Source organism: Flavobacterium sp. NLM (assembly GCF_002210235.1).
In the GTDB taxonomy this organism is placed as follows: domain Bacteria; phylum Bacteroidota; class Bacteroidia; order Flavobacteriales; family Flavobacteriaceae; genus Flavobacterium; species Flavobacterium panici.
Window position 1 is genome coordinate 1 of record NZ_LIAC01000024.1, and the last position, 89,370, is coordinate 89,370.

Below are 89,370 nucleotides of genomic sequence, written 5' to 3' on the forward strand. Positions count from 1 at the left end.
AATCGGGACGGTCGAAGGTTCGAATCCTTCTGCGTTCACGAAAAGCCACTCAAATCGAGTGGCTTTTTTGTTTTGTACTAGATTGGTTTTTAGTAACGTAGCTCAGCTGGATAGAGCATCCCGATTTCCAATCGGGACGGTCGAAGGTTCGAATCCTTCTGCGTTCACGAAAAGCCACTCATATCGAGTGGCTTTTTTGTTTTGTAGTAGATTAATTTTTACTAGCCTAGCTCAACTCGATAGATTATCCCGATTTCCAACGGGACGGTCGATGGTTTGAATCCTTCTACAGCTACTATAAAATAATAAAGTCTGAGAATATATATTCTCAGACTTTATTATGGTTCAAAAACCTTATCAAGATTTTTTATTTTTTACAAAAGTAGTATTTTCAGGTGAGATTAGTTCGGACCTCACCATGGAGTTTTAATTTTAATAACAGTCTTGTTTGTCTTTTTATATTTTATCCCGAATCTGTTTATGTTTATAAAATCTATAGTGCAATGTTTGAAGTTTTCTATAAAATAGTTTTTGGTTACAAGAACTATTAGCATGAAATAACCCACCAGAATAATAAAGATAATCTCATATTAGCTTAAAATAAATCTATATTCAATATATTTGAATGCAGCCTCTAAGAATAGTTCGATACCAATTTAAAATGCTAATTCAAACAATTTAATCTCAAAATGAATCTGTACAGTAAAAAAATTAAATCAGTTGTTATAATTGTTTTTTTGTATGTCCAAATATGTCAATTGCATGGGCAATCTCCAAAAAAATATTCAAAAGAAATACAGTCAAAGATTAATCAGGTTGAAAATAATCTTTCGGCATGGATGCAAATAGAAGGTAATCCTAAAAGATGGACTTTGGCAGAAAGAATGAAATTTTACCACGCCAATGGAATTAGTATTACAGTTATTAAAGACTATAAAACTGAATGGACAAAAAGTTATGGTTGGGCAGACAGTTTAGAACAAAAACCTGTGACAGATAAAACTTTATTTCAGGCAGGTTCAAATAGTAAATCTCTAAATGCAGTTGGCGTATTAAAGTTAGTACAAGAAGGTAAAATAAATTTAGACTCAGATATAAATGATTACTTAAAAACTTGGAAATTTCCTTATGACTCTTTATCTAAAGGCAAAAAAATAACAATTGCCAATTTATTAAGTCATACTGGCGGCTTAACAGTTCATGGGTTCGACGGATATGAATATGGGGATACAATTCCAACTATTATACAAATATTAAATGGACAAAAGCCTGCTAATTCAGAAGCTATTCGTTCTATGTATGAGCCATCTGTTAAATATGAATATTCAGGTGGAGGAACAACTATTGCCCAATTAATTATTCAAGACGTAACAGGAAAACCTTATGATGAATATATGTGGGAAAATGTGCTGAAACCTTTAAATATGACTAATAGTTCTTACACTCAGCCTCCACTAGAATTGAAACAAAATTTAGCAACAGGCTATTACAATGATGGAAAGGCTGTAAAAGGAAAGTACCATATTTATCCAGAACAAGCCGCAGCAGGACTTTGGACTACTTCTGAAGATTTAGCAAAATATGTGATTGACACTCAACTTTCTTTACTTGGAAAATCCGAAAAAGTCCTTTCAAAAGAAATGACTAAGGTGAGACTTACCCCTTATATAGATGACAAATCAGCTTTAGGGGTATTTATAATAGATAAAAATGGTGTAAAAACTTTTGAACATGGGGGTGTAGATGAAGGCTTTGTAAGTCAGTACATAGGCACTATAGAAGGAGGTAATGGTGTAGTAGTGATGACAAATACATATGATACTGCACTATTTAATGAAATTATCAGAAGTGTCGCCTTAACTTATCAATGGCAAAATGCATATACTCCCGAAATTAAAAAAGAGTTTTTTATTAAAAACGAAGACTTACAATCTTATTTAGGTACATATACCATTGAAAATAATGTTTATTCAGTAATTAAAAAAGCAGATGGAATCTATCTTAATATTATTAAGAATGATTATTTAGGAAAACGTATGTGGAAAATTCATTTCATAGATGATTCTAGTTTTTTTGTTGCAGAAAATAATACAAATTTTAAATTCATAAAAGATTCTAAAACAAAAAAAATCACTGGTTTTAAATGGAATGAAGAAATACTGATGAAAGCTGTAGATTAAGCTAGTCCAAAACAAACAGTTATCGTAAGTTCTGATAAAAAGAATTGGTAATTAATGTACTGAATAATAAACTAATAGTATTAAAAAGCCTGTAAAGCTTAACTTTACAGGCTTTTTTTATGGCTAGAATCCTATAGTCTAAAACCTTCATTTTTAAATCATAATAAAAAAACAGACATAATTTCATTACTTGTCACAAGACAAGTGCTGCAGGTTTTATTCGCTCTTTCTTTGCATAGTATTAAACAAACAATATTATGGAAACCGAAAAAACAAACACACAGAACGAATTAAATTCTTTATCATCAAACAGTAAAAACACAATTGTAATTGTTCATGGAGCATGGTCATCTGCTAATGACTGGCATCATGTTGCGGGTTATCTTAACTCTCCAGAAAACAATCTAATTATTGTAAATCTTCCTGGTCATGGAACTGATCAAACACCCGTATCGAATATTAGTTTACAACTTTATGTATATGAAGTTTTAAAAGCGATTGGCAGCACAACAAATGTTACCCTTGTAGGTCATAGTTTTGGCGGAATTGTGGTAAGCGAAGTAGCAGAATTGATTGCTCCACAAATCAAAAAACTGATTTACATTGCTGCTTTTGTTCCTCAAAATGGAGACAGTTTATTGTCACTTGCACAAATGGATTCAGAAAGTCATGTAGGTAAAAATCTTATTGTAGATGAGGAAGCGGGAGTTGCTTCTATTACTAAAGAAGCAATTACGGATGTCTTTTTAGCCGATGCTCCAAAACCAGTTGCAGAGTATGTAACTAATAATCTACGACCAGAACCTTTAGCTCCATTATCAACTCCAGTTACATTAAGTGATGCTAATTTTGGTAAAGTGGCTAAGGTATATGTTCACAGTCAAAATGACCATACTATAGGATATTCACTTCAACAAAAAATGGTTGAAAATGCAGGAATCTTAAAAACTTACTCTCTTCCTTCAAGCCACACTCCATTTATAGTATTTCCTCAAATACTTTCTTCAATTATAGCTTTAGAAGCTAAATAAAACACATTTCACAAATAACATTTTAAAATTACAATCATGAAAAAATTCAAATTGATTCAATTCGTAATGGCCGTATGTGTCATAATATTATCATCTTGTTCAAATGATGATGCACAGCCTGAAAAACCTAAAAATTATGTGCTGGTTCACGGTGCATGGCAGGCTCCTTTTGTTTGGCAGTCCGTTAAAGCCAATCTTGAAAAACAAGGTAACAAAGTTGTTGTTGTCGAGTTACCGGGACACGGTGCTGATCAAACTTCTCCAAGTCAAATAACACTAGATGTTTATAAAGAAAAAGTAATAAACGCGCTTTCAACAATAGACGGGAAAGTTATTTTAGTAGGTCACAGTCTGGGCGGAATGATAATTTCTTCTGTGGCAGAAGCGATGCCTGAGAAAATTGAAAAACTGGTATATGTTGCCGCTTATCTACCGGTTTCAGGCCAAACATTAGATCAGTTGGCACATATGGATCCTGATTCTCAACTTGGAATCACTGGTAATCTAATTTTTAATTATGATCAGGGTATTGTAGATGTAAAGCAGGATCAAATCGTGAACTTGTTTATTCCTGATGGTACTCCGGAAATTCAAAACCTTGTGTTGAAAAACTACAGAACAGAGCCTTTAACTCCATTCATTAATCCTGTAATGCTTACTGACAAAAATTTTGGATCAGTTAAAAAAGTATACATCAAAACTTTACAGGATCATGTGGTGTCACCGTATTTACAAAACAAAATGATTGCAGCAGGGAAAGTCGAATCTGTGTACGAAATAAATACAGGACATAGCCCATTCCTTTCAAAACCAGACGATTTATCATCAATCTTAACAAAAATTGCATCAAACTAATTATCAACAAATAACAAATATATATCATGAAAAATTCAATTTTATTAATAGCAGTGCTATTGCTTACAACTATTACAGCTTCATCACAAACGAACAAAGCTAAAAACGAAAACACAATTGTAATTATTCACGGTGCATGGTCATCATCAAATGATTGGCAGCACGTTTCAGAAGATTTAACTGCTGGTGGAAACTCAGTTATTTCGGTTAACCTTCCGGGACATGGAAGCGATAATACAGCAATTGCAGCGATTAGTTTAAAGCTTTATGTTGAAGACGTTAAAAAAGCCATCGGAAATAAACAAAATGTTGTACTTGTTGCACATAGCTTTGGCGGAATTGTGGCAAGTCAGGTTGCAGAAGACATTGCTCCTCAGATAAAAAAGGTAGTTTACATTGCGGCTTACGTACCAAAAAATGGAGAAAGCTTATTGTCTCTTGCGCAAACTGATGGAGAAAGTCATGTTGGAAAAAATCTTATTGTAGATGAGAAAGCAGGAATTGCAAGCATAAAAAAAGAAGGTATTGCTGATGTTTTCCTTGCCGATGCTCCAAAACAAGTTGCAGATTATGTAAGCAATAATTTAAAACCAGAGCCATTAGCTCCTTTAGCTACTCCGGTAACTTTGACTGAGGGCAGATTTGGAAAAATCAGTAAAGTATTTGTTTACACTCTAAATGACCATACAATAGGTTATTCGCTTCAGCAAAAAATGACAAAAGATGCAGGTATAGAAAGATTATATGCTCTTCCGTCAAGTCACACACCTTTTATTATGTTCCCACATGTTTTGGCTCAAATCATTGCTGTAGAAACAAAATAAATCTAGCTTAAATTAAAGTACAGGTAAGAATCATTGTTAATCAATAACAACCTTGAATAGAGCTTTCAGCGGCAAATAATGGTTCTTATCTTAATCATAAATAATATCTAAAAACAAATGGAAACAAAAGAAAATATTTTAGCATTGGGCGAATTTACCCATAAAACAGCGCCGACAAAATCTATAAACGTAAATGGAGCTGATTTTACTTATCGCTCTTTTGGCAAGAAAGAAGGCATCCCTGTTATCTTTTTACAACACTTTACCGGAAACATGGACAATTGGGATCCTGAAGTTACAAATGCAATTGCGAGTAACTATCCGGTAATATTATTTAACAACAGAGGTGTTGGTAGTTCAAACGGGACTACTCCTGAAAATGTATCGGATATGGCGAAAGATGCTGTAGATTTTATCCGTGCTTTGGGTTACAACAAAGTTAATATTTTAGGTTTTTCTCTTGGTGGTTTTATAGGGCAGGAGATAGCGGCAAATTATCCGGAATTGGTGAATAAACTTATATTGGCAGGTACAGGATCGATAGGAGGAAAAGCAATTGCGCAACTGGAGTCGCATTTAGAAAAAGCTTTTGTTGATGGACCAGACAGAGTATTGATTAATCTTTTTTTCAGCAAAACGCCAAGCAGTATCAAAGCAGGTGAAGCTTTCTTAGAAAGATTATCTGAAAGAAAAATAGACAGAGATTCACCAACGAGTCAGGATACAATTGCAAGTCAGGCGAAAGCTATTATAAACTATGGTTTAGCAACAGATGAAAACAACACACAGCTTAAAGCTATTAAGCAGCCTGTGCTTATTGTTAATGGAAATCAAGATAATATGGTCGATTCGATCAATTCTTATATAATGCTTCAGAATATTCAGAATGCAAAATTAGTACTTTGGAGTGATTCAGGTCATGGCGGGATTTTTCAGTATTCTAAAGATTTTTCTCAGGAAGTAAATTCATTCTTATTGAATTAAAATCAAATTGAAGTATATAATTTATAAATAAAAACCGGTTGCTGGGCTATTGTTTTGAGATGATGGTAGAAGAAATGGCAGCAGTAACCGGTTTAAAAAAAACAATAAACGATTGGTTTATGCAATTGCAAAAAGAACATAAATTTTGTTATTCAATAAATATAATAATCTTAGTCATTTCTATACTTCTGATCCTGATACAAAGACAAAAAAAGCTAACAGCCCAAAGGAGAAATCTGGAACTTGAAAAGCAAATTAGTGAAATGAATAATGAAAGGGAATTACTCAAAAAAGAAATTGAATTGAGAAACAGGAAGCTTTCTGCGAGAGCATTATATCTTTCGGGCAGAAATCAGCTTATCAATAATTTGATTATGTCTATAGAAAATATTCCAAAACTTTCAAAAATCTCCACTTTGGATATTCATATTAAACATTTAAAAGATTATTTAAAAAGCGATAATGAATGGGAAACATTTGTTTTTCATTTTGAAGAAGTAAATCCCGGTTTTCTGGCAAGACTTCGAAAACTGCATCCTGCATTAACCTCAAATGATATGCGCTATATTGCTTATATCTATATGAATTTAACGACTAAAGAGATTTCAAATCTGTTGAGTATAACAATATATGCAAGTAAAAAAAGAAAAGAGAGAATTATTTCGAAGATAAAACTTCCTAATGATATAACTTTATACTCTTATCTCTCAAATATTTAGAAAAAATGTCTCTCATTTGTCCCTTAATAGTGTCTTTTTTTTCAGGTGATTTGAGATTGTGTTTTATCTAATTATTAGGTAATTGATTATTTTTGACCTGCAACGGTCTTGTAAAGAAGCTGTTGAGTATAATATTAACTAAGAAACCAATGGACAAACAAGGACTAAAAAATTACATCATAAAAAATTTACCATTTCCAGACCGTACTTTAGATGAGGTGGTAGAATTTTTTGAAGAAATTACTGTTGAAAAAAATGAATTTTTTCTGAGAGAAGGAAAAATAAATGAACATTATTTCTTTTTGCAGAGCGGTTTTATGAGAGCGTTTACACATGATATTGATGGAAATGAAATCACTACAAATTTTTATCAAAAAGATAGTGTGGTATTTGAAGTGTCGTCATTTTACTTAAAAACCAAATCATCTGAGAATATACAAGCGGTTACAGATTGCAGAGGTTTTGCCATCAGTTATGATCAATTAAACGCATTACTGCATACGGTTCCTGAGTTTAGGGCTTATGGAGTAAAAATGCTGGCTAAAGAATATATGATGTTTAAAAAACGTGCGCTGGAATTAATTAATCTTAGTGGTGAAGCCCGATATGAAAATCTTATTACAACCAATAAAGAAGTATTTCAATTTGCCCAGCTCAAACAAATCGCTTCTTACCTAAATGTTACCGATACATCATTAAGTAGAATTAGACGGGAATTTTCAAAAAAATAAATCGAATTTTGTTACTCATTTAAATAAATTATTTCATGCCAAATATTGCGAGATTCTTTCTAATCACTTTTTTTTCTTTAGTGTCATTATCCCTTTTTAGTCAGGAAAATGGAAAGGAAGAAATGATTAAAAAACCGCTTTTCTTCAGTACAAAACATACTATCGATATTAACGGAAAACCTTTAAATTTTACAGCAATAGCAGATGAAATATTTCTTAAAAATGATGATAATAAAGTTATAGCAAGCGTATTTAGTTTTTCCTATATAAAACAAAATAAAAATAAAGAAAACAGACCTGTCGTTTTTGTATTCAATGGCGGTCCGGGATCGTCCTCTATTTGGCTGCATCTGAGCAGTATTGCACCGTGGAAAGTAAAATTAATTCCAGAAATTAATTCTTCGAACATACCTCCATTTGGATTAGAAAGTAATACAGATTGTCTGCTCGACGTAGCAGATTTAGTTTTTATTGATCCCGTCGGAACTGGTTTTAGCCGTATTATTTCTCCCGGTATGGCTCAAGATTTTTATGGAGTAGATCAGGATGCTGAATCAATGGCACAATTTATAGAAAAGTGGCTGATTAAGAATAATAGATGGAATTCGCCAAAGTTTCTTATTGGAGAAAGTTATGGAAGTCAAAGAGTTTCAGTTCTTCCCAGAGCACTTATGGGCGGGGTAACCTATTCTGGTGTAATGAGAGGCATAACATTAAACGGTATTATTATGCTGGGAACTACGCTGGAATCTCCTTTAAAAAAGTTAACAACGGATGCAAAATTAGAAAGAGCAGCATCATTACTTCCCACTTTAGCAAAAACAGCCTGGTATTATAATAAAATAGACAAAACGTTAGCTTACGGAGAGTTTCAAAAACAAGTTTCAGAATTTGCAGAAAAAGAGTATTTGAATGCACTTTTACTGGAAAATCAGCAAAAACTTTCGGTAACAGAAAGAAGTGTTATAATTGAAAAACTTTGCAAATACACAGGATTGTCTAAAGATTTTTTTTCGTCAACCCTTGAAATAGCTCCAAAAGTTTTTGCAGACAGTCTTTTGTCGAAAGAAAATTTACAGATTGGATTATACGATACAAGATACAATCTTCCGCTGGAGCATTCTGGTAATGATCCGGTTGCAGATGATCCGGCAATGGGAAGATACGTTCCCGGGTATACGGCTGCATTTAGAGAATTGTTGACTTCAAAATTAAACATTGATATCCAAGATCCGTATAAAACTATTGACTGGAAAAATATTTCGTTTCAATGGCAATGGGCAAGAAAAGAAACTAAAGAAGGTCCTGATTTTACCGACGATTTAAATGTTGCTTTACGCAGAACTCCAAATCTAAAAGTATTTATAGCGTGCGGAAGTTATGATTTAGCTACGCCCATAGGTTATGCTAAAAAAACGACCGAAAAAGCAAAATTTTCTGCAGACAGAGTTATTTTTAAAGAATACGAATCCGGGCATATGTTGTATTTAGGAAATACAGGAAAATTATTTAGTGATGATTTACGATCGTTTATTTTAAGTTGCTCAAAATGAAATTGATAAAATTTAAAAAGTTTGGATTTGATAACTTAAATTCACAAAAATAAACACTCAAATCGAGTGTTTTTTATTTTTTAATACTTGTAAACACGAGATTGTTTCCGTTATATTTCTTTTAATATTTTTTCATTTTAATAAAATAAAAAAAGAAAGTTTTTAATTACATATTGATACATTTCTTAGATTTGTATAACCACTCAAAAACTTTTAATCATGCCGGTAATTGAACAATCAGAATATGACTTTCCTTCAATGATTCACCGTAACAGGCATGTTTCTACCATTTATGCTGCTTTGATTAAAAAGTTTGAAGTTCCGGAATATACAAGAGAAAAACTGGAGTTGAAGGATGGTGATTTTATCAACATTGATTTTCTTATCAATGATCCTAAAAAAGCAGTAATCCTGTGTCATGGTTTAGAAGGCGATTCTCGAAGAACTTACAATAACAGCTGCGCGGCTTATTTTCAGCAGAAAGGTTTTTCTGTTTTCGCATGGAATAATCGTACCTGCGGAGGAGAAATGAACCGTTTGCCGAGATTGTACCACCACGGAGCTGTGGACGATCTGGATGAGGTAGTTCAGTTTGTTTTGCGAAAAGGATTTGAAGATGTTTATATGATTGGATATTCAATGGGAGGTGTTCAGCTTCTGAATTATTTTGGATGGACAAAAATAGATGAGCGTATAAAAGCTGGAGTTTCTATTTCTGTGCCAACGCATATTGCAACAAGTGCCGAGATTCTTAAACAAGGTTTTAACAGAGTGTATTTAAAGAACTTTACAATCGATATTAAGAAAAAGCTGAAATACAAAGCGGCACAATTTCCTGATTTTATAAATCGTGATCAAATTGATAAAATTACTTCTTTTGATGAGGTTGACCAATATTTTACGGCACCGCTGCATGGCTTTGCAAGTCGTGACGATTATTATCAGCAAGTTTCTCCTGAATTTTCCCTTAAAGATATTACCACTCCGGTTTTAATTATTAATTCTCTTGATGATCCATTTTTAGGTGAAAGATGTTATCCAAGAGCAATTGCGCAAGAAAGCGAATATGTTTATTTGGAAACGCCAAAGTATGGCGGACACTGCGCTTTTCCGTTGCGTAATTCAACCTATTCTTATGCAGAGAAAAGAGCTTATAAGTTTTTTAAATCTTATAAAACTGCGGAGAATATTAAAACAGAATATTAATAATTTCTTTTTTGGGTCATTTCCAGTAAATTTTCCATACTATCGGGAATCATATACAATAACAAATTGTCTGAAGTTGTTGGAAGCCCTTCATAGGAAACGGCGCCCAAATACTGCTCGGCAAAATCGAAACTATATACCTGCCAATTTTGGGTGTTTTTTACGAGTTTAAATTCTAAATTGTGTTGTCCGTCTGTACAGGGAATATATTTAAAATCCTCATCAATTCCTTTTCCTAAAGCTTTTACAAAGGCTTCTTTGCGTGTCCATAACGTATAAAAAGTGGTTTTTTTATCATCAGCATTCTGAATTAATAACCTTTCGTGGTCGTCAAAAATATCCGGAAGCAGGTTGGTGAATTTAAAATCTTTAGATAAAAATTCAATATCCAGCCCCACTTTTTTATGTGAAACCGCTATCGCCGCATAATCTTCCGAATGCGAGATATTGAAGTGCAGCCACGGGTGTGAAGCTAGATATGGTTTTTTATTAAAGTCATAATCAAGATGAATATTTTTTATATCTGATTTAGTGTAAGCTCCTAAAATAAGTTTTAAAATTGATCTGTATATAATGAATCGGTCTCTGTCTATTTCCTTAAAAAAGCGTTTTGCCTTTTTGAGTTCAGGAGAATTTAGAAACTGTGATAAATTAGATTTAAATTCAATAAAACTGGGCAGATAAATACTATATATGATGATATCACTAGTATCTAAAGAATATTCTTTACCAGAAACCAATGTATCGCCCTTTATATCCGAAAAAGAGATAAAGAGCTTAGATGTTTTCATTTTTTTCATCTAAGATGTCTTGAAGTAATCTCGCTAAAAATATATCATTTGGCGGGGCTACAATGTCTAAATGATTCCCAGAGATATTATGAATGGTTACGCCTCCCAGCGCAGCTTTTTTCCAGCCAAGATGCGTTGGGTCAAGTCTGTAATTAATGTCATCTTTAGATCGAAATAAATCAACTTCAAAGTTTTGCGGTATAAGGTGATATCGATCCACAATTTTTTTAACCATGCTGTCAGCTTCTATAAATTCCTTAAGCGCCAGTTCTTCCTGCTCGGTCATTTCATCCTTCTTACCAAAATGTCTTTTCAGGATATATTCTTTTTTTCCATTAACACGCATCTTAAAAGCTTTCCAGCTCAATAACATTTCTTTTAAAAAATCTAATCTTCTATGCGTAATATCAAAGTATCTAACGAGTTGTTTGCGTCTGTAACTTCCATAATAATAAGAAGAATCCACATAAGAATCCAGTAATGCCGTTAAGCTTACTTTTCGTCCTTGTTCCTTTAACTGGCGGGTCATTTCAAAAGCTACAATTCCGCCAAAAGAAAATCCTGCCAAAGCATAAGGGCCTTTTGGGTTTACTTTTATAATAGCATCAATATAATGCGCAGCCATGGCTTCAATGGATTCGTACCAACCGTCAAACCCTTTAGGTTTAATACCCTGAATGGCATAAATAGGTTGATCTTCATCAAAATGTTTACTCAAATTGACAAAATTTAAAACATTAAGTCCGGCACCGTGAATAATAAAAAGAGGCACTTTATGTCCGCTTGGGCTTATTGGAACTAAACAATCAGAATAAATTTCGGTACCCGTATTCAAAAGTTTGGCAAATTTCTCAACAGTCGAATATTTAAATAATGCTGATAGCGGAATTCGTTTTCCGGTATATTTCTCTATTTCGATCATGACTTTTACTCCCTTAATAGAATGTCCGCCCATTTCGAAGAAATCACTAAAAATATCGATATTTTCTAAATCAAGGCTTTCTTTCCAAATAGCCGCTACAATACTTTCTTCTTCTGTGCGTGGAGTAGTATATTCAATTATTTTGCTTGTTTTATATTGAGATAATGCTTTACGATCTATTTTGCCGTTTAGCGTTGTTGGTATTTTCTCCAATAAATTAAAATCATGCGGCATTAATTGCGCAGGTAAGCGTGCAGCCAAAGTTTCGCGCCATAAAGGGATTTGAATTTCAGCGTCTTCTATACTGGAATCTGGGACAACATGAGCTACAAGAAAGTTTTCATTAGCCAATACAACAGCATATTTTATACCGTCAAGCTGCAGCAATGCGTGTTCTACCTCACCGGGTTCAATACGTTGTCCTCTAATTTTAACCTGTTGATCCAGACGTCCTAAACATTCGATTTCATTGGTTGGAAGTAGTCTTCCTAAATCGCCTGTACGATAAATGATGTTGTCTTTATTAGTCGAAAAACTATTTTTAATAAATTTTTCTGCTGAAAGTTCAGGTCTGTTCCAATAGCCTTTTGCAACGCCATCTCCGCCAATGGCAATTTCACCAATTTTTCCTGGTGCCACAAGCTGCCCTTGTTCATCAATGATGTAAAGTTGTGTATTAGCAATAGGTTTACCAATAGTTATTAAAGTATCATCAGCTTTTACCTGTTTTACAGCCGAATATATAGTGGTTTCCGTTGGTCCATAAACATTCCACAGCGTATTACATTTACGTGTAAGTTCTTTGGCAAGATCTGCATGCATTGCCTCACCGCCGCATAAAGCCTTAAGCGGTAAAGGTTCATCCCAGCCAGAATCTAAAAGCATCGACCATGTTGTGGGAGTAGCTTGCAGAAAACTGATATTTCCCTTTTTTACTAATTCAAGTAAAAGTCGTCCATCTCTCGCAGTTTCCTGATCTGCAAGTATTAAGGTTGCACCTTTAAGGAGCGGCAAATATAGTTCCAGACCCGCAATGTCAAAAGATATAGTAGTAATCGAAAGCAATCTGTCATTTTCACTAATGCCGGGCTCTAAAGCCATACTGCAAAGTAAGTTAACCAAGTTTTTATGCGTAATAGGAACACCTTTTGGATTTCCCGTTGATCCAGAGGTGTAAAGGATATACGCCATATTATCCGGACTCACGATAGAATACAGCGGTGATGAATCATAGTGATTTAAGGACTCCATTGCATCTTCTATAAAAAGTGTAAGCGGCCATGATGGTAAGGATGCAAATAATGTTTTACTGGTCAATAAAACTTTTGCTCCAGAATCATTCAGCATAAATTCCAAACGTCCTTTTGGATATTCAGGATCGAGTGGAAGATAAGCCGCACCGCACTGCATTATGGCCAACAAACTATAAAGCAGTTCCGGACTGCGCGAAACAGAAACTGCAATAATATCTCCAGACTGAACGCCTTGTGCTTTTAAATAATGGGCTAATTGATTAACTTTTTGGTGTAATTCAAGATAAGTAGTTGTTGTTTCATGAAATTCTAAGGCAATGTTGTTTGGCGTAAGTTCGGCTTGTTTTTTTAATGACTCGGTTAAGGAAACATCCGGATAAGATACTTCAGTATTATTCAGAGCTTCATAATCAGCTAAATAATGACTTCCAAGGATGTCTGATAAAGGCTTATCTGCACCAGTTATTAATTTATGGATGATATCTTCAAAGGTTTGCATCATTTGATTGATCGTTTCCGGTTTGAATAAAGTTGTATTATAAGACCATTGAAATACTGGCCCGTTTTTAGTTCTAAAAATATGAAGCTGAATCTCAAAAGTTGCATATCCTCTAGGATTAACTTTAAGTTCATGAGAAAGATCCGCAAATGAAAAATCACTTTCTATATCTCGGCCCATATCAGCTGTTAATACGGCTGGTACCAAAGGAATTCTGGAAGAATCTCTAGCAATAGCCAAACTCTTAAGCAAGTGTCCAAAACTTACCTGTTGATTTTCGTAGGCATCAAATAACTGTGAATTTCTTTGCTTTAGGTATTCTAAAAAAGTAATATCAGGATTAATTTTACTGCGCAAAGGAAGCAAATTCGCACAATCTCCAACCAATTGTTTCATATTGTATAATGTATTTCCCGAAGAAGGAAATCCAACAACTAAATCATTTTGACCTGTGATTTTGCATAAAAAAACTTCAAATGCGGCAAGCAGCGTAGTCACTAAACTGCAATTAGCACTTATTCCTATATTTTTTAAAGAATCGGTCATCGTATTATCATAAGGAAAATCAATACGTTTACTATTATAAGTTCGTAAAGAAGGTCTTGGATAATCTAACGGTAATTCGATTGTAGGAGTTGATTCTTTATAAATAGTAAGCCAAAAATTTTCCTGCTGTTTGTATTCATTCGTTTCCATAAATGAATTTGCTTTTTCGGCATATTCGCTAAAACGTTCGGGATTTGGCAGGTCTGGTTTTTTATTTTCTACATAAGCAGAATAAAGTATACTAAGTTCTTCTAATATAATATCGACACTTAGTCCGTCTGCAATAATATGATGAATGGTTAAAGTTACCAGATATTCAAATTCATCAATTTTAATCAAATTAATTCTGAATAACGGGCCGTTAACAAGATCAAAAAGTCCATTTACTTCTTCTTTAACCAAAGTTTCTATTGTAAGTTCTTTTTCAGCTGTATCAAGGTCTGAAAAATTATTATGTGAAATTTTAAAATCAATATCGCTGTAAATACACATATAGCGTCCGTCTGGACTAAAAGCAGATCTCAAGCCTTCATGACGCTGAATTAATGTTTTTACGGCCTGCTCAAATGTGTCTATTATTAAGTTGCCTTTCAATTTAATAGAAACAGACAAGTTGTACGCTTTATTAGCATCACTGCCTCCAAAAATACAATCTGACCATATTTCCTGCTGCGAATTTGTGGTTTGAATTACTCTTTCAATTTCAGGTAAAAACGGATTAAATTGAATTTCAGTTTCAGTTTTTATTTGAGATTTATTTTTCATTGTTATCATAATTCTATTTTTAAAAGTAATTGCACAGTTTTTAAATTGACAATCTGAATTATTAATTATGTTTATCTGATTCTAATAACATCGTTTTATTGAACTTTCCTTTTTGAACAGGGTCTTCAATAAACCATGCCGGATTTCCGTTTTCGTCCCGTCCCAGTTTACTGCCGTGAATAGGTGGTTCGTTTGCCATTATGGTATATTTCTTTTCTTCAGCATTAGTTTCAATGAAAAGATGTCCGTTTATTTTGGAAAGGTCAAAAGCTTTTTCTTTTTTATGAACGCCATTTGATCCGTTTGTCCCGACTCGATTTTCATGATTAAATGTAAGAGCATCAAAATGTTTTACTTTTAAATTGACGAATGAAGTATTTCCGTTTGCAGATGAATGCTGTAATCCTTGAAGTTGATCTACTTTTTGGCTCAAAAGCTGAATTTGCTGTATAATTTGCTCTAATGAAGTTTGATTTTGATTTACAGATAATGGAGCTTCATTTGTTAACATAGAAGGCTGAATTTCATTAGAAACAATTTCATTTTCTTTAATCTCACTTTCAGCTTCTTCAGGAAGATTTAAATCTATATAATCTGCCAAAAGCGCTGGAGTAGGATATCCTTCGTTGAGTTGTCTAAAAGTGATAGGCAGATCAAATTCTTTTTTCAGTCTTCCTGATAATTGAGTGAGTGATAAAGAATCCAATCCTAATTCTAAGAAAGTATTTGAAGCCGAATCAGGATCATAAGTTATTCCCGATGCTTCTGTTATGATTTCTGAAATTCTAACTGATATAGATTCCTTTCTTGATTCTTTTGCTGAAGCAGAAACGTTTTCAGTTTCTTCAGAAATATTTGGAACTATTTCAGAAACTGTATTTCTTTCAACTATAGTTTCAATAACATTTAAAGGCTCAATCCAGCACGGTTTTCGATCAAAAACATAACCGGGTAATTCTATTTTTTGTCTCTGCTGTTCGTTATAGAAAGATTTCCAATCAGGATTTATTCCTTTTGCCCATAATTCTCCAACAGTATTTAATAAAGTCGAATATTCATTGTCTTGTTCTTCTTTAGGAAAATTAATGCTCGAAAAAGCAGGTATAACTTTACCAGCCGCCTGCTGACGTGCCAGCGTAATAAGCGTTTGACCCGGACCAACTTCTAATAAAATATAATCTTCTAATTCAAATGCAGTATCCATAGCATCGGCAAATCGTACTGTGTTTTTTAAATGATTAACCCAATAGGTTGAACTTGTCGCTTCAGTATCTGAAAGCCAGGTTCCTGTTGCTGTTGAAATAATAGGTAATCGTGGAATATTTAATTTTATTTTTTCTATTTCATCTTTAAAAGAATCCAAAATAGGTTCCATCATAAAAGAGTGAAAAGCATGACTGGTTAGCAGCAGTTTGTTCGGAATATCCTGCGCATCAAGTGCCTGATTAAATAATGCAATATCTTCTTTTGTACCCGAAGCCACGCAAAACTGACTTGAATTTATGGCAGCGACAGAAAGTGTATCAGGAATCAATTCGTATAATTTTTCTACCGGAACGCGTACCGCTAACATTGATCCGCCTGGAAGTTCGCTTATCAATTTTCCTCTAATTGCAACGATGTGTAGAGCATCTTTTAAACTCATAATTCCGGCTAAATGTGCTGCTGCAAATTCACCAATACTATGACCGCAAAGGAAGGTTGGTTTAATTCCCCAGCTCATCCATAACTGCGCTAATGCATATTCTGTTACAAATAAACTTGGCTGCGTTAAGCGGGTATCTTTTAAGCGAGCTTCGGCCTCAGCTGAATTTGTTTCCGGATAAAGAATTTCGCGAATATCTAATTTTAAATCCTCCATTAATAATGCTGCACATTTATCTACCGCTTCACGATATACTTTTTCATTGTTATAAAGTGTTTTTCCCATTTGCAGATACTGCGCTCCTTGTCCCGGAAACAGAAATCCCATTTCACTTGGAACACTTTTTAATATAGAAGATTTAGTGCTTTTTGCTTTTAAAGAAATCAATTTTTCGACAGCATCATCTGTAGAATTTGTTACCAAAAAGCTGCGTTGGTTAAAATCATCTCTCGTAATATTCAATGAATAAGCAATGTCTGCTAAAGGAATATTTCTTGATTTATCAATAAAATGACCCAAAGCATTTTCATAACCTAATAAACTGTTTTGGCTTTTTGCAGACCACATTAATAATTGAAGCGGACGTCCGGCAGAAGAGAGAAGAGGTTTTGCTGTATATTCTTCAACAATGGCATGAACATTAGTGCTGCCAATTCCAAAAGAACTTACACCGGCTCTTCTTATGCTGTCAGTTTCCCATTCAATTAATTTATTATTGATGTAAAAAGGGCTGTTCGCAAAATCTATATTTGGATTTGGTTCGTTGAAATTAACCATTGGCGGAATCTGTTTATGACGCATGGCTAATAATACTTTCATTAAACCCGCAACTCCGGCCGCCGCTGTAGTATGTCCCATATTACTTTTTATAGAACCCAATGCGCAATAATTGTTTTTTTCCTGTTTGCCATAGGCTATTTTAAGTCCTTCAATTTCTATTGGATCTCCAACCGGAGTTGCAGTTCCGTGCGCTTCCATATAGCTGATTGAGGAAGGTGCGATTTGGGCATCATTAAAAGCATTTATAATCGCTCCGGCCTGACCACGCGGACTTGGCGCCATAAAACTGCCTTTGTCTCCACCATCATTATTTACGCCAACGCCTTTAATTACGCCGTATATAATATCGCCATCTCTCTCTGCTTCTTCCAGTCTTTTTAATACAACAACTCCGGCGCCGTCACTAAAAACAGTACCTTTTCCAGATGCATCAAATGATCTTGTCGATCCGTCAGGGCTTTTGATAAAACCGTCGTCATAAAGATGTCCGCTATTTATAGGCGAAGTCACACTCGATCCGCCTGCAAGTGCAATATCACACATGCCGGTTCTTATGGCTTTTACAGCTTCGGCTACAGCCAATAATGAAGTAGAGCACGCAGAATGCACACTAACCGAAGGCCCTTTTAAATTTAAATGATAAGAAGTGCGAGGCGCAATAAAATCTTTTCCGTTTACGGTATAAATTTGTAATTCGCCTACAGAACTTTTCAGCTCTTGGTTATTAAATATATTATGTTCATAATAGGTATTGATTTCGCTTCCAGAATATACGGCGATACTTCCTTTATAATGTTTCGGAAGATGTCCTGCTTGTTCCAGAGCTTCAAACGAAATTTCCATAAACACGCGTATTTGAGGATCCATAGCGGCGGCAAGCTGCGGATTTAGTCCGAAGAAATGAGCATCAAATGTTTTAGCTGAAGGTAAAATTCCTCTTGCGCCTATATAAAATGGATCTTTACGAAGACTTTCGGGTAAACTTGGATCTAATTCTTCTTTGGTAAATAAGGAAATGGTTTCTTTTCCCTCTTTTAGATTTTCCCATAATTCTTCTATAGTATCAGAACCTGGAAATCTTCCGGCCATTCCGATTACGGCAATATCTCCGTTAGAGTTTTGTTTGTCTGTTTGTTTAAAGGCAAATGAATCTTCTTTGGTATTGTTTTCTTCTAAAGTACTGGCAAGTTCTCTAATAGTAGGATGAATGTAGATTTTTGAAACTGATATATCCAGTTCTAATTGCTGTCTCATTAAAGACGTTACTTTTTGTGCCAATACAGAACTTCCGCCCATATCAAAAAAATCATCATCGATACCAATGCTTGCTATTTGCAATTCTTCGCTCCAAATTTTTACAATATCTTTTTCTAACTGCGTATTTGGTTTCTTGAACGGCGGTGCAGAATCTGGTCTGTTGTGTTCAGGAACGGGCAGGTTTTTTTTATCCACTTTTCCATTTGGAGTAATCGGAAATTCGTCTACCCAAATGTATTTAGATGGCAATAATATTTCGGGCAAAACCTTTGAAAGTGCCTCATGAATTGGTTTTTCGTCCTGTAATTCAGCACGAGATTTTAAATAAGCCACGAGTTTATCTTCATTGCCAAAATAGTTACTGACGATTACGGCAGATTGTTTTATTTCAGGAATACTATTTAGAGCGGCTTCTATTTCGCCTAATTCAATGCGATGCCCTCTTATTTTTACCTGATGATCGATACGGCCTAAACATTGAAATTCTCCATTTGGGAGTAATTTTCCCAAGTCTCCGGTGCGATACAAAATAGCGTTTGGTTCTATAGAAAACGGATCGGGAATAAATTTTTCGGCAGTAAGTTCCGGACGATTCCAATACCCTTTTGCAACTCCGTCTCCGCCAATTACGATTTCTCCAATTGTTCCGGGTTCGACGGCTTTTCTTTCTTCATCTAATAAATATATTTGAGTATTGGCAATCGGAAAACCAATGGTAATTAATTCATCCTCTGCCTGAATTTGTTTTACCGCCGACCAAACTGTGGTTTCAGTCGGGCCATACATATTCCAAAGAGAATCGCATTTTGACGTTAATTGACGCGCTAAGTTTAAAGGCATAGCTTCTCCGCCGCATAAGGCTTTTAAAGCCAGCGGTGTTTCCCATCCTGAATCAAGCAGTGACTGCCATGTGGTAGGTGTAGCCTGTAATATTGTAATTTCTTTTTTCTGTAAAAGATCAAGTAAAAGATGCCCGTCGCGAGTCGTTTCATAATCGGCAAAAACTACTGTTGCACCTTTAATTAGTGGCAGAAATAATTCAAGACCCGCAATATCAAAGGAAATTGTGGTAATCGATAATAATCTGTCTTCGACATTGATACCCGGTTCAATTGCCATACTGAACAGGAAGTTTATTAAATTTTTATGGGTAACCGTAACGCCTTTTGGTTTTCCGGTAGATCCGGAAGTATACATTATATAGGCCGATGCATCGCAAGAAACTGAAGTTGAAACAGGAACTGCAGGATATTGATCCAATGCAGCTAAAACGTCTTCAATTACTATTGTTTTAGAATAAGCGGGCAATGAATTGACAAGTGATTTTGTAGTCAGTAAAAAACTGGCTACGGAATCTTCGAGCATAAATTCTAAACGGGCAGCTGGAAATTTTGGATCTAATGGTAAATACGCCGCGCCGCATTGTAAAATAGCTAAAAGAGAAGCCACTAAATTAGGAGTTCGCTCCATAGATACAGCAACAATTTGTCCGGAAGATAAACCCTGCGCCAAAAAATAATTCGCCAGCTGGTTGGTCATTTTTACTAATGCTGAATAGGTAATTTGTTCTTCTCCAGATTCAAGCGCTGTTGAATTTGAAGATAAAGCAGCCTGTTCTGCAAAAATCTCCGGTAACGTATTTTTAGGATACGCCATTTTGGTCCAACTTCTATTGTTGGCTAAATCATTGTTGTTAGCTCTTTTCATTTTAATGGTATTAAAATTAAAGTGGAACAAATAATAAGATTCAATTAATGGGAAACTAAAGAAAAACGCGACTTACATCCGGGTTTACAGCTCATTATAAAAATGACTACATTTTTTATTTACAATGGTCTGCTTCGTTAATAAATAAATGAGAGGTTATAAGTAGTTTTTAATCATTGATTTGGCATTTATTGAAATTATAATTATGTCCTAGTAATCAATATGTTAATCAAAAAAAGTAATTTTTTTTTACTAATACTTGCATTTTCTGTATAAAGCTATTATTCTCGATGAATTGCATATTTTAAATTATTTGGGATATTTATTTTAAAATTGACCTTCAGTTTTAAATCAATTTTAGGTCTGCAATTTTCTCATTAAATAAGAGGAGCTTTTTTCGAGATAAAATTACAGTCAAAATTATCTTCGGACATATTTTTAAAAGTCAATAATTCCTTATTCAGACCATTTTTTCCTTTGTAAGGAAAAACTTTATTTTAGTAATTGTTTGTTGTAGAAAAATATTTAGCTTTGCTGTTTGTAAATATCTTGTATTCAATAAGATAACTGTTAATTTAATACATATTTTTTTATAAAAGCACCCCATAATTAAAGATTAAATAAAAAGGATTTAGTGATATAATTTAGTGAAATAAATTGCCGTTGTAATTAAGTATCAACCAGTTTATACTAGCGTTAAATATTTAATTTTTGGAACTATTATTTAAGTTATATTGGCAACTATTTTTTTTTAAATAATCGCATTAATTTATAGAAAAACATTTTTTTTGATGTAGGTAAATAGTCATTAAAATACTACATTTTGTGTAGTTTATCGGAAATAAAATTCGTTATATCGATTTTATTTTGCTAATAAATATTTTTGCAGCATAAATTATAAGGCCTATAGCACTGTGAAGTATTTAAATATAAAAAACCTAAACCTACTCATAATTATGATGGCGTTTATTCCTTTTAAAGGGATTAGTCAAAATACGCCGGTAAATGATACCATGGAAACTATAATTCCATCCGGAAGTAACGCAACCGGAAGTTCAGGATCTGTAACATATTCAATTGGACAAGTATTCTATACCTACATTGGAACAGGTTATAACGTAGCACAGGGAATACAACAGCAAGAATCAGATGAAACTTTGGATAATCCGGAAGTTGAGGTGCCTGAAGTATCCATATTAGTTTTCCCAAATCCGGCAGCAGATTTTGTTAATGTAAGCCTGAAAGCACCCGAGTTAGAAAGTAAAGACCGATCGTACAGACTTTATGACATTCAGGGCCGACTATTAAAACAAAACAAAATTAATCAAACCGAAACTCAGGTTAGTTTAAATAACCTAACTCCTTCTCTTTATATACTTGTGGTATATGTAGACGGCAAAATTTTGGAATCATTTAAAATATTAAAAAAATAAAGAATAAGACAATGAAATCTGCGCTTACCATACTATTATTATTTGTGACTGTTACGCTTAAGTTATATGCACAATCACCAGAAAAAATGAGTTATCAGGCCATTATTCGATCACAGAATAATGACTTGGTTGCGAATTCGCGAATAAGCCTGAGAGTTATTGTACATCAAGGCAGTGCTGCAGGAACTATAGTTTATCAGGAAACACATTCTGCGACTACCAATAACAATGGTTTGGTTTCTCTTGAAATAGGAACAGGAAATATTACCACTGGTACTTTTAGTGCAATTGCTTGGGAAAAAGGCCCATACTTTATAGAAACACAAGTGGATGTAACAGGAGGAGCTAATTATAATATTATGGGAACGACACAGCTTTTGAGTGTTCCTTATGCATTACATGCAAAAACAGCCGAAAGAATAGTAGGTACAGCTACTACAACGCCAAGAGCGGCAATTATTCCGTTTACATCTTCCAGAAGTATTAGTACTACAGATGTAAATAATACAATAGAATGTACAGCAACATCTACCTTAACATTAACGTCTAATTTTTCGAGCATGTTAACCGGAGATACTATTAATTTAGAAGCTCATAATGGTGCAGTATTAACGATACAAGCATCTTCTGGCGTAACAATAAACTATACGGCAAGCGGAAGTGCAAAGTTTACCAGCGCATCTGGAAACGTAAGATTTGGATTTCTTAGAAAAACAGGCACAAATTCCTATATTATATCGGGACAATGAAAAAGTTACTATTTTTTTTACTCTTTTCAACAGCAGTTTTTTCGCAAAACTATCAATATGCTCTTGAAGAAGCTCCGGTTATCGTACCGGAACCACCAACAGGCATAAACAATCAAATAGAAGAAATTAAATATTTTGAAGCTCATTTACTGCCGCTTGCGCAAAAAGGAACGCTGCAGGCTACTTTAGATCAATACGGTGCTGTACGTTTAGAAAAAGGAGATTACTCTGGAGTTGATCTTGTGATGAAAAGTAATCAAAGATTATACGGACATCCAACATTATCTAAAGTATCGAATATTAAAATCGCTGCCGGAAGTACCAATGTACATATTGAGCAACTTTCATTTGTAGACCGCACGGTTACTTTTGAACCAGGCGCGCCTATAACAAATTGCGTTCTTAAAACTTTAAGATACGTTTACATCAATGCAAGCGGAGCACAATTGAATAATAATGAACTGATCAATATTGGAGGACAAATTAAGTTTGATTGCAGTGCATCAGGTTATTTCAGAAACAATAAGATTATAAAACATCAGGCGCAGTCTATTTCCAATCAATTAATAATGAAAGGAAATACCACAACGCCAAGTTATGGAAACGTAAATCTGCATTCTAATTATTTAACTCCTGCGGGCGACGCAACAGATATCGCCGGATTACAATCGGCTACTTTTGTTGGAGTTGACAGTGAAGGATGGAATTTAAACGGACAAGGAACAAAAGCAATGTTTACGGCTAAAAATATGGGTAATTTAAAGATTACTGATTTTGGAGGCGGAAATGCTTATTCTGCTGTTCAAACAGGATCTTATGATATTGATGCTCAAAATGTATTCTTCTTAAATAAATACCTGCGTACGTCAAACGATGTGATTTCAGCCAGAACCAATATGTTTTTAATTGATGGAGAAGGGGCATACAAAAGAGGAAGCGGAACTGTAACAGGTTTTGATCTACTTGGGAATTTAGATAAAAGCAATGCTGTAAAATATAATGGAGTGGAGCAAACCAGCACGATTACAAATACAGCGGTTGTATCAGCTATCAGCAATACTATTTTAGGAACAAAATATACACCCTGGGCAAGAACTACGTGGGAAACACTGCCAGATCCGCTGGGACCAAACTGGAAAACAGAAAGAACCGGAAAAGCAGATCAAAGAGCGTATATTCAAAATCTTATTGATACAAAAGGAATTGCCGAATTACCGGAAGGAATATTCTATATAGGTGGTACTTTAAATGTTCATCTTGATGGAAATCATGGTATAATAGGACAAGGAACCGGAAAAACAGTAATTGTTGGTTTAAAAGATGATTTTCCTTTAATTACATTAGACACAGGAACCGATACTAATTTTATTCTGGCCTATTTAACGCTGCAAGGCGGCAGCACGGGAATATATGCAGGTAAAAGAAATGGAGTTGGAATTGGTCAGATTGCGTATGCAAATTTAAGGTTCATTACTTTTAGAGATCAGACTAACGGAATTCACCTGTACCAAATTATGGGACTTGATAATAACTTTTTTGAGTATTTGGGTTTTGTAAATTGTACCAGAGGTTTCTTCCAGGAACCCTTATTGCCATACGCAGGAGATTATAACACATCTAGTTATGTTGACAAAACCATGTATTACAAAAGTCAGTTTATAAATTGTACTACGGCAATGTCAATGAAGGCAACCCGACCAAATAACTTAAATGCGTGGGTAGACTGTAAATTTGACAGAGGTCAGACTGCTTTAGACATGGGAGCGCAAAATTATCCTGTAATTGCCAATTGTGATTTTAGTAATTATACCGGAGCGAGTGTTATAAACAGTAATTCAATTTCGATATACAGTTCTAATTTTTTCAATAACACTTCATCAGCAGCAACTTTAAATGCTATGATTACGTATATTGAAGGATGTAAATTCTCAGACAGTTCGAATATGTTTGCGCCAGTAGTGTACAATTCGACTTTTCATTACATTTTAAATTCAACAGTTGCAGGAAATGTAGTGGTAGCAAAACCGTCGAATTTATATTATGATTCGTCTGCTATTTATGTAAACTCTACATTATCAGCAAATCCTACATTAAGTAAATTATTAGTAAATGTAAAAGTAGGCGTGCCAACGGTGATAATTAATACAACACCAAATCCGTATCCGCAGTTATTGGTGACGCAATAAAAACATAGATAATAACAAAAAAAGAGGTTCAGATTAATTTAATCTGAACCTCTTTTTTATTCTTCAATTTAAGATTTTTAATATTTCTTCTTAATAAATAAAACCTTATTATAAATCTTACAGAATCAGTCTTTTAAAGCTGCTGATAATGCCAGATTTTACATTTTTTTGAGAAGTTTTTCAGCCATTTTTACCTCAATATGATAGCTGTAAAAGGCTGCAAATTGTATTTTATCGGATTTTAAAATCCGTTGAACAGATTTATTATTATAAACTGAAAACAATATATATTTTTAACCACGAATTAAAAAGAATACTAAATAAAAACGGTGATTTAGCTTTATTCTTTATTAATAATTAAACAGTTATTGTAAAATAGTAGTTTTTTTACAAAGTATAATGAAAAACAAATTATCACCTATTGTATTTTTTGAGGTACAATAGTAATCTCAAAATAAGGATTATTTATATTTTTTGTTTTATGAAATACAGTGTATACGAAAATATTAGAAAAATAAGAGAATTAAAAAATCTAACCAGAGAATATGTGGCGGCCGAACTAAAAATGAGCACCAGCGGTTATGGCAAAATTGAAAGAGGCGATGTTGATTTGACAGTGTCTAAATTAATTGAAATTTCAAAAGTTTTAGAGGTCTCAATTGAGTTCATATTCAAATTCGATGTTTCGATTTTTTTTAATGAAACAACCAGATAAATATCTGGAAAATAGAAAGCAAGCTTAAATAGATAAAATAAATAATTAAAAAAGAAGGTTATGGAAAATTACTACTTAAGAATAAAAGAGTATCGGTTGCAGAATAATCATACTCCTGAATATGTTGCCATTCAGATGGAAATAAGTGTAAAAAAATATGAAAAAATTGAAAATGGAATGATTGACCTAAAATTGTCAAAACTGGATAAACTGGTTAAAATTTTAGGAATCAAAAAAAGTGAAATTTTCAGATTGAGCAATTAGTATTTTTTTGAAAAAGAAGAGTTCCTATAAGAACTCTATTTTTATTTATGTTATTACTTATGTTTTACTTTTAAAACATATCCCAAAGATTCTAAAATTAAAACATAATGCGTTTTTGTAATGTCTTTTATAACGGCATTCTGATCACAAAAAGGCCCGGAATTCAAATGTATTTTATCTCCTATTTGGTACTGCATCACTGAAATTTCTTTAGCAGTATCTCCACAATTAAGCCATTCTTTTATCGTCTCGATTTCCTGGTCTTTTACAATTGCATGTCTTCCCAACCAAAATAAATACCGAACTACACCGGGAGAATAAAACACCATATTTCTATCTTTTTCAGGTATTTGCACAAAGATGTAGTTATTAAATAACGGCACTTCTACCTTTATTTTTCTGTCAGATCTTTGCTGTGTTTTTTTAATCAGGGGGCAGTAACAATTAATGTTATACTTCGTTAATTGTTCTGCTGCTCTTTTTTCCCATTTGGGTTTTGTATAGACTACATACCACTTCATAATTCTTAATTTATTTATAGTAATTGTAAATCAGTTTTAAAGTAAGGTAAGCTGTATTGGTATTTTATTTTTTCTGAAAATGTCTTCTTTAATAACTATTAATAATCATTAAAAGATAAAGCCGTTTGAAAGCACCATTTCAGTATTAATATAGGATGTAAATTTAATCTGGAGAGACTAAAATTATTTACGATTTTCATGCTAATTTTTCCTTATTTAGGACATTTAGTTACAAAAAAGTAATTTCTTATCATCTTCATTATCATAATTTTATCTTAAATTATTGTTGTATTCAGATTGATATTATGGATTTTAATTTTCTGTTTTGCATAACAGAATTTAATCTTTTTTAAAACAGTCAAAAACACAATTTTTTTAGATTTTATACCCCTAATTTTTTTCTTTTTTGAGTAGTACAGATGTAACTATTCACGGGGAACCCATTTTTTAAAATTTAAAAAATAGCGCCCAAACCCCAGTAAACAGGTTCACAATACTTTTTCACAAATCATTACTCCATTCATAAACTGATTATTTAATTTAAAACATTAAAAAGATGAAAATTGGAATAACCTTTAGTGCTTTTGACTTGCTGCATGCGGGACACGTAAAAATGCTTGAAGAAGCGAAACAAAATTGTGATTATTTAATTGTTGGCCTGCAGACTGATCCAACATTAGACCGCCCAACAAAAAACAAACCAACGCAGACTGTTGTCGAAAGATACATACAGTTAAAAGCGTGTAAGTTTGTCGATGAAATTGTACCTTATGCAACAGAGCAGGATTTAGAAGATATTTTGAAATCTTTTACTATTGATATGCGCATTTTAGGCGATGAATATAAAGAGAAAGACTTTACCGGAAGAGCCTATTGCGAAGAAAAAGGAATCGAGTTGTATTTTAATACCCGCGACCATCGGTTTTCGAGTACTAACCTTCGTCATGAAGTATATCAAAAAGAAATTTTAATACATTCTAATGGCAATTAGCACTACAATTACTCATGTAGTTTTAACCGGCGGAATTGGCAGCAGATTATGGCCTCTTTCCAGAAAAACACTTCCAAAACAATATCTTGAACTTTTTGACGGACAATCACTTTTTGAAAAAACAGTGGCTCGTAACGAAAATGTTTCAACAAAAATGATAGTTGTTGGAAATATTGAAAACTACAAAATGACGAATGTGATTATGTCAAAACTGAATAAGCATTTTACTCATATTGTAGAAGCCGTCCCCCGTAATACAGCCGCAGCAATTGCCTTTGCCGCATTTGCATCAAAACCAGACGATATTTTATTGATAACCCCCTCAGACCATATTATAGAAGGCAGCGATTTATACAATAATGCTTTATGGCACGCTATTGTATTAGCCAATCAGGATTATTTAGTAACCTTTGGCATAGAACCCACAAAACCGGAAACGGGTTACGGTTATATCGAATTTGAAGATGAAAATGTAATCGCATTTCATGAAAAACCCGATTTTGAAACGGCAGTAAAATATCTTAAAAAGAAAAATTATTTCTGGAACAGCGGACTTTTTTGTTTCAAGGCCGGAAAGTTTTTGGCAGAACTCGAAAAGCAGAAACCCGAAGTTTTCAAAGCTTCAAAAATAGCCTGGGAAAACAATACAAATGGTTTCTTGAATTACGAATTGTCGATAAAAATTCCTTCTATAAGCATTGATTATGCGGTTATGGAACGAAGCAAAGACATTAAAGTTGTTCCCGCTCATTTTGGCTGGTCAGACTTAGGTTCTTTCGAATCGGTTTATGATTATTTGGTTCAAAAAGGGCATCCTATTGATGCCAACAGAAATATTGTTATAGGAACTTCACTGCATACCACTTTTATTGGCGTTAAAAATTGCATTTTGATTTACACCGCCGATGCTTTGATGGTTTTGCAAAAAGAAAATTCTCAGGAAGTAAAACAAGTTTATCAGCAATTAGAATCGATTGCTTCTCCGCTGCTGTAAAATAAAATTTACGCTATGATCAATAAAAAATCCATAATATATATTGCCGGACATAACGGAATGGTGGGAAGCGCCATTTGGAGAACGCTGACTGCAAAAGGCTACACGAATCTTATTGGCGCATCCAGCAAAGAATTAGATTTAAGAAAGCAAAAAGCAGTTCGCGATTTTATCAGAAAAACAAAACCCGATGTAATTATCGATGCCGCCGCAAAAGTGGGAGGAATTCAGGCAAATAATGATTTTCCGTATGATTTTTTGATGGAAAATATGCAGATTCAAAACAACCTCATTAATGAAGCACATCGTTTGGCAGTAGATAAATTCATTTTTTTAGGAAGTTCCTGTATTTATCCAAAATTTGCACCGCAGCCGTTAAAAGAAGAATATCTGCTCACAGCTCCTTTAGAACCCACTAACGAATGGTACGCTTTAGCAAAAATCTCCGGAGTAAAATTATGTGAAGCCATACGCAGGCAATACCAAAAAGATTTTGTCAGCATGATGCCAACCAATTTATATGGAACTCACGACAATTTTGATTTAAACAGTTCTCATGTTTTACCCGCTATGATCCGCAAGTTTCACGAAGCCAAAGAAAACAACAATGCAGTAGTAATCTTGTGGGGAACAGGAACACCCATGCGTGAATTTCTATTTGTAGATGATATGGCAGAAGCAGTAGTTTTTGCTTTAGAAAATGAGCTTCCCGAACATTTGTATAATATTGGAACCGGAAAAGATTTAACCATTAAGGAACTTGCCGCATTGGTACAAAAAATTGTAGGCCACACCGGAGAGATTCTTTGGGACGATACAAAACCCGACGGCACACCACGAAAATTAATGGATGTTTCTAAAATGCACAGCATGGGCTGGAAACACCAAATAGAACTCGAAGAAGGAATACAAAAAACCTACACTTGGTTTTTAGAAAACATCGAAAATTTCAAACAAAAGGTTTACTGACCTTTTGCCCTTCAAATTACCCCAAACCCCTTTATCGTTACGACTTTACAAAATTTGCGACTTTGCAGCATAATGCCTTTGTGCCTTATAATTAAATTATGAATCCATTGAAAAAAACAGCTCTTATAACAGGAGTTACAGGACAAGACGGAGCCTATTTAAGTGAATTTTTATTAGAAAAAGGCTATATCGTACACGGATTAAAAAGACGTACTTCTTTATTTAATACAGACAGAATTGATCATTTATACCAGGATCCTTATGTAGAAAACAGAAATTTTATTCTGCATTATGGCGATATGACAGATAGCACTAATTTAACCCGAATCATTCAGGAAGTTCAACCCGATGAAATCTACAATCTGGCCGCCATGAGCCATGTAGCCGTTTCATTTGAAACTCCGGAATATACAGGAAATGCAGATGGTTTAGGAACTTTAAGACTTTTAGACGCTGTTCGTTTGCTTGGATTAGAAAAAAAGACAAGAATTTATCAGGCTTCAACTTCAGAATTGTACGGAAAAGTACAGGAAGTTCCGCAGTCTGAAACAACACCATTTTATCCGCGTTCGCCTTATGCAGTAGCCAAAATGTACGCGTATTGGATTACGGTAAATTACAGAGAAGCTTACGGAATGTATGCCTGCAATGGGATCTTATTTAATCACGAATCACCCATTCGCGGCGAAACTTTTGTAACACGAAAAATTACCAGAGCAACGGCACGAATTGCTTTAGGATTACAGGATAAATTATACTTAGGAAATCTCGACGCACAGCGCGATTGGGGACATGCCAAAGATTATGTACAAATGATGTGGATGATTTTACAGGCCGATGAACCGGAAGATTGGGTAATTGCTACAGGAAAAACGACAACCGTTCGCGAATTTGTACGAATGAGTTTCGCCGAAGTTGGTATTGAACTGGAATTTAAAGGAAAAGGAATAAATGAAAAAGCTCTTGTAAAATATTGCAGTAATCCAGATTATCAAATTCCGATTGGTAAAGAAGTATTAGAAGTCGATGCCAATTATTTTAGACCAACAGAAGTAGATTTATTAGTTGGTGATCCCACAAAAGCCAGAACTAAACTCGGCTGGAAATGCAAATACGATTTAGAATCATTAGTAAAAGAAATGATGCAGTCTGATTTAAAACTGATGGAGAAAGAACAGCATTTAAAAGAATGCGGTTATACAATCTTAAATTATTTCGAATAAGTCGAACAGAAGATTAATAAACCAGTTGCGCTTAATTTAAACACATAGAAACATAGTTTTTAGGAATCTTAAAAAAGGCGTTTCACTTGCATAAACAAACATAGACAGCACAATCTTGTCATTCCGAGGAACGAGGAATCGCACTAGAGAATCGACAAAGATTGGCGACTTACTGTTGCGGTGTTACTTGTGCGATTCCTCGTTCCTCGGAATGACAAACAGTGAGAACTATGTGTTAGAAACTAGTTTCTTTTTATAGTCTTTTTACATAATCAAAATCTATGTCTCTATGTGTTTAAAAAAACACTTCCCAAAAAAACGAACTAAATGAAAATCAAAAATATTTGCTGCTTAGGAGCCGGTTACGTTGGAGGACCCACAATGTCTGTTATAGCATTGAAATGTCCCGAAATAAAAGTAACAGTTGTAGATTTAAATACAGATCGTATTTCGGCATGGAATGAAGAAAATTTAGATAAACTTCCTGTTTACGAACCCGGACTTGCAGATGTAGTTCGTGAAGCAAGAGGACGTAATTTGTTTTTTTCGACCGATGTTGATGCTGCAATCGAAGCTGCAGATATGATTTTTATAGCCGTAAATACGCCAACAAAAACATACGGCGAAGGCAAAGGAATGGCTGCCGATTTAAAATTTGTAGAATTATGTGCCAGACAAATAGCCCGAATAGCCAAAAATGATAAAATTATAGTCGAAAAATCAACGCTTCCTGTTCGAACAGCTCAAACCTTGCAGACTATTTTAGATCATACCGGAAACGGGGTAAAATTTGAGGTACTTTCTAATCCTGAGTTTTTAGCCGAAGGAACAGCCATCGAAGATTTATTTAATGCTGATCGAGTTTTAATTGGAGGAAATCAAACAGAAAGCGGACAAAAAGCCATTCAGTCTTTAGTTGATATTTATGCACATTGGCTTTCGCCGAAACAAATTTTAACCACAAATGTCTGGTCTTCAGAATTATCAAAATTAACAGCCAACGCCTTTTTAGCACAGAGAATTTCATCTATTAATGCGTTATCAGCTTTATGCGAAGCGACAGAAGCCGATGTTGATGAGGTCGCCGCCGCCATAGGAACAGACAGTCGAATTGGTTCAAAGTTTCTTAAAGCTTCGGTAGGATTTGGAGGATCTTGTTTTCAAAAAGATATTTTAAACTTAGTGTATTTGTGCCGTTATTTTAATCTGCCGGAAGTCGCTAATTATTGGGAGCAGATTATTATTCTAAATGATTATCAAAAATACCGTTTCGCCAAAAATATTATCTGCTCTCTTTTTAATACCGTAAGCGGAAAAAAGATAACCTTTTTAGGCTGGGCTTTCAAAAAAGACACTAACGATACCAGAGAATCGGCAGCGATTTATGTAGCCGAACATTTAATCGAAGACGGAGCAGAAATTCATGTTTACGATCCCAAAGTTTCCGAAGAAAAAATTAAATCCGATATGCGCTATTTATGGGAATTAAAAGGACTTTCTGAAGATAAAATCAAATCAAAATTAAATCAAATATTTGTTTACAAAAAAGCCACAGATGCACTCGACGAGGCTCATGCAATTGCTGTATTAACAGAATGGGACGAATTTAAAACCTACGATTGGGAAAGTATTTACAACAACATGTACAAACCCGCTTTTTTATTTGACGGACGAAATATTCTCGATTTTAAAAAATTAGCAGCAATAGGTTTTCAGGTAAAAGGAATTGGCAAAAATAATTCTTTTAGTGCTAAATTAAAAGTAGAAAATGAACTGGTCATTAGATAAAATAAAACAGCACCAGCATTTCGATAAAAGTCTAAATTTTATAAAATTAATTTCGATTGTAGGAAGTACAGAAGTAATCCTAAAATTAATCGGATTTGTTTCCGGGATATTAATTGTCAGAATGCTGCCTGTTCAGGAATACGCCTTATACACGCTCGCCAATACCATGTTAGGAACTTTAGTAATGTTTACAGATTCCGGTATTTCAAACGGAGTCATGGCACTGAGCGGCAAAGTATGGAAAGACCCTAAAAAACTGGGCGAAGTGCTGGCAACAGGTTTAGATTTAAGAAAGAAATTTGCCTTTATAGCCTTAACCGTTTCTACCCCAATAATCATTTATTTATTATTAAAAAATAATGCCAGCTGGTTATCGGCAGTTTTAATTTTTCTGTCCTTGATTCCGGCTTTTTACGCTGCCTTATCAGATTCTTTACTAGAAATAACACCCAAGTTACATCAGGATATTTCGAGTTTACAAAAAAATCAATTACGAGTTGGATTTGGACGATTGCTATTAGTAATCCTAACAATTTTTATTTTTCCCTGGACATTCGTCCTTATTTTGGCTTCAGGAATTCCGCAGATATACGGCAATTCAAAACTCAAAATAATCAATAAAAAGTTTGTAGACAGTCACCAAAAACCAGATCCCGTAATTCGTAAAGAGATACTCAAAATTGTAACCCGCATCCTGCCCAATATTATATTTTATGCACTATCAGGACAAATCGTAATTTGGATATTATCTGTTTTTGGCAACTCTACTGATTTGGCAAGTATAGGAGCGTTGGGCAGATTTGCGGCACTCATGGCTTTTTTTACCACGATATCAGGCACTTTATTTTTACCCCGATTTTCGAGATTAGCAGATGATAAAGAAATCCTTTTAAGATATTTTTTATTTTTTCAGTTGATCCTTTTTTTTGCTGCAGGCTTTATAATGCTGATCGTATTTTTATTTCCTGCTCAAATGTTATGGCTTTTAGGAGCCTCATACAGTTCATTATCATCTGAACTTTTTTTGATTATGTTATCCAATTGCATCGGATTAATTGCAGCAATGAGCGGTAATTTAATAGGCAGCAGAGGACATTTTTTAAACCCAATTTTTGTAATTGCACTCAATTTAGGAACCGTTATACTAGCTTATTTTATTTGGGATTTAACAAAGCTTCGAGGTATTTTGTACTACAGCATTTTTAACCAATGTCTTTCATTATTAGTAAATTATATATTTAGTTTTTCAGTAATAATTAGAGCTGAGAAATAAATTAAAGAATAAAGAATAAAGAATAAAGAATAAAGAATAAAGAATAAAGAATAAAGAATAAAGAAATAGATTAACGAGCTATATTAAAAACTATAGAATTTAAACATGAATAAATTACCAGGCCAAGGCGGACTTACCAAAAAAATAACCATAGCAAAAGGGAGAGTAAATCGTAAAAAATTTGCCAGACAAGTAGCAATAGGATTATATCATTTGGTAAACCAAGTCAGTAAAAAAAAAACTATTGAAATGGAGGTTGCCAGTTTCTCCTCATTCAATGATTTTCACGAGCAGGTCTTGTCTGTTTTATCCTTTATTCGCTACGTAGGAAAACCAATTAAATGGACACTTTATTCAGACGGTACGCATACTCAGGCACAAATAAACCAACTCGAAAGCAATTTTGATTTCCTAAAAGTAGCCGAAGGACTCGACTGGAGCGAAATAGAATCCTTAAAAGGTTTATGTAAAGAAGAATTAGAACCCTATGAAAACTACCTAATCGATTATGCTAAAAAATATCCATTAGGAAAAAAACTATTTTACTATTTAAATCATCCAATCGAAAAACCAACACTATTCATAGACTCTGATATTTTGTTTTATGAACACGCCAATGTTTTAAAACTAATATTAACAGAAAAACCCAAAGCAAATGGCTGGTATATGCCAGATGTAAGCTGGGGCTGTTTAGACAGCCGTTACAAAGCCCTAAACTCAGAACAAATATATCAGGTAAACTCCGGTTTTATTTTTGCCAATGAAGCTTTTAAGAACATACAAGAATCGCTGGACTTTTTTAAAACCTATAATTTCACCTACGAATATTTTAGCGAACAAACCGTTTACCATCATTTGCTAAAAAATAATTCCTATATGCCTCTAACACCTAAAACCTTCATTTTAGACTCAGGCGATCAATTTGATTTTTCCTATTTATTCAGTCCAAAACAAATGGCAGTTCGGCATTATACAGGGCCTGTTCGTCATAAAATGTGGCAGAAAAATTATAAATGGCATTTAAGCTTATAAACCGATATAGATGAAAAAAGGTATTGTTTTAGTGGCCAATTTAAAAAGTCAGTGGTACAGCGAAAACCTAATTTATTCCATTAGAAAAAGCGGCTGTACATTACCAATTCGACTAATTCATTTTGGAGGGGAAAAAGTAAATTCCCAATACATCTTAAATGAAGTTGAATTTTTAACCGTAGAAGATTTTTCGGAAGAAGCCAGAAGTTTTATAAAAAACCTGAGAAGCGTTTTAACAGAATGTCCAATGGGATTTTTATACCGTTTTTTAGCATTCTTTTCAGATTGGGATGAATTTATTTATACAGATAATGATATCGTGGCACTAATGAATTGGGAACGTTTGTTTGAGTTTGCAAACGGACATGATTTAGTTCATGCCGATACAGAATACACAACTTGCGGCATACACAATTATTTACTGCCCGAAAAAGTAAAAGAAAATTTCGGAAAAGACAGTTTAAATTCCGCCATTACAGCCGGACATATCTTGGTAAGAAAAAGTTCAAAATTGATTGAAGATATGAACACCGCTGTAGAATGGTTCAAGCAGCATCCAGAAATTCCAAAAAAACACGATCAATCCTTATTGCATATCGCTTCATTATTGGGAGACTGGAAATTACTTAATTTATGTAAACCTCCATATAATTGGCTCAGTTCATGGTCTGGAGATTACACCAATAGTTTAGATTTAATTCACGCCATTCAGGGAGGGTACAAACAAAATACAGACTCATACAAAATTTGGTATTCCCAATTGTCTGAAGAATCTAAAATAGTGGTCAATAAACAATCTTCTTTTAGAGCTTTAAATGTACCCATTAGTCATTTGCATTATTCCGGCAGAGGCCGTTTGGGTACAGAATCAATCGACGAATTAATGTATTCCAGCCAGACGGATAAAGAGCGAATGATGAGTTTGTATAAAGTGCAAAGCTCTGATTTATTTTATATTACCTATATCAAACATCAATCTAAACGAGTTACAAGAAGACTTAAACGCATCTTAAATTTATAATACTATATGATGAATGCAGCAGTTTGCACTATTTTCGAGGGTCACTACCATTTTGGTGTAGCTGCACTTTCTAATTCACTATATCAAAATGGATTTAGAGGCAATATTTATGTAGGTTATCGAGGCAAATTACCCAACTGGGTTTTAAAAGGTGAAAAAGAAACAATTGGTAAATGGAAAGAAGCCATTGTCCTAACTCCCGTGCAGGAAATAAAACTGATTTTTCTGCCAATAGTGACCAACTATAATATGGCAAACTACAAGCCGGATTTTATGCTGGAACTCTGGGAAGGCCCGGCAAAAGATGCAGACGCCATGTTTTATTTTGATCCCGATATTGTGATAAACGATTCATGGGTGTGTTACGAACAATGGATAAACTGCGGCGTTGCACTTTGCGAAGATGTTAATTCACCTTTGCAGGAATTTCATCCCCGGCGGCAAGGCTGGAAAAACTATTACAAACACTACCACATTGATTTACATTTTAAAAACGCAATTTATGTAAACGCCGGTTTTGTTGGACTTCTTAAAAAAAACAGTTCCTTTTTAAATTTATGGGTTCAGATGCAAGAACTTATGGGACCTGCAATTGGAGGTTTGGAGAATTCTATTTTTTTAAATCAATCCTACAATTCAACGGTTTTAAAAAGAGAAGGATTCCAGATTTTTGATAAACCAGATCAGGATGCTTTAAATGTGGCAATTGAAGTTTATAATGATCCTGTAAGTTATATTGGAAAAGAAGGAATGGGTTTTTCTGAAGGTGATTCGACAATGTCCCACGGAATGGGAAGTCCAAAACCATGGAAAGCGCACCATTTATTAAGAGCCGGGCAGGGAAAAATCCCTAGAAATTTAGATGTTATTTATTGGAAATATTGTAGTGAACCCATATTGGCACATTCTAAATGGGAAATTACACGAAAATTAATAGGTATTAAAGTAGCCAAAGTTATTGGAAGATTCTATAAAGTGTAAATTTTTTTAAAACGGATAAAAAATTATGATTCCAAAAACAATTCATATTTGCTGGTTTAGTGGTGAAGATTATACGCCATTTATAAAAGAATGTATGGCTACATGGAAAATTCATCTGCCTGAATTTGAATTACGAATATGGAATAAAGATAGTTTTGATTTTGATTCAATTCCTTTTGTAAAAGAAGCTTTTCAGGCAAAGAAATGGGCTTTTGCAGCAGATTACATTCGTCTGTATGCCTTATATACCGAAGGTGGTTTATATCTGGATTCTGATGTTAAAATACTGAAACCGTTTAAGGAAACATGGTTTGATTATGACTTTTTCAGCGCACACGAAATACATCCCGGTTTGTTTGAAGATGCAGGCGGACTTAAACAGTTAAACGCTTCTTATTTGCCAGTAAACGGCGAAACTATTACAGGATTTGCAGTTCAGGGAGCAATTTTTGCATCAGTACCAAATCATCCGTATGTCAAAGATTGTTTAGAACAATATAAAAATCTGCAGTTATTTGGTGAAGACGGAACTATGAATTTAAAAAAAGTTATCATAGGTTCTGTAATAACTCCGGTTGCCGAAAAATACGGTTATACCTATCAAAATAAAGAACAGGTTTTAAGAGAAAATATGCTGATTCTTCCGGCCAATATTCTCGTAGGAAATTCTATTTATTTAGACAGAAGATCGTATGCAATCCATTTAATAAACGGAAGCTGGCGCGGAAAAAAAGGCATTGAAAAGTTCCTGCATTTAGTCCGGAACCATTACCCCAGATTATTTCCCGTCGTCAATTTTATTGATAAAAGCGTTAAAAAAACCTATCGTACATCAAAATACCTGAAAACAATTATAACAAAACACTCATCAATTTGATTGACGAAAAACTAAAAAACCTCCCTATAAAAATCAATAATTAAATCACGAAATGGAAATACTCTTCATATGCGGCTCTGCAGAAATTGGTAACGATGGAGTAGGCGATTATACCCGCCGCTTATGTGGTAAACTTATAAAATCCGGCCACGATGCACAAATTTTATCTTTATGCGATCACGAAGCCGTTTCGTTTATCAGCGAAACTCAGGTTGTAGAAGAAACTTCAGTAATTGTACATCGAATTCCGGTTGCAGCACCAAACGATCAGCGTTTAATTTGGCTGCAAAAAATCCTGAAAGATTTTGAACCCGACTGGATTTCGCTTCAATACGTTCCGTACAGCTTCAACCCAAAAGGATTGCCATTTTGGCTTCCTTCATACTTAAAAAAAATTAGAGGAAATCATAAATGGCATATTATGTTTCATGAATTATGGCTGGGAATCGATACCGAATCTTCGATTAAACACAAATGTATTGGAAAGTTGCAGCAGGTAATCGCCAAAAAAATAGTCCACAATACAAAAACACACTCCATAAATACCCAAAATAAATTATACCAGTTCTTTCTTCAATCTCAAAATATTAAAGCAGAAGTTTTGCCTATTTGCGGTAATATTCCGTTAACAGCGGTGAAAAAAGAACCAATAGAATTTGCCCAGTTTGTTTTGTTTGGAACCATTCATAACGGAGCTCCTTTTGAAGATTTTATTAAAGATTTAAGCAGTAATGCAGCTAAGTTTGAGAAACCTATAAAATTTGTTTTCGTCGGTAAAAATGGACCGGAATTAATTAAGTACACCGCAATATTGGACAATTATAATATTGCTTATGAAATTCTTGGCGTACAATCTGAAAAAGTAATATCTCAGGTTTTGAGAGACAGTGATTTTGGAATATCAACAACACCGTATTTTCAAACAGAAAAAAGCGGCGTTTTTGCAGCGTACAAAGAACATCAAATCAATACGATTTGTGTTTCCAGAAATTGGACTCCAACAAAAGGACAATATGTGATTCCGCAGATTATTAAATACGAAAAAAACAATCTGAATATAACACCGCAAAACGTTGAGATTTCAGACTTAAATGCTATTGCTGCGCAGTTTATCAATTCAATTTCGGCAGTATGAAATTATTGGTTTCACATCCAACTTTAAACGCAAATTCAAAAAATCTGGTAACCGGTTTATTGAAAGAACAGCAGCTTTTTAAACTGTTTACTTCAATTGCTATATTTCCCGGACAGTTATTGTTTAAACTTGGAAATAATCCGAAACTAAAAGATTTACAAAGAAGAAGTCTAGACGAAACCTGGCAGCCATACACACGATCAAGATCCTTTTTTGAATTTGGACGTTTACTGACTTCAAAATTCAAATTAGATTTTTTAATCACACACGAAAAAGGCTTTTTCTGTATTGACAAAGTCTATCAAAAACATGATAAATGGGTTGCTGATAATTTAGCTGAATTAAAAAAAGAAGGTCTTTTAGGCGTTTATGCATACGAAGACGGAGCTTTATCGACATTTAAAGCAGCAAAACAATTAGGACTTTACTGCATTTACGATTTACCAATTGGGTATTGGAAAAGCGCCCGTTTATTGATGCAGAAAGAATTTGACATTAATCCGGCTTGGTCAGATACGCTTACAGGTTTCAATGATTCACTAGGAAAACTGAGCAAAAAAGATGAAGAATTAGCTCTGGCTGATGTAATTTTTGTCGCCAGCAGTTTTACCAAAAAAACATTAGAAAACTATAAAGGAAACCTGCCCGAAATAAAAGTAATTCCATACGGCTTTCCGGCAGTTACCAGAAAAAAATACTACGAACCTCTTTTAGATCGAAAGCTTAAAATTTTATTTATAGGAGGTTTATCGCAGCGAAAAGGAATTTCTTATCTATTTGACGCAGTCGAAAAAATGGAAGACAAAGTAGAGCTGACAATTGTGGGACACAAAGCAATTTCCAATTGCGAAGCATTGAATCTGGCTTTAGAAAAACACAATTGGATTCCATCATTATCACACGATGAGGTTTTAGAGTGTATGTACGAACATGACGTATTTGTTTTTCCTTCTCTTTTTGAAGGTTTTGGTTTGGTTATTACCGAAGCCATGTCGCAGGGAATTCCGGTTATTACAACCAATCGTACCGCAGGCCCGGATTTAATAGAACACGGAAAAGACGGATGGATTGTCCCCGCCGGATCTTCAAAAGCCATAAAAGAAGTCATTATTCAAATACTTGAAAAACCGGAAATATTGGAACAATTTGGATTTGCCGCTCAAAACAAAGCACAAACCAGACCGTGGTCAGTTTATGGAAAAGAAATGTCCGATGCACTTTCTTCATTAAAAGATTTTGTAAACAATTAGAAAAATGGACACCCCAAAAGAACAAGATATAGCACAATCTTATAAAACCTTAAAAATAGCCATTTGGCTGTATTTTTTGCTTTGGGTTTTTGAAGGCGCACTCCGTAAATGGATTTTGCCAAGTCTGGCTACGCCGCTTTTAATTGTGCGTGACCCAATTGCTATTTTTATCATCATAAGAGCTTTTTATCTAGATGTGAAATTTATAAACGGCTACGTAGTTTTAAGCGCCATTTTTACCTTATTAGGTTTAGCGATTACGCTCACTTTCGGACACGGAAATCTATTTGTAGGTCTTTATGGAGCAAGAATTATGCTGATTCATTTTCCGCTGATTTTTATAATTGGAGCCGTATTTAAAAAAGAAGATGTTCTTAAAATGGGACGTGTCATGCTGGCGACCAATATTTTAATGACCATCATTATTTACCTTCAGTTTACAAGTCCGCAGACTGCTTATATCAATACAGGTTTGGGCGGAGAAGGAAGCGCAGGTTTTGATGGCGCAATGGGATATTTCAGACCATCGGGAACATTTTCGTTTACCACAGGATTATCGGCTTACTATATTTTGGTTTCGGTATTTGTGTTTTATTTCTGGCTTTCAAAAGAAGCCTGTTCTAAACTTTTACTTATTTCCAGTACAGTTGCCTTAATAATTGCTTTGCCTTTAACGGTGAGCAGAACAGCAGTTTTAGGCGTTTTATTAGTTGGTTTTTTTGCTTTTGCAGGATCAACAACCAGTGTAAAATCATTAATACGATTAATATCGACCGTTTTGGTAATTGTGGTTTTATTTATGGTTTTACAAAAAACAACTTCCATTTTCAATTTAGGAACTCAGGTTTTTATGAGCCGTGTCGATACGGCAAAAGGACAAGAAGGAGGATCTATTGTAATGCGAACCATAAACGGATTTACAGAACCTATCACAACATTATTAAAAGCACCTTTATTTGAAGGGAATTTAGGAATGGGAACCAATGCTGGCGCACAGCTGCTAACAGGTCAAAGAAAATTTTTAGTTTCAGAAGGCGAATTAAATCGTGTGGGCGGAGAACAGGGACTTATTTTAGGCGGCGGACTTGTCGTTTTGAGATTAGTTTTGGCCTTTGGCCTTTTTTATAGCTCTATAAAATTACCCGGAAACTATAAACTATTGCCCTTAACATTTTGCGGAACGGCTTTGTTTTTAATTACCCAAGGCCAATGGGCTCAGCCAAGTATGCTGGGCTGCGCGGTGATTGCAACAGGTTTATTATTGGCCGGTATGAACATCAATTTGAAAACAGAATGATGAAAATTGTCCTTTTTACGCATCCTTCCTTTACAGCGCATCAAAGCATGCCTCGCTATGCCAATATGCTGCTGAACGGGATGAAAGAAAGAGGACATGAAGTAGCAGTCTGGAGTCCGAAAGCAAGATTTTACAAATTGCCCATACTGAAATCCTTTAAAAAATGGCTGGGTTATCTGGATCAGTATTTTGTATTTCCATTAGAAGTAAAACTAAAATTACGCAATTCATCAAAAGATACTCTATTTGTATTTGCAGATCAGGCGCTTGGTCCGTGGGTTCCGTTGGTAAAAAACAGAAAACACGTTGTACACTGCCATGATTTTTTAGCCTTAAAATCGGCATTGGGAATGGTGCCTGAAAACCCGACATCGTTTACCGGAAAGCTGTATCAAATTTATATTAGAAGAGGTTTTTCAAAAGGAAAAAATTTCATTTCAATATCTAAAAAAACACGTCAGGATTTACACCAATTGCATTTGGGAGAAATTACCAATTCAAAAGTATGTTACAACGGATTAAGCCGTCCGTTTTTTTCTCTGCCAAGAGAATCTTCAAGAGATTTATTAGAAGCAAAGTTTAATATACTTTTATCTGAAGGTTACATCATGCACATTGGAGGGAATCAATATTATAAAAACCGACAAGGTGTTTTGGAGATTTACGAAACCTGGAGAAACTTATACCATACAAATATACCCTTGGTTTTGATTGGCGAAGAACCATCAGAAGAATTAAATCTTCTGCACAAAAAATCACCATTCAAAAACGATATTCATTTCATCACAAACCTATCAGATGAACATGTTAATAATGCCTATTCCGGAGCAATTTGTTTATTGTTTCCGTCATTAGACGAAGGTTTTGGCTGGCCTATTATTGAAGCAATGGCTTCTGGATGCCCAGTAATCACAACCAATAAAGCACCAATGAACGAAGTAGGCGGAATGGCCGCTTTTTACATTGAGAAAAAACCAGCAGATCCTGCACAGTGGCAGCAATGGAAAGAGGAAGGCGCAAAAACAATCGAAAAAGTATTGAAATTAAGCCGGCCTCAGCAAACGGAAACAATTGAAAGATCATTTACCCAGTCGCAAAAATTTACTACTGAATATTTCCTTGATGCTGTCGAAGTTATTTACAAAGAAATAAATCAAATTGTATGAAAGTAATCCATTTTATTGCGGGGATTGATAAAGGCGGCGGAGGAACTACAGAATATATGCGATTATTAAGCACGGCTTTATCAAAACATATGGAAATAGTGGTGGCAACAAAAAAAACGTCTCATCCTATAGATATTCCGGGTATTCGAATCAAATTTTTTGAAGGCGGTATTTTGAGATGGTTTGATATGCTCGAAGACTTTAGAATTTTTTTGCAGGCCGAAAAACCGGATATAGTTCATATCAACGGAATCTGGAGTCCGCAAAATTGGGGTTTTCAAAAAGTAGCTCAGGAATTAGGCATAAAAGTAATCCTGTCTCCACACGGCATGTTAGAACCGTGGATCATGGCTAACAATCCGTGGAAGAAAAGATTAGGATTGTTTTTATATCAAAAAAAAGCCATTCAGGATGTTGCCTTTTTGCATACAACTGCCGAAATGGAAGCGCTAAATATTCAGTATTTAGGATTTAAACCGCCTATTTCTATCATTCCAAATGGTATTGATTTGAACGATATTAAAGGAATTAAAGAATGTTACGGAACAAAAAAAATGGTTTTTATATCCAGAATTCATCCCAAAAAAGGAATTGAATTATTGCTCGAAGCCTGGCGTCATTGTAACACTAAAGGTTGGTCTCTTGAAATTGCCGGAAATGGCGATAAAAATTATATAGCACATTTAAGTAACAGTGCCAGAGATCTCAAAAATGTAAATTTTGTTGGAGCAAAATATGGTAATGAAAAATGGGATTTTTTACGATCTGCCGATGTTATGGTACTTCCAACGCATAGCGAAAATTTTGGGATTGTAATTGCAGAAGCGTTGGCTCTTGGAGTTCCAGTAATTACAACGCAAGGTACACCGTGGGAAGATCTTGAAATACACGAATGCGGCTGGTGGATAAATTTATCAGTTCCAAATCTCGAAAAAATCATTACGCAAGTATTGAACACGGCGGCTTACGAACTAGAAAGTATGGGCCGAAAAGGAAGAAGACTTGTGGCAGAAAAATATGAAATTAAAGCTGTTGCCAATCAAATGAACGACTTGTATAAAAAAATACTTAATTAACGCAGTTTTGGATTTATCTACTTATAGTCATTCTTTCAGCTTAAAAAACAAAATTTCAAGATTGATCTGGAATTTTGCACGGCTGATTATATTTCGCCCATTTGCTTCCCGTTTATTTAAAACATGGAGAGTTTTGGTACTGAAATGTTTCGGTGCAAAAATAGATTGGTCGGCGCATGTTTATGCCTCCGTAAAAGTATGGGCTCCGTGGAATTTAGAATTGGGCAAAAATTCCAGTTTAGGGCCAAAAGTGGATTGTTATAATCAGGGAAAAATAAGCATTGGCGATAATACCATAATATCGCAAAAAGCCTATTTATGCGCCTCTACGCATGATTATACTAAAAAAGATTTTCCTCTACTATTAAAACCAATCACAATAGGAAACGGAGTATGGATTGCTGCCGATGCTTTTATTGCACCGGGAGTTTCTGTAGAAAATTATTCTGTTGTTGCGGCCCGTTCTGTAGTTATTAAAGATGTTGAAGAAAATTCCATAGTAGGAGGAAATCCTTCCAAATTAATAAAATTTAGAAGCTTTGAATAAAATTCCAATTTCCGTAATCGTTTCTGTCAAAAACGAAGCGCAGAATTTACCCTCATGTCTGGATAAATTAAAGCGATTTTCCCAACTAATTGTGGTCGATTCAGGCAGTACTGATGATACCATAATTATAGCAAAAGCTATGGGAGCCGAAGTATTGCAATTTCAATGGAATGGTAAATTCCCTAAAAAACGCAATTGGGCACTGCAAAACGCCAATCTTCTCAACGAATGGATTTTGTTTCTCGACGCCGATGAATTTGTTACCGATGAATTTGTCAACGAAATAGAACATAAAATTCAGGACCCAACATATAACGGTTTTACGATTCGTTTTGAAAACTATTTTATGGGAAGAAAACTCAAATACGGGTACGGATTTCAAAAATCGGCACTATTTAAGAAATCAAAAGGGGCTTACGAAAAAATCGAAGAAGATTTATGGAGCCATTTAGATATGGAAGTACACGAACATCCTATTATCGAAGGTAAAGTTGGCGTTATTAAAGCAAAAGTCGTGCATAAAGATTTTAAAAATCTGGAACATTATATAGACAAACACAATGCTTATTCTAGTTGGGAAGCCCAGAGATATTTACAAATCAGGAAATCGAATAACACGCTTTTATCCTTAAACCAAAAAATTAAATACGGACTTCTTAATACAGGATTACTTCCTGCAGTTTATTTTTTTGGCGCTTATTTTTTAAAGCTGGGTTTTTTAGATGGAAAAGAAGGATTTTATCTGGCACGTTTTAAGTCACATTACTTTTTTCAAATTCAAACAAAAATTGATCTAATCAAAAACAAGAATTAATATGAAACGAATATTAATAACGGGAGGAGCCGGATTTGTAGGTTCACATTTATGCAAAAGATTATTGAATGAAGGAAACGAAGTAATTTGTCTCGACAATTACTTTACCGGAACCAAATCGAATATTATTGATTTAATCGATAATCCGTATTTTGAAATGGTACGTCACGACATAACAGAACCTTATTATGCTGAGGTCGACGAAATTTACAATTTGGCTTGTCCGGCATCTCCGGTACATTATCAGTACAACCCCATAAAAACCATAAAAACATCGGTTATGGGCGCAATCAATGTATTGGGATTAGCCAAACGAGTTAAAGCAAAAGTGCTGCAGGCCAGTACGAGCGAAGTATACGGCGATCCTTTGGTACATCCGCAAACTGAAAATTATTGGGGACACGTAAACCCAATTGGAATTCGCTCTTGTTATGATGAAGGGAAACGATGCGCCGAGACTTTGTTCATGGATTATCACAATCAGAATAAAGTTGCGATTAAAATCATCCGAATTTTTAATACTTACGGGCCAAACATGAATCCGGCAGACGGAAGGGTTGTTTCGAATTTTATTGTGCAGGCTTTACAGGGAAAAGATATTACCATTTTTGGAGATGGTTTGCAAACGCGTTCTTTTCAATATGTTGATGATTTAGTCGAAGGCATGATTAGAATGATGGCTTCAGATCGTGATTTTTTAGGCCCCGTAAATCTGGGAAATCCAAACGAGTTTACGATGCTCGAACTAGCGCAGGCCATTATTGAACTGACAGGTTCATCATCAAAAATCATTCATCTTGGTTTACCGCAGGACGATCCCAAACAAAGACAGCCCGATATTTCTTTGGCTCATAACAAACTAAATGGCTGGAAACCTCAAATAGAATTACGTGAAGGTTTGACTGCTACAATCGAATATTTTGACCAATTATTGCTAAATCAGGCAAAGCCTTCTTTTTCACAATTTCCTTATTAAGGAAATAATATAAATGATTTTCAACTTAAAACTTTGACTTTTAAGGGTTTTAACGACAATTGAGGCGGTTCATCGAGAACTTTTTTTAGTAGAAATCTTTTGTTTTAGTTTTATATGGAAATTATGTAACATTTTTATCCTAAAGTATAATTACTGATGAAAATTACCATAATTACAGTGTGTTACAATCGTAAAGCTACGATTGAAAAAGCGATTCAAAGTGTGCTTTCACAAAATTATCCTGATATCGAATACATCATTATCGATGGTAATTCTAAAGATGGAACACAGGAGATTATAGAATCTTATAAAGATCGAATTTCCAAATATATTTCAGAACCTGATAAAGGTATGTATGATGCCATTAATAAAGGTTTTCAACTGGCAACAGGAGATGTAATTGGTTTAATGCATTCTGATGATGAGTTTTACGATCGAAAAGCGATTTCAAGAATTGCGGCTCGTTTTGAAAATGATAATACTATCGACGGAGTTTACGGCGACGGAATTTATGTTTCTAATGATAAAGAAGAACGTTTGATCCGCGATAGAATAGGAGGCGTTTTCAGCCTTAAAAGAGTTAAAAAAGGATGGCTGCCCCTTCATCCAACGGTTTATTTGAAAAAAGCTGTAATTGATAAACATGGTTTATACAACCTTGATTTTAAAATAGCATCAGATACCGAGTTTTTGCTCCGCTATTTGTACAAGCACAAAATTAATATGAGTTACATCGATGCCTATATCGTAAAAATGAGAATGGGCGGCATGAGTACCAGTTTAAAACGTGCTTTTGAAGTTTTATACGAAGATTATAAGATTTATAAGTTTCACGGTCTGGCAGCAATATTTGTTGTCTTTCTTAAAAAAAGCATCGCTCTGAGGCAGTATATAGTTCATTAATAAAAGGATAAATATTGATCGATCAGTATTTTTTTCATCATAGTGAACATAGGTCTCAAGCAGATTTATTTCAATAGAATTTAGAGTAATTAAAAAACACTAAAATACACTACGATGAACATGAAGAAAATTTTACTTCCGATATTTTTATTGCTTTTATTAATGTTTCAGTCTTGTACCACAAAAAAAGAAATGCTGTATTTACAAGATTTAGACAGCTATGCAAACTCGACTTTAGTTTATACATCGACCAAAATACAGCCCAACGATATTTTAAAAATTGATGTAGGAGATCTTAATCCTGTGGTAGCGGCGCCTTTTAATATGAATGTGGGAACTACCAACGGACAAACTTCTGTAGAAATGATGAAATTATCAGGTTATTTAGTGACTCCGCAGGGAAACATCATGATGCCTATTTTAAATGAAGTAAAAGTAGGCGGCTTAACGCCAACTAATGCAGAACAAAAAATAAAAGAACGCTTAATAGGCGAAGGTTATTTAGTAAATCCTACCGTGCAGGTTCGGGTACTCAACAATAAATTTACCATTTTGGGAGAAGTAAATTCACCCGGCGTAATCCCTTTTAGCGAAGAATCTATCAGCCTTCTCGACGCCATAGGACTGGCAAAAGATTTAACCTATTCTGCCGTTCGAACAGATATCAAATTGATTAGGGAAGTTGACGGAAAACGTTTGGTTTTTCATATTGATCTAACCACAGCTTCCTGGATGAACAACCCAAATTTCAGAATCAGGCAGAACGATGTTATTGTAGTAGAACCCAATAAACTAAAAGCAAACAGCGGCGGTTTAATCAAAGATCCTATACAGGTTTTGGGTATAACAGCTTCTCTTTTAGCCGTCGTTTTACTTATAGCTCAGTAAAAATGAGCAGTTTGAAATTATGATTATTGTTACGAATTCTGTTGTATAATTAATTGAATAATTATGGATTTTAAAAAAGAATTTTTAAAGTATCTCAAGTTTTGGCCTTGGTTCCTGCTTAGTTTAATTTTATGCGTTGGTGCAGCATTCATTTTTATCAAAATAGTGCCGCCAACGTACCAGACTTCGGCTATGATTTTTTTGGATAAAAAACAAGAAGACAAAACGAAAATAATAACCATTAGTACAGATCAAAAAAATAACGAAGATAATTTAGACGACGAAATCAGATTGATTACATCCAATGAGTTTTTGCTGGGTGTAGTAAAGAATTTGAATCTAAATGTGAGTTATTTTGAAAAAGTATATACCACACAAAATAATAATGTAAATGAGGTTCCCTTTGTTTTAAAACTAACGGTTTCTAAAGATTCTTTACCGCAGGTTTCGTATGAAATTAAAGTAGATAAAGGCGGCTTTATTATAACTGATGTTGCTGCAGAAAAAAAATACCGTGTCAATGGATACGATGGAAAAGAAGCCGTAAGCGGTCTGCCATTTAAAATTAGATTAGCCTCAAAAGCAAAGAAAAACGCCTCGTATTATTTTGATAAAGAATATAAAGTAAATCTTGAACCAACAGATGCTGCTTTAAAAGAATTAAAATCATCGCTTATTGTTTTATCTGATGAAAAATCAAAAGGAACAATCGAGTTAAACCATATTAGTTCTGATCCTGTACGCTCACGAAAAATATTGAATGAAATTATCGTTTTGCTGGATAAAAGCATTGTAATCAACAAACAAAAAACGTTTACCAATACGGTTACTTATTTAAATCAAAGGATAAAAAGCTTTACCAAAGAAAAAGATTCGATTGAAAGTGTAAAAGAAAGATACCTGCAAAACAATGAAATAGCCGTAATGGACAATTATATTGCTGAAAAAACAGCCGACAGAAGTCAGAAAACGGAAAGTTCCTTACTCAACGAAAAACAAATTTCACTTGCCAATTATGCCATTAACGACATCAGAAAAAGAGAGCCCGGACAAACTTTAGGCACCAATTATAATTTAGAATCATCGATTGTCAATCAAATGCTTTTAAATTATAATACAAAGCTCATGGATAGTGAATTAATCCTGCAGAGAGCACAAAAAAACAATCCGGCCTATATTACTTTAATGACCCAGTTAAGAGTTTCAAAACAAGAAATATTGAATTCTTTAGAAGGGTATTTAAACTTTCTGAACCAAAACAATATCGTCAATAAAACTCAGGAAAATATTGCCGCTTCAAAAATTAAAAACATACCTACACAAGATAAAATATTGGGTAACATCAATAGCAATCTTAGTATGAAAGAAGAAACCTATGTGGCATTATTACAAAAAAAGGAAGAAGCAGTTTTGAACGGAGCAATCTTAGAATCCAACTTAAAAACTTTAAATGCGCCAGAAACGAATTATTCAGCAATTTTCCCTCAGCCTAAATCCTTTATGCTGGGCGCGTTTCTGTTTGGTTTACTACTTCCTTTTGGGATAATATACGTTCGTTTATATCTGGATACCAAAGTACATAACGAAGAAGATATTCAAAAAGTCATTGCCAATATTCCTATTTTGGGACATATTCCTAAAATAAATACCAGCGAAAAGTTAGAAAATACAGCGACTTCTCATTCGTTAATTGCAGAAGCAACGCGTACATTAGTTTCTAACATTCGCTATTTGCTGCACAAAAAAAAGGAAGACAAAGGAAATATAATCCTGTTTACGTCTTGTATTCAGGGAGAAGGAAAATCCTTTTGTGCCTTTCATAATGCGGTAACTATTAGTAATCTTAATAAAAAAGTATTGCTAATTGGTGTTGATTTAAGAAATCCTCAATTGCATGAATATTTCAATATCAATAAAAACGTATCAGGCCTTACCAATTACCTGGCGAATAAAAATGATGACTGGAAAGAATTCCTGCAAAAAGACACTAATTATTCTAAAAACCTTGACATTTTGCTCGCTGGTGAAGTTCCTCCAAATCCTTCTCAATTAATAACCAATTCTAATTTTGAAGTATTAATTGAAGAAGCAAAAGATCTATACGACTTTATAATATTAGATACCGCTCCCGTACAAATAGTGTCTGACACGCTCAACTTTAGTCATTTGGCAGATGTTACCGTTTTTGTTGTAAAATACGATTATACAGATAAGAGCAATTTAGTTCAGGTAAGTAATTTTATTAAAAAAGAGCAATTAAGGAATGTTGGTATTTTGATCAATGCCGTAAATATGAAAACGGCATACGGATATGGTTATGGCCGAAACTACGGTTATCAGTATCAGGAATTGAAAATAAAAAGACCTTGGTATAAAAGAGGTCTTAGAATAAAAGAAGCCTAAGTTATGTTTTTTCCCGCCGCAAATTCACCCCAAATAATAAAAGCACATTTACAAAAAAATTAAATAGTGAACAATGTTTCAAAAAATAGTTCTGTTGATATTGCTTGTCGTTATTGGTGTTGTTTTCTATTTTTCCTGGCTCCCCGATCCTAGTTTAAGAACCGAAAGTTACCTGCCAAGATGGCTTTTAAACTGGAGTAATCATTATTATAATCTACGTACAGCTGTTCCTTTTTTAGCCGTTGGTTTTCTGCTAGAAGCATATGTACAGCAAAAGAGCCCGAATGAAATAAATCAAAGCAAAAATTTAAACTTCATACAAAACATAGGCATCGCTGCCATAATTGTTTGTATAGCCGAAGGAGGACAGTTTATAGTTCAAAAAAGAAACCCCGATATCATGGATGTTTTTTATGGAATTATAGGAAGTATAGCAGGAGGATTGTTTTACAATTTATTCAAAAAATTTAAAAAATGCGAAACAGACATAAATTTACCTTCATAATCTGCTGCGCAATTGCAGACATGATCGCTATGATACTTGGTACTATAGTGTTCCTGAATTTTGCAAGCGAAGAGAAGATAGGCTGGAATGCTTTGCTTTTGGATAAAATGATTCCTATTACAATTTTAAGCTGGTTATTCTCGGTAACTTATTTTCAATTGTATCGAATAGATGTTCTATTTAGTTTAGAATACTTTTTTCGCAACAGCTGGCGTGCTTTTTTTACACAAAGAATCTTGTGGCACAGTTATATTTTTATTTTTCAGGATAACGTTCTTTACTTTTTTGGAAGTCGGGCTAATTTGTTTCAGTTGAGCTTTTTACTGTTCTATTTCCTGTTGTCCAGAATTTTATTTACACTGGTAATTGGAGAAATTAAAGGATGGGTTTTTAAACAATATACAGTTGCCATATGGGGTTTCAATAAAACGAGTATTGAGTTAGCTTCTCATCTGGAAACCAATTCGTTTTTTATTCAGTTTTTGGGCATTCTTAACGAAAATTCGACCGCAGATTATAAAAGCAATGAAGAATTTAGCGAAGCACTTTCTGAAGCCATTCATAATGCATCCAGAGATCATATTAATGAATTGTACATTGTATCCAAACCTGATTTTATTTCAGATTTAAACTATTTTTTTGAGCTTGGTGACAAATACTGCATGCGCTTAAAATTTGTCCCTGACTTTTCATCCATCTCAAAAAAACATTTTAACTCCAGTCATTTAAATAATTTCCATGTTATTAAACCTCGTTTTGAGCCGTTACAAAATGCTTATAACAGATTAATTAAAAGAATATTTGATATTATTTTCAGCCTTATGGTGATTGTTTTTATCATGTCGTGGCTTTATCCTTTACTGGCTATTTTGATTAAAAGACAAAGCAAAGGCCCGGTTTTATTTAAACAAATGCGAACAGGTAAAAAGAACGAACCTTTTTGGTGTTATAAATTCCGAAGCATGTATATGAATTCCGGAGATGAAAGCCAGCAGGCCAGAAAAGGAGATTCGAGAGTTACGCCAATTGGAAAATTCCTGCGAAGGACAAGTTTAGATGAAATGCCCCAGTTTTTTAATGTTTTGATGGGAAATATGAGTATTGTTGGGCCGCGCCCGCATATGATTAAACACACAACAGATTACAATTGTCATATCAATAATTTTATGGTTCGCCATTTTGTTAAACCAGGAATTACAGGACTGGCTCAGGTTTCCGGACTTAGAGGGGAAACCAAAAGGGTAGTCGACATGAAACGCCGCGTTACTACAGACATACAATACCTGCAGCGCTGGAGTTTAATTACAGATATTAAGATTTGCTTGTTAACCGTTATTGTGACTCTGAAAGGAGATAAAAATGCTTTTTAAATTTAAAAACTAGAAATTATGGACATTACTAATTACTTTATTGGTGTACTCACAGGAGTTTCTGTGACAACCTTTTTTATTGGAAAAGAATGGTATAGATATTATACTAAATACACGATTCAGCAAAAACAACTCGACAGGGTTTTGAAATTGAATGATAAAATAAAAAAGCTAAAAAGCTTAAGTACCGCAGATACACCAAACCTTAATGCAGGTATTTAAGATTTTTTCTAATTTACAATTTAACTCAAACACTTACTTACAGCTTAAAAAGAAAACAACAAGCCTTTTATTTTTTTATGAAGTAAACATCTTCGTTGATTTTTTGATTCTTTACTATATTTTTACCAAGAACCACCTACAAATAAACTGCACTCAAAAGTTTACACGATTTATAACCAAATAAGATAAAAATGAGCTCGATATTTATTGGGCTCATTTCCTTTTACATTTATCTTAATTCCTCATTGTTGTACTACCTTTAGACACTCTTTAATTTCTTGTTTTAAATATCCTTTTATCTTTTAAATTTCATGATATAAAAGTGGCTCTGATTTTATATTCCAAAGAAATTTTCTATCACTGTATTATTAAAATATAATTTATTTATAAGAAAAGTTAAATGCTAATTCTTAAGAGATGATCAGAAAAAAAAGAGTTTTAGTTAGGGACAATAAAGGGATTTTTTTAAAAATGTTTAAAAGAAAATTTAAAAATGACTTTGAATTTTCTGAAGACTCTTTTTTATTGAAAAACGAGAATAAATCAAACCAATACGATTATTCTGTATTTGTAATCTATGAGTATTCGGAACTCGTAGAATTTTTCAAATTAGAAAGTATAAAAGCAAATTTTATGGTTTGCCTGTTTAGTAAACACCTTTACAACAGCATGTCATTAATAGGCGAAATCAAAGGCTTATTTTTAATAGATGCCTCAAAAACCAAAATAGAAGTTTTGCAGGATTTAAAATTCAATTTTAAGAAATCCTCCAGCCATATTCCAAAATTACCGGATAAGAAATTTGTAATATCCAACATGATCGAAAAACAACTCGAAATACTGCAGAGAGCCCTGTATTTTATGATGTAAATAAAAACACTAAAAGCTAAAAACCATCCGCCGATGCAGATGGTTTTTTTATTTTTTCTAATAACAATTTTTAATTAATTATTTTATGCTTCGCCATTTGCTATTGCAGTAATTGCCGAAATAGAAGGCAGAAGCAAATAAGCCGTTCCGCGGGTTACTACAAATTGAGGCAGAGGTCCATCGATAACAATGTTGTTTCCATCTTCCATAGGAATCGTAAAATTAGGATCGATATTGCCCGGTAGCGGCACAATACGATTCGCAACCAAAGGATCTTGCGGCGTATTTTCGGCAGGATCAAAAACATTGCTGAAATTATTCAGGTTAATCCATCCATAAAGCGTTTCAAACTGACTGCTTAAATCGCCACAAAGAAATAAACCAATCAATCCGCGGTCTGCTTTAGGATCAATTGATAAAGGCGGACCATACGGCATTCCTCGTCTTATAATACGCGGCACAGTATCTGAACCAGCTACTTCAACACCTTCATCACGTGGATTTGATACTCTTGTATGTGCAGAAAACGGACATTTAAGCCCTTGCATATCATCTTTTAAATAACCAAAATCAGTAGCTTTAGACGTATCATGTTCCGGTTTGTCTGGCGAAAGTACTAATGGAGAACCATTTCTCCATCTTCCGCACATTTTCGCAGCAAGCCATTCTTCTGCATAATCCTTCGTGTTTTTAATTTGCGGTGCAATCGATTCAGCCTGTGTATCAAGAAAGTTATTAAAAGCTTCAACATCCTGATACAAAATTCGAAACGCATTATAACAGCCGTTTTTAGCAAAAGCAGCTTCCGGCCCTGAAAGTGGCCCCGGAATTGGATTGGGAAGCGTACTGTAACCTATTAAAAAGTTGTTGAGGTCTTGCTGATCTTTTCCCGCAGGATTATCATTCAAATTAGGTTCATCAATTGAATCCCTGTAGCGAAAATGAATATAATCGGATGGCACTAATAGATATTGTTCTAATCTTCCGCTTTCAGATTCTAAAGGTTTCAACTCCGTAACCATTCCGTTACTTTTCAGGGCGGCATCAGTTATAATGCCTACAATTTTTTCCTGTGCCGTTGGGTTCATTGCATACGCATGCACCACACAATGCACATCTTCATTGCTGAATTTTTGATTCCACCATTGATCAGGCGCACCTGTACCATAATCTCCTAAAGACTGCTGTGCATTATTGACATCCCACGGGCCTTTTTTAAACGTAGAAGGAAAGCTGGAGTTTTGAACATTAAGACTTGGTTTTACAATTTCAATTCCGTTAGCCGTAAGCCCAATATTCAGCATGATTTCAGGTTTTAAAGCGCCCCAGTCTTCTGCACTTTGCAGGTATGGAAGCAAATCCTTAAAAAAATCCTGAATATATTTTAAATTAGAAATGTCGTTATCGAATTTAAAAAGCATATGTACAGAACACGGATGCGTATAACCGTTTATGATAAGGCCTTGTATATCGCTTAATTCTGGTGCTGCAGCCTGAGGTGTTTGTGTATAATTCATAAGATTAAGTTTGGGTTAAAGAAAAAAACAGCCGGATCAAATGACACAGCTGTAATTATGAATACTTTTTCTTATTTATTATTTAGAAAACTTAGCTACAATTTGCTTTACAGATTGTGGATAAGCATAATAAAGATCCTGAGACTGGCTAAGATTACGTTCATTAATAAAATTAGAGAAAATCGTATATGTAATATCGTCCGGGTTAGTTGGGAAATCTGCCGGTTTGTTTGCCCATAAGGTAATAACTAAAATAAATGCGGCTCTAATAGTAGTCGAATTATTAAAAAATGCTTCTAAGTAAGAATTCATATTTCCGTCAAATTCTGTAATAATTAAAATTCCCGCAATACCTTTTCCGTCAGTATTAGGTACAAGGGCAATTCGTGCATAATGCACAATCGCCATTTTATCCAGAGAAGCTTTTGTTATAGGATTATTAAAATTTTCATAAGCTGTCTGAGCTGTTGCCTGTGCTTCATCAGTTTGATAAATAGGAACATACATTGTTAATGGATTCACGGTTTGCATAATAGATTCTGTTTTTTGGATTTTGCTTACTCTTTGTTCCCGTTTTCAGCATCGCGGGTAATTGAGGTGATTGAAGCCGAAATTACTCGAGATAGAAAAGGCATTAGGAAAAAATGACACCAAACGGGAATTATCAGTCATAAAAGAGATTTTATGCGGGATATTTCTATGATTAAGTTTATTGGGTTAACTCTTGTTTTTATTGCGTTAATACCATTAACCGATACAGAGTACATTTAATTATTAAAAATACGCCTCAACTTAAATTATAAGAATGTACTTTAAATACCTATTGACTTGTATCGTTTTGTTTTCAATTAATGCAAATTCACAAATTGTAGAAGAAAAAAAGAATTTCCGCGCCGCAGATTCACTGTTAAAAGAATCCAGTTTTTCTGTTCACAGAGACAATTATTTTTTAACCGGCGTACCCGTAAATGAAGCAATTACCCGAAATTCTGCCGACGTAAAATACCAGATAAGTTTTAAACTCCGATTAACATCGAAACCTTGGGTGGGTGGTTTTTTTCCTTATTTAATGTATACTCAAAAAGCATTTTGGGACATTTACGCCAACTCAAAACCATTTTCTGAAATTAATTTTAATCCCGGTTTTGCCGTTGTACGTCCGTTTTATTTAAAAGGAGGAAGGCTTACTTACGGAACAATTTCCTTAGAACATGAATCAAACGGGAGAGATTCTATTTATTCCAGAACCTGGAACATGCTTGCCTTTTCCTTAAAATCGCAGGTTTCTCCGCGATGGACTGTGGGAATCAGAGGATGGATTCCGCTTGTTGATAAAGATGATAATCCTGAACTAACGAAATATGTAGGTTACGGCGAAGCGAGCGCAACATATCAAATTCAACCCGGACGCTGGAGTGCCGATATTCTGTTTAGAAAAGGAAGCGGGCTTATTAATTATGGCTCCTTGCAGACACAGGTAAACTGGAGACCATTTAAGCATGAAAATTATTATCTCACGCTGCAATGGTTTGTGGGTTATACAGAAAGTTTAATCGATTATCAGGAACACAAAAGTATGGTACGTTTAGGTTTTACGATTAAACCTGAAAATATGGGAATTTTTTAAGCAGTAAAATCATTTTTTACTCGCTGCCCAAAATATAGAATTTCTCAAAAGAGTAGTGTAAGCTTCATTCTCAAACAATTCAGGAGAATGTCCCATAAAAATATAAACGTTTCGGGATTTAAAATGATCGTTTGTCCAGACAACCGGGTGATCGCCCATTTTTATTTCTGAGTTAGGCTCATAAGTAGCTTCATCTACTGAAGCCAATACATGAACATTCGGGCGAGGACTTTTATCGTAAGTATACCATTCTTCTTTTTTAATCAAAAATTCAGGTGAAATTCCTTTAGTAACCGGATGCAATTTGTCTTCAATATTCACTTTCGCATTCGCAAAAGTGGCAATGTAATTTTCAAAACGTATTCCTCCCATAAAATCAGAAAACCATTTCCACATGGGGTAACCGTCAAATTCGCCCAATAAAGTCGCGTGATGTAAACCAATCCAACCGCCATTGCCATCGTTCATGTATTTTTCAAATGCTTTCATAGATTCATCACTCCAGGTATATGGAGGATAATCCAGCTGAATAAAAACTTTGTATTGTTTTAAAAAAGCATCCTTAATTTTTGCCGTGTTTTCAATGTAATCAATCGTAAAACTGCTGTCAATTGCCAGTTTGTTCAGCCACGGTTTTGCCGCTTTTGAAAACGCCAAATGATGTCCGCCGTTTTCATACAAAACCAAAGCTTTAAACTTTGATTTTTTTGATTTTTGAGCGGTACAATCTACCTGAAAAGCGAAGATTGTTATAAATAAGATTAGAAATTTTTTCATCTAATAATTCAAGTTTTTTTATCTGAATTTTATTTGTCTGCCAAAGCAGTAATGGCTTGTAAAAACCAAGCTGAATGCGGAATCCATTGTTCTGTCCAGCGCCATTCATCATTGCCGTCAACATCCATTTTAAAATCGATTCCGGAACCGTCTGGATTTCCTTCTTTGCCCGTAATTCCGTTAGAAATGCCGCCTTTCTCAGAACCATGACCATAATTTGAATGCATATACGGCACATTGGTTTCTCCAAATTCATATAAAAAACATACCGAATACGGATTGCAGCCTAAAATCCACGATAATTGCTGTGAAGCATATAAATCAAGCGGTTTTTTCTCAGCGCCATTATTTTTCACAGTAACTACTTTTCCGCCTTCAATTGCAGCTGTAGCCAGCGATGCTAATCTGGCGTTTTCTCCCTGCCACCACCAGCCGGTTTCATTATCATGCGGAATAAAAAAGCCATCTTGTACTTTGCCGTTAAACAAGAAACTTTGGCGTGCATAACCAAACGGATTTTCTACATTATTGGTAACGGCTAAATTATATTCTAAAGCCTTTTTGATCACATTTTTGGCATTCTTTATTTCGTTGCTGTCGGTTTCTTTTTTCAAATATCTTGTCAAAGAAACTATTGGTAAACCTGCATCTGCAGCATGCCAAAACGGACGATTTCCGTCATTACTTCTAAACCAGCCTTGATCTGTCATTCGGTTTTCAAGATTGCGCGCCCATTTTCTGGCTTCATCTTTATAGAAATTATCATTGGTCGCAATCCATAATTCTGTTGTAGCCATTAAAGCGCAATAATCATCAATAATATTTTCTTTTCCGTCATCATCATATTTAGTATTATTTACTAAAAGATGTGCATAAGCACGTTTAGCTCCGTCTAAATATTGCTGAGAGGTAAAATCACCGTTTTTCTTCCATTGCGAAATTCGGGCAAGTGCGGCAATTGCCATTCCTGCGCCTTCGCGAAAAGCACTTTGATATTCGTCTGTTGTTACACTATTGGCTTTAAGCCCAACAATTCTTCTCGCAGCAGGATTTTTATCAAAATAGCTGAAAACGATCATGTAAAAATAATCCTCTTTTGATAAACAGCGCATCATATAATCTGCTCCCCAAATGGCTTCATTATCTAGCGAATCTTTTATTTTCCATTGCGCCAACTGTTTCGGAATGGTTTCAGATGTATTAATAAGTGACCAGGTTACCAAAGGTGTCTGCTGTGGAGAAACAAAATTAGCATAAGCCAAATGCGAAAAATATTTACTCACATCGCCAGATGCATCACACCATCCGCCGCGAACATCTGCTGTTTTTGTACTGCCGTATAAAAGCATGTTTTTGTCGGCTTCGAGTTCTTCGGGCGTGTTGGCTCTTTGTTTGTTATAATAATGAACTATCGAAGAAATAACTCGTTTTGCCAGTATATTTTCTTCAATCGAAAAACTAGCCGAAGTATAAATTTGATCTGCAATTTTAAAAGTGATTTTATAAGTTCCGGGTTTTTGAAAAGAAGAGAAATCAGCTTTATAAAATTTTTCACCAAGCTTCCAGTCGTCCACATTTTGCGGTTTCCCAATTAATGCCGTAAATACGGTTTTATGAGTTTTAGTATCAACAACATCAAAAGATGCATTTTCACTAAGATTACTGGGATATGCTATAATGGCTATTTTGGGGCTTTTCGGATCAAAACCAACCTGATTTACATAAATTCTGGTATTACTATATGCCATTACAGAAAGAAACAGCACTATTATGAGATATCTTAGTTGTTGACGGAGTTTTAGCATAGTTTATTTTTTATAAAGCAAAATACAAAAAAGTGAAAGTTTATACTACTTTTCTATTCGCCTAAATTTCATTAAAAAATCAGGAATAATTTGAGGAACTTATTTTTACTACGATTGTAAGTAAAATCAAGATAAAAGTGATGTGTATTTGATGTGCTTTTTATTGCAAAACAAAAAAGTAAGAAACAATTTCTCTTGAGAAGTTTTAATAATTTATTTTGTTTGTAATGTTTTGAATTCGTGTGTTTTAACTTTTTTTTATTAAATTTGATATGACAATTTCTAGCAATAGTGATTATGGAAAAATTAAAACGCCCGGTTTATCTTAGAGCTGGTACTGATGATTTTTTTAGAAAAATGCGCAACGAAGTCACCGAAACGGTATTGCAAAATTCATCATTGTACCTTTTAAATGTTGTAAAGTCCTTAGGTCTTTTGGTTTTGTTTTTTTTATTTTATGACGGTATTTTGTTTTTTGGAAACAGCACACCTTTACTTTTCCTTTTTTACATTTTGTGTGGTTTTACCATGATTGTGCTTTTTATAAATGCCTTTCATGATGCTGCACACGGAGCTTTATTTAAAAGAGCAAAACACAACGAATGGTTCTTGTATGTTTTAGAACTTTTCGGCAGCAATCACTGGCTCTGGATGCGCCGCCACATCAATCTGCATCATGCTTACCCAAACGTTCCCGATTGGGATATTGATATCAAACAAAGTGATATTATCAGAATTTTTCCAAATAGTCCGGTGCTTAAATATCATAAATACCAGCACATTTATATGTGGTTTATTTATCCGCTTTACAGTTTAAACTGGATTTATATTCGGGATTTTAAAGATTTTTTTGGAAAGAAAAACAATTACGTCAAAAAGATTGTAGACAACATTCCGCGAAAGCAGATCTTTATATTATTTGCGGCAAAAATTTTAAACTTGTTTTATATTCTTTTTATTCCGATGATTTTGCTCAATCAGCCTTGGTATTTAGTTTTGGCTGGTTGGTTTTCGATGCATTTATTCGGAAGCGTTTTGGGAGTTGTCGCATTAGTTTCTACACATGTCGATGAAGATGCCAATTTCCCCGGAACAGATGAAGATGGAAATTTATCTGCTACCTGGGCTTTACATCAAATGATTGTAACCAAAGATTTTAGCACTAACAGCAAACTGGCTAATTTTTTATACGGAGGTTTTACGCATCATGTAGCACATCATCTTTTTCCGGGTGTTGGTCACACTTATTATCCCTACATTACGCCAATAATAATAAAATATGCCCAGGAATATGATCTTCCATATACTTCATATCCTTTTTATCATGCCGTGCGCTCGCACTTCAGGATGCTGAAAAATAAAGGCGTTAAGGAAAATATTTTAATGACGGGAGAGATTTAAAAAAAATAACCCCAAAAATGATTTTTTGGGGTTAAATAAATGAAAGTATTATTATACTTGTTTGTAATCACTATGCCATACAGCTTCTTCCGGACCATCTCCTTTATGTCCGTCTAACTGAATCACAAAACTTTTAGCCGGGAAGTAAGGCGTAATATGAATGTCTAATAAGATTCTGTCTTTTTGAGTTTTGTCCTGTTCAATTTTCATCACAGTAAATTTTTCAATAAGATTTGACGGCCCTTTAATTCCGTCTAAGAACTTAATAATCTGACTTCTTAAATCAGCTTCTGTTCTTGTAGTCCAGTTTTCAAAAGCTCTTCTGTTTAAGAAATCAAAAAGTACTTTTGTAATATGGTCAAATACTCTAACTACAGAATACGTTTGTAAACCTAAATTGTCTCCGTTAAATAATGTTTTAGCAGAGAAAGCCATAATTTTACTGTATTCATTTACCATTGGCACAAGGCCCATTTTTTCAAGTTCCGAAATTTCACTTTTTTTCAAATCAAAACGAACATTTTCAACTTCATTCAGACCTCCAAACTTTTTACCTGCAACAACCTGAGACATTAGAGTTCTATATATTTTTCCTGCTAACGAAGTTGATGGCGGAACATATAAATTATCTTCTTCTCCAACTTCATCATATTTACTTCTTCCCAATAAATAATTACAAGTCATGATTGTATTTGATTTATATACATCACCGCCTGTATGGTTGGCATTAAAGAAAATATCTATAACATCATCCGGAGTTTCAAGATCTTGAAAATCTGTCAATAAAACTGCTTTGTTATCGTGTGCTATTTTAGACCATTTATCTAAAACAGCATTAGATCCTAAATAACCTGGCACAGAAAGAATCGAATAGTTTTTTCTTAAATCTAATCGGTCAAAATTCTGTTTTAATTCGGGATTCGACGTGCACTAAAAGAAGTATATGAAAAAGGAAATACGCCGCTGCCGGACAGACTTCTTAAGCAGCCTGCAAATATTGATATAAATAATCTTTCTCTTGAATATGACGAAAACTCCTTTAAAAAAGACGAACAAGGCAATTATCATTTAAAGCTTGAAAATCCTTTAAATGAAATTGTGTGTAAACTTTCATTTATTCCCTTAACAAAACCGGTTCGACATGGAGATGATGGAGTTATAAGCGGAATAAGGAAAGAAGAAATGTTCTATTATTTTATTCCAAAGTGCGAAGTAACTGGAGAAATTCAAATTGGTAATACGATTTATGAAGTAGAAGGAAGCGGCTGGTACGACCATGAATTTAGCAGACCGGCGGATGAAACTTCAACATTTGAATTTAAGCATGAAATGGACTGGAACTGGATTGCACTTCAGTTAGATAATGGGTATCAGTTATCTGGTTATGATCTTTTTGACAACACAAAAAATGGAGAACACGCCGGAGGCAATATAATTATAATAGATACTGATGGCAAAAGAACAAACGCAGAACAGTATTCATTTATACCTGAAAAGTATTGGACAAGTGCCCGAACTTTTATATCCTATCCTGTTTCCTGGAAAATAGAAATACCACAGCTTAATATTTTTCTTTCTATAACTGCAGATTTTCCCGAACAGGAATTTATTACTATTCTTTCTGCGCCCGCATTTTGGGAAGGAAGTATAAGTGCCGAAGGAAAATTTATGGATACAGAAGTTTCAGGTCAGGGTTATATCGAAAGAAACGGATTTAGTACCAAAACAAACATCGAAAGTTTTTTAAAAGCAGTAGGCGATACTACTCAGAAATCGGTAGAATCTTTAATGCCCTTAGATCCTAGTGATGAACAGTTTCACAAGTTAATTAATAGTCCTCTTGGTGTTTCTTTTTTGAGTACTGCCGATAAAGAGCAATATGTTTCATCAGTTATAAAACCTATCAGGGAAATTGTAGACCGTAGTAAAAAAGCCTGGCGGTCGTATGTGTTTTTAGCCTGTATCGATAGTGTAGGCGGAAATTCTAATCCGTTTATGGACTGGCTGGCAATGCCGGAATTGATACATACAGGATCACTAATTGTAGATGATGTACAAGACAGATCAGACACACGCAGAGGAGGCACTGCTTTGCATCATCTTTATGGAGAGGCACTGGCAATTAATGCAGGTAATGCAAGTTATTTTATTTCAGAATTATTTATGCATGAACCTAAACTTCCTGACAATATTAGGATAAAAGTTTATGAATTGTATTTTGAAATGATGCGTGCGGCACATGCAGGACAGGCAATGGATATCAGCGGGCTTCATGATCTTATGCCAGAGACTGTAAACAAAGGGAATAGTTCAACACTTGAGAATAGAATTTATACTATACACAGATTAAAAACGGCAACGCCCGCCTGTACATTAGCCAAACTGGGAGGATTAATAGGAGGTGGAAAACCAGAAGAAATAGAAGCACTCAGCAGTTTTTTAGAAGCAATTGGTGTTGCTTACCAAATAATGGATGATGTACTGAATCTGGAAGGATATGAAAATAATCTGAAAGATAAAGGAGAAGATATTACAGCTGGAAAAATAACCATGCCAGTATCAAAAGCAATGGGATTAATGCCTTTAAATCAACGCGAATATGTATGGGAAACCATTCAGACACTGCCAACGGACAGGGCGGTAATTGCATCTGTAATTCATTTATTGCAAGATTGCGGAGCCATTGAAGCGTGCAGGCAAGAAGCAGATGAACTTGTAGAAACTGCATGGAAAAAGCTTGATCAAATCCTGCCGGATTCCTTTTTTAAAGTAAGATTACGTGCCTTTGGCTGGTATGCCTTAAAAAAGGAATGATTTTTAAAGTTATTTCAAAACCGGAATTTTCACAAAACTATCATTATACCATTTTATCTGCAAAGGCACTTTTGCATCCAGAATCGTTTCATCGCTTACTTCTTTTCCGGTTCCGTAATTTAACTGGGAAAACGGATTTTTATTTACGTTAACAGAAATCAATAAACGGCTTCCTTTACTTAGTTGTTTACTCACAAAATGAGTATTGGTGAAGGAAATCGTTTGCATTTTATCAGGTTCTAAAAGCTGTCTTTTTTCAATATCTTTTGCATAACTCGCGCGGCCAATGTAATAGGATAAATGAAAAAATTCACCATTTGGCGTAACTTCATAAAGTGTTACGCCCAGATCCATATCTTTTTTATTGATGCTGCATTTGATTTCTCCCAAAAATGATCCGTTTACAATTAAAGCTTCTTTTAACGGTTCACTTATAAAAAAATAGCCGTCATATTTGCTGACTTCTTTTTGAATAATTGGACTTGGATAATAATTGTTATTACTCGTTTGACGGTCTGCAAAATCAACTTCCTGCGATAGAAATTCTTTTTTCTTAGGTTTTTGAGAATCGGCTAAATGGAAATCTCCTGATTTATTTGCTGTTAAATAAAAAGTCAGGAAATTATTGTGCATTTTTTCGAATGACGGAGCACTTTTCCATTCATTCGCGCCCATAACTTCATAATTGATTTTATCTTTTAGAATTTCAGGTTTAGTGCCATTCTTCAAAATAAAATCAAACCATTGATAGGTAATTTTTTTAATATCTATTAAAGCATTAGAGTCGACTTTGTAATCATTTAAAATTGCTTCGCCGCCAATCTGAGTTCCAAAATGTCCGTAAGGGCCAATTACAAGATAAAAAGGCGTTTTCGGACTGTACTTTTGAAGCTCTTTCAAATAATATAAACTAGAGTTTTGAGAATCATTATAATAACCATCAAAAGCTAAAACAGGAATATTAATCTGCGAAAAATCATTTTTATAAGGTGCCATTTTCTGCCAGTAATCATCAAATGATGGATGTTTTATCCATTTTTGAAACCATCTGTTAGGCTCGCCGTCAATACTGTCTAATGTTTTATATGCTGTTCCGGCTTCCCACCATCTAAATTTTAATCCTCTAAAACGAGGCCTGTTATTATTGGTAACCGTATCAAGATATTTATTGTTCCCAACATAAAAAGCCCATTCGTAATTGGGGTTAACAAAAACATTATTTTCCATTGGCAATCCCATTCCGGGTCTGTTGGCAACATAAGGAACAATTGTTTTAAGCGCCGGATGCATCTTTTTACAAGCCGCCCATTGCGTAAAACCGTTATAACTTCCGCCATACATTCCAACGCTTCCGTTACACCATTTTTGTTTGCTGATCCAGTCAATTGCGTCATAAGCATCGTTAGCTTCATTTTCATACGGATCAATTTCGTTAGGGCTGAAACGCTTTCCACGAGAATAAACAATTACACCTGTATAACCGTTATCCACAGATTCTTTTATGGTTTTAAGATCTCTGCCTTTATCACGAACATAAATCGTGTATTGAAGAATTACAGGTTTTGGATCGGTATCATTCTTTTTTCGGGCAACCATTGCAGATAATATGGCACCGTCTCGTGTTGTAATCGAAACACTGTCCTGAATATCGTAATCACTTTCGTTACCTGCTAATTTTGTAGCTTTTGTCTGTTGGGCAGAAAGCCCGCAGATTGTTAAAAATAAACTCAGAAATAAAAACAATGCTTTATTATTCATCATTTGTAAGTTTTTTAGTTAAACGAATTTAATTATAAATTTATATATTTACTTTAATAATGACTCAAATTATAACTTCATGTTACATTTTATCAAATCTTCATTTTTTTTAATATGTTTTTGCTGTGGAATTTCTGCGAAAGCACAAAATGAATCGTATGCAGAACCAGTGCAGCATACCATTGAAGATACAAGTTTTGTAAACCTAAAAGATTACAGCAAAGACTTTATTTATGACATGAAATATGCCACAGAGGATAATTTCCTGAAGGCAAAAGTATATGATTGTGCAGAATGTTTCCTGCGATTAAAAACCGTAAAGGCTTTAGTCGCTGCCAATAAAGATTTCATCAAAAAAGGATATAAAATAAAGCTGTACGATTGTTACAGACCTTTATCGATTCAGCAGAAAATGTGGGCGATTGTCTCAAATCCGGAGTATGTGGCAGATCCAAAAAAAGGCTCCATCCACAATAGAGGAGGAGCCGTAGATATTTCGTTAGTCGATGCAAACGGAAAAGAAATTGAAATGGGAACCGCTTTTGACTTTTTTGGTCCCGAAGCCGGTCACAACTACACTAAATTTTCTAAAAAAGTTTTAGCAAATCGAAAATTTCTTAAAAAAATAATGATCCAGAACGGTTTCAATTCGTTTGATTCAGAATGGTGGCATTATAATTTAAAAACAGGATTAAAAGACCCGGTTGCGAATCAAAAATGGAATTGCGAATAATTACTCAACGCATCTGATATTCTGCATGAAATACGTATTGGGCTGATACGTTTTGTTGTTCATTTCAGAAACTAATTCTCTTTTTACAATATAATCTTCTGTATCCGTAAGATACTTAATTCGCATAATCAAAACAGGCGAAGTTTTTAGGTCTTCATAATTATCTTTCATAAACATAAAAATCCCTGTGTTTACACGGTTATCAAAACCTTTGTCGTCGCGAATTAAAGTTCCGCAGTTTTCCTGATTAATATGAAGGAGCGTAACAATTTTTCCGTTTTCTAATTGTAAATAAACTTTAGAATTTTTATCAAAACAATTCGCTTTTATAAAGTCTTTGCTTTTTTGAATAAGCTGTAAATTTAAAGTTGGTAATCCGTCAGTCTGCGCAAGCGAAAAGAAAACATAACTAAAAGTACCGCCAAAGTTTTTCTCACTAATCAAATATTCATTAGTTACTTTATAAGTTCCAATCGAGTCCGTTACATTGGCACTATATTCACAAGGTTTTTGGGCAAATGCGGTAAAGGTTAATAAAAAAAGAGTTAGAGTAATTAGTTGTTTCATTTTTAGATTTAGATTATTTTTCTGCAAATTAAAACTATTTTGCTTTCATTTTTATCTGTTGTAAAAAAACAATAAATATTTCCTCCATTTTTTATTTTCCATTTCTTCCGAATGTTTTCTACAGTTTCAGGAAAGTTGCGGGTTGTAACGTTTGCCTGCTGATTTAAGAGCTCGGTTTTCATCTCATTTTTGCTGTATGAAATTACTTTCTCAATCTCAAAACGGCGTCCCGGAAAATCAATTAAATCCTCAGAAGTATATAAATGGGAATGTTTATGCAGTTTATTGATTTGGAATATCGTACTTACTTCATCAAATCCGCCTGATTTCATAATTGCCGAATTAGCTTCGTAAAGATATTTTTGAGGAAGATGATAAGTTGGAAATGGAATATCATCGCCTAAAACAAATTCAAATGTTTCAACTTTATCTTTTAAAATATTGGCTGTTTTTAAAGTTATATTGCCTAAATAGTTTTTATGAATTTCAAAGAGCAATTCCTTAACTTCATTTTCGAGAGCGATAATATGAATGTTTTTTACAAATTTCAGTTCCGATAAACCTGCCGAAATATCTAATAAAGGCGCGGTTTTAATTAAAATAGAATCAGCCTTTTCAAAATAAAAATCTAAGGATTCGGGAACATTTGGCAGACAATCCTTCAGCATAAAAACTTTGCCTTTTGCATCATTTCTTCTTGAAGGATCAATATAAATCCAGTCGAATTTTTGGTTTGAATTATTTAAAACATTAGCAGAATCCTCAGCATAAAAACTACAATTTTCAACACCTAATTGCTTGAAGTTATGTTTTACAATTGCAGATAAATCTTCGTTTATTTCGCAATGTGTAATAGTTTTAAATTGTTTGGAAAAATAATAATCATCAACACCAAAACCTCCGGTAAGATCAATTAAGCTTTCTCCCGAAATTAAGGAAGCTTTATAAGCCGCCGTTTTTTCAGAAGAAGTCTGCTCAACAGAAATTTTACTCGGATAAATAATATTTTCCGTCGAAAACCAGGTTGGTAATTTGTCTTTTGCTTTTGACTTGGCTTCAATTTGGTTTAAAATTAAAATCCATTCCACTTCAGGAAAAGGATTTTTTTGAAGCGCTAATTTTGTAATGGATTCACTGCTATTCAGCGTTATAAAATCTTGAATATTTTTACTTAAAATAGAAGTGTTCAAAGCTAAATTCTTTCGGTTAAAACAGATATAATTTTGTTATCCGGAAAAAATTCTTTTAAAATTACTTTTATCATGGTAAAAAGCGGAACTGCGATAATCATTCCCACGATTCCAAAGGTGATGCCGCTAATTAAAGTAATCAGGAATATTTCCAGCGGGTGCGAATTTACACTTTTTGATGAAATTATAGGCTGGCTGATATTATTATCGATTGCCTGAACTACTAAAAATCCAATTACAACATAAATAGTAGTTGGTAAAATTTCCGATCTAAAATCCTGACCAATTAAGCTGATCATGGTTAAAAGCGCTGCTAAAATAGTTCCAATAATCGGTCCGATGTATGGAATGATATTTAAAACGGCACATAAAAACGCAATTACAAAAGCGTTTTTGTTTCCAAAAATCACCAAAACAATGAGATAAAGAATAAATACAACCGTTAATTGAAGCAAAAGTCCAATAAAATACCGGGTTAACATATGGTTTATCTTAGTGATAGAATTTATTATTTTGTCTTCGTTTGAATCTGGAAGTAATTTTCGTGCTGTAGATTTAAACTGATCCTGATCTTTAATAAAGAAAAAAGTAATGAAGAATACCGAAACTAATCCCATTCCCATATCAGCCATAAAATTCAAAATTGAATTAATGAAACCGGTAAAATAACTAAAATTCAACATCGAAGTAACTTTTGAATCCCTCAATACTTTATTTAAATCAAAATGCTGAATATTAAAGTAGGTTTCAATACTTTGCTCTGTTTCCATAAATTGTGTCTGCAATTGATTCGTATCTAAAAGCGATAAATTATTGGCCTGAGAAATAATTAACGGAACAAACAAAAAGATAAAGCCAACCATTAATAAAATAAAAATTACGATGGCGGTCGTCGCGGCAAGTGAATCTTTGAATTTTAATTTATTCTTTAAAAACAAAACCAGCGGATTTGATATTAGGCACAATATCAAAGAAATACACAAGTAAACAATTACAGTTTGTATTTCGTACAGAAAGTATAAAACAATACCAATTATTAATATGGTAGCTAATGCTCTCAAGATTCCGTTAGAAATAGTTTTTGATGTTATCATATTTAAATTTTAGACTATAAAAATAGGAAAAACCTTTTAATATTCCCGCTTTAAAATAAAAAAGCGAGATGTTTCCATCTCGCTTTATAAGGTATTTTAAGACTGTCTAAAATTATGGCTGTCCAAAAGAATATCTTGCACCTCCGCTTACGAAGATAGCAGCAATTCTGTTTTTCTGTCCGTTAGAGAACATATACATTCCAGCATCATCAGTGTAATCCATGTAGTTCATTGTCATTTCTACCGGAGTACCAGAACAAGTACTGTAGTGTGGATAAGCAGGAATACCATAGTTTGCAGTGTTGTGAGTTGGTGTATCTGAAACTAAATCGCTTCCGCAAGTTGCATCTCCCCAAATGTGACGTAAGTTCATCCAGTGTCCAACTTCGTGAGTACCAGTTCTTCCTAAGTTGTAAGGAGCATTTGCAGAACCAGACAATCCGAAATATTTAGAATCAATTACAACTCCATCTGTAGAAGAAGCTCCTCCAGGAAATTGTGCATAACCTAAAATTCCGCCGCCAATAGTACAAGCCCATAAATTAAGCTTTGTAGTAGGAGAAGTTGGTGCTAAACCACCCTGAGCCGTTTTTTTCATGGCATCATTAGTTCCCCAAGAAGTTTTAGTTGTAGATTTTCTAATAACCTGATCTAAAACAAATGAGATTCCAACATTAGCCTTAACACCTGCAAAAAGTGCCGGTACGCTGTTAAAATCAGAGTTTTGTGCGTTGAAATCTTTGTTTAGAACATCAATTTGAGATTGAATTTGAGCATTTGAGATATTCTCTGCAGTTGTTCTGTACAAAACGTTTACTACAACAGGAATTTGAATTTTACCATTTACAAGTTTCCCTGTAAGTAAAGTTTTGTTTGTAAAAGCTTCAATTTCGTTCATTCTGATCGCTAATGTAGGATCAGCTTTTAACTGAGCTTCTAAAACATCCTGAGTTGCACAAGAGCGAAGAGTTGCTTTTGCAGCAGCAGCTTCAGATCCGCTTGAGTCAGCAGTTTGATCGTTTTGACAAGAAAACAGCACTAGTGCTGTAAATGCAGTAATAATAACTTTTTTCATAATAACGGGGTTTTTTGTTATAAAATAATAGTTTTGGTTAACCAGATCGCAATTTTATAACAAAATCATTTTGTAGCCAAATTTTTATATGGAATTATTTTTGAGAAATTTCGCAATCCCTTGTATAGTCTAGTTCCTACAAAAAAGTTAAAATTATTTTTATGATGTAAATTCTTATTTATGAATATTTTAAGAGTAAAAAAACTATAATTACATTGAAATTTAACCTTTTACTAAAACGTTTATCTAAGTTTTAACGTTTTTCCTACGTATTTCTACGTTTTTTTAAAAAGTATATTTTTATGTTAAAGAGGGAAAGAAGTAATCTCATATAGCGCAATACTCGCAGCCTGAACAACATTCATACTGGAATTTTTTCCAAACATATTGATATGCACAATTTGATCGCAGATTTTTAAAAGTTCATCTGAAATACCATCAATTTCACTTCCAATTATAAGTGCCGTTTTTTTGTTTGGAATCACAACTTCTTTTAGAGGTTTGCTATTGCTTGTAATTTCTAACGCAATAACTTCGAAATTGTTTTGCTGTAAATAAGTAATTAATTCTGAAGTTTCTTCGATGATTTGATGCGGTACATGAAGATGTGTACTGCGGGAAGTTTTGTTGATTTTTCTCGGCGTAAGCGGAATATCTTTTCCAAGAAAAATAATATTTTCGACACCAAAAGCCTCAGAAATTCTAAAGAGTGAACCTATGTTTTGCTGAAAATAAATATGATCGCAAACCAGAGTTATAGGAAATGTTTTTCGCTCAAATTGATTTTCTTCGTGAGTAAGCTGCACTTTTAAAAAAGTTTAATTGGTAAAAATATAATTGATAATGTTAGCGCCCATTTTTAAAGCCTTGTCACGAACATTTGCAGGATCATTATGCACTTCTGGATCTTCCCAGCCGTCGCCTAAATCACATTCGTAAGTATACAATAAAACCAATTTATTCTCTACAAAAATCCCAAACGCCTGTGGACGGGTTCCGTCGTGTTCGTGAATTTTAGGCAATCCGTTTGGGAACGGAAATGGTTTTTGAAAAATCGCGTGATTTGCAGGAATTTCAACTAAATTATTATTCGGGAATATTTTTTTGATTTCTTTTCGAATATATTGATCCATTCCGTAATTATCATCAATATGAAGAAAACCGCCTCCGTATAAATAATTTCTAAGATTGGTAATATCAGAATCGCTGAAAACAACATTTCCGTGTCCGGTCATGTGTACAAACGGATACGAAAGCAAATCTGGATTACTTGGTTCAACTGTTGAAGGTTTTGCTTTTATTCTGGTATTTATAGTAGAATTGCAAAAACGAATTAAATTAGGCAACGATGTTGGGTTTGCATACCAATCGCCGCCGCCGCTGTATTTAAGCAAAGCAATTTCCTGAGAAAAGGATGAGATTGAAAAAAGTAATAATAAGTAAAATATTTTTTTCATAATAATTTTAAATTGCCTGTTATTCGGCTTTTTTGTCATCCTGAGGAACGAAGGATCGCACAAGAAACTCCGCACAGAAAGTCGCCAATCTGTGTCGATCAACTAGTGTGATCCTTCGTTCCTCAGGATGACAAGATTATCTTTAATTCGGCACTTCATTAAAAAACACAACACTATGGCAAGCTACAACCGCAGCCGTTTCTGTACGCAAACGTGTATTTCCTAAAGTAACCGGCTGATATTTATTTTCAATTGCCAAAGCTATTTCTTTTTCAGAGAAATCTCCTTCTGGGCCAATTAATAAAGTAACATCTTCATTTGGCTTTAAAGTTTCCTTCAAAGATTTTTTGTCTGTTTCTTCACAATGTGCAATAAATTGTAAACCTTCGTTTTTTTGTTTCACGAATTCTTTAAACGAAATGGCATCGTTTAATTTTGGAAGAAACATTTCATTGGATTGTTTCATTGCCGATAAAATAATCTTTTCAAAACGCTCTAAATTAATCACTTTTCTTTCAGAACGATCGCAGATTATGGGCGTAATTTCCTGAATTCCAATTTCTGTAGCTTTTTCTAAAAACCATTCAAAACGATCGTTCATTTTAGTTGGCGCAACGGCTAAATGCAGACGAAATTTTGGTTCTGGAGATTTTGTTATCGAACGAACGGCAACAATACATTTATTATCTGAAGCCAATGTGATTTCAGTTTCAAACAGTAAACCGAAACCGTTTGTAACATGCAGAATATCTGAATCTTTCTTTCGTAAAACTTTTATAATGTGTTTGCTTTCTTCTTTATCAAAAGAAAAACTTTCGGTTGTTTCGTCAATATCCGGATTGTAAAATAACTGCATAATTAAAATTGAATTCGCGCTTTTGAAACCACCGCAGAAGTTTCAAAACGACTTGATAAATATTTTTGATAGCCCACAATTCCAATCATTGCGGCATTATCTGTAGTATATTCGAATTTAGGAATAAAAGTTTTCCAGCCGTATTTGGCTTCGCTTTCTTTCAAAGTAGTTCTGATTCCTGAATTTGCAGAAACTCCTCCGCCAATCGCAATTTGCTTAATTCCGGTTTCTTTGACAGCCAGTTTTAGTTTGTCCATCAAAATTTCGATTATGGTATGCTGAATCGAAGCACAAATATCGTTTAGGTTTTCATCCACAAAATTTGGATTCTCCAGTTTGTTCTTCTGTATAAAATATAGAATCGCTGTTTTCAATCCCGAAAAACTAAAATCTAATCCAGGAACTTTTGGTTTTGTAAACGTAAAAGCTTTTGGATTTCCTTCTTTTGCATATTTGTCAATCAAAGGTCCGCCCGGATAGGGAAGTCCTAATATTTTTGCGCTCTTGTCAAAAGCTTCTCCAACGGCGTCATCAGTGGTTTCACCAATAATTTCCATATCAAAAAAGCTGTTCACTTTTACAATCTGTGTATGTCCGCCGCTTATGGTTAAAGCCAAAAAAGGAAACTCAGGTTTATCATAGCCTTCTTCATCAATAAAATGGGCTAAAATATGAGCATGCATATGATTTACAGCGATTAACGGAATGTTTAATGCTAGTGATAATGATTTACTGAAAGAACTTCCTACTAATAAAGATCCCATTAAGCCCGGACCTTGTGTAAAGGCAATGGCAGTTAACTGTTCTTTTTGTACATTTGCTTTACGAAGTGCTGCGTCGATAACAGGAACTATATTTTGCTGATGGGCTCTCGAAGCTAATTCAGGAACCACACCTCCATATTGATTGTGAATTAATTGATTAGCCACAACATTTGAGAGAACTTTATCGTTATGTAAAACTGCGGCAGCAGTATCATCGCATGAACTTTCGATGGCTAGAATAAAAACCTCTGAATTTTGCATATAAAGGCACGAATTTTGAATTATATTTGACAAATCAAATTTTGAATTGCTTTGATTTGAAGCAGAGCCCCAAAATTAAAGAATTTTTATCAAAACAGCTGCCCTTTGTCTGTTCAAATTAAATTAAAACAAAATCTATAATAATACCAGTTATCAAAAGAGTTAAGAAAATAGTATCCAGAACCCTGATTGGCTTAATTTTACTTTTGCTGATACTTGCTATCACTCTTTCTCTGCCTGTCGTACAGACAAAAATTGCTGACTATATTACCGAAACTTTAAATACAGATTTTAAAACCAACATTAGTGTTGATAAAGTGGCCATTAATATTTTTGGCGGTGTAAAACTTAAAAAAGTCCTGATTTTAGATCATCATAAAAAAACGATGATTTATTCTGATATTATTTCTACCGATATTTTAAGCATCAAACGACTTGTCGACGGCGATTTACTTTTTGGCGACCTTCGTTTAACGGGTTTGATTTTTAATATCAAAACCTATAAAAACGAAGACGAAAACAATATTAATAAGTTTATTAAATTGTTTGAAACCAAAGAAGAAAAGAAACAATCAGGCAAACATTTTCTTTTTACGGCCAAAAATGCTTACATAGAAAAAGGAAACTTTTCTGTTGTAGATGAAAATAAAAGAACGCCTCAGTTTTTAGATTTTAAAAAACTAAACGCTTATATCAGCGATTTTAAATTATACGGACCTGATGTAACGACTATAATTCACAGGTTTTCATTTCAGGACCACCGCGGTTTGTATGTTTCTAATTTTACAGGGAAATTCAGTTATACCAAAAAAAGAATTCAGGTCGACAATTTAGCGATTAAAACCAAAAGATCTTCAATTTACGGAAAAGCAATTTTAAATTATAAACCTGGCGATTTTCTTGAATTTACAGATAAAGTTCAGTTTAATGTAGCGTTAGATTCGTCTTCAATTGCTTCAAACGATATTCGTTATTTTTATGACGGATTAGGTAAAAACCAGCATTTTAAAGTTAGGACTAAAATAAAAGGAACTTTAAATAACCTGAATTTAAATCACCTTAGACTTACGGATACAAACGGTTCGAAAATTTTTGGAACAATCAATTTTAGAAATCTTCTGGGAACAAAAGAACAGAAGTTTTCTATGGACGGAAAGTTCGACAAATTGATTTCAAGTTATGATAATCTGGTGGTTTTACTTCCGGGTGTTTTAGGTAAAAAGCTGCCGAAAGAATTAAAAAAAATTGGGAAGTTTAATATTGTTGGAAAAGCAAAAGTCTCGACAACAGATTTAGAAACCGATTTTAAAATGGCAACTGATTTAGGAAACGGTAAAGTCAATCTCCATATGAATAATATGGATTTTATTGATAAAGCTTCTTATTCAGGAAATATAGTTTTAGATAATTTTAATGTCGGCGCTTTATTAGATCGAAAAGATATAGGAAGAACAACTTTAGATGTTGATGTTGACGGTGTTGGTTTTACAGAAAAATATCTGAACACGATTGTAAAAGGAGACATTGCAAAATTAGATTACAATAAATATACGTACAGTAATATTGTTGTAAATGGTAATTTCAAGCTTCCTTATTATAAAGGACAAATCTCTGTAAATGATCCAAATCTAAGCCTGACATTTGACGGTTTGGTTGATTTAAGTAAAAAAGAAAGCCGTTACGATTTTCATATCAATGTCGAAAACTCTGATTTGCGAAAACTGAAATTCATCAATGATTCTATTTCTAATTTTAAAGGTGATGCTGTTGTTCAGTTAACCGGAAATTCGATCGAGAATCTTCAGGGAAATATTTATATTAAAGATGCCGTATATCAAAACCCAAAAGCTACTTATGCTTTTGATGAAGTTACGGTAAGCTCCAATTTTGATGCAGACCGACTTCGTACCATAACCATTAATTCATCGGATATTGTTGAAGGTAAAATTGTAGGTAAATTTCAATTTGCACAATTGGATAAACTGGTAATGAATTCTGTTGGAAGTTTATATACCAATTATAAACCGTTTAAAGTTAAAAAAGGACAATTTCTGCGTTTTAACTTTCATGTATATAATAAGGTTGTCGAAATGCTGTATCCTGAAATGACAATTGATTCAAGTACAGTAGTTCGTGGAAAAATAGATTCAGATTTACAGGAATTTAAATTCGGGTTCCGATCAAAACAAATCAGCGCGGCCAAAAATACTTTTGATAATATCAGAATCAGCATTGACAATAAAAACCCGCTTTATAATGCTTTCATTGAGTTAGATAGTATCAAAACGCCATATTATAAAATACGAGATTTTAATTTAATCAATGTAACATCAAAAGATACTTTGTTTGTACGTTCTGAGTTTAAAGGCGGCGACAAAGGCCAGGATTATTTCAATCTCGATTTGTATCATACTATTGATAAAAACAAAAATAATATAGTCGGCATCAAGAAATCTGAAATGAAGTTTAAAGACTATTTATGGTATTTAAATGAAGATGCAAAAAAAGACAATCAGATTGTTTTTGATCAGTATTTTAAAAACTTCACGATTGATAATATTGTATTGTCGCACGAAAACCAGAAAATTGATTTAAACGGAGTTATTAAAGGAAAAGATTATAAAGATATTGTCCTCAATTTTGAAGATGTTGATATTAATAAAATCACACCTTTTAATTCCAAATTTGTTTTCAACGGAAACTTAAACGGAAATATAAATTATAAGCAGAATAAAGATGTTTTTCAGCCCACGGCAAATATTGTAGTCGATCATCTTAATTTAAATAAAGTCGATCTGGGAACTTTGAATTTTGATATTTCCGGAGATCAGAGTTTTAGAAAGTTTACTATAAATTCTTCGATCGTAAATGGTTTTGCCGAGTCGTTTAGAGCAAACGGAACTATTGCTGTCGAAAATAAAGAGACATTCTTAGATTTAAATTTAAAACTTGAAGGATTTAATCTGGCAACATTAGGAACTGTCGGCGGCGATGTATTATCAAATGTACGAGGTTCTGTTTCAGGAAATGCTGCGGTTGTGGGGAATTTGAAAAAGCCGGAAATCAACGGACGTTTGTATGTGGAGAAAGCCGGAATGACAATTCCGTACCTAAATGTTGATTATGCATTAAGCGACAGAACGGTTATTGACTTAACAGATGAAAAATTCCTGTTTAGAAACAATCAGTTAACCGATACAAAATTCGGAACAAAAGGATTGCTGAACGGAACAATTGAGCATCATAATTTTGGAGACTGGAAATTAGATTTAACCATAACTTCAAAACGATTATTGGCGCTTGATACAAAGGACAGCGAAGATGCTGCGTATTTTGGAACAGCATTTATAAACGGAACGGCTAGTATAAAAGGCCCAACAGAAAGTTTATTTATTAAGGTTGATGCCAAATCTGAAAAAGGAACAGAAGTTAAAATCCCGATTAGTAACGTACAAAATTCCAGCGAAAGCAACTGGATTCATTTTGTTACGCCAAAAGAGAAATACAATTTATCTAAAGGTATTGTTGAGAAAACCCGAAATTATAACGGACTTGAATTAGAGTTTGATTTTGATATTACGCCAGATGCAGAGGTTGAAGTAATTCTGGATCGAAATTCCGGTCACGGTATGAAAGGAAAAGGATACGGATCGTTATTATTTAAAATCAATACGCTGGGTAAATTTAATATGTGGGGAGATTTCCAGGCATACGAAGGAACGTATAATTTTAAATACGGTGGTTTAATTGATAAAAAGTTTGCTGTAAAAAAAGGTGGTTCGATTATTTGGGAAGGAAACCCAATGAAAGCCCAGCTAAATTTAGAAGCAGTTTACAAAACATCAGCAAATCCTGCGGTATTATTAGACAATTCTTCTTTCAATAAAAAAGTTCCGGTAGAAGTCGTAATTGGTTTAAGAGGAGATTTAACGAGCCCAGAGCCTAATTTTGATATTCAGTTTCCATCCGTAAGTAACGTTTTAAAATCGGAGATACAATATAAGTTAGATGATAAAGACGTGCGCCAGACGCAAGCCTTGTATTTATTATCGACCGGTTCCTTTATGAGTCAGGACGGATTTAATCAAAGCGATTTATCAGGAACGTTTGCAGAAACGGCGGCAAGTTTATTAGGAGGCATTATTAAATCAGACAATGACCTTATTAATATAGATTTGAATTTTATATCGGCAGACAGAAGAATAGGGCAGGAAGCCGACGGACAGTTTGTAGCCAATATTTCATCACAGATTAATGAACGAATTTCGATAAACGGAAAAGTTGGTGTTCCCGTTGGCGGAGTAAACGAATCTGCTATTGTTGGAGATATAGAAATATTGTATAGAGTAAACGAAGACGGATCAATGAACCTTCGCTTATTTAATAAAGAAAATGACATTAATTATATAGGACAAGGAATTGGTTATACACAGGGAGTTGGTATTTCGTATGAAGTCGATTTTGATACTTTCAGCGAACTGGTCAATAAACTATTCAAAAGCCATAAACTCGAAAAAGCCATAAAAAATTCAGATGATTTTCAGGATTCTAATTTAAATCCGGATTTTGTTAATTTCAACAACAATAAAAAAGAAGCTGAAAAGAATAAAAAGAAATCAGAAAAAGAAAAAGAAGAGGAGAATAAACCAAAGCCTCAAAATAATAATGAAGGTCTGATTCCTGACAACGATTTCTAACACATTGTTAAAAAAGAGTATAAAAAAACCATTCGTCGCAACGAATGGTTTTTTTATGACTAACTTTAGCGTTTTTAGTAATTTTTTGCTAATGTGCTGTTCTTTATATTTTTATAACACTTCATTTAGGTATTGTTATTTTTAAAGAATTAATTAAAAAATGGGGTATTTATTATTTTAAATGAAATTTTTGGTATCAAAAAACTTATTAACGAAAACGTTTGAATTTAACATATTTTACTAATTTATTATAAACAGAACCCGAAAAGTGCTGAATGTTTGCTAAATTTACAACTTTAATACTTAAATAATGTCAAAAACAATAAAAAAAGTAGGTGTTCTTACCTCAGGAGGAGACTCACCAGGAATGAATGCTGCAATACGATCTGTTGTTCGAACATGTGCTTATCATAATATAGAATGCATAGGAATTTATAGAGGGTATCAAGGAATGATAGAAGGCGATTTTAAAGAAATGGGCCCTCGAAGCGTTAATAACATTGTAAATAAAGGTGGAACGATCTTAAAATCTGCTCGTTCTGTTGACTTTAGAACACCGGAAGGAAGAAAAAAAGCGCACGAAAACCTTTTAAAAGCCGGAATTGATGCTTTAGTAGTTATTGGCGGCGACGGAAGTTTTACCGGAGGTTTAATCTTCAACTCAGAATATAATTTCCCGGTAATGGGAATTCCTGGTACAATCGATAATGATATTTATGGTACAAGTTTTACTTTAGGTTACGATACTGCTTTAAATACTGTTGTTGACTGTATTGATAAAATTAGAGATACTGCAAGTTCACATAACCGTTTATTCTTTGTAGAGGTTATGGGTAGAGATGCAGGTCACATCGCACTTAACGCCGGAATTGGTGCAGGTGCAGAAGAAATCCTTATTCCTGAAGAAGATTTAGGTCTTGACAGATTATTAGACTCTCTTCAAAAAAGTAAAGCTTCAGGAAAATCATCAAGTATAGTTGTTATTGCCGAAGGTGATAAAATTGGTAAAAATGTATTCGAATTAAAAGATTACGTTGAAGCTAATTTACCTGAATACGATGTACGTGTTTCTGTTTTAGGGCACATGCAGCGTGGTGGTTCACCATCTTGTTTTGACCGTGTTTTAGCAAGCCGTCTTGGTGTAAAAGCAGTAGAATCTTTAATTGAAGGAAAATCAAATTATATGGTTGGTCTTAAGGAAGATAAAGTTATTTTAACTCCGCTTGAGCAGGCAATTAAAGGTAAATCTGAAATTGATAGAGAATTATTGAGAGTGTCAGACATCATGTCGACATAATTATATATAATAAAGTTTAAAAGAGAAGAAGTTTATTGTGAGGAAATTAGACTTTGAATTAGTATAATAAAAACAAAAGCAAAAATTTAGTAAAATGTCAAAAGTAAAATTAGGAATAAACGGATTTGGACGTATCGGAAGAATCGTTTTTAGAGAGTCTTTCAATAGAGATAATGTAGAAGTAGTAGCGATCAACGATTTATTAGATGTAGATCACTTAGCTTACTTATTAAAATATGATTCAGTTCACGGTCGTTTCAACGGAACTGTAGAAGTTAAAGAAGGAAAATTGTATGTAAACGGAAGAAATATCCGTATCACTGCAGAAAGAAATCCTGCTGACTTAAAATGGAATGAAGTTGATGTTGATGTAGTAGCAGAATGTACTGGTATCTTCACAACTATCGAAACTGCAAATGAGCACATTAAAGGTGGTGCTAAAAAAGTTATCATTTCTGCTCCATCTGCAGATGCTCCAATGTTTGTAATGGGAGTTAACCACGAAACTGCAAAAGCTTCTGATTTAGTAGTTTCTAACGCTTCTTGTACAACAAACTGTTTAGCTCCATTAGCTAAAGTTATCCACGATAATTTTGAAATCGTTGAAGGTTTAATGACTACTGTTCACGCAACTACTTCAACTCAAATGACTGCTGACGGACCTTCTAGAAAAGACTGGAGAGGTGGACGTGCAGCTGCAATTAACATCATTCCTTCTTCAACCGGAGCTGCAAAAGCGGTTGGAAAAGTAATTCCATCTTTAAATGGAAAATTAACTGGAATGTCTTTCCGTGTACCTACTGCTGACGTTTCTGTTGTAGATTTAACAGTAAAAGTTGCTAAAGAAACTTCTTATGAAGAAATTATGGCAGTTTTGAAAAAATCTTCTGAAACTGATTTAAAAGGTATCTTAGGATTTACTGAAGATGCAGTTGTATCTCAGGATTTTATTTCTGACAAAAGAACTTCAATCATTGATTCTACTGCAGGAATTGGTTTAAATTCAACTTTCTTCAAATTAGTATCTTGGTATGATAATGAGTACGGATACTCAAGCAAATTGATCGATTTATCTGTACATATTGCAGGTTTAAAATAATATTATATATTTTTACAAAATCCCGTTATCACCAAGTAACGGGATTTTCTTATTTTGTTCTGTCTTTAATTAATGTAAAAAACACACTTATTTGAAGAGAAACTAATTCAAAAAACAAAAAAAATGAAATTAATAGTTGATAGTGGATCTACTAAAGCCGATTGGATTGCAATTGATGATAATGGAAAAGTATTATTCACGACACAAACCTTAGGATTAAATCCTGAAATTCTTGACGGACCTGAAATCATTTCAAGATTGAATGACCGTTTTGATATTTTACAAAATAAAAAAAATGCAACACATTTGTTCTTTTACGGAGCAGGTTGTGGAACAGACAGAATGAAAGAATGGTTAAAGCAAATCTTTCAGGAGTATTTTACTAACGCAATTGTTGACGTTCAGGAAGATACTTACGCGGCTGTTTATGCTACAACTCCAAAAGGAGAAGAAGCAATCGTATCGATCTTAGGAACTGGCTCAAACTGCAGTTATTTTGATGGAAAAGTATTGCACCAAAAAGTTCAGTCATTAGGATATATCGTAATGGATGACTGCAGCGGAAACGTTTTTGGAAAAGAATTAATTAGAAAATACTATTTTAATAAAATGCCTAAGGAATTAGCGGTTGAGCTTGAAAAAGAATACGACGTTGATCCTGACTTTATTAAAAACAAATTATATAAAGAACCAAACCCAAATGCTTATTTGGCAACTTTTGCTAAGTTTTTAATTAAACATAAAGACACAGAATTCTGCAGAAAAATTATTTTCAAAGGAATGAAATCTTTCGTTAAAAACTACATCAAACAGTTTGATAACTGTAAAGAAGTTCCTGTGCATTTTGTAGGTTCTATTGCTTTTTATCTGAAAGATGAATTACAAGAAACTTTCGATAAATACGAGCTTAAATTAGGAAACGTGTTAAGAAGACCAATTGACGGTTTAATTGCTTACCATGTTGCTAACCAATAGTTCTGGATTTATGGAAATTGCAATTATTGCGCATGACGGTAAAAAAGCAGATTTGATTGATTTTTTGATTAAGAATGAAGCAGTTCTTCATAATGAAAAAATCAGACTTATTGGTACCGGAACAACTGGAGGAAAAGCGGAAGCAGCGGGATTTAAAACCCAAAGAATGCTTTCCGGACCTTTAGGCGGTGATGCGCAGATTGCAGGCAGAGTAGCGGAAGGAATTACACAAATGGTTTTCTTTTTTAAAGACCCATTATCAAGTCATCCGCATGAAGCTGATATTAATATGCTAATTCGTGTTTGCGATGTGCATAATGTGCCGCTGGCAACAAATGAAGCAACGGCACAATTATTATTAGATGCTATTGCACTGCAATTATAGAGATCTCAACATTTACATTTTTTGGCAGACATGCCACTTGAACCGTTTCACGTGCTGGAGCGGTTTTTTCGTTAAAATAAGAACCGTAAATAGTGTTAATAGCACCAAAATTGTTCATATCCATGATGAAGATCGTTGCTTTTACAACGTTTTCAAAAGTCATATCGGCCGCTTCTAAAATAGCTGCAATATTCTCCATTACTTGTTTAGTTTCATCATTGATGTTATCAGTAACAAGTTCTCCCGAAGCCGGATTTATAGCAATCTGCCCAGAAGTATAAAGTGTATTTCCTGATAATACGGCTTGATTGTACGGCCCAATAGGAGCCGGAGCCTTTTCTGTAAAGATTATTTTTTTCATGATAAATTATTTTAAGTCGACAAATTATCGATTAGAAGTACTGCGTTTGTTCCATTTAATGTCACTCAGCATACCAGATTTAATTCCAATGAAGAAGTTCCAGTTAGCATTTGGTCCCATCGGATTCCAGTTAAAAGCCATTCTCCAGCTTAACAAATCTCTTTCAAAACGGAATTGAGTAAAAGTAACCCCTTTTTGAACAAAATCATAACCGGTAGAAACTCCGCCTTTCCATTTAGGCGTAATATCCATATTGGCAGAAATCATAATAGAGTTTCCGGATATTTTATTTTCTCTTGCAGTATTGGAATAAGTAAGCGAATACGCCATTGTCATATCCCAAGGAATTTTTGAACTAAAAAACTCACTTACAACATCTTCGTCGCGTTCCGGTTCATTAGCAAACTGACTATTTCGGCTGTCGTTTAAGTCTGTGTTTGTTCCGAATAAATCGTCATTACGACCACCGTTTCGCTGGCTTTGCGTATTTTTTTCTTTTCCGGTTCCCTTATTTGAAAAGGAATAATTCATGGTAAGGTTGGCACTAGTCATTCTAAACAAACTTCCGCCATTGTCAATATTATACTTGTTTATAACATTTCCTGCATTGTCAATCGCATAAGGATTTAAAACAGCCCCAAAATTGACATTCATTTTATTGTCAAAAAACTGCGTTCCTCCGCTTACTACAATTGGCTGCCAGGCTAAAGCCTTTTTTCCGTCAGCACTAAAATTATAACTTGTATTGAAGTTTAAATTGTTCAACAGCATTATCTTCTTAGGTTCAGTTTTCGTGCTGTCCTTGTCTCTTACTTTGGCTTCAAAAGTGTTACTTAATGAAAAACCTACAATGTTTGAATTGCTTTGCCCAGGCGCGCCGTAAATACCATTTGCAAACCGCGAGTATTCATCGGTAGAAATTTTACCAGACGCATCAACCGTATAATGCTCATAATATTGATCAAAACTTGGTGTATACGAATACGTAAGACTCGGCCTCATAACGTGACGAATAGACTGAATCCTTTTATCTTCTCCAAAATTGAATGTACCGTAAATAGTAGTTCCTAAATTGGTGCTTAAATTATATGTTCTGTACGAATCAAAACCATTTACTGTTTTATCGGCAACTTGTCCTTTGCTATCATCAAAACCTTTTTTGATAGTTTTTGTTACCCATGTTTCCTGATAGTTTGTTGATGCTCCGGCACTAAAATATTTGAATACTTTAAAGTTAGTACTTATCGGAATAGAGTGCTGCATACCAATTTGTGCGTCTCTGAACATTTGAGGCTTAAAAAACAAGGAATCATAAGTAGTGATGTTGTTTTTACCTGTTACGTTGTATTGTAAGTTGATGTTTTTAATAAACCCTTTTTTAACCCCGTCTTTTCCAACAAAAGGATAAATACGGTCAATACTTCCCTGAAGGTTAGGAAGACTCATTTGGATTTGCTCTGTTTGTGTATTTTGCTGATGTGTAGCAGACAACGAAATACGAGAACCCGGAATCGTATTAAAAGTTTTATTATATGAAATAGATGAACTTAAGGTATTATTCAAATTTGACCCAACGTTAGCCTGATTAATAGACTGTTTAAAGTACTTACTACTACCCATGTTCACAGATGCACTAAAACTTGAGTTAGGATTTGATTTTGTGTCTTTTGAATGTGACCACTGAATATTGTAAATATTTTGTTTGGAATAATCAGGATAACCTCTTTCGCTGCTAATTAAATTCTCAAATCGAATATTAACATTTCCTCTGTATTTATATCGGGTTGCATACGCCGATTCAAAACGCATGGCGTAACTACCATTGGTATAATAATCTCCCAAAACCGTTAAGTCATAATTGTCACTTAAAGCAAAATAATAACCACCATTTTGTAAAGAGAAACCTCTGGTATTTGAATCGTTATAACTTGGAATAATAATACCTGAAACGCTTTTTTCCTGACTCAAAGGGAAATAACCATAAGGCAAAGCCAGCGGAGTAGGAACATCGGCAATAACCATTTGCGTTAAACCGGTAACAATTTTTTTTCCGGGAACAAATTTTATTTTGCTTGTTCTAAAGTAGTATTCCGGATTGTCAATATCCTGTGCCGTTGTGATTCGCGCACCTTTTAGATAATAAACAGAGTCATTTTCTTTTTTAGTAACTGCAGCTTTAATATTCAATTCACCTTGTTTGGTTCTTGAATTGTAAATTAATGCTTTTTTTGTTTTAAAATTAAAGCGGATAGAATCGGGCTGAACCTCGCTCGAACCTTGTTTAAAGTTCGGGTACTGCACTAAAACTCCGGCAGAATCTTTAATTCTTCCAGCATAAACTTCATCCTTTTCATAATTCAAAACAATTATACCAGATTTTAGTTCAACATCTTTGTAGTATAATTCAGCTTCGTTGTATAAAGTAATCAGTTTTTTCTTCTGATCGATTTTTGCGTAATCTTTTGCCTTGTATCTTACCTTGCCATCCAGGAAAGTCTTGGTTGGTCTGACAGTATCTAATTTTATAGTGTCATTTTGAGTTATTTGAGGCTTATCTGTTTGTTTTGCAGCTGGTAAAGGCTTTTTTTTAGATTTTATCTCTTGCGAATATAAATTACCACATCCCATTGTTAGGAAAAATGATATTAAAACGATATTAAATAAGTTTGTCTGCAAAGGTTTAAATGCTATTTTTGTAAAATTATGGCTTGTTTTTTGACATGTCAAACTTACATATAATTTTTTGGCAAAAATAATCAATTGTAAAAATTATAACAGCTGCGTTTTATTAAAATTAACTTTAAGATTTATGAATAGATTAAATAAAATTAAGGTAATCTTTACCTTTTTTCTAACAATAGCGTCATTTTGCACATATAGCCAGTCAAATGTTTTTAAAGTAACACTTGATGCCGGACACGGAGATCACGACTTTGGTGCCGTTTACAGCGGGCGGATTGAAAAAAATATTGCTTTGGCTATTGTACTGAAAGTAGGGAAAATTTTAGAGCTTAATCCAAACATCAATGTAATCTATACTCGTAAAACAGATGTCTTTATTGATTTGGTCGAAAGAGCCAATATCGCAAATAGAGCCAATTCTAATATTTTTGTTTCCATACATTGTAATGCCAATAAAAATACCGCAGCAGATGGTACCGAAACGTATGTAATGGGTTTGAGTAAAGTGGCATCAAATCTTGAAGCGGCGAAAAAAGAGAACTCGGTAATTACTTTAGAGAAAGATTACAAACGTAAATACGATGGTTTCGATCCAAATTCTCCAGAACAAATGGTTGGAATTACTTTAATGCAGGAAGAATATTTGGATAATAGTATTTCGTTAGCAAGTAAAATTGAAGACAATTTTGAGAGACTTGGAAAAAAAATCAGACAAGGTGGTGTAAAACAAGCACCATTTATGGTACTTCATAAAGCGTATATGCCAAGAGTTTTAGTTGAAACCGGATTCGTATCTAACCCAACAGAAGGAAATATTTTAAATTCTGAAGAAGGACAGGATGATATCGCAAAAGCAATTGCAGAAGCTATTTTGAGTTACAAAAGAGAATATTTTGGTTCAGGAACTTCAGAAGCAGTTGAAGCTAAACCTGTAAGAGATACTTCGACTCCAAAAAAAGTGGTGCAGACACCTGCGCCTGCAGCCCCAAAAGGAACATTCTTTAAAGTACAGCTTATTGCAAGTATTAAAAAAACACCTTTAGAACCTAAAAATTTTAAAGGACTAAAAAATGTAACAATGATCTACGAAAACAATATTTATAAATATTTCTATCAGGAAACTTCGGATTATGAAGCTGCGAAAAAATATCTGGAAGAAGCTAAGAATAAAGGATATGGCGCAGCATATTTAATAGCAACTAAAGACGGAGAAAAAATCAATATTCAGGATGCGATTAAATAATCGTCACAAGTTCGAAATATTATACTAATTTTGTAACAAAACACTTAGAATTTTGAAACTAACAAGAGAAATTAAAACGGCTGTATTAGTCATAGCGTCTATTTTATTATTTATCTGGGGCTACAGTTTTTTAAAAGGAAAAGACCTTTTTACCAATTATAAAACATATTATGCTGAATATGACAATGTTGAAGAATTGGCACAATCAGCGCCCGTTACTATAAACGGACTAGTAGTAGGTAAGGTAACTAAAATTACAATCAGTGAAACAACAGGAAAATTATTAGTTGAACTTCAATTAAAAACAGATTTTCCAATTTCTAAAACAAGTAAAGCATCTTTATATTCCGGAAGCTTAATTGGAGGAAAGCAAATTGCCATCATTCCAAATTTAGCAGATAAAGAACTGGCAGAAGACGGACAAACACTGGAGTCTGTTGTTAAGTTGGGATTAACGGAATCTTTAGGTGGTAAAATTGAGCCAATTACAATTAAATTGGATAAAATGCTCTTAAATATTGATAATCTTGTTACGGGATTAAACAATGTTTTAGACCAAAAAACACAGCAGGATTTAAAGAAAACTTTAGCAGAATTGAGCCAGACAATGGAACAGTTTCACAGAGCTTCGGGAAGTATCAACAATATCTTAGATACTAACAAAGGCCAGATAAACGGAGTGGTGACAAACTTTAATAAAATGTCAAGCAACTTCAATAAAATATCTGATTCTTTAAATAAAGCCGATCTTGGAAAAACAGTTCGTAACCTAAACCAGACTTTAGCAAAAGTAGATGGTATCATGGCTAATTTAAATTCTGGAAAAGGTACAGCAGGGAAATTGTTAAACGACGATGCGCTTTACAACAACCTTTCAAAAACTTCAAAAGAGCTTGAATTGTTATTACAAGATGTTCGACTTTATCCAACACGTTACGTAAACGTTTCTCTTTTTGGGAAGAAAAACAAACCTTATGTAGCACCGGCAGAAACAAATTCAACTGATAAAAAATAATTGTAATGAGTTATTTAGATAATATTTTATTCGCCATACTTCTTGTCGTAGGTTTTGGTTTTTTTGCAGCGAGCGTAAAAAAAATCATCCGCAACATTAATTTAGGAGTTGACGTAGATAGAAAAGATAATCCTAAAGCTCGTTGGAAAAACATGGCTTTGATTGCTCTTGGGCAGTCAAAAATGGTGAGACGCCCTGTTGCCGGAATACTTCATATCCTGGTATATGTAGGTTTCGTAATTATTAATATTGAATTACTTGAAATTATAATCGATGGATTACTAGGAACTCATAGAATTTTTGCCCCTTATTTAGGTGTAGTTTATGATGTTTTAATTGCTTCTTTTGAGATATTAGCCATACTTGTAATTTTTGCTGTTACCGTTTTTTGGATCAGAAGAAATTTTATCAGACTGAAACGTTTTATACATTCTGATTTAACAGGATTCCCTAAAAACGATGCAAACTACATTTTGTATTTTGAGACTGTTTTAATGATCTTGTTTTTATTAATGAATGCTTCTGACCTGCATTTGCAAAATGTTCCGGGAGCCGTTTTTCATAAAGCAGGAACTTTTCCGGTAAGTCAGTTTATTGCTCCAATTTTTAATGGACTTTCAAACGAACTGGTTGTGCTATTGTTTGAAGCTTTTTGGTGGCTGCATATTGTGGGTATTTTGATTTTTATGAACTATTTGTATTTCTCAAAACACTTACACATACTTTTAGCATTCCCAAATACCTACTTTGCAAATTTAAAACCAGAAGGCCAGTTTGATAACTTAGCATCAGTTACAAAAGAAGTGAAGCTGATGATGGATCCAAACGCAGATCCTTTTGCAGCGGCTCCGGTTGATGAAAATGCTGTTCCATCTAAATTTGGTGCAAGCGATGTTCAGGATTTAAACTGGGTGCAGCTTTTAAACGCCTATACTTGTACAGAATGTGGTCGTTGTACGTCTTCATGTCCGGCGAATCAAACAGGGAAAAAATTGTCTCCACGTAAAATTATGATGGACACAAGAGATCGTTTAACCGAAGTTGGAAAAAATATAGATGCCAATAAAGGTGTTTTTGTTCCGGATAATAAAACATTATTAAACGATTACATCACACCAGAAGAATTATGGGCTTGTACATCATGTAACGCTTGTGTAGAAGAATGTCCCGTAAATATTAGTCCGTTGTCTATTATTATGGATATGCGTCGTTATTTAGTGATGGAACAGAGTGCTGCGCCAATGTCACTGAATGCAATGATGACCAATATCGAAAATAATGGTGCACCATGGCAGTACAGCCAGCAGGACCGATTGAATTGGAAAAACGAGAATTAGAAAAGAGTTTAATCGGTTATTTTTTTAACCGTTTAAGTGATTAAAAATAGTAAGGTTTTTAGTAAGGTTATCATAGAGAGCGATTAACCAAATAACAATTAACCGATTTAACAACAAAAGAAGATGTCAGAAAGTTTAGTAGTGCCAACAATGGCAGAAATGCTAGCCCAGGGAACACAACCAGAAGTTTTATTTTGGGTAGGTTGCGCAGGGAGTTTTGATGATAGAGCAAAAAAAATTACAAAGGCTTTTGTACGTATTTTAAATCGTACCAATGTGTCTTTTGCAGTATTAGGTACAGAAGAGAGTTGTACTGGTGATCCTGCAAAAAGAGCCGGAAATGAATTTTTGTTTCAAATGCAGGCCATGATGAATATCGAGGTTTTAAATGCGTATGAAGCGAAAAAAATCGTTACCGCTTGTCCGCATTGTTTTAATACCTTAAAAAATGAATATCCTGAATTAGGTGGAAACTATGAAGTTATTCATCATACAGAATTCCTTAAATCATTAATTGATGACGGAAGACTTACAGTTGAAGGCGGACAGTTTAAAGGAAAGAAAATTACTTTTCATGATCCTTGCTATTTAGGAAGAGCCAATAAAGTATACGAAGCACCAAGGGATTTAATCCAAAAATTAGACGTTGAGTTAGTAGAAATGAAGCGCTCAAAAGCAAACGGATTATGTTGTGGAGCAGGTGGAGCACAGATGTTTAAAGATGCTGAACCTGGAAACAAAGAAGTAAATGTATTGCGTACAGAAGATGCATTAGAAGTTCAGCCGGATATTATCGCTGCCGGATGTCCTTTTTGTAACACGATGTTAACGGATGGAATTAAACATGCTCATAAAGAGGGTGAGGTAAAAGTAATGGACGTTGCGGAGTTAATTGCGAATGCGCAGGATCTTTAGTTTTTAAGGTTCAAAGAGGCAAAGGTGCAAAGCGACAAAGTTTTTCAACTTGAAACATGAAACCTGAAACTTAAAACTTTAAAAAAAATCTAAAATCAACAATCTAAAATCTAAAATTAAAAAATGTATATACCTTTTGAAAATTTACCTGGTGAATCAAGAGTTTGGATTTACCAATCGAACAGAAAATTTTCTGAGGAAGAGTTTTCTGAAATCGAAACAGATTTAAAAGCTTTTGTAGAGCAATGGGCCGCACACGGAACCAGTCTTGAAGCTTCATTTTTGCTTAAATACAATCGTTTTATAATATTAGCCGTAAATCAGGATGTTCAGGCTGCTACAGGCTGTTCTATTGATAGTTCGGTAGAATTTATTCAAGGTTTGGAGAAAAAGTACAACGTCGATTTATTAGACAAAATGAACGTTACTTTTAAACTTGGAGAGCATATTGCACACAAACCATTAATTGATTTCAAGAAAATGGTAAAAGATAAATCAGTTTCTGAGAATACTATTGTTTTCAATAATCTGGTTAACAATATCGAAGAATTCAACGAATCCTGGGAAGTTCCTGCTGCCGATAGCTGGCATAGCAGATTTTTCTAAGAGGAATTTATAATATATTTGAAAAGGCATGAAATTTTAGATTTTGTGCCTTTTTTGGTTTTGATTGTTTCAAGTTTCAAGTTTCAGGTTTCGCCAAAGTTTGTCATTCCGAGGAGATTGTTAAACCCGACAGGTTTTAAAAACCTGTCGGGTTTCGTTACGTAATCTTTGTGAGTTTTTTTGTTTTTTTTTACGTAAAGTTTGCCATTCCGAGGAACGAGGAATCGCACTAGAGAATCGACAAAGATTGACAATTATGTTTGCGAAGATGGATTAAAATCCATCCCTACAATATAATTTGTTCCTACGGAACGCTGCATATAAAATTCCGAAGGAATGATTATTTTGGAGTAATGGATTTTAATCCGTTGAAGA

Annotated in this window: 72 protein-coding genes and 1 pseudogene; 53 read left to right on the plus strand and 20 right to left on the minus strand. The window is 34.1% G+C overall.

The window, feature by feature from the left end; genetic code table 11:
- The first annotated feature begins 689 nt into the window (after positions 1-689).
- The 9 genes from APR43_RS22490 (at position 690) to APR43_RS22530 (ending at position 10,083) form a co-directional block, all read left to right on the plus strand.
- Positions 690-2,180 carry a serine hydrolase domain-containing protein gene (locus APR43_RS22490; RefSeq protein WP_053470246.1) on the plus strand — a complete coding sequence of 497 codons (1,491 nt, stop codon included), beginning with the start codon at positions 690-692 and terminating at the stop codon, positions 2,178-2,180.
- 257 nt (positions 2,181-2,437) lie between these two features.
- A complete protein-coding gene (locus tag APR43_RS22495; protein WP_053470245.1) occupies positions 2,438-3,211 on the plus strand; it encodes an alpha/beta fold hydrolase in 774 nt (257 codons plus the stop codon).
- 36 nt (positions 3,212-3,247) lie between these two features.
- Positions 3,248-4,066, plus strand: a complete 819-nt coding sequence (locus tag APR43_RS22500; protein WP_053470244.1) for an alpha/beta fold hydrolase — start codon at positions 3,248-3,250, stop codon at positions 4,064-4,066.
- 26 nt (positions 4,067-4,092) lie between these two features.
- On the plus strand, positions 4,093-4,890 hold the full coding sequence (locus APR43_RS22505) for an alpha/beta fold hydrolase (RefSeq protein ID WP_053470243.1): 798 nt from the start codon (positions 4,093-4,095) through the stop codon (positions 4,888-4,890).
- Positions 4,891-5,007: 117 nt separating this feature from the next.
- The gene (locus tag APR43_RS22510) at positions 5,008-5,874 is read left to right on the plus strand and encodes an alpha/beta fold hydrolase (protein ID WP_053470242.1); all 867 of its coding nucleotides are present in this window, start codon (positions 5,008-5,010) and stop codon (positions 5,872-5,874) included.
- Between the two features lie 263 nt (positions 5,875-6,137).
- Positions 6,138-6,593, plus strand: coding sequence for a helix-turn-helix transcriptional regulator (locus APR43_RS22515; protein WP_123924566.1), 456 nt, complete (start codon positions 6,138-6,140; stop codon positions 6,591-6,593).
- Positions 6,594-6,742: 149 nt separating this feature from the next.
- A complete protein-coding gene (locus tag APR43_RS22520; protein ID WP_053470240.1) occupies positions 6,743-7,324 on the plus strand; it encodes a Crp/Fnr family transcriptional regulator in 582 nt (193 codons plus the stop codon).
- A 35-nt stretch (positions 7,325-7,359) separates the two neighbouring features.
- Positions 7,360-8,877: a S10 family peptidase gene (locus APR43_RS22525; RefSeq protein WP_053470239.1), complete on the plus strand. Its 1,518-nt coding sequence runs from the start codon at positions 7,360-7,362 to the stop codon at positions 8,875-8,877.
- A gap of 219 nt (positions 8,878-9,096) precedes the next feature.
- Positions 9,097-10,083, plus strand: coding sequence for a YheT family hydrolase (locus tag APR43_RS22530; RefSeq protein WP_053470238.1), 987 nt, complete (start codon positions 9,097-9,099; stop codon positions 10,081-10,083).
- Here the strand turns inward: APR43_RS22530 and APR43_RS22535 are convergent.
- The 3 genes from APR43_RS22535 to APR43_RS22545 are packed head-to-tail and all read right to left on the minus strand — an operon-like array spanning position 10,080 to position 20,248.
- The gene (locus tag APR43_RS22535) at positions 10,080-10,874 is read right to left on the minus strand and encodes a 4'-phosphopantetheinyl transferase family protein (protein ID WP_165590659.1); all 795 of its coding nucleotides are present in this window, start codon (positions 10,872-10,874) and stop codon (positions 10,080-10,082) included. The two genes, APR43_RS22530 and APR43_RS22535, sit on opposite strands and share 4 nt — an antisense overlap.
- Positions 10,861-14,868, minus strand: coding sequence for a non-ribosomal peptide synthetase (locus APR43_RS22540; RefSeq protein WP_082356349.1), 4,008 nt, complete (start codon positions 14,866-14,868; stop codon positions 10,861-10,863). The genes APR43_RS22535 and APR43_RS22540 overlap by 14 nt, the downstream gene beginning before the upstream one ends.
- 52 nt (positions 14,869-14,920) lie before the next feature.
- Entirely contained in the window at positions 14,921-20,248 is a 5,328-nt protein-coding gene (locus tag APR43_RS22545; RefSeq protein WP_053470235.1) for a type I polyketide synthase, read from the minus strand.
- A 956-nt stretch (positions 20,249-21,204) separates the two neighbouring features.
- Between APR43_RS22545 and APR43_RS22550 the strand changes: the two genes are divergently transcribed.
- From APR43_RS22550 to APR43_RS22570, 5 genes are all read left to right on the plus strand, one after another.
- Complete coding sequence (locus tag APR43_RS22550) at positions 21,205-21,681, plus strand: T9SS type A sorting domain-containing protein (RefSeq protein WP_053470234.1); 477 nt, start codon at positions 21,205-21,207, stop codon at positions 21,679-21,681.
- Between the two features lie 11 nt (positions 21,682-21,692).
- Complete coding sequence (locus APR43_RS22555) at positions 21,693-22,430, plus strand: hypothetical protein (RefSeq protein WP_053470233.1); 738 nt, start codon at positions 21,693-21,695, stop codon at positions 22,428-22,430.
- Positions 22,427-24,616: a hypothetical protein gene (locus APR43_RS22560; protein WP_053470232.1), complete on the plus strand. Its 2,190-nt coding sequence runs from the start codon at positions 22,427-22,429 to the stop codon at positions 24,614-24,616. The genes APR43_RS22555 and APR43_RS22560 overlap by 4 nt, the downstream gene beginning before the upstream one ends.
- Before the next feature lie 481 nt (positions 24,617-25,097).
- The gene (locus tag APR43_RS22565; RefSeq protein WP_053470231.1) at positions 25,098-25,331 is read left to right on the plus strand and encodes a helix-turn-helix transcriptional regulator; all 234 of its coding nucleotides are present in this window, start codon (positions 25,098-25,100) and stop codon (positions 25,329-25,331) included.
- Positions 25,332-25,391: 60 nt separating this feature from the next.
- On the plus strand, positions 25,392-25,595 hold the full coding sequence (locus APR43_RS22570; RefSeq protein WP_053470230.1) for a helix-turn-helix domain-containing protein: 204 nt from the start codon (positions 25,392-25,394) through the stop codon (positions 25,593-25,595).
- A gap of 53 nt (positions 25,596-25,648) precedes the next feature.
- On the opposite strand, the gene APR43_RS22575 is transcribed toward APR43_RS22570, so the two are convergent.
- On the minus strand, positions 25,649-26,116 hold the full coding sequence (locus APR43_RS22575; protein ID WP_053470229.1) for a UpxY family transcription antiterminator: 468 nt from the start codon (positions 26,114-26,116) through the stop codon (positions 25,649-25,651).
- A gap of 556 nt (positions 26,117-26,672) precedes the next feature.
- Here APR43_RS22575 and APR43_RS22580 point away from each other — a divergent pair.
- The 25 genes from APR43_RS22580 to APR43_RS22700 all read left to right on the plus strand — a co-directional run bounded on the left by APR43_RS22580 (position 26,673) and on the right by APR43_RS22700 (position 52,687).
- Entirely contained in the window at positions 26,673-27,107 is a 435-nt protein-coding gene (locus tag APR43_RS22580; protein ID WP_053470228.1) for an adenylyltransferase/cytidyltransferase family protein, read from the plus strand.
- Positions 27,097-28,101: a mannose-1-phosphate guanylyltransferase gene (locus APR43_RS22585; RefSeq protein WP_053470227.1), complete on the plus strand. Its 1,005-nt coding sequence runs from the start codon at positions 27,097-27,099 to the stop codon at positions 28,099-28,101. The genes APR43_RS22580 and APR43_RS22585 overlap by 11 nt, the downstream gene beginning before the upstream one ends.
- 18 nt (positions 28,102-28,119) lie before the next feature.
- Positions 28,120-29,070 (plus strand): GDP-L-fucose synthase family protein, encoded by a 951-nt coding sequence (locus APR43_RS22590; protein WP_053470302.1) that lies wholly within the window; start codon positions 28,120-28,122, stop codon positions 29,068-29,070.
- Between the two features lie 98 nt (positions 29,071-29,168).
- On the plus strand, positions 29,169-30,293 hold the full coding sequence (gene gmd, locus APR43_RS22595; RefSeq protein ID WP_053470226.1) for a GDP-mannose 4,6-dehydratase: 1,125 nt from the start codon (positions 29,169-29,171) through the stop codon (positions 30,291-30,293).
- A 327-nt stretch (positions 30,294-30,620) separates the two neighbouring features.
- Positions 30,621-32,081 carry a UDP-glucose 6-dehydrogenase gene (locus APR43_RS22600; RefSeq protein WP_053470225.1) on the plus strand — a complete coding sequence of 487 codons (1,461 nt, stop codon included), beginning with the start codon at positions 30,621-30,623 and terminating at the stop codon, positions 32,079-32,081.
- Positions 32,062-33,354, plus strand: a complete 1,293-nt coding sequence (locus tag APR43_RS22605) for an oligosaccharide flippase family protein (RefSeq protein ID WP_053470224.1) — start codon at positions 32,062-32,064, stop codon at positions 33,352-33,354. The genes APR43_RS22600 and APR43_RS22605 overlap by 20 nt, the downstream gene beginning before the upstream one ends.
- 105 nt (positions 33,355-33,459) lie before the next feature.
- Positions 33,460-34,386: a hypothetical protein gene (locus APR43_RS22610; RefSeq protein ID WP_053470223.1), complete on the plus strand. Its 927-nt coding sequence runs from the start codon at positions 33,460-33,462 to the stop codon at positions 34,384-34,386.
- Positions 34,387-34,396: 10 nt separating this feature from the next.
- Positions 34,397-35,407: a hypothetical protein gene (locus APR43_RS22615; protein WP_053470222.1), complete on the plus strand. Its 1,011-nt coding sequence runs from the start codon at positions 34,397-34,399 to the stop codon at positions 35,405-35,407.
- Positions 35,408-35,413: 6 nt separating this feature from the next.
- Positions 35,414-36,388, plus strand: a complete 975-nt coding sequence (locus APR43_RS22620; RefSeq protein ID WP_123924597.1) for a hypothetical protein — start codon at positions 35,414-35,416, stop codon at positions 36,386-36,388.
- A gap of 25 nt (positions 36,389-36,413) precedes the next feature.
- On the plus strand, positions 36,414-37,265 hold the full coding sequence (locus tag APR43_RS22625) for a glycosyltransferase family 32 protein (RefSeq protein WP_053470220.1): 852 nt from the start codon (positions 36,414-36,416) through the stop codon (positions 37,263-37,265).
- Positions 37,266-37,317: 52 nt separating this feature from the next.
- Positions 37,318-38,400, plus strand: a complete 1,083-nt coding sequence (locus APR43_RS22630; RefSeq protein WP_053470219.1) for a hypothetical protein — start codon at positions 37,318-37,320, stop codon at positions 38,398-38,400.
- A complete protein-coding gene (locus tag APR43_RS22635) occupies positions 38,397-39,650 on the plus strand; it encodes a glycosyltransferase family 4 protein (protein WP_053470218.1) in 1,254 nt (417 codons plus the stop codon). Before APR43_RS22630 ends, APR43_RS22635 begins: the two co-directional genes overlap by 4 nt.
- A 4-nt stretch (positions 39,651-39,654) precedes the next feature.
- Positions 39,655-40,947, plus strand: a complete 1,293-nt coding sequence (locus APR43_RS22640) for a hypothetical protein (protein ID WP_053470217.1) — start codon at positions 39,655-39,657, stop codon at positions 40,945-40,947.
- Positions 40,944-42,113, plus strand: coding sequence for a glycosyltransferase family 4 protein (locus APR43_RS22645; protein WP_165590657.1), 1,170 nt, complete (start codon positions 40,944-40,946; stop codon positions 42,111-42,113). Before APR43_RS22640 ends, APR43_RS22645 begins: the two co-directional genes overlap by 4 nt.
- A complete protein-coding gene (locus APR43_RS22650; RefSeq protein WP_053470215.1) occupies positions 42,110-43,189 on the plus strand; it encodes a glycosyltransferase in 1,080 nt (359 codons plus the stop codon). The genes APR43_RS22645 and APR43_RS22650 overlap by 4 nt, the downstream gene beginning before the upstream one ends.
- 133 nt (positions 43,190-43,322) lie before the next feature.
- A complete protein-coding gene (locus tag APR43_RS22655; RefSeq protein WP_240514980.1) occupies positions 43,323-43,736 on the plus strand; it encodes a putative colanic acid biosynthesis acetyltransferase in 414 nt (137 codons plus the stop codon).
- Positions 43,729-44,550, plus strand: coding sequence for a glycosyltransferase family 2 protein (locus APR43_RS22660; protein WP_053470213.1), 822 nt, complete (start codon positions 43,729-43,731; stop codon positions 44,548-44,550). The genes APR43_RS22655 and APR43_RS22660 overlap by 8 nt, the downstream gene beginning before the upstream one ends.
- Position 44,551: 1 nt before the next feature.
- A complete protein-coding gene (locus APR43_RS22665) occupies positions 44,552-45,526 on the plus strand; it encodes a UDP-glucuronic acid decarboxylase family protein (RefSeq protein ID WP_205720345.1) in 975 nt (324 codons plus the stop codon).
- A gap of 156 nt (positions 45,527-45,682) precedes the next feature.
- Positions 45,683-46,429: a glycosyltransferase family 2 protein gene (locus tag APR43_RS22670; RefSeq protein ID WP_053470211.1), complete on the plus strand. Its 747-nt coding sequence runs from the start codon at positions 45,683-45,685 to the stop codon at positions 46,427-46,429.
- Between the two features lie 114 nt (positions 46,430-46,543).
- Positions 46,544-47,317: a polysaccharide biosynthesis/export family protein gene (locus tag APR43_RS22675; protein ID WP_082356346.1), complete on the plus strand. Its 774-nt coding sequence runs from the start codon at positions 46,544-46,546 to the stop codon at positions 47,315-47,317.
- 63 nt (positions 47,318-47,380) lie between these two features.
- Positions 47,381-49,720, plus strand: coding sequence for a polysaccharide biosynthesis tyrosine autokinase (locus APR43_RS22680; RefSeq protein ID WP_053470209.1), 2,340 nt, complete (start codon positions 47,381-47,383; stop codon positions 49,718-49,720).
- A gap of 73 nt (positions 49,721-49,793) precedes the next feature.
- Positions 49,794-50,225 carry a VanZ family protein gene (locus APR43_RS22685; RefSeq protein ID WP_053470208.1) on the plus strand — a complete coding sequence of 144 codons (432 nt, stop codon included), beginning with the start codon at positions 49,794-49,796 and terminating at the stop codon, positions 50,223-50,225.
- Positions 50,195-51,595 carry an exopolysaccharide biosynthesis polyprenyl glycosylphosphotransferase gene (locus APR43_RS22690; RefSeq protein WP_053470207.1) on the plus strand — a complete coding sequence of 467 codons (1,401 nt, stop codon included), beginning with the start codon at positions 50,195-50,197 and terminating at the stop codon, positions 51,593-51,595. The genes APR43_RS22685 and APR43_RS22690 overlap by 31 nt, the downstream gene beginning before the upstream one ends.
- Positions 51,596-51,613: 18 nt before the next feature.
- Complete coding sequence (locus tag APR43_RS22695; protein ID WP_053470206.1) at positions 51,614-51,817, plus strand: hypothetical protein; 204 nt, start codon at positions 51,614-51,616, stop codon at positions 51,815-51,817.
- 471 nt (positions 51,818-52,288) lie between these two features.
- Positions 52,289-52,687 (plus strand): hypothetical protein, encoded by a 399-nt coding sequence (locus APR43_RS22700; RefSeq protein WP_123959181.1) that lies wholly within the window; start codon positions 52,289-52,291, stop codon positions 52,685-52,687.
- Between the two features lie 83 nt (positions 52,688-52,770).
- Here the strand turns inward: APR43_RS22700 and APR43_RS22705 are convergent, their stop codons facing one another.
- Both APR43_RS22705 and APR43_RS22710 read right to left on the minus strand, forming a co-directional pair.
- Positions 52,771-54,204, minus strand: a complete 1,434-nt coding sequence (locus APR43_RS22705; protein WP_053470204.1) for a Dyp-type peroxidase — start codon at positions 54,202-54,204, stop codon at positions 52,771-52,773.
- 78 nt (positions 54,205-54,282) lie between these two features.
- Complete coding sequence (locus APR43_RS22710; RefSeq protein ID WP_123924567.1) at positions 54,283-54,735, minus strand: hypothetical protein; 453 nt, start codon at positions 54,733-54,735, stop codon at positions 54,283-54,285.
- Positions 54,736-55,009: 274 nt separating this feature from the next.
- Between APR43_RS22710 and APR43_RS22715 the strand changes: the two genes are divergently transcribed.
- A complete protein-coding gene (locus tag APR43_RS22715; protein ID WP_053470202.1) occupies positions 55,010-55,831 on the plus strand; it encodes a phospholipase A in 822 nt (273 codons plus the stop codon).
- A 9-nt stretch (positions 55,832-55,840) separates the two neighbouring features.
- Here the strand turns inward: APR43_RS22715 and APR43_RS22720 are convergent, their stop codons facing one another.
- Entirely contained in the window at positions 55,841-56,608 is a 768-nt protein-coding gene (locus APR43_RS22720; RefSeq protein ID WP_053470201.1) for a ThuA domain-containing protein, read from the minus strand.
- A gap of 29 nt (positions 56,609-56,637) precedes the next feature.
- The gene (locus APR43_RS22725) at positions 56,638-58,413 is read right to left on the minus strand and encodes a glycoside hydrolase family 9 protein (RefSeq protein WP_082356345.1); all 1,776 of its coding nucleotides are present in this window, start codon (positions 58,411-58,413) and stop codon (positions 56,638-56,640) included.
- Between the two features lie 297 nt (positions 58,414-58,710).
- Here APR43_RS22725 and APR43_RS22730 point away from each other — a divergent pair, with 297 nt between their 5' ends.
- Entirely contained in the window at positions 58,711-59,814 is a 1,104-nt protein-coding gene (locus APR43_RS22730) for a fatty acid desaturase family protein (protein ID WP_053470199.1), read from the plus strand.
- A gap of 51 nt (positions 59,815-59,865) precedes the next feature.
- Here the strand turns inward: APR43_RS22730 and APR43_RS22735 are convergent.
- Positions 59,866-60,729: pseudogene (locus APR43_RS22735) on the minus strand (type VI secretion system contractile sheath protein TssC); the annotation flags it as partial.
- A gap of 87 nt (positions 60,730-60,816) precedes the next feature.
- Between APR43_RS22735 and APR43_RS22740 the strand changes: the two are divergent.
- On the plus strand, positions 60,817-62,628 hold the full coding sequence (locus APR43_RS22740) for a polyprenyl synthetase family protein (RefSeq protein ID WP_240514982.1): 1,812 nt from the start codon (positions 60,817-60,819) through the stop codon (positions 62,626-62,628).
- A 9-nt stretch (positions 62,629-62,637) separates the two neighbouring features.
- Here the strand turns inward: APR43_RS22740 and APR43_RS22745 are convergent, their stop codons facing one another.
- Positions 62,638-64,389, minus strand: coding sequence for a CocE/NonD family hydrolase (locus tag APR43_RS22745; RefSeq protein ID WP_240514981.1), 1,752 nt, complete (start codon positions 64,387-64,389; stop codon positions 62,638-62,640).
- 76 nt (positions 64,390-64,465) lie between these two features.
- Here APR43_RS22745 and APR43_RS22750 point away from each other — a divergent pair, with 76 nt between their 5' ends.
- Positions 64,466-65,119 carry a M15 family metallopeptidase gene (locus tag APR43_RS22750; RefSeq protein ID WP_053470196.1) on the plus strand — a complete coding sequence of 218 codons (654 nt, stop codon included), beginning with the start codon at positions 64,466-64,468 and terminating at the stop codon, positions 65,117-65,119.
- On the opposite strand, the gene APR43_RS22755 is transcribed toward APR43_RS22750, so the two are convergent.
- From APR43_RS22755 to tsaD, 8 genes are all read right to left on the minus strand, one after another.
- Positions 65,120-65,686, minus strand: coding sequence for a hypothetical protein (locus APR43_RS22755; RefSeq protein ID WP_053470195.1), 567 nt, complete (start codon positions 65,684-65,686; stop codon positions 65,120-65,122). It abuts the gene before it with no gap.
- An 8-nt stretch (positions 65,687-65,694) separates the two neighbouring features.
- The gene (locus APR43_RS22760; RefSeq protein ID WP_053470194.1) at positions 65,695-66,876 is read right to left on the minus strand and encodes a THUMP-like domain-containing protein; all 1,182 of its coding nucleotides are present in this window, start codon (positions 66,874-66,876) and stop codon (positions 65,695-65,697) included.
- A 2-nt stretch (positions 66,877-66,878) separates the two neighbouring features.
- Positions 66,879-67,970: an AI-2E family transporter gene (locus APR43_RS22765; protein ID WP_053470193.1), complete on the minus strand. Its 1,092-nt coding sequence runs from the start codon at positions 67,968-67,970 to the stop codon at positions 66,879-66,881.
- 112 nt (positions 67,971-68,082) lie between these two features.
- Entirely contained in the window at positions 68,083-69,045 is a 963-nt protein-coding gene (locus APR43_RS22770) for a zinc metalloprotease (RefSeq protein WP_053470192.1), read from the minus strand.
- A gap of 305 nt (positions 69,046-69,350) precedes the next feature.
- Entirely contained in the window at positions 69,351-69,851 is a 501-nt protein-coding gene (locus tag APR43_RS22775) for a TrmH family RNA methyltransferase (RefSeq protein ID WP_053470191.1), read from the minus strand.
- 12 nt (positions 69,852-69,863) lie between these two features.
- Positions 69,864-70,502, minus strand: a complete 639-nt coding sequence (locus APR43_RS22780; protein WP_053470301.1) for a DUF4159 domain-containing protein — start codon at positions 70,500-70,502, stop codon at positions 69,864-69,866.
- 142 nt (positions 70,503-70,644) lie between these two features.
- Complete coding sequence (locus APR43_RS22785; protein ID WP_053470190.1) at positions 70,645-71,358, minus strand: 16S rRNA (uracil(1498)-N(3))-methyltransferase; 714 nt, start codon at positions 71,356-71,358, stop codon at positions 70,645-70,647.
- 2 nt (positions 71,359-71,360) lie between these two features.
- Entirely contained in the window at positions 71,361-72,383 is a 1,023-nt protein-coding gene (gene tsaD, locus APR43_RS22790; protein WP_053470189.1) for a tRNA (adenosine(37)-N6)-threonylcarbamoyltransferase complex transferase subunit TsaD, read from the minus strand.
- 206 nt (positions 72,384-72,589) lie between these two features.
- Here tsaD and APR43_RS22795 point away from each other — a divergent pair, with 206 nt between their 5' ends.
- From APR43_RS22795 to APR43_RS22815, 5 genes are all read left to right on the plus strand, one after another.
- On the plus strand, positions 72,590-77,080 hold the full coding sequence (locus APR43_RS22795) for a translocation/assembly module TamB domain-containing protein (RefSeq protein ID WP_053470188.1): 4,491 nt from the start codon (positions 72,590-72,592) through the stop codon (positions 77,078-77,080).
- Positions 77,081-77,390: 310 nt separating this feature from the next.
- The gene (gene pfkA / locus APR43_RS22800) at positions 77,391-78,377 is read left to right on the plus strand and encodes a 6-phosphofructokinase (RefSeq protein ID WP_053470187.1); all 987 of its coding nucleotides are present in this window, start codon (positions 77,391-77,393) and stop codon (positions 78,375-78,377) included.
- A 94-nt stretch (positions 78,378-78,471) separates the two neighbouring features.
- Positions 78,472-79,476, plus strand: a complete 1,005-nt coding sequence (gene gap / locus APR43_RS22805) for a type I glyceraldehyde-3-phosphate dehydrogenase (RefSeq protein ID WP_053470186.1) — start codon at positions 78,472-78,474, stop codon at positions 79,474-79,476.
- A gap of 123 nt (positions 79,477-79,599) precedes the next feature.
- On the plus strand, positions 79,600-80,451 hold the full coding sequence (locus APR43_RS22810) for an N-acetylglucosamine kinase (protein ID WP_053470185.1): 852 nt from the start codon (positions 79,600-79,602) through the stop codon (positions 80,449-80,451).
- Positions 80,452-80,461: 10 nt separating this feature from the next.
- Positions 80,462-80,836, plus strand: coding sequence for a methylglyoxal synthase (locus APR43_RS22815; RefSeq protein ID WP_053470300.1), 375 nt, complete (start codon positions 80,462-80,464; stop codon positions 80,834-80,836).
- Here APR43_RS22815 and APR43_RS22820 read toward each other — a convergent pair.
- Both APR43_RS22820 and APR43_RS22825 read right to left on the minus strand, forming a co-directional pair.
- The gene (locus APR43_RS22820) at positions 80,817-81,197 is read right to left on the minus strand and encodes a RidA family protein (RefSeq protein WP_053470184.1); all 381 of its coding nucleotides are present in this window, start codon (positions 81,195-81,197) and stop codon (positions 80,817-80,819) included. The genes APR43_RS22815 and APR43_RS22820 overlap by 20 nt on opposite strands.
- Positions 81,198-81,221: 24 nt before the next feature.
- Positions 81,222-83,924 carry a putative LPS assembly protein LptD gene (locus APR43_RS22825; protein WP_053470299.1) on the minus strand — a complete coding sequence of 901 codons (2,703 nt, stop codon included), beginning with the start codon at positions 83,922-83,924 and terminating at the stop codon, positions 81,222-81,224.
- An 82-nt stretch (positions 83,925-84,006) separates the two neighbouring features.
- On the opposite strand from APR43_RS22825, the gene APR43_RS22830 reads away from it, so the two are divergent.
- The 5 genes from APR43_RS22830 (at position 84,007) to APR43_RS22850 (ending at position 88,995) form a co-directional block, all read left to right on the plus strand.
- The gene (locus APR43_RS22830; protein WP_053470298.1) at positions 84,007-85,122 is read left to right on the plus strand and encodes an N-acetylmuramoyl-L-alanine amidase; all 1,116 of its coding nucleotides are present in this window, start codon (positions 84,007-84,009) and stop codon (positions 85,120-85,122) included.
- 52 nt (positions 85,123-85,174) lie between these two features.
- Complete coding sequence (locus APR43_RS22835; RefSeq protein WP_053470183.1) at positions 85,175-86,137, plus strand: MlaD family protein; 963 nt, start codon at positions 85,175-85,177, stop codon at positions 86,135-86,137.
- 5 nt (positions 86,138-86,142) lie between these two features.
- Complete coding sequence (locus APR43_RS22840) at positions 86,143-87,474, plus strand: (Fe-S)-binding protein (RefSeq protein ID WP_053470182.1); 1,332 nt, start codon at positions 86,143-86,145, stop codon at positions 87,472-87,474.
- A 123-nt stretch (positions 87,475-87,597) separates the two neighbouring features.
- Entirely contained in the window at positions 87,598-88,389 is a 792-nt protein-coding gene (locus APR43_RS22845; RefSeq protein ID WP_053470181.1) for a (Fe-S)-binding protein, read from the plus strand.
- Positions 88,390-88,512: 123 nt separating this feature from the next.
- Complete coding sequence (locus APR43_RS22850; RefSeq protein WP_035646965.1) at positions 88,513-88,995, plus strand: hypothetical protein; 483 nt, start codon at positions 88,513-88,515, stop codon at positions 88,993-88,995.
- Positions 88,996-89,370: the final 375 nt, after the last annotated feature.

Coding starts and splice junctions, on each gene's coding strand:
- APR43_RS22665 (WP_205720345.1), top strand. CDS start 44,552: ATGAAACGAATATTAATAACGGGAGGAGCCGGATTTGTAGGTTCACAT.
- pfkA (WP_053470187.1), top strand. CDS start 77,391: ATGTCAAAAACAATAAAAAAAGTAGGTGTTCTTACCTCAGGAGGAGAC.
- APR43_RS22640 (WP_053470217.1), top strand. CDS start 39,655: ATGGACACCCCAAAAGAACAAGATATAGCACAATCTTATAAAACCTTA.
- APR43_RS22615 (WP_053470222.1), top strand. CDS start 34,397: ATGAAAAAAGGTATTGTTTTAGTGGCCAATTTAAAAAGTCAGTGGTAC.
- APR43_RS22650 (WP_053470215.1), top strand. CDS start 42,110: ATGAAAGTAATCCATTTTATTGCGGGGATTGATAAAGGCGGCGGAGGA.
- APR43_RS22695 (WP_053470206.1), top strand. CDS start 51,614: ATGGACATTACTAATTACTTTATTGGTGTACTCACAGGAGTTTCTGTG.
- APR43_RS22580 (WP_053470228.1), top strand. CDS start 26,673: ATGAAAATTGGAATAACCTTTAGTGCTTTTGACTTGCTGCATGCGGGA.
- APR43_RS22540 (WP_082356349.1), bottom strand. CDS start 14,868: ATGATAACAATGAAAAATAAATCTCAAATAAAAACTGAAACTGAAATT.
- APR43_RS22730 (WP_053470199.1), top strand. CDS start 58,711: ATGGAAAAATTAAAACGCCCGGTTTATCTTAGAGCTGGTACTGATGAT.
- APR43_RS22535 (WP_165590659.1), bottom strand. CDS start 10,874: ATGAAAACATCTAAGCTCTTTATCTCTTTTTCGGATATAAAGGGCGAT.
- APR43_RS22765 (WP_053470193.1), bottom strand. CDS start 67,970: ATGATAACATCAAAAACTATTTCTAACGGAATCTTGAGAGCATTAGCT.
- APR43_RS22630 (WP_053470219.1), top strand. CDS start 37,318: ATGGAAATACTCTTCATATGCGGCTCTGCAGAAATTGGTAACGATGGA.
- APR43_RS22670 (WP_053470211.1), top strand. CDS start 45,683: ATGAAAATTACCATAATTACAGTGTGTTACAATCGTAAAGCTACGATT.
- APR43_RS22600 (WP_053470225.1), top strand. CDS start 30,621: ATGAAAATCAAAAATATTTGCTGCTTAGGAGCCGGTTACGTTGGAGGA.
- APR43_RS22610 (WP_053470223.1), top strand. CDS start 33,460: ATGAATAAATTACCAGGCCAAGGCGGACTTACCAAAAAAATAACCATA.
- APR43_RS22525 (WP_053470239.1), top strand. CDS start 7,360: ATGCCAAATATTGCGAGATTCTTTCTAATCACTTTTTTTTCTTTAGTG.
- APR43_RS22785 (WP_053470190.1), bottom strand. CDS start 71,358: ATGCAGTTATTTTACAATCCGGATATTGACGAAACAACCGAAAGTTTT.
- APR43_RS22780 (WP_053470301.1), bottom strand. CDS start 70,502: ATGAAAAAAATATTTTACTTATTATTACTTTTTTCAATCTCATCCTTT.
- APR43_RS22685 (WP_053470208.1), top strand. CDS start 49,794: ATGTTTCAAAAAATAGTTCTGTTGATATTGCTTGTCGTTATTGGTGTT.
- APR43_RS22845 (WP_053470181.1), top strand. CDS start 87,598: ATGTCAGAAAGTTTAGTAGTGCCAACAATGGCAGAAATGCTAGCCCAG.
- APR43_RS22635 (WP_053470218.1), top strand. CDS start 38,397: ATGAAATTATTGGTTTCACATCCAACTTTAAACGCAAATTCAAAAAAT.
- gmd (WP_053470226.1), top strand. CDS start 29,169: ATGAATCCATTGAAAAAAACAGCTCTTATAACAGGAGTTACAGGACAA.
- APR43_RS22645 (WP_165590657.1), top strand. CDS start 40,944: ATGATGAAAATTGTCCTTTTTACGCATCCTTCCTTTACAGCGCATCAA.
- APR43_RS22510 (WP_053470242.1), top strand. CDS start 5,008: ATGGAAACAAAAGAAAATATTTTAGCATTGGGCGAATTTACCCATAAA.
- APR43_RS22750 (WP_053470196.1), top strand. CDS start 64,466: ATGTTACATTTTATCAAATCTTCATTTTTTTTAATATGTTTTTGCTGT.
- APR43_RS22810 (WP_053470185.1), top strand. CDS start 79,600: ATGAAATTAATAGTTGATAGTGGATCTACTAAAGCCGATTGGATTGCA.
- gap (WP_053470186.1), top strand. CDS start 78,472: ATGTCAAAAGTAAAATTAGGAATAAACGGATTTGGACGTATCGGAAGA.
- APR43_RS22570 (WP_053470230.1), top strand. CDS start 25,392: ATGGAAAATTACTACTTAAGAATAAAAGAGTATCGGTTGCAGAATAAT.
- APR43_RS22725 (WP_082356345.1), bottom strand. CDS start 58,413: ATGCTAAAACTCCGTCAACAACTAAGATATCTCATAATAGTGCTGTTT.
- APR43_RS22690 (WP_053470207.1), top strand. CDS start 50,195: ATGCGAAACAGACATAAATTTACCTTCATAATCTGCTGCGCAATTGCA.
- APR43_RS22705 (WP_053470204.1), bottom strand. CDS start 54,204: ATGAATTATACACAAACACCTCAGGCTGCAGCACCAGAATTAAGCGAT.
- APR43_RS22520 (WP_053470240.1), top strand. CDS start 6,743: ATGGACAAACAAGGACTAAAAAATTACATCATAAAAAATTTACCATTT.
- APR43_RS22585 (WP_053470227.1), top strand. CDS start 27,097: ATGGCAATTAGCACTACAATTACTCATGTAGTTTTAACCGGCGGAATT.
- APR43_RS22680 (WP_053470209.1), top strand. CDS start 47,381: ATGGATTTTAAAAAAGAATTTTTAAAGTATCTCAAGTTTTGGCCTTGG.
- APR43_RS22565 (WP_053470231.1), top strand. CDS start 25,098: ATGAAATACAGTGTATACGAAAATATTAGAAAAATAAGAGAATTAAAA.
- APR43_RS22710 (WP_123924567.1), bottom strand. CDS start 54,735: ATGCAAACCGTGAATCCATTAACAATGTATGTTCCTATTTATCAAACT.
- tsaD (WP_053470189.1), bottom strand. CDS start 72,383: ATGCAAAATTCAGAGGTTTTTATTCTAGCCATCGAAAGTTCATGCGAT.
- APR43_RS22530 (WP_053470238.1), top strand. CDS start 9,097: ATGCCGGTAATTGAACAATCAGAATATGACTTTCCTTCAATGATTCAC.
- APR43_RS22620 (WP_123924597.1), top strand. CDS start 35,414: ATGATGAATGCAGCAGTTTGCACTATTTTCGAGGGTCACTACCATTTT.
- APR43_RS22830 (WP_053470298.1), top strand. CDS start 84,007: ATGAATAGATTAAATAAAATTAAGGTAATCTTTACCTTTTTTCTAACA.
- APR43_RS22550 (WP_053470234.1), top strand. CDS start 21,205: ATGATGGCGTTTATTCCTTTTAAAGGGATTAGTCAAAATACGCCGGTA.
- APR43_RS22500 (WP_053470244.1), top strand. CDS start 3,248: ATGAAAAAATTCAAATTGATTCAATTCGTAATGGCCGTATGTGTCATA.
- APR43_RS22625 (WP_053470220.1), top strand. CDS start 36,414: ATGATTCCAAAAACAATTCATATTTGCTGGTTTAGTGGTGAAGATTAT.
- APR43_RS22755 (WP_053470195.1), bottom strand. CDS start 65,686: ATGAAACAACTAATTACTCTAACTCTTTTTTTATTAACCTTTACCGCA.
- APR43_RS22505 (WP_053470243.1), top strand. CDS start 4,093: ATGAAAAATTCAATTTTATTAATAGCAGTGCTATTGCTTACAACTATT.
- APR43_RS22545 (WP_053470235.1), bottom strand. CDS start 20,248: ATGAAAAGAGCTAACAACAATGATTTAGCCAACAATAGAAGTTGGACC.
- APR43_RS22555 (WP_053470233.1), top strand. CDS start 21,693: ATGAAATCTGCGCTTACCATACTATTATTATTTGTGACTGTTACGCTT.
- APR43_RS22820 (WP_053470184.1), bottom strand. CDS start 81,197: ATGAAAAAAATAATCTTTACAGAAAAGGCTCCGGCTCCTATTGGGCCG.
- APR43_RS22840 (WP_053470182.1), top strand. CDS start 86,143: ATGAGTTATTTAGATAATATTTTATTCGCCATACTTCTTGTCGTAGGT.
- APR43_RS22515 (WP_123924566.1), top strand. CDS start 6,138: ATGAATAATGAAAGGGAATTACTCAAAAAAGAAATTGAATTGAGAAAC.
- APR43_RS22850 (WP_035646965.1), top strand. CDS start 88,513: ATGTATATACCTTTTGAAAATTTACCTGGTGAATCAAGAGTTTGGATT.
- APR43_RS22745 (WP_240514981.1), bottom strand. CDS start 64,389: ATGATGAATAATAAAGCATTGTTTTTATTTCTGAGTTTATTTTTAACA.
- APR43_RS22605 (WP_053470224.1), top strand. CDS start 32,062: ATGAACTGGTCATTAGATAAAATAAAACAGCACCAGCATTTCGATAAA.
- APR43_RS22560 (WP_053470232.1), top strand. CDS start 22,427: ATGAAAAAGTTACTATTTTTTTTACTCTTTTCAACAGCAGTTTTTTCG.
- APR43_RS22720 (WP_053470201.1), bottom strand. CDS start 56,608: ATGAAAAAATTTCTAATCTTATTTATAACAATCTTCGCTTTTCAGGTA.
- APR43_RS22575 (WP_053470229.1), bottom strand. CDS start 26,116: ATGAAGTGGTATGTAGTCTATACAAAACCCAAATGGGAAAAAAGAGCA.
- APR43_RS22815 (WP_053470300.1), top strand. CDS start 80,462: ATGGAAATTGCAATTATTGCGCATGACGGTAAAAAAGCAGATTTGATT.
- APR43_RS22715 (WP_053470202.1), top strand. CDS start 55,010: ATGTACTTTAAATACCTATTGACTTGTATCGTTTTGTTTTCAATTAAT.
- APR43_RS22770 (WP_053470192.1), bottom strand. CDS start 69,045: ATGAAAAAAGTTATTATTACTGCATTTACAGCACTAGTGCTGTTTTCT.
- APR43_RS22700 (WP_123959181.1), top strand. CDS start 52,289: ATGTTTAAAAGAAAATTTAAAAATGACTTTGAATTTTCTGAAGACTCT.
- APR43_RS22675 (WP_082356346.1), top strand. CDS start 46,544: ATGAACATGAAGAAAATTTTACTTCCGATATTTTTATTGCTTTTATTA.
- APR43_RS22495 (WP_053470245.1), top strand. CDS start 2,438: ATGGAAACCGAAAAAACAAACACACAGAACGAATTAAATTCTTTATCA.
- APR43_RS22490 (WP_053470246.1), top strand. CDS start 690: ATGAATCTGTACAGTAAAAAAATTAAATCAGTTGTTATAATTGTTTTT.